The organism is Vibrio sp. MM46 (assembly GCF_027587135.1).
GTDB lineage: Bacteria > Pseudomonadota > Gammaproteobacteria > Enterobacterales > Vibrionaceae > Vibrio > Vibrio harveyi.
This window is the reverse complement of record NZ_JAPPTO010000002.1, coordinates 1-115,343: the sequence shown is the minus strand read 5'-3', so window position 1 is coordinate 115,343 and position 115,343 is coordinate 1. Positions and strand designations below refer to the sequence as shown.

The 115,343-nt window shown below is 44.2% G+C and carries 87 protein-coding genes and 1 riboswitch (1 of these 88 running past the window's edge); of the genes, 40 read left to right on the top strand and 47 right to left on the bottom strand.

Annotated elements, in window-relative coordinates:
- The 5 genes from cmoB to OH459_RS02455 form a co-directional block, all read left to right on the top strand.
- A protein-coding gene (gene cmoB, locus OH459_RS02475) for a tRNA 5-methoxyuridine(34)/uridine 5-oxyacetic acid(34) synthase CmoB (RefSeq protein ID WP_005450339.1) crosses the window boundary here: on the top strand, positions 1-628 show its 3' portion. 344 nt of this gene lie to the left of the window's left edge; only the last 628 of its 972 coding nucleotides appear in the window; the start codon falls outside the window, past its left edge; the stop codon is at positions 626-628.
- 221 nt (positions 629-849) lie between these two features.
- Complete coding sequence (locus OH459_RS02470) at positions 850-1,596, top strand: ATP-dependent zinc protease family protein (RefSeq protein ID WP_005450340.1); 747 nt, start codon at positions 850-852, stop codon at positions 1,594-1,596.
- 11 nt (positions 1,597-1,607) lie between these two features.
- The gene (locus OH459_RS02465; protein WP_005450341.1) at positions 1,608-3,113 is read left to right on the top strand and encodes an inactive transglutaminase family protein; all 1,506 of its coding nucleotides are present in this window, start codon (positions 1,608-1,610) and stop codon (positions 3,111-3,113) included.
- A 3-nt stretch (positions 3,114-3,116) separates the two neighbouring features.
- Complete coding sequence (locus OH459_RS02460; RefSeq protein ID WP_005450342.1) at positions 3,117-4,085, top strand: alpha-L-glutamate ligase-like protein; 969 nt, start codon at positions 3,117-3,119, stop codon at positions 4,083-4,085.
- Between the two features lie 199 nt (positions 4,086-4,284).
- Complete coding sequence (locus tag OH459_RS02455) at positions 4,285-4,437, top strand: hypothetical protein (RefSeq protein WP_005450343.1); 153 nt, start codon at positions 4,285-4,287, stop codon at positions 4,435-4,437.
- A gap of 125 nt (positions 4,438-4,562) precedes the next feature.
- On the opposite strand, the gene mukB is transcribed toward OH459_RS02455, so the two are convergent.
- Genes mukB through cmoM form a run of 4 tightly spaced genes read right to left on the bottom strand, consistent with a single transcriptional unit; the run spans position 4,563 to position 11,866 of the window.
- Positions 4,563-9,026, bottom strand: coding sequence for a chromosome partition protein MukB (gene mukB, locus OH459_RS02450; protein ID WP_269985769.1), 4,464 nt, complete (start codon positions 9,024-9,026; stop codon positions 4,563-4,565).
- Positions 9,027-9,028: 2 nt separating this feature from the next.
- Positions 9,029-9,754 carry a chromosome partition protein MukE gene (gene mukE, locus OH459_RS02445; RefSeq protein ID WP_005450345.1) on the bottom strand — a complete coding sequence of 242 codons (726 nt, stop codon included), beginning with the start codon at positions 9,752-9,754 and terminating at the stop codon, positions 9,029-9,031.
- On the bottom strand, positions 9,735-11,072 hold the full coding sequence (gene mukF, locus OH459_RS02440) for a chromosome partition protein MukF (RefSeq protein ID WP_009698286.1): 1,338 nt from the start codon (positions 11,070-11,072) through the stop codon (positions 9,735-9,737). Before mukF ends, mukE begins: the two co-directional genes overlap by 20 nt.
- Before the next feature lie 2 nt (positions 11,073-11,074).
- Positions 11,075-11,866 carry a tRNA uridine 5-oxyacetic acid(34) methyltransferase CmoM gene (gene cmoM / locus OH459_RS02435; protein WP_009698287.1) on the bottom strand — a complete coding sequence of 264 codons (792 nt, stop codon included), beginning with the start codon at positions 11,864-11,866 and terminating at the stop codon, positions 11,075-11,077.
- A 114-nt stretch (positions 11,867-11,980) separates the two neighbouring features.
- Between cmoM and elyC the strand changes: the two genes are divergently transcribed.
- Positions 11,981-12,772, top strand: coding sequence for an envelope biogenesis factor ElyC (gene elyC, locus OH459_RS02430; RefSeq protein ID WP_005450349.1), 792 nt, complete (start codon positions 11,981-11,983; stop codon positions 12,770-12,772).
- 80 nt (positions 12,773-12,852) lie between these two features.
- Here the strand turns inward: elyC and torR are convergent, their stop codons facing one another.
- Complete coding sequence (torR, locus tag OH459_RS02425; protein ID WP_005450350.1) at positions 12,853-13,566, bottom strand: two-component system response regulator TorR; 714 nt, start codon at positions 13,564-13,566, stop codon at positions 12,853-12,855.
- Positions 13,567-13,799: 233 nt separating this feature from the next.
- On the opposite strand from torR, the gene torD reads away from it, so the two are divergent.
- The 5 genes from torD (at position 13,800) to OH459_RS02400 (ending at position 18,101) form a co-directional block, all read left to right on the top strand.
- The gene (gene torD / locus OH459_RS02420; RefSeq protein WP_269985254.1) at positions 13,800-14,447 is read left to right on the top strand and encodes a molecular chaperone TorD; all 648 of its coding nucleotides are present in this window, start codon (positions 13,800-13,802) and stop codon (positions 14,445-14,447) included.
- 446 nt (positions 14,448-14,893) lie between these two features.
- Positions 14,894-15,898, top strand: coding sequence for an HTH-type transcriptional repressor PurR (gene purR, locus OH459_RS02415; protein ID WP_005450353.1), 1,005 nt, complete (start codon positions 14,894-14,896; stop codon positions 15,896-15,898).
- A gap of 279 nt (positions 15,899-16,177) precedes the next feature.
- A riboswitch (cyclic di-GMP riboswitch) is annotated at positions 16,178-16,267 on the top strand.
- Between the two features lie 116 nt (positions 16,268-16,383).
- Entirely contained in the window at positions 16,384-16,974 is a 591-nt protein-coding gene (locus tag OH459_RS02410) for a TfoX/Sxy family DNA transformation protein (RefSeq protein WP_005450356.1), read from the top strand.
- 120 nt (positions 16,975-17,094) lie between these two features.
- Positions 17,095-17,784, top strand: coding sequence for a TVP38/TMEM64 family protein (locus OH459_RS02405; protein WP_005450359.1), 690 nt, complete (start codon positions 17,095-17,097; stop codon positions 17,782-17,784).
- Positions 17,784-18,101 carry a putative signal transducing protein gene (locus OH459_RS02400; protein WP_005450364.1) on the top strand — a complete coding sequence of 106 codons (318 nt, stop codon included), beginning with the start codon at positions 17,784-17,786 and terminating at the stop codon, positions 18,099-18,101. The genes OH459_RS02405 and OH459_RS02400 overlap by 1 nt, the downstream gene beginning before the upstream one ends.
- Positions 18,102-18,133: 32 nt before the next feature.
- Here OH459_RS02400 and OH459_RS02395 read toward each other — a convergent pair whose 3' ends face one another.
- The 4 genes from OH459_RS02395 to topA form a co-directional block, all read right to left on the bottom strand.
- Positions 18,134-18,937 carry an alpha/beta fold hydrolase gene (locus OH459_RS02395; protein ID WP_005450365.1) on the bottom strand — a complete coding sequence of 268 codons (804 nt, stop codon included), beginning with the start codon at positions 18,935-18,937 and terminating at the stop codon, positions 18,134-18,136.
- Between the two features lie 122 nt (positions 18,938-19,059).
- Positions 19,060-20,517, bottom strand: coding sequence for a glycogen synthase GlgA (glgA, locus tag OH459_RS02390; protein ID WP_005450366.1), 1,458 nt, complete (start codon positions 20,515-20,517; stop codon positions 19,060-19,062).
- Positions 20,507-21,724 carry a glucose-1-phosphate adenylyltransferase gene (glgC, locus tag OH459_RS02385; protein ID WP_005450367.1) on the bottom strand — a complete coding sequence of 406 codons (1,218 nt, stop codon included), beginning with the start codon at positions 21,722-21,724 and terminating at the stop codon, positions 20,507-20,509. Before glgC ends, glgA begins: the two co-directional genes overlap by 11 nt.
- 531 nt (positions 21,725-22,255) lie before the next feature.
- The gene (topA, locus tag OH459_RS02380; RefSeq protein ID WP_005450368.1) at positions 22,256-24,886 is read right to left on the bottom strand and encodes a type I DNA topoisomerase; all 2,631 of its coding nucleotides are present in this window, start codon (positions 24,884-24,886) and stop codon (positions 22,256-22,258) included.
- A 479-nt stretch (positions 24,887-25,365) separates the two neighbouring features.
- Here topA and OH459_RS02375 point away from each other — a divergent pair, with 479 nt between their 5' ends.
- Positions 25,366-25,614 (top strand): YciN family protein, encoded by a 249-nt coding sequence (locus tag OH459_RS02375; RefSeq protein ID WP_005450369.1) that lies wholly within the window; start codon positions 25,366-25,368, stop codon positions 25,612-25,614.
- Between the two features lie 65 nt (positions 25,615-25,679).
- Here OH459_RS02375 and aroA read toward each other — a convergent pair whose 3' ends face one another.
- Both aroA and OH459_RS02365 read right to left on the bottom strand, forming a co-directional pair.
- Positions 25,680-26,960 carry a 3-phosphoshikimate 1-carboxyvinyltransferase gene (gene aroA / locus OH459_RS02370; protein WP_005450370.1) on the bottom strand — a complete coding sequence of 427 codons (1,281 nt, stop codon included), beginning with the start codon at positions 26,958-26,960 and terminating at the stop codon, positions 25,680-25,682.
- Between the two features lie 339 nt (positions 26,961-27,299).
- On the bottom strand, positions 27,300-27,776 hold the full coding sequence (locus OH459_RS02365) for a glycine zipper 2TM domain-containing protein (RefSeq protein WP_005450372.1): 477 nt from the start codon (positions 27,774-27,776) through the stop codon (positions 27,300-27,302).
- A 41-nt stretch (positions 27,777-27,817) separates the two neighbouring features.
- Here OH459_RS02365 and aat point away from each other — a divergent pair, with 41 nt between their 5' ends.
- The 3 genes from aat to infA all read left to right on the top strand — a co-directional run bounded on the left by aat (position 27,818) and on the right by infA (position 29,525).
- Entirely contained in the window at positions 27,818-28,528 is a 711-nt protein-coding gene (gene aat, locus OH459_RS02360; RefSeq protein WP_005450374.1) for a leucyl/phenylalanyl-tRNA--protein transferase, read from the top strand.
- Positions 28,525-29,226 carry an arginyltransferase gene (locus OH459_RS02355; RefSeq protein ID WP_005450375.1) on the top strand — a complete coding sequence of 234 codons (702 nt, stop codon included), beginning with the start codon at positions 28,525-28,527 and terminating at the stop codon, positions 29,224-29,226. The genes aat and OH459_RS02355 overlap by 4 nt, the downstream gene beginning before the upstream one ends.
- An 80-nt stretch (positions 29,227-29,306) precedes the next feature.
- Complete coding sequence (infA, locus tag OH459_RS02350; RefSeq protein ID WP_001040192.1) at positions 29,307-29,525, top strand: translation initiation factor IF-1; 219 nt, start codon at positions 29,307-29,309, stop codon at positions 29,523-29,525.
- Between the two features lie 348 nt (positions 29,526-29,873).
- Here the strand turns inward: infA and clpA are convergent, their stop codons facing one another.
- Both clpA and clpS read right to left on the bottom strand, forming a co-directional pair.
- Positions 29,874-32,144, bottom strand: a complete 2,271-nt coding sequence (clpA, locus tag OH459_RS02345) for an ATP-dependent Clp protease ATP-binding subunit ClpA (protein WP_005449844.1) — start codon at positions 32,142-32,144, stop codon at positions 29,874-29,876.
- Between the two features lie 48 nt (positions 32,145-32,192).
- Positions 32,193-32,513, bottom strand: a complete 321-nt coding sequence (gene clpS, locus OH459_RS02340) for an ATP-dependent Clp protease adapter ClpS (RefSeq protein ID WP_005427554.1) — start codon at positions 32,511-32,513, stop codon at positions 32,193-32,195.
- A gap of 711 nt (positions 32,514-33,224) precedes the next feature.
- Here clpS and cspD point away from each other — a divergent pair.
- Positions 33,225-33,443 (top strand): cold shock domain-containing protein CspD, encoded by a 219-nt coding sequence (gene cspD / locus OH459_RS02335; RefSeq protein ID WP_005427548.1) that lies wholly within the window; start codon positions 33,225-33,227, stop codon positions 33,441-33,443.
- 129 nt (positions 33,444-33,572) lie between these two features.
- On the opposite strand, the gene OH459_RS02330 is transcribed toward cspD, so the two are convergent.
- Positions 33,573-35,798 carry an NADP-dependent isocitrate dehydrogenase gene (locus OH459_RS02330; RefSeq protein WP_269985234.1) on the bottom strand — a complete coding sequence of 742 codons (2,226 nt, stop codon included), beginning with the start codon at positions 35,796-35,798 and terminating at the stop codon, positions 33,573-33,575.
- 371 nt (positions 35,799-36,169) lie between these two features.
- Here OH459_RS02330 and OH459_RS02325 point away from each other — a divergent pair, with 371 nt between their 5' ends.
- Positions 36,170-36,874 (top strand): pseudouridine synthase, encoded by a 705-nt coding sequence (locus OH459_RS02325; RefSeq protein ID WP_269985232.1) that lies wholly within the window; start codon positions 36,170-36,172, stop codon positions 36,872-36,874.
- A gap of 97 nt (positions 36,875-36,971) precedes the next feature.
- Here the strand turns inward: OH459_RS02325 and OH459_RS02320 are convergent, their stop codons facing one another.
- Both OH459_RS02320 and OH459_RS02315 read right to left on the bottom strand, forming a co-directional pair.
- On the bottom strand, positions 36,972-37,637 hold the full coding sequence (locus OH459_RS02320) for a DUF2057 family protein (RefSeq protein WP_005449850.1): 666 nt from the start codon (positions 37,635-37,637) through the stop codon (positions 36,972-36,974).
- Between the two features lie 261 nt (positions 37,638-37,898).
- Positions 37,899-38,903: a porin gene (locus OH459_RS02315; protein ID WP_269985229.1), complete on the bottom strand. Its 1,005-nt coding sequence runs from the start codon at positions 38,901-38,903 to the stop codon at positions 37,899-37,901.
- 514 nt (positions 38,904-39,417) lie between these two features.
- On the opposite strand from OH459_RS02315, the gene dinG reads away from it, so the two are divergent.
- From dinG to rsmS, 4 genes are read left to right on the top strand one after another with little or no spacing between them, the layout of a single operon-like run.
- A complete protein-coding gene (gene dinG, locus OH459_RS02310) occupies positions 39,418-41,493 on the top strand; it encodes an ATP-dependent DNA helicase DinG (protein ID WP_050936479.1) in 2,076 nt (691 codons plus the stop codon).
- A gap of 14 nt (positions 41,494-41,507) precedes the next feature.
- Positions 41,508-42,293, top strand: coding sequence for a sulfite exporter TauE/SafE family protein (locus OH459_RS02305; RefSeq protein ID WP_269985225.1), 786 nt, complete (start codon positions 41,508-41,510; stop codon positions 42,291-42,293).
- On the top strand, positions 42,290-42,832 hold the full coding sequence (locus OH459_RS02300; RefSeq protein WP_269985223.1) for a primosomal replication protein: 543 nt from the start codon (positions 42,290-42,292) through the stop codon (positions 42,830-42,832). The genes OH459_RS02305 and OH459_RS02300 overlap by 4 nt, the downstream gene beginning before the upstream one ends.
- A gap of 2 nt (positions 42,833-42,834) precedes the next feature.
- A complete protein-coding gene (gene rsmS, locus OH459_RS02295) occupies positions 42,835-42,999 on the top strand; it encodes a pleiotropic regulatory protein RsmS (RefSeq protein ID WP_269985221.1) in 165 nt (54 codons plus the stop codon).
- 74 nt (positions 43,000-43,073) lie between these two features.
- Here rsmS and OH459_RS02290 read toward each other — a convergent pair whose 3' ends face one another.
- Positions 43,074-45,191, bottom strand: a complete 2,118-nt coding sequence (locus tag OH459_RS02290) for a methyl-accepting chemotaxis protein (protein ID WP_269985219.1) — start codon at positions 45,189-45,191, stop codon at positions 43,074-43,076.
- Between the two features lie 177 nt (positions 45,192-45,368).
- Between OH459_RS02290 and xthA the strand changes: the two genes are divergently transcribed.
- Complete coding sequence (gene xthA / locus OH459_RS02285) at positions 45,369-46,175, top strand: exodeoxyribonuclease III (protein WP_009698305.1); 807 nt, start codon at positions 45,369-45,371, stop codon at positions 46,173-46,175.
- Positions 46,176-46,275: 100 nt separating this feature from the next.
- Here xthA and OH459_RS02280 read toward each other — a convergent pair whose 3' ends face one another.
- From OH459_RS02280 to OH459_RS02260, 5 genes are all read right to left on the bottom strand, one after another.
- On the bottom strand, positions 46,276-46,953 hold the full coding sequence (locus tag OH459_RS02280; RefSeq protein ID WP_005446711.1) for an ABC transporter permease: 678 nt from the start codon (positions 46,951-46,953) through the stop codon (positions 46,276-46,278).
- Between the two features lie 3 nt (positions 46,954-46,956).
- On the bottom strand, positions 46,957-47,697 hold the full coding sequence (locus OH459_RS02275) for an ABC transporter permease (protein ID WP_005446710.1): 741 nt from the start codon (positions 47,695-47,697) through the stop codon (positions 46,957-46,959).
- Between the two features lie 81 nt (positions 47,698-47,778).
- Positions 47,779-48,549, bottom strand: coding sequence for an ABC transporter substrate-binding protein (locus OH459_RS02270; protein WP_009698306.1), 771 nt, complete (start codon positions 48,547-48,549; stop codon positions 47,779-47,781).
- 79 nt (positions 48,550-48,628) lie between these two features.
- Positions 48,629-49,399, bottom strand: coding sequence for an ABC transporter ATP-binding protein (locus tag OH459_RS02265; RefSeq protein WP_005446708.1), 771 nt, complete (start codon positions 49,397-49,399; stop codon positions 48,629-48,631).
- Positions 49,400-49,638: 239 nt separating this feature from the next.
- Positions 49,639-51,105 (bottom strand): hypothetical protein, encoded by a 1,467-nt coding sequence (locus OH459_RS02260; protein ID WP_009698307.1) that lies wholly within the window; start codon positions 51,103-51,105, stop codon positions 49,639-49,641.
- Between the two features lie 457 nt (positions 51,106-51,562).
- On the opposite strand from OH459_RS02260, the gene OH459_RS02255 reads away from it, so the two are divergent.
- The 9 genes from OH459_RS02255 (at position 51,563) to OH459_RS02215 (ending at position 64,524) form a co-directional block, all read left to right on the top strand.
- A complete protein-coding gene (locus OH459_RS02255) occupies positions 51,563-53,110 on the top strand; it encodes a DUF3360 family protein (protein WP_005446706.1) in 1,548 nt (515 codons plus the stop codon).
- Between the two features lie 306 nt (positions 53,111-53,416).
- A complete protein-coding gene (gene pflB / locus OH459_RS02250) occupies positions 53,417-55,693 on the top strand; it encodes a formate C-acetyltransferase (protein WP_038898170.1) in 2,277 nt (758 codons plus the stop codon).
- 152 nt (positions 55,694-55,845) lie between these two features.
- Complete coding sequence (locus OH459_RS02245) at positions 55,846-56,823, top strand: lipid A deacylase LpxR family protein (protein WP_269985209.1); 978 nt, start codon at positions 55,846-55,848, stop codon at positions 56,821-56,823.
- Positions 56,824-56,967: 144 nt separating this feature from the next.
- On the top strand, positions 56,968-57,708 hold the full coding sequence (gene pflA / locus OH459_RS02240; RefSeq protein ID WP_005446703.1) for a pyruvate formate lyase 1-activating protein: 741 nt from the start codon (positions 56,968-56,970) through the stop codon (positions 57,706-57,708).
- A gap of 179 nt (positions 57,709-57,887) precedes the next feature.
- Positions 57,888-58,553 carry an energy-coupling factor ABC transporter permease gene (locus tag OH459_RS02235; protein ID WP_269985206.1) on the top strand — a complete coding sequence of 222 codons (666 nt, stop codon included), beginning with the start codon at positions 57,888-57,890 and terminating at the stop codon, positions 58,551-58,553.
- 158 nt (positions 58,554-58,711) lie between these two features.
- Positions 58,712-59,212: a YfbU family protein gene (locus tag OH459_RS02230; protein WP_005431701.1), complete on the top strand. Its 501-nt coding sequence runs from the start codon at positions 58,712-58,714 to the stop codon at positions 59,210-59,212.
- A 489-nt stretch (positions 59,213-59,701) separates the two neighbouring features.
- The gene (locus OH459_RS02225; protein WP_269985202.1) at positions 59,702-61,636 is read left to right on the top strand and encodes a PrkA family serine protein kinase; all 1,935 of its coding nucleotides are present in this window, start codon (positions 59,702-59,704) and stop codon (positions 61,634-61,636) included.
- Between the two features lie 45 nt (positions 61,637-61,681).
- Positions 61,682-62,953, top strand: coding sequence for a YeaH/YhbH family protein (locus OH459_RS02220; RefSeq protein ID WP_005446701.1), 1,272 nt, complete (start codon positions 61,682-61,684; stop codon positions 62,951-62,953).
- Positions 62,954-62,964: 11 nt separating this feature from the next.
- Positions 62,965-64,524, top strand: coding sequence for a SpoVR family protein (locus OH459_RS02215; RefSeq protein ID WP_049535777.1), 1,560 nt, complete (start codon positions 62,965-62,967; stop codon positions 64,522-64,524).
- An 82-nt stretch (positions 64,525-64,606) separates the two neighbouring features.
- On the opposite strand, the gene kdsB is transcribed toward OH459_RS02215, so the two are convergent.
- Genes kdsB through OH459_RS02190 form a run of 5 tightly spaced genes read right to left on the bottom strand, consistent with a single transcriptional unit; the run spans position 64,607 to position 70,576 of the window.
- Complete coding sequence (gene kdsB, locus OH459_RS02210) at positions 64,607-65,365, bottom strand: 3-deoxy-manno-octulosonate cytidylyltransferase (protein ID WP_005446698.1); 759 nt, start codon at positions 65,363-65,365, stop codon at positions 64,607-64,609.
- Positions 65,365-65,544: a Trm112 family protein gene (locus OH459_RS02205; RefSeq protein ID WP_005378451.1), complete on the bottom strand. Its 180-nt coding sequence runs from the start codon at positions 65,542-65,544 to the stop codon at positions 65,365-65,367. Before OH459_RS02205 ends, kdsB begins: the two co-directional genes overlap by 1 nt.
- Entirely contained in the window at positions 65,525-66,532 is a 1,008-nt protein-coding gene (gene lpxK / locus OH459_RS02200; RefSeq protein ID WP_269985041.1) for a tetraacyldisaccharide 4'-kinase, read from the bottom strand. Before lpxK ends, OH459_RS02205 begins: the two co-directional genes overlap by 20 nt.
- A 5-nt stretch (positions 66,533-66,537) precedes the next feature.
- Positions 66,538-68,286 (bottom strand): lipid A ABC transporter ATP-binding protein/permease MsbA, encoded by a 1,749-nt coding sequence (gene msbA / locus OH459_RS02195; RefSeq protein WP_269985039.1) that lies wholly within the window; start codon positions 68,284-68,286, stop codon positions 66,538-66,540.
- 31 nt (positions 68,287-68,317) lie between these two features.
- On the bottom strand, positions 68,318-70,576 hold the full coding sequence (locus OH459_RS02190) for a DNA internalization-related competence protein ComEC/Rec2 (RefSeq protein ID WP_269985037.1): 2,259 nt from the start codon (positions 70,574-70,576) through the stop codon (positions 68,318-68,320).
- 8 nt (positions 70,577-70,584) lie between these two features.
- On the opposite strand from OH459_RS02190, the gene OH459_RS02185 reads away from it, so the two are divergent.
- Positions 70,585-71,094, top strand: a complete 510-nt coding sequence (locus OH459_RS02185; RefSeq protein ID WP_005446692.1) for a DUF2062 domain-containing protein — start codon at positions 70,585-70,587, stop codon at positions 71,092-71,094.
- A 196-nt stretch (positions 71,095-71,290) separates the two neighbouring features.
- On the opposite strand, the gene lolE is transcribed toward OH459_RS02185, so the two are convergent.
- From lolE to lolC, 3 genes are read right to left on the bottom strand one after another with little or no spacing between them, the layout of a single operon-like run.
- Complete coding sequence (lolE, locus tag OH459_RS02180; RefSeq protein ID WP_053052834.1) at positions 71,291-72,535, bottom strand: lipoprotein-releasing ABC transporter permease subunit LolE; 1,245 nt, start codon at positions 72,533-72,535, stop codon at positions 71,291-71,293.
- 2 nt (positions 72,536-72,537) lie between these two features.
- Complete coding sequence (gene lolD, locus OH459_RS02175; protein WP_005446689.1) at positions 72,538-73,245, bottom strand: lipoprotein-releasing ABC transporter ATP-binding protein LolD; 708 nt, start codon at positions 73,243-73,245, stop codon at positions 72,538-72,540.
- Positions 73,238-74,446 (bottom strand): lipoprotein-releasing ABC transporter permease subunit LolC, encoded by a 1,209-nt coding sequence (lolC, locus tag OH459_RS02170; protein WP_050903972.1) that lies wholly within the window; start codon positions 74,444-74,446, stop codon positions 73,238-73,240. The genes lolD and lolC overlap by 8 nt, the downstream gene beginning before the upstream one ends.
- A gap of 264 nt (positions 74,447-74,710) precedes the next feature.
- On the opposite strand from lolC, the gene OH459_RS02165 reads away from it, so the two are divergent.
- From OH459_RS02165 to OH459_RS02150, 4 genes are all read left to right on the top strand, one after another.
- Complete coding sequence (locus OH459_RS02165) at positions 74,711-75,280, top strand: PilZ domain-containing protein (RefSeq protein ID WP_009698318.1); 570 nt, start codon at positions 74,711-74,713, stop codon at positions 75,278-75,280.
- Positions 75,281-75,285: 5 nt separating this feature from the next.
- Positions 75,286-78,747, top strand: a complete 3,462-nt coding sequence (gene mfd, locus OH459_RS02160; protein WP_005446683.1) for a transcription-repair coupling factor — start codon at positions 75,286-75,288, stop codon at positions 78,745-78,747.
- Between the two features lie 7 nt (positions 78,748-78,754).
- On the top strand, positions 78,755-79,525 hold the full coding sequence (locus tag OH459_RS02155; protein WP_074050253.1) for a peptidoglycan binding protein CsiV: 771 nt from the start codon (positions 78,755-78,757) through the stop codon (positions 79,523-79,525).
- A 71-nt stretch (positions 79,526-79,596) separates the two neighbouring features.
- Positions 79,597-80,145 (top strand): GNAT family N-acetyltransferase, encoded by a 549-nt coding sequence (locus tag OH459_RS02150; protein ID WP_005446680.1) that lies wholly within the window; start codon positions 79,597-79,599, stop codon positions 80,143-80,145.
- A gap of 86 nt (positions 80,146-80,231) precedes the next feature.
- Here OH459_RS02150 and OH459_RS02145 read toward each other — a convergent pair whose 3' ends face one another.
- The 7 genes from OH459_RS02145 to hinT all read right to left on the bottom strand — a co-directional run bounded on the left by OH459_RS02145 (position 80,232) and on the right by hinT (position 86,534).
- On the bottom strand, positions 80,232-81,521 hold the full coding sequence (locus OH459_RS02145; RefSeq protein ID WP_005446679.1) for an NAD(P)/FAD-dependent oxidoreductase: 1,290 nt from the start codon (positions 81,519-81,521) through the stop codon (positions 80,232-80,234).
- Positions 81,522-82,047: 526 nt separating this feature from the next.
- Positions 82,048-82,587, bottom strand: a complete 540-nt coding sequence (gene ycfP / locus OH459_RS02140; RefSeq protein WP_005446677.1) for an alpha/beta hydrolase YcfP — start codon at positions 82,585-82,587, stop codon at positions 82,048-82,050.
- A gap of 75 nt (positions 82,588-82,662) precedes the next feature.
- Positions 82,663-83,544: a thiamine kinase gene (gene thiK, locus OH459_RS02135; RefSeq protein ID WP_005446675.1), complete on the bottom strand. Its 882-nt coding sequence runs from the start codon at positions 83,542-83,544 to the stop codon at positions 82,663-82,665.
- Between the two features lie 43 nt (positions 83,545-83,587).
- A complete protein-coding gene (lpoB, locus tag OH459_RS02130) occupies positions 83,588-84,178 on the bottom strand; it encodes a penicillin-binding protein activator LpoB (RefSeq protein WP_005431666.1) in 591 nt (196 codons plus the stop codon).
- Between the two features lie 87 nt (positions 84,179-84,265).
- Complete coding sequence (locus OH459_RS02125) at positions 84,266-84,658, bottom strand: YcfL family protein (protein WP_258456317.1); 393 nt, start codon at positions 84,656-84,658, stop codon at positions 84,266-84,268.
- Positions 84,658-86,055, bottom strand: coding sequence for a COG3014 family protein (locus OH459_RS02120; RefSeq protein WP_050908773.1), 1,398 nt, complete (start codon positions 86,053-86,055; stop codon positions 84,658-84,660). Before OH459_RS02120 ends, OH459_RS02125 begins: the two co-directional genes overlap by 1 nt.
- Positions 86,056-86,183: 128 nt before the next feature.
- On the bottom strand, positions 86,184-86,534 hold the full coding sequence (gene hinT / locus OH459_RS02115) for a purine nucleoside phosphoramidase (protein ID WP_005446662.1): 351 nt from the start codon (positions 86,532-86,534) through the stop codon (positions 86,184-86,186).
- A gap of 235 nt (positions 86,535-86,769) precedes the next feature.
- Between hinT and OH459_RS02110 the strand changes: the two genes are divergently transcribed.
- A complete protein-coding gene (locus OH459_RS02110; protein ID WP_269985016.1) occupies positions 86,770-88,761 on the top strand; it encodes a methyl-accepting chemotaxis protein in 1,992 nt (663 codons plus the stop codon).
- A 165-nt stretch (positions 88,762-88,926) separates the two neighbouring features.
- A complete protein-coding gene (locus OH459_RS02105; RefSeq protein WP_005437515.1) occupies positions 88,927-90,087 on the top strand; it encodes a DUF1887 family protein in 1,161 nt (386 codons plus the stop codon).
- Positions 90,088-90,250: 163 nt separating this feature from the next.
- Here OH459_RS02105 and udp read toward each other — a convergent pair whose 3' ends face one another.
- The 5 genes from udp to OH459_RS02080 all read right to left on the bottom strand — a co-directional run bounded on the left by udp (position 90,251) and on the right by OH459_RS02080 (position 97,619).
- Complete coding sequence (gene udp / locus OH459_RS02100) at positions 90,251-91,009, bottom strand: uridine phosphorylase (protein ID WP_005437517.1); 759 nt, start codon at positions 91,007-91,009, stop codon at positions 90,251-90,253.
- A gap of 305 nt (positions 91,010-91,314) precedes the next feature.
- Positions 91,315-93,621: a zinc/cadmium/mercury/lead-transporting ATPase gene (locus OH459_RS02095; RefSeq protein WP_269985007.1), complete on the bottom strand. Its 2,307-nt coding sequence runs from the start codon at positions 93,619-93,621 to the stop codon at positions 91,315-91,317.
- Between the two features lie 99 nt (positions 93,622-93,720).
- Complete coding sequence (locus OH459_RS02090; protein WP_005446645.1) at positions 93,721-95,172, bottom strand: MATE family efflux transporter; 1,452 nt, start codon at positions 95,170-95,172, stop codon at positions 93,721-93,723.
- A gap of 63 nt (positions 95,173-95,235) precedes the next feature.
- Positions 95,236-95,655 (bottom strand): CBS domain-containing protein, encoded by a 420-nt coding sequence (locus OH459_RS02085; RefSeq protein WP_005446643.1) that lies wholly within the window; start codon positions 95,653-95,655, stop codon positions 95,236-95,238.
- A gap of 344 nt (positions 95,656-95,999) precedes the next feature.
- Positions 96,000-97,619, bottom strand: a complete 1,620-nt coding sequence (locus OH459_RS02080) for an NAD(P)/FAD-dependent oxidoreductase (protein ID WP_009698323.1) — start codon at positions 97,617-97,619, stop codon at positions 96,000-96,002.
- A 232-nt stretch (positions 97,620-97,851) separates the two neighbouring features.
- Between OH459_RS02080 and fdxA the strand changes: the two genes are divergently transcribed.
- Positions 97,852-98,175: a ferredoxin FdxA gene (fdxA, locus tag OH459_RS02075; RefSeq protein WP_005431654.1), complete on the top strand. Its 324-nt coding sequence runs from the start codon at positions 97,852-97,854 to the stop codon at positions 98,173-98,175.
- Positions 98,176-98,265: 90 nt separating this feature from the next.
- Here fdxA and OH459_RS02070 read toward each other — a convergent pair whose 3' ends face one another.
- The 5 genes from OH459_RS02070 to OH459_RS02050 form a co-directional block, all read right to left on the bottom strand.
- Entirely contained in the window at positions 98,266-99,000 is a 735-nt protein-coding gene (locus OH459_RS02070; protein WP_050932778.1) for an RNA methyltransferase, read from the bottom strand.
- A gap of 184 nt (positions 99,001-99,184) precedes the next feature.
- Positions 99,185-101,938 (bottom strand): cation-translocating P-type ATPase, encoded by a 2,754-nt coding sequence (locus OH459_RS02065; protein ID WP_009698325.1) that lies wholly within the window; start codon positions 101,936-101,938, stop codon positions 99,185-99,187.
- Between the two features lie 1,242 nt (positions 101,939-103,180).
- Positions 103,181-103,717, bottom strand: coding sequence for a hypothetical protein (locus tag OH459_RS02060; RefSeq protein ID WP_269984977.1), 537 nt, complete (start codon positions 103,715-103,717; stop codon positions 103,181-103,183).
- Between the two features lie 40 nt (positions 103,718-103,757).
- The gene (locus tag OH459_RS02055) at positions 103,758-110,201 is read right to left on the bottom strand and encodes an ATP-binding protein (RefSeq protein WP_269984975.1); all 6,444 of its coding nucleotides are present in this window, start codon (positions 110,199-110,201) and stop codon (positions 103,758-103,760) included.
- A 346-nt stretch (positions 110,202-110,547) separates the two neighbouring features.
- Entirely contained in the window at positions 110,548-112,410 is a 1,863-nt protein-coding gene (locus OH459_RS02050) for a hypothetical protein (protein WP_269984973.1), read from the bottom strand.
- A gap of 961 nt (positions 112,411-113,371) precedes the next feature.
- Here OH459_RS02050 and OH459_RS02045 point away from each other — a divergent pair.
- Positions 113,372-114,772 (top strand): RNA-binding domain-containing protein, encoded by a 1,401-nt coding sequence (locus OH459_RS02045; protein ID WP_269984971.1) that lies wholly within the window; start codon positions 113,372-113,374, stop codon positions 114,770-114,772.
- Positions 114,773-115,343: the final 571 nt, after the last annotated feature.

Below are 115,343 nucleotides of genomic sequence, written 5' to 3'. Positions count from 1 at the left end.
TCCGCACATCTCACCACTAAAAAACCGCAGCGTGCTCGATGTTGGTTGTGGCAACGGCTACCACATGTGGCGCATGCTGGGTGAAGGTGCACGCCTAACGGTTGGTATCGACCCTTCTCACCTGTTCCTAATTCAGTTCGAAGCGATTCGTAAGTTGATGGGCGATGACCAACGTGCTCACCTTCTTCCATTAGGTATTGAACAACTACCAAAGTTAGAAGCGTTCGACACTGTATTTAGTATGGGCGTGCTTTACCACCGTCGCTCTCCACTAGATCACTTGGTGCAGCTAAAAGACCAGTTAGTATCAGGTGGCGAGCTTGTTCTGGAAACACTCGTTATCGAAGGCGATGAGAACGCGGTATTGGTTCCGACGTCTCGCTACGCGCAAATGCGTAACGTGTACTTCTTCCCGTCAGCGAAAGCACTGAAAGTATGGCTAGAACTGGTTGGCTTTAAAGATGTGCGTATCGTAGATGAAAACGTGACGTCTGTAGATGAGCAGCGTACGACCGACTGGATGACGCACAATTCACTGCCGGATTACCTAGATCCAAACGACCCAAGCAAAACCGTTGAAGGCTACCCTGCACCTCGCCGTGCGGTGCTTGTCGCAACCAAGCCATAATTAACTGAGATTTCTGACATTGTCTTAACTCACTCCCTCCATTAAGACATTAACCTCTCTTCAAATCTAATTAAGGATGCGTCTTGCGTCCTTAATTTTTTGGCTTTTCGTCACTATTCCTCATTCTGTAAGAGTCTGAAGCAGATTCTTGCTTGTGAGCCTTTGGCGATAACGCTAAACTCTTAAAAAACAAACAACTTACTCCAATCCCAAGGTTTTCAATGTTTATACGATTGACTCCGGTTGTTGCCATCGCCTTACTATCTGGATGTACTTTGACCAAAGGCGAACAGTACCACCAAGAAACGTTAGCTGCTATTCAGGCTTCAGAAACGAATTTCAATACTCGCGTTACCAACTTAGAGCTTCAACTTAGTAACCAGTCGGATTACATCGAAAGTTTGGAAGACCAAGTGGATAAGTTAAATGGCGAACTCAATACCTTCCGTAAAGAAGCAATGGACGAAGTGAGAAAGCCTAAAGAACCTATCATTGTTCAAGCTCCAGCTCCCGTTCAAGCAACTCCTACCCATGACATTGTCCTTGGCTCAATTGAGCGAGTGACGATCGATTCAATCAAACAAACGTTCGACGCTCGCGTAGATACCGGCGCGGCAACATCTTCACTGAACGCTGTTGATATCGAAGAATTCGAAAGAAATGGCAAAAACTGGGTGCGTTTCCACCTAGCTGATAATACGAAGTCAGATGAAGAGAAAGATATTTGGATTGAAGCACCAATTATTCGCTACGTGAAAATCCGTCAAGCAACCAATGAAGAACTAGAGCGTCGTGCTGTAGTTGAACTTTGGGTGCGCGTTGGAAAAATTCATGAAAAAGCGCAATTTACGTTGGCAGATCGCTCTCAAATGAACCATCCTGTGTTACTAGGAAGAGAATTTATGCGCGACATCGCACTCGTCGATGTGAGTCGTAAATATATTCAAACGGAAGAAGATAAAAAATAATAAGGTAGATTATGACGTCAAGAATACCGTTTTACCTGTCAATCATCCTTTTGGTGGTTGCGGGCATCGCTTTGAGTGTTTTCAGACATCAGAATTACGGCGTTCCATGGACTCCAGGTGAAACGCGTCAAGTTTGGGATGTTGAAGCCCGCATTGAGTTCAATGCAAATGGCGGTGAAGTTAAAGCTTCTCTCGCTGCTCCTCATACACAAAAAGGCTACACCTTAATCGGTGAGTCGGCGTCATCTCCTGGTTATGGTGTTTCTTACGTAAACTCTGATTCAGGTCGTCGTGCTGAATGGTCTATCCGCCAAGCAACTGGCGCACAAACCATTTACTACAAAGCCCAATTCTTGGTTGATCCACAAGCAAAAGTGGATGAACAGCCACCAACCGGTGAAATTGCCAAACCAACCCTTTCAGCACCTCAACAAGCGGCAGCAAATGCGTTGATTGAGCGTGCAATGAGCCGTTCAGCAGACAACGAGACTTTCGCTCGTGAGCTGATCAAAACACTGAACGATCCAGATAGCCAAAACGCGGCACTGATTCTAAATGACTTTGATCGTACCGACGCTCTGCACAAAATTCTGCTTACCGCTGGCGTACAGAGTAAGACCGTTGGCGTTATCGAGCTGGAAGATGGACGTCGCCGTCAAACGATTCAACCTATGGTTCAAGTTTGGTCTGGCGATAAGTGGGTACTCTTCTCACCAAACTCTGAGCAAGCTGCAGCGCAGCCTAACCTGCTTGTTTGGGATGAATCGAATGTTTCCCTACTTGACCTAGTGGGCGGCAAAAACAGCCAAGTTCACTTCTCTATGATCAAGCAGGAGCTCACACCGCAAGAAGCAACCAACAACAAAGTGGAAGCTGACGGTCTATTGAACCTGTCTATCCACAGCCTACCTCTTGAAGAGCAGGCGATGTTTAAGACCATCATGCTGATTCCAATTGGTGCTCTTATTGTTGTGTTCCTGCGCGTTATCATCGGCCTTAAGACATCCGGTACCTTCATGCCAGTTCTTATTGCGGTTGCCTTTGTACAAACGCAACTTGTAACAGGTATCGTCGGCTTCCTACTGATTGTCGGTACGGGTCTGATCATCCGAAGTTACTTATCGAGGCTAAACTTACTTCTGGTCGCAAGGATATCCGCGGTTATCATCACAGTAATCATGATCATCTCTGTGTTTACCGTTGTGGCATTCAAGATTGGTCTGACTGAGGGTCTAACCATTACCTTCTTCCCAATGATCATCTTGTCATGGACGATCGAACGTATGTCGATTCTATGGGAAGAAGAAGGCGCGAAAGAAGTTGCCCTTCAAGGTGGTGGCTCACTACTGACAGCGGTACTGGTTTACTTGGCGATGACCAACACCTACATCCAGCACCTAACGTTTAACTTTATCGGCCTACAGCTCATTGTACTGGCAGGTATTCTACTACTAGGTACATACACGGGTTACCGTCTAACTGAGCTACGTCGCTTTAAACCACTAGCGGAGGACTAAACGATGTTTGAACGTTTTACTTCGCCAGCAAAACTCCGCCATAAAGGCATTATGGGGATGAACAAGCGTAACCACAGTTACATTGGTCGTTACAATGATCGTTCTAAATACCCTTTGGTGGATGACAAGCTCAAAACCAAAATTATCGCTGAAGCAGCAGGCGCGACTGTGCCTGCTCTTATTGGCGTGATCGCCAGCCAAGCTGAAGTGAAAAAGATTCACAAGATGGTTGAGAACTGGCCCGGTTTTGTAATCAAGCCAGCTCAAGGCAGTGGTGGTAAAGGTATCTTGGTTATCACTTCGCACAAAGATGGCGTATATACAAAGCCATCGGGCGCTACCTGCAATAAAGAAGAAGTTGAGCGTCACATCAGTAACGCACTCGCGGGTCTTTTCTCCCTTGGTGGTAAGAACGATGTAGCTGTGGTTGAGAACTTAATTAAGTTTGATGACTGCTTCGACGGCTTCAGTTACGAAGGTGTGCCAGACGTACGTATTATCGTATTTAAGGGCTACCCTGTTATGGCGATGATGCGTTGCTCTACAGCAGCATCGGATGGTAAGGCTAACCTTCACCAAGGCGCGGTAGGTGTCGGTATCGACATTGCTACTGGTAAAGCCATTCGCGCGGTGCAATTTGACCAACCAGTGACTCATCACCCAGATACGGGTAAAGACCTGTCGACACTGCAAGTGCCTCATTGGGAGCGTTTGTTAGAGCTTGCGTCCAGTGCTTGGGAAATGACAGGTCTAGGTTACATGGGCACCGACATGGTATTGGATAAAGAAGAAGGTCCAATGGTTCTGGAGCTAAACGCTCGCCCTGGCCTAGCAATCCAAATTGCAAACGGTGCAGGTCTCCTACCTCGCTTGAAACACATTGAGAACCTTGGCACTCCTGCTGAGTATCCAAAACCAAAAGAGCGTGTTGCGTACGCAGCAGAGCAATTTGGCGTAAAATCTCAGTTCTAATCTAATCGCTAGCAGCCATTCTCGTGGTTGCTAGCTTTCTTTTCATATTTGAGCACTATCGCTCTCTTCCTAAGTAATTCATCGTTTTTATCACTGCAATCGATGATCCAGCTAACAAAATACACATCGATCGTTTCTTTTTTCTGCCGATTTTTGATTTTATATTTTCTCCCCCTTACTCAACTCGAGAGGTTGGGCGATGCTAACAAAAGAAACTAATAACAATGATACTCCGCTTGTTGAACAAGAGAACTTTGACCAACACCTACAACGTTTGTCGGAAATCTCTGTCCAAGCACTTGATGAGCTTGCTGAAATGATCGAAAAAGGAAACGACTTTTCAGAAGAATAGGACTTACCTTTTCACATTTAAGCGCCTGCAAAAAAGCCGAGCCTGTTGCCCTACAGACTCGGCTTATTTCGTTTTACAAATACAAAAACGCCCGCGTTTCTTGCGGGCGTTTTTAGCTTCGGAGTTTAGGACTCAAACTCTTCAATCATCTCTTGTGCTTCAGTCTTAGGTTTATCGTTTTGACCAAAACCACGCAGACCAACTACGTGTACATGCTCGTGGTCTTTAAACACCTTACGCACGAGTTTGTAGGTCGTACCTTTCTCTGGGCTGATATTTTCTGGCGCCGCGATAAGAAGTTGCATATCCAGACGGTCACACAGTTCAAACAGGGTTGAGATAGATTTCGCATCCAGACGTGCTGCCTCATCAAGGAACAACAGACGACATGGCACGATATCTTTACTGCGCAAACGGCGTGATTCTTCTTCCCAGCTTTGAACAACCATCAGTAGGATTGACTGACCAGTACCGATCGCCTCACCCGTAGATAGCGCGCCAGATTCAGCTTGTAGCCAGCCGTCAGAACCACGGTTCACCTCCACACTTAGCTCTAGGTAGTTACGGTAATCCAGTAGCTCTTCACCCAGAACCTGAGGAGAACGTTGACCCATATCGATATGTGGGTTCACGCGTTGGAACAGTTTCGCCATTGCTTCAGAGAAGGTAAAGCGAGTCGATTCAAACAGATCTTTATGCTGCTCTTGTTGTGTCGCTAGACCGTTAAGTAGCACTTCGTGACTTTCGCGGATCTTCACGTTTAGACGTACGCCCTTCACCTGACCGAACGAGATGTTCGACAAACCTTGGTTCAGCATACGAATACGGTTTTGCTCACGCTGAATCGTCTTCTTGATAATGCTCGCTACCGACTCAGAGCTGATCGCTAGGCGGTTTTCACGTTGCGTTAGCTCTTCCGTTAGACGCGCTAGCTCTACTTCCATCTCCTCGATTGCTTCCACTGGATCATCAGTACGGATGATATCTTGACGAATACGCTCACGAAGATGTTGGTAAACAGCGATGTAGAACAGAACTTTACGCTCTGGACGTGCATTGTCTTCTGACAGACGCAGCGCATCACGAAGATCATCGTTGTTCGCAACCGCTAGACGCAGTGCACCCAATGATTTATCCGACATTGAACGCAGTTCATCCGCTGACATGTAAGCCAGTTCACGCTTATGTAGACGACGCTCAACATCGTTCTCACGCGCCAAACGAAGTACTGAACACCAACCGGCTTTCGCTGCAACAACAAAGGTACGCAGCTCAACGTATTCTTTCTGAACTTTCTTCAGACGTTTCGCCAAGCCTTTCATCTCTAGTTCAGTAGAGGTGATTGTGCGCTCGTATTCGCTCTTACGGCTACGAGACGTGTGCAGACGCTCATGCAATTCGTCACGACGACGCATTGCACGCTCTTCTGCACCTTCATCCGCGTTAACGCCAAACTCTTGAAGTTCTTGTTTGAACTCTTGAACCGTTTCCAGCTTCGCTTGGTGCGAACTCTTCAGAGAAGCCAATACTTGGTTGTATTGGTTCATTTGACCTTGTGATTGCTTCAACTCTTCACGAGAGCGGGTACGCATTTGTTCAGCTTGAACCAATTTCGCTTTTAGCTGTTCGCTCAGCTCACTGCTCTTGTTCAGTAGGTCTACTGAATCTGAATAAGCGAAGTAGTGGCGACGTTCAACGAGATCCGAGAGCGCAAAGATTTGCTTCTTAAGATCTTGTAGCTGTTCGTCTGCCGCTTTGTATTCTGCTTCTAGCGCATCGAATTGCTCTGGGTCAGCATCTAGGGCAACTGCGACTTTTTCCAGTTCTGTCACCGCTTTCGCGTGGTTATTTAGGAAAGCTTTTGCTTCTGAAAGCTGGGCGATTTTCTCTTCCAACTCATCAAAGCGTGCTTGCAGCGACTCATCTTCAATCAGCGCCATGTTTGGTGCTAGCTTGTCTAGAGAAGACAATGCTTGCTTGCTGGTTTGCAGTTGAGAACGTTGCTGCTGCTCTTTTGCATCCAGATCAGCCAGTACGCGCGCAATTTGGTTACGCTTGTCGCGGATGGTTGCCAATGCTTGCTCTGGGTCAGCTTCGAATGCTACTTGAATGTGGCTTGCCACAAACTGGTTGAAAGCTTGATACAGACGCTGCATTTTTTGCGAATCGAATGCTGCTTTCGCGTGCTTCTCAACAACTTCTTCACGTTCGTTACGCAGTAACTCTAAACGTTGTTCACGTGCCGCGCGACCAAACAGTGGGATTTCAGGCAAGCGAGAGTAACGCATTTGGCGATCGTTCATGCGAACGCAAACCGCGCCTTCTAGCTCTTCCGCGTCGAATGAGCTGTCATCAAAGGCATCGATGTCACCTTCAATGATGTACAAGTCTTCTGGACAGTCGTCTAGCTCTACCAGTTTCTCTTCGATACCAGATAGGTCAGAAACAACGATAGCGTGACGAGCCGGACCGTACATCGCACTAAAGTAAGGCGCGTCATCAATTGTGATGTCATCGTAGATCTCAGACAGCAATACGCCGCCCAGTGTATCAGCCAAACCTTTCAGGCGAGGGTCGTTTGAACCACCAGGAGAAGCAAGACGCTCAATCTCAGTGTCAAGTTGGCTGCGACGCTCTGCCAGTTTGTCTTTCGCCAGAGAAAGAGTCTTCTCTTGCTCAAGCACCACTTGCATTTGGCTCATGACTGACTGGCTATCTTCTAGCTCAGCGCCACTTTGCTCACGCAGTTTTTCTAGCGCATCGTTCGCTGCAATCCACGTTGGAGCAATGGCTTCTAGCTTGTTGATTTCCGCCGCTGCATCTTGCTCTAGACGACGCTGTTCGCTGCGTTGCTCACGCACGTCTTCCTGCGTCATTTCTAGCGAGTCGATTTGCATCGCGTGACGCTCACGTTCTTGTTCAAACGTGATTTCGTCAGTCAGTTCAACATGGAACTGCTTCTGGTATTCATTGACTAGCTCGCGCGCTTGACGTTGCTGGTTAAGGCTACGTTCAAGGTCACGGTGCTGAGCACGCCATTGCTGTTCGTTTTGCGCAACTTGTTGAGATTCACGCGCTTTCGCAATTGCGGTTTTCGCATGTTCAGACGCGTCTTTACGCTCAACTTGACCAACGATGCTTTGTACTAGTTTAAGCGCAGTTTCGAACTGCTCTGCTGCTGCAGAAGACATGTCCAGTTTGTGCTTAACCGATAGCAACGCGTTGGTGCTTTCTGATTCTTTGCTCTTAAGCTCAGAGACAAGCGCTTGTGCCGATTCTGCCGTTAGGCTGTCATCACCAAGTAGTTGCTTCGCTTTTTCCAGCGCTTGAACCGCTTGTTGGTATTGAAGGGCACGAGTTTGTTGAACGTCGAGTGCTTGTTGGTAGTCCGCCAGTTGCGTCTTAAGGCTATCCACCTCTTCTTCCGCAACAGTCGCTTGCTCTTCCACCATCATCACGCGTTCTTGCGCTTCTTCCACTACCATCATCTGTTCTTCAAGACGCTCACTCAGCTCTTCAAGATCTTCTTGGTAGCGTTCGATCTTCTCTTGCTGGCGTAATGCGTTTTGCACCAGTTGCAAGTGATCCGAAGCCGCTTGGTAATCTTGCTCTAGCGCAGATTCCGACTCGATCAGCAGTTCCAGCTCTTCTTGAACACGGTTAAGCAGGCTGTTTTGCTCAACGAGAGTTTCGCGAGAACCGAACAGCTCTGAACGCAATGACAGCGTTTTATCCAACTTGTTACGACGATCGTTCGCGTGACGCATGTAGTCCGCCGCCACGTAGTTAGTCGACTCTGTGATCAAGTGTTTGAATAAGTCACGGTCTGCTTGCGTGGTTTTGATCGCTTCTAGCGTCATGCGGTTTTCACGCAGTGCTGATTCCATATCTTGGAACGCTTTCTTCACGCCGCCGTTTTGTGGCAGAAGGTAGTCACGAAGCGAGCGCGTGATTGCACTTGAGATACCACCGTAAAGCGATGCTTCGATCAGGCGGTAGAATTTAGAACGGTCACCAGAGTTACGCAGTTTCTTCGGAATCACACCGAATTCGAACATCTGCGAGTGGTAATCCACGATAGAAGAGAAGGCTTTAAATTGAACGCCTTCAAATTCTGCGATCGATTCTTTTACTTCATTGATTTGACGTACACGAGCTTGAGTCGCAGATACGCTTTCAACCAAGATATCCGTTGGTTTCACATGGCTTGGAAGACCTTGGATAACAAACGGTTTGATGTCTACTTTCTTATCACGACCCGCTACTTGCTGCAGTTTTACTGCAAACAATAGGCGTTGGTTACGTGAGTTCACCACATCTAGCGCCGCATAACATGCGCCCGGCTGTAACTTACCGTACAGACCTTTGTCGCGAGACGATTGGCTGCTGCCTGCTTCTGTGGTGTTACGGAAGTGCAGTAGCGTTTGGTCAGGAATCAATGCGGTGATGAACGCCGCCATTGTGGTTGATTTACCTGCACCGTTACCACCTGATAGCGTGGTTACCAGACCATCGATGTCAAACGTACGGGCAAAGAAGCCGTTCCAGTTGACCATGGTCAGCGATTGGTATTTACCGCGTTCAATCATGCTCATGCTTCACCCTCTTCTGTTGTTTCTTCTTGGGCTTGGTCGTCTTGATCTTCTTCAGACAATAGGCTGCCTTGGCTTGGCTCTTTGGTGTGCACTACCGCTTCACCATCACGGATCAGACGCAGCTGCGCTTCACGCATGTCATCGCCAATACGTACATCGGCACCAAAGCGGAATACTGCTTCACTGATGCTGAATTTACCGGTTTCACCGATGTTGATGATCATGCCTAGGCGACGCAGGCGACGGAGTGACGTACGTACTTTTTCAAACAGCTTTTCTTTATCAAGGTCAGAACCAGTCGCACGGTTCGTCACTAGCTTCATCAGCTTGTTTTCATCAGCCAGAGCAAGTAGCTCGTCGTACAATTCTTGGTTAGTGAAGATACCTTCGTGCGCAAGACGTTCTGGGCTTAGGTAAAGGAAACACAGTACCTTACCCACCAGCATGTCCAGCTCAGAAAGAACGCTACGACCAATCAAAGACGTTGAACGTGGACGAAGGTAGAAGAAACCTTCTGGCGCTTTCACCAATTCGGTGTTGTAGCGCTGGTAGAAAGAAGAAAGCTCAAGTTCGAAATCCGACAACAACGCGTGGTTGTCCAGATCTTCACTTGAAACATGACGCCCTGCTCGAAGCATGCTGTCTAGCGCTGGGAACAGAGGGTTAGAAATTGCTTTTGCCAGATTCTCTGACATGTATTCATTAGTATCGGTCGATGACATTCGCTTGTACCTTTGCCCCAAATTCGTTGATTGCTTTCCAGTCTGGCTGAACAGCTTGGTAGTCGGATTCTGAATAACCCAGACGTACCGCCTGATCAACGACAATGCGAGCTAAATCAAAGTGATGAGTATGAGGGTGCTGTGCAAGGTAATCTCGCAGTACCACGCTCAAGTCAATAGGTGCGCCTTGGTCTTTATGCGCTTTCAGCATGTCACCAATTCGCTCCGCCAACTCATCATTGACTTGTTGAAACTCTTCGTATTCCACTTCCATCGGAACTTGACCTGTTACCTCGTCATCACGCAGTACTAGGGCTTCATCACGAAGGTCAGAAAGCCTTTCCGCATCTGCATAAGTCAGATACCAAGGCGAATCAAAGTAGTCTTTAACGGACTGGCGCAGACGCGAGCTAAACGCACGGTTCTTATCCATATCAATTGCAGTACGGATGAACTTGTGTACGTGTCGGTCGTAGCCAATCCAAAGGTCGATCGCTTGCTGACCCCAGCTTGTGATTCGGTCCAGTTTCATCTGAAGACCAAACAAGGCTTCTTCGATAAACTCAAGCTCAGGGTCACCATAGACAATCTCTTGAATGTCTAGGATCTGAGTTTGCAGTTCATCACTGGCAGCTTGCAGCGTATCTTGAAGTTCACGCAACGTGCTTGATGTTTCTGACAGAAGCGCTTCACAGTTGTTGATTGCTTCACGCCAGTCTTTGTTAAGCAGGTCAGCAATCTGTTGTTTCACAGATTGTTGCTGCTCATCCATCACACGTTGGTTGAGATCAATTTGATCGAAGATTTCGCCTACAGAATATTTCAATATCCCGTACACGTTCTTCTTCCAGTGGCCCGGAGTGCCGCCTTTTTGTGCCGCTTCAATCGCTTTCGCCATTTCATCAGCGACCATAGACAACTGAATAGAAAGGCGCAGTTTCGAGAACTCACGATGGCGCACGTAGTAGTCGGTAATTCCTATCGCTAATGGCGACAAGCGGTAAATGCTCGCTCCGTCAGTAATCTCACTGACAAAACGGCTCATAAGACGCTGCTTAACCATCTCGTTAATGGCATTGTTCGCACGGAAAGCCGAAGCTTCTCCCGTCTCATCAAAAAGTCGAGTGACGATGGCAAATGCGTCGTGCAATTCACCTTCACCCAATTCTTCATCGAACCTTTCATTACTTAATACAGCGATAGCAATCAAAAATGCCAGTCGCTCAGTGGTCAGGTTCAACGAGAAATCGTGCTGCTTTACCCAGCCAACCAACTCATCGATTGGTTGCTCTGCAGCATTGAGAGTCATCTCACTCATCGTTATTCCTGTTTATCGTTCTTCTTAGCCCACACATGAATATAGCGGCCTAATGAGAGGTATGGCTCTTGTCGACAAAGTTGTTTTTCTAGCGCCAACACATCTTCAAACTCGTAATCGCCCATGTATTGCATATTACCTATGTAATCACTGAATGAACGAATACCAGATTTACCACAAATACTAAAACCAGAATCTTCTATCCATTGATAAACCTCTTCAGGTTTTAGCCCTTTTTGTGGCTGTAGTTTAAATCTTTTTCGGTGAGGCATGCCGTCTAAAACATGAGGAATGTTGCCACAAACCACATTTTTATAGACCAAGCCGTGGTGGTTATAGAACATAACCGAAGCGATGCCCCCCGGTTTGACCTGCTCCAAAAGCGTTTCAAGTGCGGTTTTCGGATCAACCAACCACTCCATAACGGCATGGAACATGACAAGGTCCACCTGCGCTTCCATGTGTTCAGCAATGGATTGGACAGGCGAATGAATCAGGCGATACTGCTCAAGCAAACCGTTTTTTTCAATATCCTGCTTTGCTAGTTGCAGCATTTCCGAAGATAGATCACACAAAGCGACATGATGTCCGAGCTTAGCAAGCTTTTGCGACATTTGCGCTAAACCACCACCAGCATCAAGGACTTGTAGTGCTTGATGGTCGGCGTCTAATTCACTTAGAATCTGTAGAAAATCTTCCCACACAATGATTTGTCGGATCTCCCCTTTATCGGAGCCGTAAATATTTTTTGCAAATTTGTGGGCGATATCGTCGAAATTGCGGTCTTCTGTCACTTCTGCTGAGTTATCATAACGGATTGTGCCGCTATTCTGTCACAAGGAAAGCAGGAATAAAGAGGGTTATCCTCATTTTTATTATCAATTGATGTTTTTTCGGACTATTTATGTATGTTTGAGCTGAAAAAAGTAATGTCAGCCTTGTTAATGCCGCTTCCGGCATTGCTAATCATAGGCTTGTTAGGTCTTGCTCTCATTAGTTTTACCACGAAACGTAAAACTGGCTGCTTTGTTGTTCTATTCTCTTTTGTCGGCATTTTCCTCGTTGCCTTCCAACCTGTTTCAACCAAGCTTCTGATGCCTCTTGAGCGCGAGTACAAAGCGTTTTTACCTGTATCAGGTAGCATTGACTATGTCATGGTGCTTGGTAATGGTCATGTCGTCGATGATGAGATCCCACCAACTTCTCAACTAAGCCGTACAGCGCTAATGCGCCTTACCGAGGGCATCCGTATTTTGCGTATGTACCCTGGCGCTAAGTTAATTTTGTCCGGTTACGCAGGTGGATCTGAAATCAGTCATGCGCGCATGATGGCTAACGTGGCACTTTCTCTTGGTGTCGCAAAGTCCGACATCATCCTTCTCGAAGACGCTAAAGACACATGGGAAGAAGCCCGCCAAGCCGCTGCCTTTGTGAAGCAAAAAGACATTGTGCTGGTAACCTCAGCAAGCCATATGAAGCGTGCTTTGTACGAGTTTAATGCTGCAGGTATCAAGCCAATCCCTGCGCCAACCAACTTTATGGCAATTGATGACATTGAACAGCCATGGCAAAAGTACACTCCGAAAGCTCGTTACTTAGAACAAACCGAATTGTATTGGCATGAGTATTTAGGTGGGTTGTGGCAAAAGTTGCGTGATAACGTAGGTCAAACACCAATGGTTGAAGTAGAACAACCATAAAACACTTAAAAACGATTCAGTGGTCAAATTGCGGAAACAAAAAAGGAGAGCCAATGCTCTCCTTTTTCTTTAGGTATGATTTAATCACCAGCAAACATGTAGCCTTCACCGTGAACCGTCACAAAGATTTGTGGGTTCTTAGGATCAAACTCCATCTTAGCGCGCATGCGGCGAATCAGTACGTCAATCGTACGATCATTTGGCGCATCCACTCGGTGGCTGATCATATTCAAAATACGCTCGCGGCTTAGTACCTGATTTGGGTACGAGGACAGTGCAACCAATAACTCGTATTCAGCTTTGGTTAGTTTCACTGGCTCACCATTACGGCTTAGAGCTCGACGCTGAATATCAAACGTCCACTCACCGAAGCGCACAATGTGTTCTTCATTAGTGTCGTTCGCTGCTTTTTGAGAACCGCTGCGTGCCGCAGAGATGCGCCATAGCAAGTTCTTCACGCGAACCAATAATTCCCTTAGTTCAAAAGGCTTTGTCACATAATCGTCTGCGCCCATTTCTAGACCAACGATTTTGTCAATGCTATCCGTGCGTCCTGTCACTAATATGATGCCGATATCTGATTGGCTGCGTAATTCACGCGTAAGCATAAGACCATCTTCGCCAGGCAGGTTAATATCCAGCATGATTAGGTCAACATCACCGCCTTGAAGCACTTCGCGCATCTCTGCGCCGCTTTCTGCTTCACTGACTTTGTAACCTTCATTTTGGAAATAGCCCGCGAGCTTACTGCGAGTTACAACATCATCTTCTACGACTAATACGTGATAGCTCATTTACACCACTTTCTGTCTTTTTTATTTTCCAAGACGTATTCTATTCATAACTAGTAACATTTCTAGTCATAGATACATTAAAAAGCAAGATTTTGCGATTTTATTGATTCAAAGCAAGCTTATTTACAGCCATTCACAAATACGCATATTTTCCAATAATGCATAACAATTATAGTTACTGCTATTCATCTTAATTGTTTACACTTAAGGGATAACCATTCAGGAGCAAAAAAATGCAAGAAGTGAAAGCTTTTAACGAGAAACGCGCAGAAATCTATTGGTGGTTTTCTAGCCTGTTCGCAAAAGAACTGACAGAGAGAGAACTAGAAACCTACCACAGTGTTGAAATTCGAAGCTTTTTAGCGGGTCTTGGTGAAAACGAATCACTAAAACCAGCTGTTGATACCCTTGTTGATGCACTCAACCGTTTACAAGACCGTGAAGACGCTCAGTTAGAATTAGCAGCGGACTTCTGTGAACTCTTTCTAAAAACAGAAAAGCACGGCGCACTGCCTTATGCTTCAATGTACATCGGCGAATCTGGTTTATTAAATGATAAGCCAGCAGAAGAGATGGAAAAACTGATGGCAGACTTTGGCGTGCAAGTGGACGAAAATCTGAAAGAACCAGCGGACCACTTAGCGGTCGAGCTAGATTTTCTAGGCAACATGATTATCCGCTCGAACGAACTAGAGCAAGATAAACATATGGAAGAAGCGTTCGGAAAACAGAACGAGTTCATCCAACAACACCTTATGACTTGGCTGCCACAGTTTGCTGCTAAATGTAAGCAATTCGACGAATTTGGCTTCTACATTAGCGTTACGCAACTATTAATTGCATTTTGTAAACTGGACAGCACCTACCTTCTTGGTGAATAATTGCCACCTATTTTGGGGAGTCTGTCATTCAGACTCCCTATTTTATTCGTTTGTTTTTAATCTGGCACAGAGAAATACAATCAATTTAGCCGTTAAAATGTGACCTCAGGGGCACAAAACAACTGCCTAGAATATTGCCAGCTTGCTCGCATCAGTCTAAAATGTGAGCGCAAACGATTAAATATGATTTATATGTAAACCGCTGAAATAAAGCGGTTTTTGTGTTTTCTTAACAGGATTGCTGACCAATTCCTCACTTATATAAGAAAGGAATATGAGACTCAGCGATAAATGTTGCTACAAACCTTTTTATACCGATTTCGGAACAACCGCTGCCAAATATCTCAGCAATGCCCCTATTCGCAGTTGCTCGGTTTGCGCAAGACCCTAAGCGTATGGTTGTCTTCACTACGGTATTTACAGTAGCTCGATACAGGACATCATTTATGGCCACTATTAAAGACGTTGCTCGCTTAGCCGGCGTTTCTACCACTACGGTTTCGCACGTAATTAATAAAACTCGCTTTGTTGCTGAAGCAACTCAAGAAAAAGTAATGAAAGCGGTGGATGAACTTAATTACGCACCAAGTGCCGTTGCGCGCAGTTTAAAATGCAACTCAACTCGTACCATCGGTATGTTAGTTACTCAATCTACCAACCTATTCTTCTCTGAAGTAATCGACGGCGTTGAGAGCTACTGTTACCGTCAAGGTTACACTCTGATTCTATGTAACACGGGCGGTATTTACGAGAAGCAACGTGACTACATCCGCATGCTAGCTGAGAAACGTGTAGATGGCATTCTAGTAATGTGTTCTGACCTTACAGAAGAGCTAAAAGAGATGCTTGACCGTCATTCAGACATTCCTAAAGTTGTCATGGATTGGGGTCCTGAAAGCTCACAAGCGGACAAGATCATCGATAACTCAGAAGAAGGCGGTTACATCGCAACAAAATACCTGATCGACAATGGTCATACTGATATTGCTTGTCTGAGCGGTCACTTCGAAAAAGCAGCTTGCCAAGAACGTATTGCGGGTTACCGCCGTGCGATGGCTGAAGCAAACCTAGCCGTTAACGAAGATTGGATTCTTGAAGGCAACTTTGAGTGTGACACGGCTGTCTTAGCTGCAGATAACATCAGTGCTATGGACAAACGTCCAACCGCTGTTTTCTGTTTCAATGACACAATGGCACTTGGCTTGATGAGCCGCCTACAACAAAACGGTATCAAAGTACCAGACGATATTTCTGTTATCGGTTACGACAATATCGAACTTGCTGAGTACTTCTCTCCACCGCTAACGACGATTCACCAACCAAAACGTCGTGTGGGTAAAAATGCATTTGAGATCCTACTTGAGCGCATCAAAGATAAAGAGCATGAGAAGCGTGTTTTCGAAATGCAACCAGAGATCGTTGTACGTAATACAGTTAAGAAATTGAACTGATCTCTCACTTGATTTTATAAAGCGCTCCTAGGAGCGCTTTTTTATTGCCTAAAAATAACTTTTTTTGGACATTTCATCAGAAAAATAATTTAAAGAACGAAGATAAGTTGCTGTTTTAACTCAAGGTAGCACATATCCTTGATAGACCTTTTGTATTACAATTATACATTCCAGCATATGAAACTTTACACATCAAATTACCACTATTAACTGAACCAAGATCACACTTCAACGTTTGAAACGTGATGTTAATTCAATATACGAAGTATCCTCAAAGAGTCACGCACAGGGCAAACCATCCGAAAGGGTGGGACGCAAAGCCTCCGGCCTGAACCATCTTATTAGATGGAAGGTAGCGGGGTTACCGATGGCAAATATGCATTAAGTGAGTTTACCCTTTAATGACATTGTGTCTGCATGCATTTGCTAATCTCTCGGACCTGATTTTTGGTGGCGTAATATTAATTACACCGAGATAACACACCATGGATAAACCGATACTCAAAGACTCAATGAAGCTGTTTGAGGCACTTGGTAATATCAAGTCGCGCTCAATGTTTGGTGGTTTTGGGCTCTTCGCCGATGAAACGATGTTTGCGCTTGTCGTAAACAATCAACTTCATATTCGAGCTGACCAACAAACTTCATCTGACTTCGAGACTCAAGGACTAAAACCGTACGTCTACAAGAAACGTGGTTTCCCAGTCGTTACGAAATACTATGCAATTTCTGATGATCTTTGGGACACAACCGACCGCTTGATTGAAGTTGCCAAGCAATCCCTCGAGACTGCTAAGCAAGAGAAAAAACAACAAGCAAGCACCAAGCCTAATCGATTGAAAGATCTACCTAACCTGCGTCTAGCGACTGAGCGTATGCTCAAGAAAGCGGGCATTGACTCTGTAGAGCAACTTGAGGCAGAAGGCGCGCTAAACGCATACAAAGCAATCCAAGATACGCATGCCTCTACGGTAAGCCTTGAACTGCTCTGGGCGTTAGAAGGTGCAATCAAAGGCACACATTGGAGTGTCGTACCTCAGTCTCGTCGAGAAGAATTGATGAGTGCTCTTTCCTAAAGCATTTATATCAGCATGACATTGAGTAAAAACCGCAGTTTTCAAACTGCGGTTTTTTTTTGAAATTTTTTATTGCCCCATTCTGTCTTATTATCTAAGAAGCCAAACGGAGCTATTGATATGAACAAGAAACTGATTTTAGGACTGATCCTACTCGCGACGATTATCTTTTTAGGCGTGAATTTTGGTCAATACCTAACACTAGAAAACGCGAAGGCGCAACAAGAAGCGTTGAACACTTTTATTAGCGAAAACTTCGTATTCGCTGCTGCCACTTATTTCTTTGCTTACATTGCCATCACTGCGTTTTCGATTCCAGGTGCAGCAGTGGTGACTTTGCTTGGTGCGGCGCTATTTGGTTTCTGGACAAGTTTGCTGCTGGTTTCTTTTGCCAGCACAATCGGTGCAACGATCGCTTTTTTAAGCAGCCGTTACCTATTGAGGGAATGGGTACAGAGTAAGTTTGGAAACAAGCTAGGTGCGATCAATCAGGGTGTAGAAAAAGACGGCGCATTTTACCTATTTTCGCTACGCTTAATCCCTGTTTTTCCATTTTTCCTAATCAACTTGTTAATGGGTCTGACACCAATGACTATTGCTCGATTCTACTTAACAAGCCAAATTGGTATGTTGCCCGGCACTGCGGTTTATCTGAATGCAGGCACACAGCTAGCAACCATTGATAGTCTTTCTGGAATTGTGTCACCAACCGTATTAGCATCGTTTGCCCTACTTGGTTTGTTCCCTATTATCGCTAAATGGGTTATGAATAAGGTTCGTCCTGCACAAGTACAGAATGGAAACGCTTAATGAAAATATACATCGCTAAAAATCCGGCTGAAGCTCATATCGTTTGTGAGCTTCTTAAAACCGAGCAAATAGCCTGCGAAGTGCGAGGTGAAGGCATGTTCGGATTGAAGGGTGAGCTGCCTTTTAGCGATGATACTGACCCGTATGTTTGGCTTTTACATCCGGAGCAACAGTTGAAAGCATCAGCCATCGTCGAAGACTATCGAAAACAAGCAGAACTTATTTACCAAGATTGGCAGTGCCCACAATGTTCGGAGCAAAATGAAGGTCAATTTGGCGCTTGTTGGCAATGCGGATATCAAATAGGGGAGCCTTAATGGCTCCCCTATTCTTTTCAATCATTTTAAGTTTAAGCGGCTAAGCTTTGCTGCTTAATGAACTCGATAGAGTGTTGATTGAAGTCATCAGGTCGTTCTACATTGCACACATGACCACAGTCTGGAATCTCGCGTAGAACACTTTGCTTATGTACCGCAACCATCTCTTTAACTGGCTTGATGAACATATAATCCCTATCACCCATTAAATACAATGTTGGGATAGGCAGTTCACGATCTTTAAAGTATTTCATCAGAGGATTAACGTCAGCGGCTAAGATGAACCATCGTTTGAATTCTTTCTGGCATAATTTCTTTGCTTCACGGATAAATAGGTGACGTGATTCTCGTTGGTTTTTTTGCGGCATAACAATGTAGGCAAACAACTTGTACAGCCACATATAAGGCAGAATGTGCTTTCCTAGATTACCTAACTTCACCAGGATTTGTGAGCGGGTATTTAAACGCGTAACTGCGCCACCAAGAACCATAGAGCGTACTCGCTCAGAGGCTAACTCAGCCAAATTACGAACAATAATAGTACCCAAAGACATACCGACAAAGTGCGCAGACTGAATCTTAAGATGATCCAAAACTTTTAGAATATCTTGAGTCACCGCCGTAAAGGTATAGCGACTTGTCATCAATTCTTTAAGCAGTTGGTTAGATTTTCCATGCCCTCGAAGGTCGATCAGCAGTAAGTTAAAGTGCTGCTTATACGCTTTGATCTGCTTAAACCATATCGAAGAACTGCCACCAGCACCATGCACGAAAACGACCCACTCTTTGCTAGTAGGGTGTATATAGGTTTTATGGAATAAAAGTGGCTGAGTCATGTATCAGTATGAAAAACATTCTTTGTGAACAGGAATGGATAAATGCTACCACACTCCTTATGGGTAAGATAATAAAGGCACCCTATTCGGTGCCTTTCGTTACACTTTTTAAAGATTTTGCGTCAATTTAACGCGGCTCTATACAACTGCAAGTATTCTTCCGCAGCTTTACGCCAACAAAAGTCTTTCTGCATTGCATGAAGCTGTACACGCCTTACTTCGTTCGGACTCTGTGCGTAAAGCAACAGTGCCCTTAGCATCGTCAATAACAACGCTTGTGGTGTTGGCTCATAGAATACAAAACCTGTGGCTTCTTCAAGATCTGCGTCGTAGTCATTAACACTGTCTTTCAAACCGCCTACACCACGAACAATCGGCAACGTGCCATAAGCCATACTGTAGATCTGATTTAAACCACAAGGTTCAAATTCTGAAGGCATCAGGAAGAAATCTGAGCCAGCCTCAACAAGGTGTGCGAGTTCATTATCGTATGCTTCAACAAAAACCAACTTATTAGCGAACTGTGCTGAGACGTCTCTCAGTTGGGCAGCAAGGATAGGATCGCCGGTCCCCACGACGACAACTTGAACATCATGTTTGAGGAAGTCAGCCAATGCTGGTAGCAAATAATGCACGCCTTTTTGTTGCGTTAAACGGCAAACCATACCAAACATAGCGCAATCAGATACTTCAAGACCCAGCTTTTCTTGTAGGGCTCTCTTACAAGCGTTTTTGCCACGCACCATGCTTTGTCGGTTCGCTTTGTAGTTCAACGGTAAACTAGAGTCCGTTTCTGGATTCCACGCACTGTAATCACAACCATTTAGAATACCCACTAAATCGTCAGCGCGTTGTTGAAACTCCCACGCCATACCATGACTACCTAGCTCAGTCTTAAGCTCTTCTGCGTAAGTCGGGCTTACTGCATTGATTTTGTCTGCATTCATCACCCCCGCTTTGAGCATGGTGATGTGAGTGGCACTGACGGCAGCATCAGGCACATTTCGACTATGGAACTCTGGAAGGCATTGAACATCGTCGTAACTAAATACCCCTTTGAACACCGCGTTGTGAATTGAAATAACGCTGCGAGTGTTTGCAAAGAAGGCTTCATTGCCGTATCGATGTTTGAGCAAGAATGGGACTAATCCTGTATGCCAGTCATTAGCGTGAACAATGTCCGGCTGGAAGCCAAGCTTAGGTAACATGTCCAAACACGCTGCACTAAAGAATGCAAAGCGTTCACCATTGTCTGTATAAGCTTGGTTGTTTTCGGCGTACATAGAAGGACGATTGAAATACGGCGGACAATCAATTAAGTAAACTGGATTATCCCCAAGCGTTAACTTAAGCACTCGGTACGCCGTATGTGGCCAACTCGTTAACTCTGTTTCTAGAACCGTTTCCGCTTCCGATAGTTGCTCAATGCCAGTATAGGCTGGAATAGAAATTCGTACATCTTGCTGAAGATTTTGAAGGGCTTCCGGCAGTGCCTTGGCTACGTCAGCCAAGCCACCACTTTTAATTAGTCCTTCGACTTCAGACGCTACAAACAGAACAGACAAATTGTTAGTAGCCAACACGTGCTCCTTTTGGAATTACAACGATGCCATCATCTGACACATGGTAGTGTTTCTTATCTTCTTGTAGATTTACACCAATTTGCGTACCCGGCGCAATATCTGCGTCTTTATCTACAATCACGCGACGAAGCACACAACCTTCCCCGACTTTCACATCACCGAGCAAAATACACTGGCTGATGTCACACGCCGAAGCAATGTTGCTACGGAAACCTAATACTGATTTTTCAATACGTGAACCACGCACGTAGCTACCGTTACATACCAAGCTATCGATGATCTGAACTCGACCATTAACAGAGTCAGTAAATGTCGCTGGTGGCAATGGTGGGTAATAAGTATGAAGTGGCCATTTGCGGTTGTATAGAGAGAACGGTGCGTCTTTCTCAAGAAGATCCATATGAGCTTGCCAGTACGCATCAATCGTACCTACATCGCGCCAATATACTTCTTCTTTCTCACCCGTGATGCGGTTGGTACTGAAGTCATAAACAAACACATCACCACGCGGGAACATTTTAGGAATAATGTCTTTACCAAAGTCGTGCGTTGACGCTTCGTTATCAGCATCTTCAATAAGTTCGGCAAACAGTGTCTGAGCTTCGAAGATATAGTTACCCATAGACACGAGTGCGTGCTCTGGATCACCTGGGATAGATTTCGGATTAGCTGGCTTTTCTTCAAAGCCAATCATGCGACCTTCGTTGTCTACTTCGATAACACCAAATTGAGACGCTTCAGATAACGGCATTCTTAGCGCTGAAACCGTTAGCGAAGCCTCTTTCTCTTGGTGGAAAGCCAACATCTGTTTAATGTCCATTTTATAGATATGATCGGAACCAAAGATACATACTTGATCAGGTTCTGCCAACTCCATAAAACGCAGGTTTTGGTAGATAGCATCTGCCGTTCCTTCATACCAACGCTTGCCTGTACGCATCTGCGCAGGAATTGGGTCGATAAAGCGGTCGGTGATGCCATTGATGTTCCACCCTTTCTTCAAGTGGTGGAATAGAGATTGAGATTTGAATTGAGTAAGGACGTAAATGCGCATTAAATCCGCATTCACAAAGTTATTCAGAGCGAAATCAATAAGTCGGTAACTTCCGCCGAAAGGGACCGAAGGTTTACTGCGGGATTCCGTTAAAGGTCTCAAGCGAGAGCCTTCACCGCCAGCAAGAATCATTCCCAAAACACCAGCCATTCGTTGTTCTCCATATAGTTATAGCTTGGAACTGGTACTCGCTTGATATGAGCAGAACTCGGGGAGTCAAGCAAATACGTTAATACGTCCATACTGATGAGTTTCTATGAACCCTCACAATACGAACTGAAAAAGCTATTGCACATCCTCGTACGCACACGCCTTAGTTATTCTTTATTTTCGGCGCTAAATAACAGCATACAGTTGCATTATCTGTCTAATAAGTTATCGAACTGGAACTAAATTACAATTTAAAATATGCCATTCCGTGTAGTGTACAGATGTTGCTTACTCAATACGGTATCTTGATCACACAATGGGACGCAAACGATTACATTGTGAAAACAATTTACAAACCGATTAACTACACAAGTGCAGTTTTGCGACAGGATACGATGAAACTATGACCGTTGGATGAAAACAAGAATGGTGAAAATGGAAGAAAAATGATTGGTGAAATGAATGAATTATAAAATAGCAGGTAAAAAATAAGGCAGCGTATGAGCTGCCTTATCGATTCAATCTCTAGGATTATGCTTTCGCTTTTTTGCGCTTGTCCGTGATTTCCCACTTACCATCGATAAACAATGCCGTCCAACCACTTGGTTTTCCATTGTCTTCAGTGCGCACGTAGTTCTCTTTGCTCTTGCGGCTAAAGCGAACAACAGCAGGGCGACCATCAGGGTCCGCAGCTGGCGCGGTAGTCAGATACTTAAACTTCTCAGGAAGACGTTCTTCGAAGCGAGCAAGTTCAGAAACTAATGGAGCACGAGTCTCACGTGATTTAGGGAAGTTACTCGCAGCCATAAACAGACCAGAAGCACCATCACGTAAAACAAAGTACGCATCTGAGTTTTCACAAGGAAGTTCAGGGAAATGAACTGGATCTTCTTTCGGCGGTGCTACTTCACCGTTCTTCAGGATCTTACGAGTGTTCTTACACGTTTCACTTGTACAATCCATGTATTTACCGAAGCGACCGTTCTTAAGCACCATGTCAGAACCACACTTGTCACACTCAACAACTGGACCATCATAGCCTTTCACTTTGAATTCGCCATGCTCGACGATGTAGCCTTCACAGTTCGGGTTGTTACCACAAACGTGCATCTTGCGTTTATCATCGATCAAGTATGCGTCCATCGCCGTTTCACAGATAGGACAACGCTTCTTAGCACGCAGAGCTGCTGTTTCCACATCTTCTTCTAGAACGTTGATGATACCGTCTTCGTCACCCAAGTTGATGGTTGTCTTGCAACGCTCTTTAGGTGGCAATGCGTAACCAGAACAGCCTAGGAATACGCCTGTTGACGCGGTACGAATACCCATAGGACGGCTACAAGTCGGACACTCGATATCTGTCATCACAATGTGATTCAACTTCATGCCGCCTTCATTCTCGTCTTGCTCCGCTTTCTCTAGATCGCCAGTGAAGTCTGTGAAAAAGTTATCTAGAACATCTTTCCACATCACATCGCCTTCAGCGATTTGGTCAAGCTTCTGCTCCATACGCGCAGTGAAGTCGTAGTTCATTAGATCATTAAAACTGTCATCCAGACGGTCAGTAACAATCTCGCCCATCTTCTCTGCGTAGAAACGACGCTGTTCTACTTTTACGTAGCCGCGATCTTGGATCGTAGAGATGATTGAAGCGTATGTAGAAGGACGACCAATGCCGCGCTTCTCAAGTTCTTTTACCAGTGCCGCTTCTGTGAAACGTGCAGGTGGCTTGGTAAAGTGCTGTTTAGGATCTAGTGATTCAAGATCTAGCTTATCGCCCAGTTGAACAGCAGGAAGAATCGTATCTTCGTTTTTACCCATTGGGCGTTGAACGCGAGTCCAACCGTCAAACTTAAGAATACGACCTTTCGCTTTTAACGTGTACTCAGCCGCTTTCACACTGATGGTGGTTGAATCGTATTCTGCAGGCGTCATTTGACACGCAACGAATTGATTCCAAATCAGCGCGTACAGCTTATGTGCGTCCGCATCAACACCTTGTAGGTCTTCAGCTTTCACAGCAACATCGGAAGGACGAATTGCTTCGTGCGCTTCTTGTGCGCCTTCTTTACTACCGTATGTTAGCGGTTTAGCTGGAAGGTATTTGTCACCGAACTCAGAACCGATGAAACCGCGAACTGCATCTACTGCTTCCGCGCTCAAGTTGGTTGAGTCGGTACGCATATAGGTGATGTAACCCGCTTCGTATAGACGCTGCGCCAGCATCATTGTCTTCTTAACGCCGTAGCCTAAACGAGTACTCGCTGCTTGCTGAAGTGTAGACGTAATGTATGGTGCAGACGGCTTACTTTTCGTTGGGCGGTCTTCACGCTTACATACTTCGTAGCTTGCGTTTTCCAGTACCGACATCGCCGCTTTGGTTTCAGCCTCGTTAACTGGCTTAAACGCAACGCCATCTTTCTGCGCAACAAGCAGTTTGAACGCCGTCTTATCTTTTGTGTGCGTATTTGCGTTGATATCCCAGAATTCTTCTGGAATGAAAGCGTTGATTTCACGCTCACGCTCAACCAGTAGTTTAACCGCTACTGATTGTACACGACCAGCAGACAGACCACGCGCCACTTTCTTCCATAGCAATGGAGAAACCATGAAACCTACTACACGGTCCATGAATCGACGTGCTTGTTGTGCGTTAACACCATCCATGTTTAGCTCACCAGGCGTCTGGAAAGCTTGCTGGATTGCATTCTTCGTGATCTCGTTAAACACTACGCGTTTGTATCGCTCTTCATCGCCACCGATGATCTCACGAAGGTGCCATGCGATTGCTTCCCCCTCGCGGTCTAAATCGGTTGCGAGATAAACGTAATCAGCATCTTTGGCTAATTTTTGCAGTTCGCTAACGACTTTTTCTTTGCCTGGAAGGATTTGGTAATTCGCATCCCAGTCATGATATGGGTTAATCCCCATTTTTTTGATTAGAGCTTTACGGTCTTTTTCTTTTTTGACACGCGCTTTTTCTTCCGGGCTCATTCCTTTAGTAGAAATGGCTGCGGCTTTTTTCTCACCAGTGCTTTGACCGGCCGTAGGCAGATCACGCACGTGACCAACACTAGACTTAACAATAAAGTCTTTACCAAGGTATTTATTTATCGTCTTAGCCTTGGCTGGTGACTCCACTATAACGAGCGATTTACCCATAACTGACTCTAACGTCCTTCATAATAATGCGGGTAACTAGCCCAAAGGAAGCTACCCGCATAATGTTCTATTTCATTGCTTCTTTTTTTACTATTGTGCGAGATGAAAAGAAGATCAACTGCTTTTTTGAAATTCAGATCCGATTGGTTGACAATTCATCGCCTTTGTACTTTGACGAGGCAGGGTACTGCAAAAGGTCTTGAGCGGCATATACTAAGCAGGCAAAGTTTCCTCTCGCTAGTCGAATTCGATAAATTTTGTCTCTCATCACAAAATAATTTGTCTTACGCGATCAGAACGTAAGCTTAAGTTATGCCAGTGAAATATCGGCTATTTGCAGATGAGAATCGCTTCGCTACTCCCTCTATATTAACGTGTGACGTTCGTAAAACACGCAATCACTGTTTTTAGTATGCAAACCCTTCACAATTGTGGGTATACTGCCCCCACTTAAAGTTTCATTGAATGACGAGAATGGTATGTCTGATAGAAAACACATTGAAGAGTTCGACCTTCTTTTAATTGCGAACCAAATCATCCAAGAGCACGATGACTACATTGAAGGCATGCGCGCAACAAGTGTAGAAGAAAAAGACGGTGTTTTGGTGTTTAAAGGTGAGTACTTCTTAGATGAAAAAGGTCTGCCGACAACCAACACTACTGCGGTTTTCAATATGTTTAAGTACCTAGCGCATCACCTTTCAAAAGAGTTCACATTGAACAAGTAAGCGCTTCAAATTCCAATAAAAAAGCCAGAGTCTCTACTCTGGCTTTTCACTTTCAATAAGGCGAATTAGCAGCTTAGTGCCTTTAACTTATCGAAGTAGTCAGGGAAGGTCTTTGACGTACATTTAGGGTCGTTAATCGTCACTGGAGTATCACTCAGTGCCACTAATGAAAAACACATCGCCATGCGGTGATCATCGTAAGTATCAATCGCTGCGTGCGTAAGCTTAGGGACTGGCTTCACGATGATGTAGTCCTCACCCTCTTCCACCTCAGCACCGACTTTACGAAGCTCAGTCGCCATCGCTGAAAGACGATCCGTTTCCTTTACGCGCCAGTTGTATACATTGCGAATTGCGGTTGTACCTTCAGCAAAAAGCGCTGTCGTTGCAATAGTCATTGCTGCATCAGGGATATGGTTATAATCCATATCGATGCCTTTTAACTGACCAACACGAGAAATGACGTAATCATCACCCCATTCGATTTCTGCACCCATTTTTTCAAGTGCATCAGCGAATTGGATATCTCCCTGAATGCTGTTCTTACCAATACCGGTTACTTTTACTTCACCACCCTTGATGGCAGCTGCGGCCAAAAAGTAAGAAGCAGAAGAAGCATCACCTTCCACCAAAAAATCACCCGGAGCGATATATTGCTGACCAGCTGGAATCACAAACTCTTGGTAATCATTGTTGATTACGTTGACACCAAACTGCTTCATAATATGGAGTGTAATGTCGATGTATGGTTTAGAAACCAACTCACCGTCAATATTGATGCGAATCTCACCATCAGCCAGCGGTGCTGACATTAAAAACGCTGTCAGAAATTGGCTAGAGATTGAACCATCAATCGATACAGAGCCAGACTTAAGTCCAGTACCAGTGATTTTCAGCGGTGGGTAGTTTTCGTTCTCTAGATATTCGACGTCAGCGCCTGCTGCTTTTAAGGCTGTCACTAAGTGACCAATTGGGCGTTCTTTCATGCGAGGTTCGCCAGTAAGAACGTATTCACCTTCACCTAAGCACAAGGCTGCTGCCAATGGGCGCATTGCTGTACCTGCGTTACCCAAAAATAGCTCAACAGGTTCAGAAACAGAAAATGGACGACCAAGCCCCTCTACAACACATTCTGTCTTGTCTTCAGACAACTGATACTGAACACCAAGCTTAGTCAGAGCGTTCAACATGTGGCGAATATCATCGCTGTCGAGAAGGTTGGTCAACCGAGTCGTGCCTTTTGCTAGAGCGGCAAGAAGCAAAGCTCGATTGGAAACGCTTTTTGATCCAGGAAGGTTCACTTCCCCTTGAATTTTATTGATAGGTTGTAACGTTAGGCTTTCCATTAAAAGTTGTTAATCCTTTGTGCTCTCACTTCACAATTTTTGAGAGCTAAACAATTCTTCGTGAATTCAGACTAACGAAAAAGCCACCACAAAACCAGAGCAAATCTACGCTAATTTTTGAATAATTAGTCAACTTCGTTTTTGCAGTACAAACATATACCCAAGTGACATCAAGATGCATGGTTCAGACCGTTGTCATTGACTCGAGAGCAAAGAAAACAACGCAGTGTATTGGTTGCCAACTTTTGGCTTGGCTCCACTGAACCTTCAAATCCTAACCACGCTAACAAACCAAGCCATTGTCGCTACCCCAAACATCTCGAGGTTACTTAGAAATATCTAATACGCAATATCAACCCTGACACCATCATCAAAATACAGAATGCGTACATCATCACCACGGTTAAACAGCATACTATTATCAACGTCTTGAATGACGTTGATAAGTTTGTTGCCATCAACCTTAATTAGCAGCTCAACCAATTTATACTCAACCGTGTATTCGTAGTTATTTCGATTTCGAACGACTGCGGCCCCCGCGAGTGCGCCCACGGCAGTTGCGACTTCTCTACCTGTGCCACCACCAAATTGGTTGCCCACTAGACCACCAATTGTGGCACCAAGAAGCGTTTCCCAACCGTTACTTTGTGATTGCTTTACTTCTTGTTGAGTTATGTATCGCACAGAATCGACTTTGCCATACACCACTTGATTGACTGGTTTTGCTACATTTCTTTCATAAGCTGCATTGGCGAAAAATGGCAAAAACAGTATGATCCATGCCCATCGTTTTATATTAAGTCTTTCTCTGCTCATAATAAGCTCCTATAGGCTCTGATGTTGGTAAACTTCTCTTTATGGCTATCTATTTAACTGAACTTGATGATTCGCTCTCTTTTCCATCTCCCTATGATGCGCTGAGCGATCCAAACGGTTTATTGGCGTTTGGTGGCGACCTTAACCCCGACCGCATCCTATGTGGCTATCAACAAGGCATTTTCCCTTGGTATGGTCCCGGAGAGCCAATTCTCTGGTGGAGTCCATCACCACGAGCTGTTTTCGATCCTTTGACCTTTACGCCTTCCAAGAGTTTGAAAAAGTTTCAGCGTAAACAACAGTATAAAGTAACGTTAAACAACGCAACCGAACGTGTCATTCAGTTTTGCTCTTCCACCCGCCCTGCGGAAGAGACTTGGCTCAATGACGAGATGCAAGCTTCTTATATCGAGCTTGCAAAGCGTGGTCATTGTCACTCAGTAGAAGTATGGCACGACGATCAATTAATTGGCGGTCTATATGGTATTAGCGTCGGTCGACTTTTTTGTGGTGAGTCGATGTTTAGCCTCAAAGACAATGCTTCAAAAATCGCATTGTGGTATCTGTGCGAACACTTGGCGTCAAATCAAGGTCAATTGATTGATTGTCAGGTGATGAACCCACACCTAGCATCGCTTGGTGCATTTGAACTCCAACGCGACGATTTCATACAAAAACTACTATCTTTAAGAGATAAGAAAACCGATTTGGGCACGTTTGAGCCACAGATTTTGCAGGGCGCGGTATCATGAGCACAGATCTCCAACATATTCGTATTGGGTTAACCAACAACCATCCATGCAGCTATTTACCTGAGCGTGAAGAGCGTGTGGCAGTAGCTCTTGATGCTGATTTGCATACAGAGCAAAGCTATCAAGTATTGATGGCTAATGGTTTCCGCCGCAGTGGAGACACCATTTACAAGCCGCATTGTCAGCACTGTAGTGCTTGTCAACCAATCCGAATCGCAGTACCGGATTTCGTAGCATCCAAAAGCCAGAAACGTTTGCTAAACAAAGGAAAGGCACTGCATTGGGAGATGAAACCTGAGCTCGATTCAAATTGGTTTGAACTCTACAGCCGTTATATTTGCGAACGGCACCAAAATGGTACTATGTATCCACCTCGGGAAGACGAGTTCGCGCGATTTGCTCAAACAACATGGTTAACGACTGGCTTTCTTCATGTTTATGATGACGAAGCGCGCCTAGTAGCCGTTGCTGTCACTGATATTATGGAGCATTGTGCGAGTGCGTTTTATACCTTCTTTGACCCAGATTATCCTTTGTCTCTCGGGACCTTAGGCGTGCTTTTCCAGCTAGAATACTGCCGACAGCACAACAAACATTGGCTGTATCTAGGGTATCAAATCGATGAATGTCCGGCGATGAACTACAAAACTCGCTTTCAGAGACACCAAAGGCTAGTAAATCAGCGTTGGCAAGGGTAGAATACGCCCCAACTTTACATAATTACTGTTTAGCGGCAAAATTAGCCCGCTAATACCGCCTAATTTCTAAAGAGGATTAAATGGCTAAAGAAGACGTAATTGAGATGCAAGGCACTGTGCTTGACACTCTACCAAACACTATGTTCCGCGTTGAACTTGAAAACGGTCACGTTGTGACTGCACATATCTCTGGCAAGATGCGTAAGAACTACATCCGTATCCTTACTGGTGATAAAGTAACTGTAGAGATGACTCCATACGACCTATCTAAAGGCCGCATCGTCTTCCGTGCTCGTTAATCTCTGATTTTCGAATACAATAAAAAACGGAGCTCGTAGCTCCGTTTTTTATTGCTTGTCATTTGCTTTAAAAGCCAGTCTGGCTTTGGAAATTCAATTCACGCTACAAGCTATACTCAAGTGACTTCAAGTTACAGGATTCAGAGCGTTGTCACTGATTCTCTGTTTACCGAAAGTAAGCAAGGAAGACAACGAAGCGAAATAGCCAGCGTTTCAAATAGTTGCCTCGCCTTCAAATCTGGTCATTCTCGCTGAACCAAGCTTATTGAGGTTAATTGAGAATATAATAGCAGGCATAAAAAAGCGCACGACTAAGCGCACGCTTTTAGAACTCAACAAGACCTAAGCTTAGTGAAGCGCAGCTTCTTTCTCACTTAAGTACTCAAACTTAAGCTCGTCTTTCACCAACGTAACTTTCACTGTACCACCGTCAACCAGTGATCCAAACAGAAGTTCATTCGCCAAAGGTTTCTTAAGCTGCTCTTGGATAACACGTCCCATAGGGCGAGCTCCCATCGCTTTGTCGTACCCCTTGTGAGCCAACCAATGACGCGCATCTTGCGATACTTCCATCGACACACCACGAGCGTCCAGTTGCACTTGTAGCTCCACGATGAACTTATCAACCACTTGATGGATAACCGTTTCATCTAGGCTATTGAACCAAATGATATTGTCTAGACGGTTACGGAACTCAGGAGTAAATACCTTTTTGATTTCCGCCATCGCATCATGACTGTTGTCTTGTTGGATAAGACCGATCGATTTCTTCTCAGTTTCAGCTACACCTGCGTTCGTAGTCATTACAAGGATCACGTTGCGGAAGTCCGCTTTGCGACCGTTGTTGTCCGTTAGCGTACCGTTATCCATCACTTGCAGTAGCAAATTAAAGATATCCGGGTGTGCTTTTTCAATCTCATCAAGCAGCACGACCGAATGAGGATGTTTAATCACCGCATCCGTCAATAGACCACCTTGGTCGTAGCCAACATAACCTGGAGGCGCACCAATCAAGCGACTGACCGAGTGACGCTCACCATATTCAGACATATCAAAGCGCAGTAGCTCAATGCCTAGTAGTTTAGAAAGCTGAACGGTAACTTCTGTTTTACCAACGCCTGTTGGACCTGCAAACAGGAATGAGCCAACAGGTTTGTTATCCACACCAAGACCAGCACGAGATAGCTTGATTGCTTCTGACAGTGCATCGATTGCCGTATCTTGACCGAACACAAGCATCTTCATCTTGTCATCCAGATTCTTCAGAATGTCTTTATCTGAAGATGATACTGATTTCTCTGGAATACGTGCCATCTTAGCGACCATCGCTTCGATGTCTGCAACACCAACGGTCTTCTTACGACGGCTTGCTGGTGCTAGACGACTGCGGGCGCCTGCTTCATCAATAACGTCGATTGCTTTGTCTGGCAAGTGACGCTCGTTGATGTACTTCGCTGACAGCTCTACCGCTGCACGCAGCGCTTTGTTGGTATAACGTACTTCGTGGTGCGCTTCATACTTAGGTTTCAAACCAATTAGAATTTTGGTTGTATCATCCAGAGAAGGCTCTACCACATCGATCTTTTGGAAACGACGGGACAATGCACGCTCTTTCTCAAAGATGTTGCTGTACTCTTGGTACGTCGTTGAACCGATACAACGCAACTTACCACTACTTAGTAGAGGCTTGATCAGGTTAGCGGCATCGACTTGACCACCAGAAGCGGCACCCGCACCGATGATGGTATGAATTTCATCGATAAACAGGATCGCGTCTTCCTCTTTCTCTAGCTGCTTTAACACAGACTTAAAGCGCTTCTCGAAATCACCACGGTATTTAGTACCAGCGAGTAAAGAACCAATGTCCAGCGAGTAAATCACACTGTTTTGAATCACTTCAGGAACCTGCCCCTCAACGATTCTCCAAGCGAGACCTTCGGCAATCGCGGTTTTACCTACGCCAGCTTCACCCACAAGTAATGGGTTATTTTTGCGGCGGCGACAAAGAACTTGGATTGTACGCTCTAGCTCTTTATCACGACCAATAAGAGGGTCGATATTACCGGCTTTTGCAACTTGGTTTAGATTTGTAGCAAAGCTTTCTAAACGTTCTTCTGGGTTGGTTTCTTCAGGCGCTTCCGAGCCAAAAGAGTCGGACGAAGAAGAGTCTTCGCTTGAACCAGAAGCTTTGGTAATACCATGAGAGATAAAGTTAACGATATCCAAACGAGAGATATCATTCTTTTTCAGCAGATAAGCGGCGTGAGACTCTTGCTCACTAAAAATAGCAACAAGAACGTTTGCCCCGGTCACTTCGCTTCGACCAGACGACTGAACATGGAAGACGGCGCGTTGAAGTACACGCTGGAAACTCAATGTCGGCTGGGTTTCGCGCGTCTCATCGCTTTCTGGGATGAGCGGCGTTGTTTGGTCGATAAAAATATCGAGTTCGTTACGCAAAGCATCAAGGTCCGCTTTGCAGGCTAGAAGGGCTTCCTTAGCTGCATCATTCTCCAATAATGCAAGTAGGAGGTGTTCGACAGTCATGAACTCGTGGCGTTTGTCACGTGCACGAGCGAATGCACCGTTAAGGCTTGACTCTAGTTCTTTATTTAGCATAAGTACCTCCCGAAAGAACAACTTTGGTTGCTCGAGCAAGTCTTCTTATTACGCTTGCTCCATAGTACATAGTAGCGGATGCTCATTTTCCCTTGAGTACATCGTCACTTGCGCTACTTTTGTTTCGGCAATTTCTGCACTGTATGTGCCACAAATTGCCTTTCCTTCATAGTGAATCTTGAGCATGATTTGCGTTGCTTTATCAATATCATGTGAAAAGAATCGCTCAAGCACCTCTATGACGAAATCCATAGGTGTATAGTCATCATTATTGAGTACAACGTTGTATAGCTTTGGCGGCTGAACTTTTGTACTTTCTCGCTCCAGAAGATCTGAGTCTGGAGTCACCCATTCAAAATTTTTACTCATGGCAATTCAAAGATATCGTATCAAAGGGTTGATGTTTTCGACCTATAAAAACAATCTACCATAAGCATGCCGTGCGGTGTAGTGAGATATGACACCTAATTCGATTTTGATAGATAAAATTTGCGTCCTCATATAGAGACTAATGCACCTCCGGCAGGCGCGCAAATAAAAGATTTTTATCTCTTAGAACGGTTATTTTTTGCTGTTAGAACTATCAATTTTTGCTCTGTTTCCATATAACCGATAAACATTCTTAAACTGCCAAGATCACACTTACAACGGAAAAGTCGCTAAATATCACGAAAACATCACTTTTTATTCATTTAGTAGAATCTTCTAATGTACACACTTGGTTTAGAATGCCCTCGCTCTATTTCAATACCTTGCAGACCTTTTATCTAAACTTCGGCGAACCACCTCGATTGAGTTTGCAAAATTGTTAATCTCAAAAGTGATTTGTTTTCAAATATGTTTCTTAATGTTGTCTTTCACTATTGACTGACGAGATTCATTGACTACAGTGGAAAGTGTTGATGCATAAATCCTCATTCTGAATTTGTTGGATTTCTAACAATTTGATGAATGTGGATGTGCACACTCGACGTGTGTTAGCAATTACTAGCATAGCAAGGCTAACAATGAGACCAAGCTGAAGGGATGGCTTGGGTGAAGTAACAACATCAGTAAAAAATGCATGAGGGATGTAAAAGCATGGCTACAGGTACAGTAAAGTGGTTTAACAACGCCAAAGGATTTGGGTTTATTTGTTCAGACGAAGAGGAAGGAGACATTTTCGCCCACTACTCAACTATCCAAATGGACGGTTATCGTACACTGAAAGCAGGCCAACAAGTCTCATACGAGATTGAAAAAGGTCCAAAAGGTTCACACGCAAGCAGCGTTGTTCCAATAGAAGGCCAAGCCAAATAAATAGAGCGCTGTCGGAAAGACAAATCATTTGCTCTCGTAGAAGCACACAAGCTTTTATGAAGAGAAAAATAAACCCGCGTAAAGCGGGTTTATTGTTTCTATAGGTCTACCGAAGTAGCGTGTACAAGATTATTTATTGATAATAGCGTTCAGCGTTGCGCTTGGACGCATCAATGTAGACGCTAGAGAATCATCAAGAGAGTAGTAACCACCTAGCTCGCCTTTTACACCCTGCGCGTTGTTTAGCTCAGACACAATCGCTTCCTCTTGCTCTGCCAACGCTTTTGCGACAGGAGCAAACTCTGCTGCAAGATCCGCGTCTTCTGTTTGCTCAGCCAATGCTTTCGCCCAGTACGATGCTAAGTAGTAATGGCTACCACGGTTATCCAACTCACCTACTTTACGAGAAGGTGATTTATTTTCGTCTAAGAACTCGCCTGTTGCTTTATCAAGAGCGTCAGCAAGAACTTGAGCCTTCGCATTGCCCGCCATAGAGCTTAGGTGCTCTAGAGAAGCTGCCAGCGCAAGGAACTCACCTAGAGAATCCCAACGTAAGTGGTTTTCTTTTTCAACTTGCTGAACGTGCTTAGGTGCCGAACCTCCTGCTCCCGTTTCAAATAGACCACCACCGTTCATTAGCGGAACGATAGATAGCATCTTCGCTGAAGTACCAAGCTCCAAAATTGGGAACAAATCGGTCAGGTAATCACGCAATACGTTACCCGTTACAGAAATGGTATCTAGACCTTCTTTGATACGCTCTAGAGAGAATTTACATGCATCGATTGGCGCAAGGATCTTAATTTCTAGACCTGAAGTGTCGTGTGCTGGAAGGTAGGCATTCACTTTTTTGATAAGTTCTGCATCATGAGCACGCGCTTCATCAAGCCAGAACACAGCCGGCGCACCCGAAGCACGAGCACGAGTTACCGCAAGTTTCACCCAATCTTGGATTGGCGCATCTTTGACCTGACACATACGGAAGATGTCACCTTCTTCTACTTCTTGCTCAAGAAGAACCGCACCAGAAGCATCTACAACACGTACAGTACCTGCTGCATCTAAAATGAATGTCTTATCGTGTGAACCGTATTCTTCAGCTTTCTGAGCCATTAGACCTACGTTTGGTACGCTACCCATAGTTGTTGGGTCAAATGCACCATGTTCTTTACAAAAATCGATAACCGCTTGGTAAATACCTGCATAGCTACGATCTGGAATCATTGCTTTAGTATCTTTCTGTTTGCCGTCTGGTCCCCACATTTGACCAGATGCACGCAGCATTGCTGGCATAGAAGCATCAACGATGATGTCACTTGGTACGTGCAGGTTGGTAATACCGCGATCTGAGTCAACCATCGCGAGTGCTGGTTGTGTTTCGTATACCGCAAGGATCGCCGCTTCGATTTCCGCTTTTTGTTCAGCAGGTAGCGCATCGATCTTCGCGTATACGTCACCGATACCATTGTTTACATCAACGCTTAGCTCTTCAAATAGCTTGCCGTATTTTGCAAACACGTCTTTGTAGTAAACCTTAACAGCATGACCAAAGATAACTGGATCCGATACCTTCATCATGGTCGCTTTCATGTGTAGAGAGAGCAGAACGTCTTGCTGTTTTGCTTCTGCAATTTCCTTCTCAAAGAACTCAACAAGCGCTTTCTTGTTCATTACCGAACAATCGATCACTTCTTTGTCTTGTAAAGGGAACGCCGATTTAAGTTCTTTCACCGAACCATCTGCAGCGACAAATTCAATTTTTACGTCAGTAGCACCAGAAACGGTTACCGATTTTTCACTACCGAAGAAGTCGTTGTCTGCCATGCTTGAAACATGAGATTGAGAATCCGCTGACCATGCACCCATTGAGTGCGGGTTCTTCTTCGCGTAATTCTTTACTGAAAGTGGCGCACGACGGTCTGAGTTACCTTCGCGTAGAACCGGGTTAACCGCACTGCCTTTGATTTTGTCGTAAGTCGCTTTAATCGCTTCTTCTTCGTAAGTGCTCGGCTCTTCTGGGTAGTTTGGTAGCTCATAGCCTTTTGCTTGCAGCTCTTTGATAGCAGCTTTTAACTGCGGGATAGATGCAGAAATGTTTGGAAGTTTGATGATGTTTGCTTCTGGCGTTTTCGCCAACTCGCCAAGTTCTGCTAGCGCGTCACCGATGCGCTGTTCTTCTTTTAAATGCTCTGGGAAGTTAGCGATGATACGACCTGCTAACGAAATATCACGAGTATCTACATTAATGCCAGACGATGCAGTAAACGATTGAATGATTGGTAGTAATGAATAGGTTGCTAACGCCGGGGCTTCATCAGTGATTGTGTAGATAATTGTAGGTTTTTCTGTAGGCATGAAATTTCCCTATTTTTTACTCAACTAAGCTGAACAACTCAGCAACTGAGTTCGTTGAATTTACGCATTGCTTAACGTTAGTAGTGCATTCCTCCTCACCAACGTGACATGCGGTTTGCACTCTTTCTTATAGTTTGAAGCTCTGTGGCTCTCTATCCATGAGTGCACTTTGTGCCAAGTTTGCTTTCATGAAGTTCTTTTGCAAAAACACCTCTCTAAAAGCAACTTGGCTATATCATTAAACAAATAACACGAAATAGTCTATTATTCTGTGCGCTTTTGTTAGTTTTAGGCGCGCAAATGATAGCCGATAAGAAGAAAACTTAAAACTTTCAAACACAGTTCATTTACATTTTTGCAAGGTAGTTAACATGTCATCTCGCACGGGTCATGAAAAAGGTCGCCGTAGTAACCACTCTAAATCGAGCCATTTTAAACGCTCAGGCAAGTCAAACCATTCAAATGGACAGGCGAAAAATCGACCAGGGCGCTCTACCCGTTCATCAAAGTCAACAAAACCACGCATTACACCAGAAGACCGTAAGGTGGTCATCTTCAACAAACCTTATGATACGTTGAGCCAATTTACCGATGGAGATGGTCGTAAAACGTTAGCGGATTACATCCCTGTCAAAGATGTATACGCGGCAGGACGGTTAGATAGAGATAGCGAAGGTCTGATGGTGCTAACAAATGATGGCATCTTGCAAGCAAAGTTGACACAACCTCAATCAAAGTCGCCAAAAACTTACTGGGTACAAGTAGATGGAGCACCTAATGAAGAGGACTTGGAAAAACTTCGTAAAGGTGTTGAATTGAAAGATGGCATGACATTACCAGCAAAAGTAGAAGTGATGCCTGAACCAAAGATCTGGGATAGAAATCCGCCCGTTCGGTTTAGAGCTAATATTCCTACAACTTGGCTAGCAATTACGATCATTGAAGGTCGAAATCGCCAAGTACGACGAATGACAGCACATATTGGCTTCCCGACACTGCGTTTAGTACGTTACTCCATGGGTGATATTGCGCTTGACGACTTGAAGCCGGGAGAATGGCGAGAAGTCACTCTCTAAGCTCGTCTAAGCTCGCACATCAAAAAACACCCACATCAAAAAATATAAAAAGCAGGTCAAGACCTGCTTTTTATATTTTTGTCGTCACCAATAATATTTATTGTTGAGCAACCCACTTCATGAATGCCTGACGTTCTTCGTCTGTCATTTCTAGGTAGGCAATCTTCGCTTTTGTTACCGGTGATTTTACTCTTTGCGCGCTTTTGCTAGTTGCCGTTACAGCCGTCGCTGCTTGTAGCTCAGACAATTCGACTCTCTTACCGTTAGCAAAGAAAACGCCATTAGCTTCATTGTATTCCGCTAGTTGCTCATCTAGGTTTGAGTAAGGGAACGCACCTTTCTCACCTGGCATTTTATATTGAGAGTAATCAATAGACTTATCGTTGAAACTTACTTTCCAGTCCATTTTGTCTTGTTCGAACAACTTCTCAGCCTGACGTTGCTCTCTAAAAGACGGCGCATCAATGTATAGCTTTCCTGCACCCGCACTCAAGCCGATAATATATGGTGAGGATTTAACTTGGGTACGCTTTTCACCACGACCAATCCCCTTATTAACTTTAACTACGATTTGGTTTGAGCCTTCAACTAGGGGAAACGGTGCACTCAAATCGTCCGCATCAACGCCATTTACAAACAGCACTTGAACGCCTTGAGCGGTAGTTAAGGTTGCTGAAGTATCAGCTTTATTTGTTGTGTCTGCGTTCGCTGTTGTACCAAACAACCCAAGCACAAATGCTACAGTCCAAGCTTTTAGTCTCATATCCTAATAACCTTAAAATTCAATTAATTACATCAAAAGAGTTAAATATCGCTTACGATTCATCACAGTTTGAGGAAATCATTGCTGAAAAGCCAATCATTTCTACATCATTGACTGTAGATAATTGGTAAACGCACTCAATCCTTGACGTTTCACACTCTTTCACATTAACCAGAGTTCAAGAAGGATTTGCTTATATACTCTATAGAAAAAAGGTCGCAATAGCTGCGACCTTTTACTATATCTACTTAAGTTCAGTAATTAGAACGTGTAGTAAACACCAGCAAGAACTAGAGTATCTTCAAGTTTCGCAGTGCCGTTGTCAGCTTCTGCTACTGAGTATTCTAGGAATGAAAGAACGTTGCTAGTCACTGCGTAATCAGCACCAAACGTGTAGTAGTTAGCATCTGCGTCTGAGTCATCAATATCAGTGAAACCGAATGAAGTGTAAACTCGAGCTTCATTCATTTGGTATGCAGCAACAGCAGACCAAGTGTTTACGTCAACGTTGTCCCACTCTTCAGCAATGTAGTTAACCGCTGTAGAGAAGTTATCCATGTTGAAGCGAGCTGCGATACCCAAAATTTTGTGGTCTACAGTCGTTTTAACATCAGCGAATTTAACTTCTGCTTTACCTTGATCTTGGTAAGAAGCACCTACGGTGAACATGTCGTTGATTACGTATTGTGCAGATAGACCGAATGCAGTATCAACATTTTCGTCTTGATTTAAGTATGCATCTGCAATAACAGTAAGCTGGTCAAAGCTGCCCTTAACAGATACTGCGTGACCAGCACTTTCAAGAGAACCTAGGAAGTCATCAGCGTAACCGTAACCTTCGTTAGTGTTGTCGATTGTGATCGCGTCTAGAGAGTCACCGAAGTCACCAATTTCACCAACAGCAACACCCCAGTTATCACCGAAGTAAGCACCAAAGTAAAGGTCGTCTGTGCTAACCTTGTTGTCTGCCTTGTTGTCTGCGTCGTAACCGAAACCGTTACCGATTTCTAGCTCAAATGAGCCAAACACTTTAACGTCATCGTTGATTTTATGAGTAGCATCAACTTGAACTTTTGCCCATAGGTCAATGTCAAGGTCGTTTTTCTTGATTTGCTTGCCTGCTAGCTTAGCTTCTCTTGTACTTAGGTAAGTATCGATCTCACCCTTAAGGTTGAAAGAAGTTGTACCGTTGTCGTAGATGTTGCCTGCTGCTAGTGCAGACGTAGAGATGCCTGCTACTGCAAGAGCTACTAGAGTCTTTTTCATAATTAATCCACTGCCTTTTCTTAGATTGGGATATCCTTTCCGATTCCCTTTTTTATATTTTTGAGGTCGCTTGTTATCAAATCGCAACAATGCTTTACCTGCAAAATCTGGGCACTAGAGTGCAAAAGATTATTCTGGCTGTCAAATTTTCTAAACCACAACATCAAAAAACAAAAAAATCTTTATTTTACAGTAACATAAAAATTTAAGTTTCAATTATTCGATGAAGTTCTAAACAATCGACTTGATTTTTCTTAATTTAGCAAAAGATAAACAAAAGAGATAAACAACCTTACAATAACAAAAAACCGAATTAATTCAGAATAAAATTCTGGTCAAATGGTATTTTTGAAGCTTTATATTTTTCAACTAATGAAATTATTTTCATTTAGATTGAGTTCAATATTTTTTTGTGAACAAGATCTACATTCCACATAAAAGCATTCCGTTTTGTGAACTACAGTACAACTAGTGATGTGTGCTACTATGCGCGCCCCACGCGTTTGAGGCACTTATGCTAACTAGTAACATCCAAAAATCGATCAGAACCAGCTACCAGAACTTACAAGCTCAACTGGATAACTTTGTACCTCGAAGAGCGCAAAATTACCTAGTCGCAGAGATTGCTAAGACGTTGTGCGGGCAATACCACAAATCGAATAGAATGCTTGTTGCAGAAGCAGGAACAGGGATCGGTAAGTCATTGTCATATCTGATGGCGGTTATTCCCGTGGCAGTCTACAACAACCGAAAAGTCGTGATTTCGACTGCAACAGTCGCGTTGCAAGAACAGTTGGTGAATAAAGATCTCCCATTATTTCGTCGTATTACCGACCGCGAGTTTTCTTTTATTCTGGCAAAAGGGCGCCAACGTTATTGCTGCGCGGAGAAACTCGCAACGGCAAGTGGTGTCGATGGCGGACAACTTGCCATGTTTGAGACTAAGCCAAAAAAGAAAGACATTGATTTGTTGGAAACCATGTACCGTTCTCTTGCTCAAGGCAAATGGGATGGCGACCGCGACTCCTGGCCAAAACCTATTGATGACCATATCTGGCAATTGATTGTCAGTGACAAGCACAGCTGTAATAACAGCCTACCAGCTCATCGTAACTGCCCTTTCCAAAAAGCACGTTCAGAACTGGATAAAAATGATGTCATCATCGCAAACCATTCATTAGTAATGGCAGACGCCGATCTGGGTGGTGGCGTAATTCTGCCCGAGCCGGAAAATACTATTTATGTCTTTGATGAGGCGCATCATCTTCCGCACGTCGCACGAGACCACGCTTCCGCATCTGCAAGCTTAAAAGGAGCGGCAGCTTGGTTAGAAAAACTCAATCAGTCCACCAGCAAATTCTCATCATTGGCAGACGAGAAACGCGTCGCACGCTTTCGCAATGACTTGCAGGAGTCGGTACAAGAACTCATTCCCGCGCTTAGCCAATTAACAAAGCAATTTGACCCAAACCAATTTGAAGAAAACATCTATCGCTTTGAACATGGCGAACTTCCAACTTGGTTAGAAAATCAATCTAAAGATTTAAAACAGCTCAGTAAAAAAGCAAACCAAAGTGTCGCGAAAATTGCGGATTTGATTGCTGAGCGAGTAAAAGACGGGGAACTTTCTTCAAGGTTAGCAGAGCCAGCTCTGGCTGAATTGGGGTTCTACATTCAGCGCTTAGAAAATCTTGCTCAAGTTTGGAACTTGATGGCAGAGCCAACACGAGAAAAAGGGGCACCGTTAGCAAGGTGGCTTGAGAAGCACCCAGATCGTGAAGGTGACTATATTGTGAGCGTTTCACCTTTGGAAATCGGCTGGCAACTTGATCAACAAATCTGGAGTCGTTGTATCGGTGCGGTATTAGTCTCTGCTACGATGCGTGCACTGAATTCATTCCATTACTTTTGCCATCAAGTGGGAGTAGACGCAAAACCTGAGTCAGGTACACAGTTTTTAGCCTTGGCGTCACCGTTTGATTATCAGAACCAAGCGGAGCTTTTAATCCCTGCGATGAAGTATGAACCTCAAGCGCCACAGTTTACCGAATATCTTATTGAAATTTTGCCTAAGTATTTAGAAGACAACAAAGCGAACTTGGTATTATTCTCGTCATATTGGCAGATGAACCAAGTCGCAGATGCTCTAAGTACTGATTTTGTAAAACGAGGCTGGGCACTGCAAGTACAAGGCGAAAGTTCACGTGCAGAAATTCTAAAAAAACATAAAAAGCTCGTCGACCAACAGAAAACCAGTATTCTCTTTGGCACGGGTAGCTTCTCGGAAGGTCTTGATTTACCAGGAGAGCTATTGGAAAACTTGGTCATTACTAAGATTCCTTTTGGTGTCCCTACCTCACCCGTAGAGCAAGCGCACTCAGAGTACATAGAAAAGAAAGGGGGCAACCCATTCATGCAAATTACTGTGCCTGATGCGAGCAAAAAACTGATTCAAAGTGTCGGTCGTTTACTGCGCAAAGAGCGCGATTCTGGTAGAGTGACCATCCTTGATAGACGTTTGATAACAAAACGCTACGGGCAAGCCTTAATTGACTCGTTGCCGCCATTTAAACGCAAGATAGAATATTAGAAGAATAACGATTTATGGAAATGATTGAGCCAACCATGCTGTTGGTTTTGGCGCTCGTCGCTTTTGTTGCTGGATTTATCGATGCGGTTGCAGGCGGTGGCGGTATGCTCACCGTCCCTGCCTTATTGTCATTGGGACTCCCTCCGCACATTGCATTGGGCACAAATAAACTGGCAGCATCGTTTGCCTCTTCTACTGCCGCTTTCACATACTACAAGAAGCGTTTGTTTAAACCACAATGCTGGGGACGAGCGTTTGTGGCGACTCTTGTTGGTGCCACGCTCGGCACATTGTTTGTCGACGCAATCAGTACTGAATGGCTAGAGAAGGTTTTACCTCTCATTATTCTTGCTGCCGCGATGTATACCGTGTTCCATAAAGCTCCACAATCGACTCACCAGAGCCCGACCCCCGAACCATGCCCAATGTTGAATAAAAAGCAGTATCTGCAAGGATTCTCAATCGGCTTCTACGATGGTCTAGCCGGACCAGGGACTGGCGCATTTTGGACTGTAAGCTCAATGGCGCTTTATCGGTTGAACATCTTGCTCGCTTCCGGGTTAGCAAAGGCGATGAACTTTACTAGCAACTTCACTTCTCTTGTCACTTTTGCTGTTTTGGGTCATATAAATTGGGTGCTAGGATTAACAATGGGCTTATGTTTAATGGCAGGCGCATTTGTTGGTGCTCACTCTGCAATCCGCTTTGGTTCTAAATTTATTCGCCCTGTGTTTGTTTCTGTTGTCAGCGTATTAGCAATTAAACTCGCTTATGATGCGTGGTTTGTAGGCTTATCATGAACATCAAACAGCTTTCCAATGGTCTAGAACAAATGTCTGAGAAAGCGGCTTCACTTGACCATCAGCGAGGTCATCATGAGGCAATGCTGTTTGATGAACGTCTATTTCGCTGCCGCTCTCGTTTGTTAGTTCCTTGTGTCAATGAAGCAAGAGCGACATTAAACGACATCATCAAGGAGCAAAAAGAAGGTGAGTTAAATGCACAACGAGCAGAATATCTGACTGACCGATTGGTTGCCCAAATCACGGCAATTCAACGCGAAATTTCTATCGCCGAGATATCTAAAGCAAAGCCTAAGAAATCCGCTCGACAAGACAAGTCCCTTGATGCACTAAAACAAGAAGTCGCGCAGCATAAAGAATGGGCTCGTCGCTTGCGCGAGATGGTTATAGAAAAACAACAAATAGTTGCCATTGCTCCAGCTCATTTACACACCGAAGCGCAGAAAGCTGTATTAACCGCAAAACAACGACTGATTCGCTGTGAAGCAGCATTAAGCGAGCTAGAAAAGCAAGTAATCCAAAGAGAGAACAATTGAGCATGTCTGAAGAATCGAAATCATCACTGGATGATGCCCCAGAAGAGATCAAACTAGCTGTCGATTTAATTTACTTGCTAGAAACGAATGAAATCGATCCTAAAATAGCGCTAAAAGCGATTAAGATCGTACAAAGCGATCTTGAAAATAAGATCAACGCAAACTGATAGACAACAAATAGACAAAAAAGAGGAGCGATTTCGCTCCTCTTTGTTTAAGCTGAGTTTGCGTTGATACCACGCTATACTTTGAATTGAGACATTAAGGTTTGCTGTTGATCAGAAAGTGAGGTCATCTCGATACCTGCATTTTCCGACGTTTGCGCTTGATTAAGGATTTCTCTGCTCAGATCGCGAATGTTCGCCACACTTTGATTCACCTCATTAGAGACAGATTGCTGCTCTTCTGCCGCTTTTACTATCTGATTATTCATATCACTTATCGCAGCAATTGACTCAAATACTTTCTGTAATTCTTCTACCGCCATATTCACCTGTTGAGAAGAGGATTGCGCACTTTGATTCCCTTCTGTAATGGACTCAACAACCGCTTGCGTGCCCTTTTGAACATTAGCAATGACATCTCGAATTTCACCCACCGAACTTTGAGTTCGACTTGCTAAGCTCCTTACCTCATCAGCCACCACAGCGAAGCCACGACCTTGTTCACCAGCTCGTGCGGCTTCTATTGCTGCATTGAGAGCTAGCAAGTTGGTTTGCTCAGAAATGCCTTCAATAACAGAAAGAATTTCGGTAATGCTGGCGTTGTTCTTCGCTAGCTCTTCTACAACCGGGACGGCATTCATCATGGTTAATAATAGTTTTTGCATCTGAGCTTCAGACGCCAAGATCACTTTCTGACCGTTTTCTGCAGATTCACTCGCCTCACCAGCCGCCTTTACCGCAACTTCGGCATTTTGTACCACCAAAGCCGCTGTTTGCGTCATTTCTTCAGCAGCAGTCGCGACTAAATCAACTTCTTTAAACTGCGCATCACTGCTATTTCGAGTAACGGCTACAACGTGTTTTGCATGTTCGGTCTTATCTGCAATTTGTCGAGATGTTTCTGCGACTTCTTTAATCGTTAATTGCAAACGCTCAAGAAATCGATTGAACGCCCTCGCAAGTTGACCAATTTCATCGTCTGTTTTAGCTTCCAAACGCTGAGTTAAGTCTCCTTCCCCTGTCGAAATATCTTCCAAACGAGCGACAACTTCTCGAATCGGCTTCACTAAGGTCTTAGCCAGCAGTCCGGTTGTAATCAGTCCAACAACGACAAGTGCGACACCAACACTTAATTCAATAATAACGCCGTCTTGCATCTTATTGGTAATCAAAGCGTCTAACTGATCCGCATCAGCAAGCACTGCAGAACGAGGCATTTCAAAGATCACACCCCACGTTTGATTCGCTATTTGGATAGGCGAAAAGACCGTCATCCACTCACCAGAGGCATCCCATTCAACCTTGGCTTCACCGCCAAACAATAAATCAGTGAGATTGTCATTAGAAATGGTGGAACTCGAAAAAGGCTGTCCAGGGGAATCAGTGTTACTATCTGACGCTAACAAAGTTCCATCGAGACTGATCATTGATACCTTTCCAGCACCAGCAAACAAGCTCTGATCAGAATTAATCGCAATGCTCGCTAACTGGTCTAATCGTAGCTCTATACCCAAGAAGCCAATCGGCATACTCTCGACGATGAGTGGAATGGAGATCGATGTTGTTAAGAAGGAACCAGCATCGTTGGTGTTAACCCGCGGCGATGCAATGCAAGTTTGACCAGACGAGAGCGGACAGTAAAAGCTCTCAGCATTGTCGTTCTCATTCAAGGCTTGCTCACTTATCGTACTCGCTAACACGTTTTCACCATTGCTCGCTTTGGACCAATAGGTTGCAAACCGACCGACTTCATTAGAACCGACGTAATCGGCACTTCGATAGTTGGCATCCTCACTGTCGAGCATGTCTGGGTTAAACACCAGATAAGCCGCTTGTATCGTGTCAAAGCGTAACACTGCCTGACGAATCATTTCATTCAGAGCGGAGCGAAGATCTTCACTACTGCCAAAATTCTCTTCCGAGTTGGTTTTAAAAAACAGCGCATTTGCTGCCAACATTTCAGCGCGGTAAGTCGCTTCATTGAGATACTCAGACACTTCCGTCGCGTTTAATAACGCTCGTGTCTGTAGGAGTTGTTCAGATTTTTCGATAACAGAAGAGCTAGTTTCTCGCTGCAACAACTTTTGGTTACCGAGCGCGTTGTAGACCGAAAAACCAATTAAAGATAAAGAAGTGACGAGCAGGCAAAGCCCGGAGAGTAATGTAATTTTCCACTGCACAGATATGGTTCGCATACAACATCCTTATTCAAGCAAACTCATTTTTGAGACTCATTAAACCATACGCGGGCACAATAGCAATTACATATTTAACAATTCTTTAAACTTATTCCGTTTACATGAGAACCATTTTCAGCTTGCCTTTGCAATGGTAACATCATGCTCAAACACGCCCTCTGAGAAGGATAAAAAATGAAAGTAATTAGCTTTAACATCAATGGACTTCGTGCGCGTCTGCATCAACTCCAAGCCCTCATCGACAAGCACCAACCTGACGTGATTGGTCTGCAGGAAATCAAAGTTCACGACGAAGCCTTCCCTATCGACGATGTAGAAGCAATGGGATACAAAGTTTACTTTCACGGTCAAAAAGCCCATTACGGTGTGGCAATGCTATGTAAACAAGAGCCTATCAGCGTTCAAAAAGGTTTCCCAACCGATAATGAAGAACACCAAAAGCGCATGATCATGGCGACGTTTGAAGATGAAAACGGTGAAAAAGTGACGGTTCTTAACGGTTATTTCCCGCAAGGCGATAACGTTGCTCACGAAACTAAGTATCCATACAAGCGTCAGTTCTACAAAGACTTGATGACTTACCTCAACGATCACCACACTAACGATGAGCAGCTGATTGTCATGGGCGACATCAATATCAGCCCAATCGACGCGGACATCGGTATCGGCGAACCAAACCGTAAACGTTGGCTGAAAACGGGTAAATGTTCTTTCCAACCAGAAGAGCGTGAGTGGTTGCAAACGCTTCTAGATTGGGGCTTTGAAGATACTTTCCGTAACTTACACCCTGAAGTCGATGACCGCTTCTCGTGGTTTGATTACCGTTCGCGTGGCTTCGATGATAACCGTGGTCTTCGTATTGATGTTATTTTGGCAACACCATCACTCGCGGAAAAATGCATAGAATCCGATATTGACTATGAGTTACGAGGCATTGAAAAACCTTCAGATCACGCGCCAATCTGGTCAACCTTCAAGTAGTTCTTACTAACATCGACGAGAAATAAAAAAGAGCGCCAACAAGCGCTCTTTTTTGATGTTTGTATTGTCCTACTTGAAGTGGAATGAACAACCCATCTTGTTAGCTCAATGGTCTTAGGTACGCCAAGAAGCGCTTCTCTGCCACTTTGAAGCACCACAAAATAATAAATGTCAGCGCCATGTAGAAGAGTCCCGCTGTCAAGAATGACTCAAATGGTGCGTAGTATCTTGAGTTCACCAAACGGGCTGCACCTGTCAGATCCATAATGGTGATGATGCCGGCGACCGCACTGCCATGAAGCATGAAGATAACCTCATTCGAGTAGGCAGGTAACGCGCGACGCAAAGCACTTGGAAGAATAATGCGACGGTAAGTCATAAACGTACTCATACCGTATGCCTTAGCTGCCTCTACCTCTCCCTTCGGCAAGCCATTGATTGCCCCGCGAATAATTTCAGCAGTATAAGCGGACGTGTTGAGAACAAACGCCACCAGCGCACAAAACCATGCGTTTTCCCAAAGCGTGTCTTTTACCGGAAAAAACTGGTCCATGCCGTAGTAGATCAGATACAGCTGCACCAACAAAGGAGTGCCTCGGAAAAAGTAAATAAACGCCCATGAAGGCAGGCTTAGTGCGTAGTTTGCACTATTACGTGCAATCGCAAGAGGAATCGATACGGCTAACCCAATCACCAGTGCTAACGCAACAAGCCATACCGTCGTCCACAATCCATCTAGGTAGACCGGGAAACTTTCAATTATCAATGAAAAATCCATGGTTTACCTCGCGTGAATACTAAATTTGCGTTCAACCAACTTAAGTAAGCCTGTTGAAACACTGGTAAAGAACAAGAAGATGATTGCAACCGCCATGTAAAAAGTGAATGGCATTTTGGTTGTACCCGCAGCCAACGAGCTAATGCGCACCATATCTTCCAGACCAATGATGGATACTAACGCGGTCGTTTTCAGTAGAACCAACCAGTTGTTACCAAAGCCTGGTAAAGCATGTCGGATCATTTGAGGCAATAGAATTCTTCGGAACGACATTATCGGGCTCATGCCATAAGCTTTTGCGGCTTCTAGTTCACCCTTGTCTACCGCCATGATAGCGCCACGAAACGTCTCTGCCATGTATGCACCGAAGATAAACCCAATGGTTAAAACGCCAGCAATAAAGGGGCTGACATCGATGTAATCTGGCAAATACGAAGTCCACTCATGATTTGGGTCACTTGCAGTAAACCATTCATTGAGTGTTTCATTGATCGAGTAAAGGCTATTGTTAAGTAGAATTTGACCACCAAAGAAGATAAGCATCATCAGAACTAAATCAGGGATGCCACGAATGATGGTGGTGTAAAGCGTCGCAACTGCTCTTGCCCACTTGTACGGTGCCAACTTCGCCAATGCACCCAGCATTCCGAGAATGACCGCTAAAAGTAAAGAAAGTACTGCGACTTCGATGGTTACTAGAGCCCCTTTTAAGATCGAGGCTTCATATCCTTGTAGATCCAGCATAGGTGAGTTCCTAATCCCTAAACTCAAAAGATCGACCGTTGGTTACTTCTAGGAACAAGCCAACGGTCGCTTAATTACAGCTTATTCGCCGTAAACGTCGTAGTTAAAGTATTTACCTGCGATTTCTTGATAAACACCTTTTTCACGTAGTGACAAAATAGCTGCATCGAGCTTTTTCGTTAGATCCTTGTCTTGCTTACGAACTGCAATACCAAAACCATCACCAAACCACTTAGGATCCGTTAGTGAAGGACCAACAAATTCATAAGCATCGCCACCAGCTTTGTTTAAAACACCCTCTTCTAGTGCAGACGCATCACCAAGCACTGCCGCAACACGACCGTTTGCAAGATCTAGGTACGCTTCGTCAAATGATCCGTAACGCACGATTTCAACTTTGTCGCCATAGTTATCTGTCAGGTATTTGTCGTGAGTCGTTGCACGCTGCACGGCAATTTTTTGACCATCAAGGTTATCAAAATCTAGGTTTGCACCTTTCTTAGCGATGAACTTGTTTGGAATCAGCGCGTATTTTCCTGTGAAGTCGACTTTCTTCTTACGTTCTTCAGTGATCGACATTGCAGCAATAATCGCATCGTATTTACGAGCAAGTAGAGAAGGAATAATTCCATCCCAATCTTGAGCAACGATCTGACACTTCACTTTCATCTCTTCACAAAGTGCGTTCGCCATATCCACGTCGAAGCCTTTTAGAGAGCCGTCCGTTTCTGTCCAGCTAAACGGAGGGTAAGCGCCTTCAATACCAAAGCGAACGGTTTTCCATTCTTTCGCTTGAGCGACACCAGACACTGCTGTTGCAGCAAGCGTTGCTGCTAATAACCACTTTTTCATTTCCATACTCCTGTGATTGCTTTTATTTGGTTTTGATTGTTGTGCTTATGGGTGGCAAAAGACTGCCACCCAAGAAATATTAGTAGATAGATGAGATAAATTGCTGTAATCGTTCTGAATCTGGGTTTGTAAACAGCTTAGCTGGATCTCCCTGTTCTTCCACTAAGCCTTGATGTAAAAACATCACATGGTTAGATACGTCACGCGCAAATGCCATTTCATGGGTAACGACCAACATCGTTCGCCCTTCATCTGCCAAATCTCGCATTACTCCTAACACCTCACCAACCAACTCAGGATCGAGTGCTGAGGTCGGCTCATCGAACAACATCACTTCTGGATCAACAGCAAGAGCACGAGCAATAGCAGCACGTTGTTGTTGACCTCCGGATAGATGTCCAGGGTAGTAATCTTTACGTTCGTACAATCCCACTTTTTTCAAAAGTAGTTCAGCGTTTTCGATGGCTTGAGCTTTCGGTACGCCAAGCACATGAACTGGTGCTTCAATCACATTTTCTAGAACGGTTAGATGTGACCAAAGATTAAAACCTTGAAACACCATGGCTAAACGAGAGCGAATGCGCTGAACTTGTTTCTCATTAGCTGGAACTGACTCTCCTGCTCGGTTGTTCTTCATCTGGATAAGTTCACCATTTACCCAAATTTCACCGGCGGTCGGAGTTTCAAGAAGGTTAATACATCTAAGGAAGGTACTCTTACCTGAACCGGAAGAGCCGATGATGGAGATAACATCACCTTTATGAGCGGCAAGTGAAATGCCTTTCAAGACTTCATTTTGTCCAAATGTTTTGTGCAGGTCTTTTATATCTAGCGCTGGTACATCATTCATGCGCCTTACTCCCTGTGTTTTTGTCACTGCAATTAAGGGACTCCGCCCTCTTTGAATTGGAACAAACTATCACCACCCATCGCAAGTTGCAACAAATTATTAACCTAAATAATTCGAATAGATAGATACAACAATCAAATGAATATGCAATTTTTAGCAATATATTCTTTTAATGCTGAATATTAGACATAAAAAAGCCCCTCACAGGAAGGGGCTCTTTTTTGTAAAAATGTTAATTATTACTTAATCAACACCATAAAGTCAGACTTCTGAGCATTCGTATTGACCTTCTCAGAATCAACTTCACTGATCACAAGACCATCGTGATCCACTTTAAGATCGGTCACATCACCATGAGAGAAAAGAGAAACAAAGTCATAGCTATTTAGGTTTGCTTCAGCAGACTCCACGACAATAGATTGTGAGTAATCACTGGTAGAAGAAACTTTCAAATCTTGCTTCACACTGTCATCGAATGTGTAGTAGTACAATTCCGGAACAACGACATCACTCTCTAAAGTTGTAAATATCTTGTGTGTTACTCGGTGTAGTGTTCCAGAGTTAGACTCTGCACGATATGCGAGGCGGCTAAAGCCTTTATCTTGGTCATTGAAAGCAAAACCAGTATCAATCGTTGAACCTCTCACCACATGCGCTGCAGGCAGAGCATTTAGGTTGTAGTAAGCGCTTGGATCAATTGAGATATCCCATTTTGCGTCCTGGTACATCTTTTGGTTCAGCGCAACTGTCCAACCATTGATCGGTTTTTCAGCTGCAACACTGTAAGTCCAAGTTTCCGTTTTAGGTTCAAGCGGGTGGTAGAACTTCGTCGTTGACATAGGTAACTCTGCAACTTCGTAGTTGTAATCACCAACCAGTACACTGATGTCTAAAGTGTCATATTTAAAAGATGTTGGGTTCAAGATTGGTGAAGAACCAGTCATGCCAACCAACGGCAATGGTGATTCACTTGACCAATCGCGAATACCATATTGGTGCAGTTCTGTTTTCGCTGCGTCCGCATATTGCAGCACGACTGTCGACTCCATCTTCGAACCAATAGCTCTCACATCCAAAGAGTCAATGGAATAAGCAGGCTTAGACTCTTTAGCAACTTGAGATATAAAGTTGTACTCTAAGCCACCAGCTTCTGTTGCCACATAGTTAAGATCGGTTCGGGTAGTCTTATTAAAGTTACCATTTTTGTTACAAGCAGACACCGCCTCTCGATTCATCGAGAACGTTGAGTTTCTAAGGTTATTGTCCTGTAAAAAGTCTCGACTAAAGCTGTTTGCCGTAAATACGGTTCCAGAAGCATCAAGCAACTGATAAGTAAAGTAGCCATCCTCAGGAATGTCTTCTAGAACAAATTTTAAAGTAGTGCCTGATGGGTAGATAAAGTCGCCTTGACGGACACCATTCTTGTCAGAATAGAAACCAACAACCTTATCCCCTGTCAACTGTGCACTTACAGCTGGTTGATAAGTTAATACTTGATTGATGCCATTACCATCTACTCTACGCTCGTAAACAGTACAACTATCTTTTTGTGCGTTTGCTTCACTGATGACATTTGGGGCAGCAAAAGTAAAAGTGAATGTAGTTCTCGGTGTAGAACTGCCACCACCGCCACCGCCGCCGCCACCGCAACCGACCATTAATCCCGAAATGATTGCCACTAGCGGCAGTACTTTAAGCTGTTTCATGTCTTCTTCCTAAACTGAGCGGCAATGGTTAGCCAAAAAATCGTCTTTGCTCGGTACTAAGCAAGAATAAAGCCAGCTTTTAATATCACTCATGAATGATATCAATAAATATCGTTGAGTATTATTTCCGCAGAACCACATCTAATTTTATGCAACTTGTGTAATCGAATTACACACGAAATAACCAAGTTGTTCGCATGCCAGACACTTTCTGTAGTTTTCTTTCACATCTATTCTTAAAGTGATCTAAATCAATCACCCCAAAGGGCTATCTTGTTAGACTCCGCCCCAATGATGAGGAATTTTTTGTGCCTCAACACAACAAGTTATTAGCTATGCTTAGGCACGAGATATTCGTGTGACAAAATCTAATAATAGCTAGCATAGGACGTGCCGCAGGAAGCGGAAAAACACAATTCAATTTAGAATTCATAACTTTTAAATATATGAGGAATCTATGTCAGACGCAGTTAATAAAGCGCACTCTGATTCGGATATTGAGACTAAAAGCTACCGCGAGCTTCATCGTCCATCATCTGAGTTCGCAAGCCGTTCAGACTACCTAGACCACGAACTACAAATTATGAAGCCACGTCGATTTGGCTTGAACTTGCCAGGTCGTGACTTCCGCTTTGAGCTTGAAGACCTTGTTCCAGCACTTGCTGGTACTATCGGTATTATCGCAATGTACTCTGCGGTAATGATGTCTTGGGCTGAAGGTCTTACTGCAGCATGGGACCACGTCAACTTGGGCAAAGATTTTGCTATCGAAGTTGCACGTGTAGAAATGCTTATCCCTGCACTTCTTTTCTGTGTACTTGCTTCTGGTTTTATTAACCCTAAAGCCAACCTTGCAGGTAACCACGGTCCAATGATCCCTCTTATTGGTACCATCGCTCTTGCTGGTGCTCACCCTCTTGCATTGGCAATTCTAATCGGTGTGTTCGGTCTTCTATTGAGTTTCCTAAAAGGCGGCTCCAAACTGGTGAACCTCACCTCGGAAGGTACAGCCGGTGGCTTGCTTATCTTCTTGGGTTTGACTGGTACCATGAGCCAGATTACTTCGATTCAAGAATGGGCAGTTGGTCTACAATCTTCTACTGTTGAAGCTGGTAGCATGGGCTATGTTGGTCTGATCGTACTGGCAGTCACTATCGCACTATACGCATTCCTTGCAAAAGTGAACAAGCGTTGGCTTGCTATTCCGGTGTGTGCTTTCACTGGTCTTGCAATCGCTTTAGTACTTGGTGCAGGTTTCGATATTAAATTCGTCACTGAAACCGGTCTTCCTAACCTAAACCCAGTTTACTGGTGGGGCAGTACTGAAGAAGGTTGGATGCTAGGTCTTCCTAACATGGAACACTTCATCGCATCTCTACCATTTGCAATTCTTGCCGTGGCAATGTGGTCTCCTGACTTCCTAGGTCACCGTATCTTCCAAGAATTGAACTACCCTAAAAAGACCGAAAAAGTATTGATGGACGTAGATGACACAATGACAATGTGTTCTATCCGTCAGATGGTAGGTACAGCAGTAGGTGGTGGTAACATCACTTCATCTTGGGGTACTTACATGATCCCAGCAGCGATCGCAAAACGCCCTATCCCTGGCGGTGCAATCCTTCTTGGTCTTCTGGTAATGATCATCGCAATCCTTGGTTTCCCAATGGATATCGCAGTATGGCCACCAGTAATGCGTGTTGCTCTTCTTGTAGGTGTATCTCTACCTCTACTTGAAGCAGGTATGCAGATGGTGAAAGACTCAAAAGATTCTCAAGCAGCAGGTATCTGTATCTTTGGTTCTGCAGTCGTTAACCCAGTTCTTGCTTGGGCACTGACTATGCTGCTAGACAACAATGGTCTGATTGGTGATAAAGAGCGCGCTTCTCGTCTATCCTTTGTCGATAAGATTGTGATCCCTGTAGGTGTACTTGTTATCTGTTTAGTCGCTATGCTTGCAGTAGGTATGCTAGAAGGACAATATGGCATTAAAGCTTGGCTATAATGACATTCGTTCAAAAATTGTGTGGGTAGCGCTCGTCGCTACCCAATTTTTATCGAGATTTTTTAGGATTTATTGATTTAGTTTAAGGTTTGCAAAATTTTTTTAGTGTAGCCTTGAATTGTGGTTGGGAAGAACCCACATTGTTAGCAGTGACAATATTTATAGTTTTATGACCCACTCTTTCTTATTTAAGACTATAAATATTGTTATTCATTAAGAGTGTACTGTTCTCCGTTTAACAGTGGAGATAGCTGGCTCAACGGCGAACCAGTACGTATTTTTTTCTACTACAAAGGTAGGTATGTCATGGCAGAGCAATTTGCTAAAGCTTGGGAAGGTTTTGCTGCAGGCGACTGGCAAAACGAAGTAAACGTTCGTGATTTCATTCAGAAGAACTACACTCCGTACGAAGGCGACGAATCTTTCCTAGTTTCTGAAGGTACTGAAGCGACTAACAAGCTTTGGGCTAAGGTAATGGAAGGTATCAAACAAGAGAACGCGACTCACGCTCCTGTTGATTTCGATACTTCAGTTATCTCTACCATCACTGCTCACGATGCAGGCTACATCGAAAAAGACCTAGAAACTATCGTAGGTCTACAAACTGAAGCTCCTCTTAAGCGTGCAATCATCCCTAACGGTGGTATCCGTATGGTTGAAGGTTCTTGCAAAGCTTACGATCGCGAGCTTGACCCACAAGTTAAGAAAATCTTCACAGAATACCGTAAAACGCACAACGCTGGCGTATTCGATATCTACACTCCAGATATCCTAGCATGTCGTAAATCAGGCGTTCTAACTGGTCTTCCAGATGCTTACGGTCGTGGTCGTATCATCGGTGACTACCGTCGTGTTGCTCTATACGGTATCGACCGTCTAATGCAAGACAAGCTAGCTCAATTCAAGTCTCTACAAGAGCGTTTTGAGAACGGTGAAGATCTACAGATGACTATGCAGCTTCGCGAAGAGATCGCTGAGCAGCACCGTGCACTTGGTCAAATGAAAGTTATGGCTGCGAAATACGGCTGTGACATCTCTCGTCCAGCTGAAACTGCACAAGAAGCTATCCAGTGGACTTACTTCGGTTACCTAGCAGCTGTTAAATCTCAAAACGGCGCAGCAATGTCTCTAGGTCGTACTTCTACTTTCCTAGATATCTACATCGAACGTGATATCGCTGAAGGTAAGATCACTGAAGTTGACGCACAGGAAATGATCGACCACTTCGTAATGAAACTACGTATGGTTCGTTTCCTACGTACTCCTGAGTACGATGATCTATTCTCTGGCGACCCAATCTGGGCAACAGAGTCTATGGGTGGTATGGGTCTTGACGGTCGTACGCTAGTTACACGTTCAAACTTCCGTTTCCTAAACTCTCTATACACAATGGGTCCTTCTCCAGAGCCAAACATCACTGTTCTTTGGTCTGAGCAACTACCTGAAGGCTTCAAGAAGTTCTGTGCAAAAGTATCTATCGATACTTCATCAATCCAGTACGAGAACGACGATCTAATGCGTCCAGACTTCGAGTCTGATGATTACGCAATCGCATGTTGTGTATCTCCAATGATCATTGGTAAGCACATGCAATTCTTCGGCGCTCGCGCTAACCTAGCTAAGACTCTTCTATACGTTATCAACGGCGGTGTGGATGAGAAACTGAAGATCCAAGTTGGTCCTCAAATGCCTAAGATCACTGACGAAGTTCTAGACTTCGACGATGTATGGGGCAAACTAGACCACTTCATGGATTGGCTAGCTAAGCAGTACGTGACTGCACTAAACAGCATCCACTTCATGCACGACAAGTACAGCTACGAAGCTGCGCTAATGGCTCTACATGACCGTGACGTTCGCCGTACTATGGCTTGTGGTATCGCAGGTCTATCTGTTGCAGCTGACTCACTATCTGCAATCAAATTCGCGAAAGTTAAACCAGTTCGTGACGAAGATGGCGTAGCAATCGACTTCGAAATCGAAGGCGACTACCCTAAATTCGGTAACAACGATGCTCGCGTAGATGACATCGCTTGTGAACTTGTTGAAGTGTTCATGAACAAGATTCGTCAGCTTAAGACTTACCGTGACGCAATCCCTACTCAGTCTATCCTAACTATCACTTCAAACGTGGTATACGGTAAGAAGACTGGTAACACGCCTGACGGTCGTCGCGCAGGTGCTCCTTTCGCACCAGGTGCTAACCCAATGCACGGTCGTGACGAAAAAGGTGCTGTAGCGTCTCTAACGTCTGTAGGTAAACTACCGTTTGCTCACGCTAAAGATGGTATCTCTTACACGTTCTCTATCGTACCTAACGCTCTAGGTAAAGATGAAGGTTCACAACGTGCTAACCTTGCTGGTCTAATGGATGGTTACTTCCACCATGAATCTGGTATCGAAGGTGGTCAACACCTAAACGTGAACGTTCTTAACCGCGAAACTCTAGAAGACGCTGTTAAGCACCCAGAGAAATACCCTCAGCTAACAATCCGTGTATCTGGTTACGCTGTACGCTTCAACTCTCTAACTGCAGAGCAACAAGCTGACGTAATCGCACGTACATTCACTGAGTCTCTATAAGACTGATTGAATTAGCACTTTAAGTGATAGAACAAAGGTCGATGCTGAAAAGCATCGACCTTTTTTTGTTTCTTGAACTAAAGTTGTGACATTACAAAAGATTTTGTCTGGGATCTTCCGTATGATGCGTAAAAAGCTTGCAAACATACACTATGAAACTCAGTAAATTATTCATCCTTGCGCTGCTATCACCGGCAGCAATCGCATCCACCAAATCCACAGTCTCTTTCACTCTCGATAACGATGGCATTTTTGGCGTTGACCAAGATTATACCAATGGTATTTTTCTCTCTTACGCGACTGAACAATTGCGTGAAGACGCAGAATGGAAATGGTTTACATTAAATGATTCTAGCCAAAGCAACGTCGATAAGATTGAATTAGTGCTTGGGCATAAAATGTACACGCCAAGTGACATCGAAGCCGACTACCCACTTGTCAACGATCGTCCTTACGCGGGCTACTTACATACTGAAATCAACTATATCTCACTCACCGCTGATAAAGCTGTTCGCTACAATTTCACTATCGGCGCAACGGGTGAGAGCTCACTGTCTGAAAAGGCGCAAGAGCTGGTTCATAGCATTACTGGTTCAACCGATCCACAAGGTTGGGATTACCAAATTGATGACGAGTTGGCATTTAGCGTCGGCTACCGAGCGTTCAACAAATTGATGCGTAGCGAAGGCAAAACGACACAGTGGGAAATTACCAACGTTAACGATATTAACGCAGGTAATTTCCGAAGTGACGTTTCACAAGGTGTCATGTTTCGTTGGGGTACTAACTTAGCCAACAGCGTAGGTGCCGCAAACATCAGCGTTGAAAGTCCATTCCATGCCAGCATGTTAGCTAAGAGCACATCAAGTTGGTTCTTATTCACGGGCTTTGAAGGTCGTTACCGCTTTAACGATATCACTATTGAAGGCGACCGTTCAGGTCTACCAGAGCCATCAGACCAATATGATGTCACACTACAGAACTGGCAAGCGAGTGCCGTTGCAGGTGCGGCTTGGTACAACCAAAACTATGGCGCAAGCTTAACATTTACAGTGAAAACGCCAGACTATGAGGAAGCCCAAACTGACGTTTACGGTACAGGCTCTTTGTCTTTGTTCGCCTTCTTCTAAAGAAATCTCCCCATACGGCGTGTGAGTTTTCATTCGCCGTTGTCTTTGCTCAATATCTCGCCAACGAAAGCCCACTTAGACTGTTTTAACCCTGCAATTTGTAATAAAATAACGGTCAGAATTTATTAAAAATGAGAGCAAAAGATGTCAACAACTGGTCGTATTCACTCGTTTGAGTCATGTGGTACCGTAGACGGACCTGGTATCCGTTTTATCGTCTTCTTGCAGGGTTGCTTAATGCGTTGTAAGTATTGCCATAACCGCGATACATGGGACACGCATGATGGCAAGGAAGTTACGGTTGAAGAGATTATTGCTGAAGCAAAAACTTACCGTCACTTCATGAACGCATCAGGTGGTGGCATTACTTGTTCCGGTGGTGAAGCGATGCTTCAGCCTGAGTTCGTTCGTGACTTCTTCCGCGCTGCTCAAGCAGAAGGCATTCACACTTGTTTGGATACTAACGGCTACATCCGTAAACACACCGACGTGATCGATGAAGTGTTGGATGCGACTGACCTAGTCATGCTTGACCTAAAACACATGAAAGATGAGATTCACCAAGACTTCATTGGTGTGTCTAACCGTCGTGTTTTAGACTTTGCTCGTTATCTACATAAAATTGGTCAAAAGACTTGGATTCGTTATGTGGTTGTTCCTGGCTACACGGACGAACCAGAAGCCGCTCATATGCTTGGTGAATTCATTAAAGATATGGATAACATTGAAAAAGTAGAGCTTCTGCCATACCACAAACTCGGCGCACACAAATGGGAGGCGCTTGGTGTTGAATATCCTCTTGATGGTGTAAATCCTCCATCTAAAGAAACTATGGACGAAATCCAGTCAATTCTTTCCCAATACCACTCAAATGTGAAATACTAAGTAGCATTAGGTTATTGAATAGATTAAAAATACCAGCAACTTGCTGGTATTTTTTTACCTATACGTAGGTATATGTGTCTAACGGACCAGCAGGTCTTGTGCCCTATCCAACTCATATTAGACGTATTAGGAATACGAAACCGTAAGTAAAGCTCATAGGAAAAGCGTTGGGATAACACATGGATTGGTTTAGTTTTGTTTCGATCATCATTATTTTCTGGGTCGTCGTCGTTTATTGTCTCCCCGATTGGCGAAGAGTCGTTTGGCCTAAAATGGAACAAGAAAAGCCATTCCAACATTTAGTCTTCGCGACACTTTTCTTGATTAGCGTTTTGTGGTCTGCCCGAGCAGGGGTAAAAGAAGGGTTACAAATTCATTTCCTTGCTTTAACCACGCTAACTATGATGTATGGTTGGCGCATGGCTTATCTATTTTGCATCCCTGCGATGGTCGTCAACCACTTGATTCATGACATATCGTTGTTGATGTTGCCAAGCGCGCTGGTGCTCTCTGCACTGATTCCAATACTTATCAGTTACAGCATCTTTCTTCTGAGTTACCAGTACTTACCACGTAACATCTTCGTATTCATTTTTGTGGCAGGATTCTTCAATGGTGCACTTACCGGCAGCCTCCACTTGCTGATCAATTCTTTTTACCGCCTATCTGTGGGCCACTATGATTGGCAAACCATCCAGCACAATTACTTTGTGTTTGTTCCGTTACTCGCTTTCCCTGAAGGTCTTCTTAATGGAATGGCTTTAGCGGTACTGACCGTTTTTAAGCCTGAGTGGCTGAGAGTTTTTTCGGACCGTGACTACATATACAACCATTATCACAAATAAGTTGTAACGCCCCATTCATACTGCATTTGTAAACTGGTTAAATTCGATAATTCTTGCCATTTTTCATATTAAATATGTGTTGAGATCATGTTTCACCTTCATCCGAAACGTTAACCTAAGCACATTAAAAATGTATTAGATTATTTAGTGAGGTCACCATGGAAATGTCAAACGCTCAACGTTTGATCCTATCAAACCAGTACAACCTAATGTCTCAACTTGATCCTAACAACGCGGCAAAATACAAGCGTCTACAGACTATTGTAGAGCGTGGTTACGAGCTACAAATGCGCGAGTTGAACAAAGATTTTGGCTGCATTACAGAAACCGAGTGTCGTGAAATCATCGACATCATGGAGATGTACCACGCAATGCAAGAATCAAACAAAATGCTGGATGACGAAGAGCGCGGTAAAGTCGACCAGCGTCGCCTTCAGTTCCTTGGCTTTGATATTGCGACAGAAGCACAACAAGTACACTATGTGCGCTTCCTAGTGGATTCAGAAGGTCTTTACCCTCAATTTGATAAAGCTGATCACCACTTCAATAGCCAAATGCCAATGTTAGACAAATACCGCCGCATGCTAAAAACCTGGCGCAACTGTCCTCGTCAATACCACCTATGTGCAAACGAGCTAGCACAAATCTTTAGTGCATAATTCAGCAAGTATTTGAAAAGGAGGGCAAAGGCTCTCCTTTTTTCTTTTCCCCTGTCACAAGTCAAGCTCATTCTATCAGCACAGTTTTATCTTTCATTCTCCAGACTTGTATACGAATCACTAATATCAGTGATTCAAAGCCAAATATCTGATTTCTATCACTCCTATTCACAACATAAATTTTTCAATCTCCAAACAGTGATTCAAATGTCACTTTTGCAATAAATTCATAATTGTTAAGCAAAATTGGAAATCCCCGACTAGGCTTAAAATGAGAAAGGGAGTGATTGAAAGGTACCTATCCATCGTTCTCCGTTGCAGTGAAAAAGTGTCCATAAAGCAAAGTCTTTGGTGTTGTCTAGCTTACTTCCAGTACAAACCAAACGTGATAACAGGACGTATAACTTCATACAACGAAGGGCATATCAAAGGTGGATAAGCCTGCGTCAACGTTCGTCGGTAGACTGACTAGTTAAAGGGGAAAGCGACATGAGTATTTTCGACCACTATCAATCAAGATATGAAGCTGCAAAAGATGAAGAGATGTCGTTACAGGATTTCTTAGCCCTGTGTAAAGACGACAAAAGCGCTTACGCTAATGCTGCAGAACGCCTACTGATGGCTATCGGAGAGCCAGAAGTCATTGATACTGCTCAAGATCCAAGACTGAGCCGTATATTCTCGAACCGAGTCATCTCACGTTATGAAACCTTCAAAGACTTCTATGGCATGGAAGATGCGATTGAGCAGATTGTTTCTTATCTCAAACATGCCGCACAAGGTTTGGAAGAGCGTAAACAAATTCTGTACTTACTCGGTCCTGTTGGTGGTGGTAAGTCATCACTTGCCGAAAAGCTAAAAGCCCTAATGGAAAAAATGCCCGTTTATGTGCTTAGTGCGAACGGCGAACGAAGCCCAGTTAACGATCACCCTTTCTGTCTGTTCAATCCGACAGAAGATGGCGAGATCTTGAAGAAAGAATACGGCATCGAACATCGTTACCTACGATCTATCATGTCACCGTGGGCAGCAAAACGTCTGCATGAATTTGGTGGTGATATCACCAAGTTCAGAGTGCTGAAAGTACGCCCTTCCATCCTCGACCAAGTGGCTATTGCTAAAACCGAGCCAGGCGATGAAAACAACCAAGACATTTCGTCCCTCGTTGGTAAAGTCGATATTCGTCAGTTAGAGCATTACTCACAAGACGACCCAGATGCCTACAGTTACTCTGGTGCGCTGTGTAAAGCGAACCAAGGTTTGATGGAATTCGTAGAGATGTTCAAGGCGCCAATCAAGGTGCTACACCCTCTATTAACCGCAACTCAAGAAGGCAACTTTAATGGTACCGAGGGACTGTCTGCGATTCCATTCGACGGTATGATTCTGGCTCACTCGAACGAATCTGAGTGGCAAACCTTCCGCAACAATAAGAACAATGAGGCGTTCTTAGACCGTGTGTACATAGTGAAAGTACCTTACTGTTTACGTGTGTCGGAAGAAGTGAAGATCTACCAGAAACTGCTTGAAAACAGTGAGCTTTCTAAAGCACCTTGCTCACCAAGTACGCTCGAAACTCTGGCACAATTTAGTATTCTTTCGCGACTTAAAGAGCCTGAGAACTCGTCCATCTTCTCTAAGATGCGAGTGTACGATGGTGAAACACTGAAAGACACCGATCCGAAAGCGAAGAGCTACCAAGAGTACCGTGACTACGCAGGCGTTGACGAAGGTATGAACGGTCTATCAACTCGTTTCGCCTTCAAAATCTTATCTCGCGTGTTCAACTTCGACCAAACGGAAGTAGCGGCCAACCCTGTTCACCTGTTCTATGTTATTGAACAGCAAGTAGAACGTGAGCAGTTCCCTTCAGAAATGGCAGAGAAGTACCTTGAATTCTTGAAAGGCTATCTAGTGCCTCGTTATGTCGAGTTCATTGGTAAAGAAGTTCAAACTGCATACCTAGAGTCTTACTCTGAGTACGGTCAGAATATCTTCGACCGTTACGTCACATATGCAGACTTCTGGATCCAAGACCAAGAATATCGCGATCCAGAAACAGGTCAACTGTTCGACCGTGCTTCTCTAAATGCTGAATTAGAGAAGATCGAGAAAACAGCGGGCATCTCTAACCCTAAAGATTTCCGAAACGAAATCGTAAACTTTGTGCTTCGTGCGAAAGCCAATAACAATGGTCAAAACCCAGTTTGGACCAGCTACGAAAAACTGCGCACGGTAATCGAGAAAAAAATGTTCTCCAATACCGAAGAGCTGCTTCCGGTTATCTCATTCAATGCGAAAACGTCTTCTGAAGATCAGAAGAAACACGACGACTTTGTCGCTCGCATGATGGAAAAAGGCTACACCGAGAAACAGGTTCGCCTACTTTCTGAGTGGTACCTACGAGTACGTAAGTCATCCTAACCAGTTTGAGTTAGGTCGCTTGTGAAACATGAAGAGGGCTATTTCATGGCGCAATTTATAGACCGAAGGCTCAATGGCAAGAACAAGAGCGCTGTTAATCGACAGCGCTTCTTGAAGCGCCATAAAGAGCAGATTAAAGAGTCGGTAGCTGACGCAGTGAATCGACGCTCGATCACGAACACGGAAACGGGCGAAGACGTCGCAATACCGCACAAAGACATTAACGAACCTATGTTTCATCAGGGTAAAGGGGGCGTACGTGACCGTGTGCACCCTGGTAACGACCAATTTATCACGGGTGATAAAATTGAACGTCCGAAAGGTGGAGGTCAAGGCGGCGGTGCTGGTGAAGGCAATGCTAGCCCCGACGGCGAAGGTCAAGACGAGTTCGTTTTCCAAATCTCAAAAGACGAATATCTCGACATCTTATTTGAAGATTTAGAGCTACCAAATCTCGAGAAAAACCAAATTGCCAAAATCACAGAGTGGAAGACCCATCGCGCGGGTTATCAAACCGCGGGTATTCCATCCAACATTGCCGTCGTTCGCTCGTTACAACAATCTCTGGCGCGACGCACTGCAATGACAGCAGGTAAAAAACGTCTTCTTAACGAGCTAGAGGATGAACTAACTCGCATCAAGAACATTGAGCCTGCACAACAGCTCGAAGAAAATCGCTTGAAGAAGGAAATCGAAGAGTTACGTAAGAAAATCGAAAGCGTACCCTTCATTGATACCTTCGACTTACGTTTCAAGAACTATGAGAAGCGCCCTGTGCCATCGAGCCAAGCGGTCATGTTCTGTCTAATGGATGTATCCGGTTCTATGGATCAAGCCACCAAAGACATTGCAAAACGCTTCTATGTGCTTTTGTATCTTTTCTTAACTCGCACGTATGAGAATGTTGAAGTGGTCTTCATTCGCCACCACACCCAAGCGAAAGAAGTAGACGAGCACGAGTTTTTCTATTCGCAAGAAACGGGGGGCACTATCGTATCGAGCGCGCTCAAGCTGATGAATGAGATCGTTCAAGACCGCTACCCTGTGGGTCAATGGAACATCTACGCGGCTCAGGCATCCGATGGCGATAACTGGGCAGACGACTCACCCCGTTGTCGTGACCTACTCGTCAATAAGTTACTGCCAAATTGTCAGTACTATTCATACATCGAGATCACTAGACGTTCCCATCAAACGCTGTGGCATGAGTATGAAAAGCTTTCCGAAGCCTTTCCAAACTTCGCCATGAAAAACATCCGCTCTGTGGAGGATATCTTCCCAGTCTTCCGTGAACTATTCCAAAAAGAAAATGCGTAAGGAGGCTAGCGATGAATACCGCAACGACAAACCTTTCGGGGGAAGCCTCGAAGAAACGCAGAGATAATATGCTGCCAGATGGTCCAGACTGGACATTTGAACTGCTGGAGCGTTACCACAAGGAAATCAAGCGTGTCGCGGAGCTTTATCGCCTCGACACCTACCCTAACCAAATCGAAGTCATCACCTCAGAGCAAATGATGGACGCATACTCAAGCATCGGTATGCCTATCAACTACAACCACTGGTCGTTTGGTAAAAAGTTCATCCAAACAGAGCAGAACTATAAGCACGGTCAAATGGGTCTAGCTTACGAGATCGTCATTAACTCAAACCCATGCATCGCTTACCTGATGGAAGAGAACACCATCACTATGCAGGCACTGGTTATTGCTCACGCATGCTATGGGCACAATTCGTTCTTTAAAGGCAATTACCTGTTCCAAACTTGGACCGATGCCAGCTCTATCATCGATTATCTATTGTTTGCGAAGAACTACATTGCGGAATGTGAAGAGCGTTATGGTGTGCACGAAGTCGAGCAGCTTCTAGACTCTTGCCATGCACTTATGAACTTCGGCGTTGACCGTTATAAACGTCCTGAAAAGATTTCAATTAACGAGGAGAAAGCGCGTCAGGAAGAGCGTGAAGCTTACCTGCAATCGCAAGTGAACGAGTTATGGCGTACCGTTCCACAATCGAAAACCAAAGAAGAAGACATTAAAGTTCGTTTCCCTAGCGAGCCACAAGAGAACCTGCTCTATTTCTTTGAAAAACATGCTCCTCTGCTTGAGCCATGGCAACGTGAGATTGTGCGTATCGTTCGTAAGGTAAGCCAATACTTCTATCCTCAAAAACAAACTCAGGTCATGAACGAAGGCTGGGCAACATTCTGGCACTACACCATTCTTAATCACCTTTATGATGAGGGTTTGGTGTCTGAGAAGTTCATTCTCGAATTTCTACACAGTCACACTAGTGTGGTTGCACAGCCACCATATAACAGCCCTTACTTTAGTGGCATCAACCCTTATGCGCTTGGTTTTGCGATGTTCCGCGATATCAAACGTATCTGTGAAGAACCAACAGACGAGGACAAAGAGTGGTTCCCTGAACTAGCAGGAACAGACTGGTTAGACGCGGTTCACTTTGCCATGCATAACTTCAAAGATGAAAGCTTTATTAGCCAATACTTATCACCGAAGCTCATGCGTGATTTCAAGTTGTTTGCCATCAATGACGATGATCGTAAAAACTTCATCGAAGTTGCCGCCATTCACGATGAGATCGGTTACCGACGCATTCGTGAAACGCTAGCTGCGCAATATAACTTGGCGAATTTAGAGCCAAATATTCAGGTGTTTAACGTAGATGTCCGCGGTGACCGCTCATTAACGCTGCAATATGTCCCCCATAACCGTATTCCTTTGGATAACAGTTATGAAGAAGTACTTAAGCATGTATATCGCTTGTGGGGCTTCGACGTAATTTTGGAAGAAGTCAAAGACACCGGACACAGAGAGATCCTCTCAACATGTCCGAAACGCAATCAGTACGACACCAATATCTAACCGATACAGCTTCCAATCTATCGTAGATACAAAAAGGCTCCTCAATGAGGAGCCTTTTCTAATTTTGAAATCAATACCAAGCTTATTGTGCTTGCTTAGCGACAATCGCACGTACTGCTTCTAAATCTTCTGGCGTATCCACACCGGCTGCTGGCGCTTCTTTTGCAACTTCCACATGAATCTTTTCGCCGTACCAAAGTACGCGAAGCTGCTCTAGGCACTCGATTTGTTCAAGTGCACTTGGCTGCCAATTCACATAGGTATTGATAAAACCAGCACGGTAAGCGTAGATGCCGATGTGACGCATCAATGGGTTCGCGATCGTTTTGTCTTGTTTAGCAAAGTTGTCACGATCCCATGGAATCGTTGCTCGGCTAAAATACATGGCATAGCCACGCTCATCCGCGACCACTTTTACCGCATTCGGGTTGAAGACTTCCTCTTCCGATTCGATCTCCACCGCAAGCGTTGCCATGGGCGCATCGCAACCTGCTAAGTTATCAGCCACTTGGCGAATGATAGACGGCGGAATCAATGGTTCATCACCCTGAACATTCACCACAATATGGTCTGCAGGAATCGCCATTTTCTCTACTACTTCGGCTAGTCGCTCAGTGCCAGATTCGTGGTTTGGCGAGGTCATACAAACCTTGCCACCAAACTGCTCTGCTGCCACTGACACTCGCTCATCGTCAGTTGCAATAATCACATCTTCTGCACCCGCTTGTAACGCTTGCTCGTAAACCCATTGGATCATAGGTTTACCACCAATATCTGCCAATGGCTTACCTGGTAAGCGGCTTGACGCATAGCGTGCAGGAATGACAACCGTAAAAGACATTAGCGTCCCTCGTCCATGCTCATGGTTCGAGCTTCTGGCTCAAGCAGAACAGGAATACCCTCTTTTATTGGGTAAGCAAGGCGATCCAATTTGCAGATCAACTCTTGATTATCTTTATCGTACGTCAGCTTACCTTTGCACACAGGGCAAGCTACAATCTCAAGCAGACGGTGATCCATAAGTCGCTTTAACCTCTTTTATTCGATTTAAAATTCGCTCTGCATCGTTTGATTCAAACTGAGCAGAAACAGGCAGATACCACCAATTATCTTGCGCATAGCTGTCACATTTGACGGCATCTTTTTCTGTCATAATCACATTCGCCCCTTGTTGAGCCAATGCGTGCAATTCTTGCTGGTCAAAGTCTTGATGGTCGGCAAAACCCTTCGTTACTTTAACGTCAGCGTTCATCGCATTAAGTGTATTAAAAAATCGTGGCGGATGTCCGATCCCAGCAAATGCAACGAGGTCTTGCAGTTCGCTCACCTCGACTTGCTGTTTTGTCTTTAAATTAACGGCTTTCGATGGCGCTAAAGACATTGGCATTTCGTTTTGCTGAGCTTGACCACCGTTAGTGATAATAAAATCGACGTTAGAAAGACGCTCTACCCCTTCGCGAAGCGGACCAAGCGGTATAAGGCTTTCATTACCAAAGCGACGATTACCATCAACAATAACAAACTCGATATCTCTCTCAAGCGCGTAATGTTGAAGCCCATCATCCGTAACAATGATATCAACGCCCACTTCTAGTAATGCTTTCACTGCATTAACACGGACTGGATCCACTGCCATTGGTGCGCCAGTTCTGCGATAGATAAGCTTAGGTTCATCACCACAATGTTTAGCAGGCGTACTATCATCAAGCAATAACGGATATTGCGGTGCTTTCGCGCCATAGCCTCTAGACACCACTCCAGGCTTAAAACCAAGCTGCTGCAATTGCTCTACCAGCCACACCACAACTGGGGTTTTGCCGTTCCCACCAGCAGTAATGTTACCAACAACGACAACAGGTACAGGCGCTTTATACGCTTGTTTTTTTCCAGATTGGTATTGTTGTCGCTTAGACTTACTAATTGCACCGAATAGCAGACTAAGTGGCCACAGTAGTGGCCACAGTAAGTACTTGAGAGGATGGTTTTCGAACCAGATTTTTTCAATCACAGCGCTTAAGCACCAAATTGGATTCGGTGAAGTTGGGCATAAGCGCCATCTTTCGCGATTAAATCGGCATGGCTACCACGCTCAACAATTGCACCTTCGTCCACAACCAAAATTTCATCTGCATTCTCAATCGTAGATAGGCGGTGGGCAATCACCAATACGGTTTTGTCTTTCTGTAGCTCATCCAGAGCAGATTGGATTGCTCGTTCAGATTCGGTATCTAGAGCAGATGTTGCCTCATCAAGAATAAGAACTGGCGCATCACGTAATAAAGCTCGAGCAATTGCTACACGTTGACGCTGCCCACCAGAAAGGCTTGCACCGTTCTCACCTATCATCGCGTCGAGTCCACCATCCATCTTACTGATGAACTCCATCGCATGAGCTAGGCTGGCTGCGCGTTCAATGTCTTCACGTGAATACTTGCCTTCTGTTGCGTAAGCAATATTGTTCGCAATCGTATCGTTAAACAGATGTACGTTTTGCGAAACCAGAGCAAACTGCTCACGTAAGTTTTTCAGCTCATAGTCACGGATATCATGACCATCAAGTGAGATAGCACCGCCACTTACATCGTAGAAACGGTTAAACAAATTCGCAATGGTACTCTTACCTGAACCTGAGCGCCCCACTAAGGCAACTGTTTTGCCTCGTGGAATATCAAAGCTGACATTTTCCAATGCAGGCTTTTCAGAACCTTCATAGGTAAAGCTTACATCTTTCACTGCAACGTCGCCTTTTGCTCGCTCGACAGTGAATTTGCCTTCGTTCTTTTCTGTATCCAAATCCACAAGAGCGAACAAGGTTTGGCTCGCCGCCATACCACGTTGGAACTGTGACGTTACGCTTGTTAGTGCTTTCAATGGACGCATCAAACCAAACATCGCAGAGAATACAACAGTAAATGTACCTGGCGTTAACTGGTCTTTAATTGAGTCAATACTTGCAAGATAAAGCACCACAACAATAGCAATAGACGCAATCATCTGGATGATTGGGTTTGCCGCTGCTTGAGCTGTCACCAACTTCATGCTTTGTTGGCGCATTTGGTTACTTACTTTCTCGAAGCGTTTACCTTCGATATCTTGGCCGCCATAACTCAGTACTACTTTGTGACCTTTCAGCATTTGCTCTGCAGAGGCAGTCACATTGCCCATCATCGTCTGCATGTTTCTCGAGATCTTTCTGAATCGCTTAGAAACAACGCTAATACCAAAAGCAACAACAGGAGCAACAGCAAACAAAACCAAAGACAATTGCCAGCTGTTATAGAACATCAGAACCAACAAACCAATGATGCTTGCGCCTTCACGCACAATGCTAACTAGCGCAGAACTAGTCGCCGCTGAAACTTGTTCAGAGTCATAAGTAATTCGAGAAAGTAGATTGCCTGTTTTTTCTTTATCGAAATAAGAAACAGGCATATGCATAAAATGATTAAACACCATGCGACGGATTTGCATTACCACATTGCCGGATACCCAGCTCAAACAATAAGTGGAAACAAATCCACTTACGCCACGAATAAACATCATGGCGAAAACGATAAGTGGAAGTGTACGTAGAAAATCAGATTCCGCACTACCAAAACCTTCATCTAGAAGCGGTTTTAGCAAGGAGATCATGTAGGTATCAGAGATAGCATTAACAACCAATGCTACAACAGCAACGATTAGACCTGACTTATAAAGGCGAATAAATTGCCATAGACGCTTAAACGTCTGCCAAGTCGTTTCATCAGTATTTATCGACATAGAAGTGCTTTGTTTTCTTACATTAAGACTCTTATTCTACTCCGTTACGCAGCATCTGCCTATACCAAGGGTCAAATGTCTCACTTCGTTTCGTTTCAAAATACCAATTCTCTTGCTCAATAAGGACGCTTATTTGACCGCCATTCCCCGTATCCAGCCATTTCGCATTGGCGTTCTCGTACGCTAAAACCACGTTATTTGCAGGCATTCCCCACTGATTCCCTTTTGCCAGAGATGCGATCGCCAGTTTTGGGGCAATCGCTTCAACAAACTTGGGGTTAGAAGAGCTCTTACTTCCGTGATGCGGGACAATCACAACATCACTTTTTAACTGATCGGGCTTTCTCACCAAGATCCATTCACTAACGGCTTCAATATCGCCCGTTAATAGCAACTTAAAATCCGTTTTGGTATCGACGACACGAATCACGCATGAATGTGGGTTATATGCACGTTTAACCAACTTCGGAGGCCAAAGAACTTCAAATTCTAGCGCTTGCCATTTCCATCGTTCCCCTGCAATACAAGGTTGGTAGTTAGCGTAGTTTTGGCTACTAAACTTACGAACTGGGGCGAAGTGCCTTTCGATATATGCACGTCCTCCAGCATGATCTGAGTCGGCGTGGCTGACGACAAACATGTCGATAGAACCGAACCCTCTGCGATACAAGATAGGAGCAATAACTTGTTCAGCAATACTTCCATAAGCCCATGTTTTACCCGTGTCATATAAAAGCACTTCTCCGTCTTTTTCTAGGAGCACTGCAAGTCCATGCCCAACATCTAACACATCAATACGCCAACCATCGGATTTTCGTTCATACCACAACACCAGACTTGTGATGACCAAGAACAAAACACCTGAAGCTTCTCGATTTAAAAATCGCATCGAAAGCACACAAACGCCCAATACCAGCACCCACAACGTTGCCTGTGAGCTAAGAGATTGCCAACTCCCCAAAGCAAATGGCAAAGACCAAGTAAGGGGTACAAGCATCCAATCTAACCACTGCCACAGCATGTTCGCCAAGTGCACTGAAAACGGGGTAATGATAAGTGCAACAAACATCAGTGGAACGACAACAAAACTGAACCAAGGGATAAAAATGAGGTTATATAAAATAGAGGAGAGGCTCGTCCCGGCAAAAAACAACCCACTAATCGGAATGATCAACACAGTGAGTACTAACTGAATTTTGAATAAGGTACCCAGTTTCCTAATCCAATTGCCACGGCTATGTTGTACACAATTCACTGCAAATAAAACGGCGATAACAGAGAGATAAGACAGCCAAAAGCTCATAGTGAGTGCAGAAAACGGCTCGATGCACAACTGTATTGCTACAGCAAGGAGCAGCACGCGCCAAGCGCTCCAATAAATCAAAGCAGACTTTAATAACAAGTAAATCAAACATACTGAAAAAGCTCGAGTCGTAGGCAAAGAGAAGTCTGCTAACCATGAATACAAAAAAGCAGTAGCAAGCCCAAACAAGGAAGGTAAAAAGACAAATTTTGGCAAAGCGTACCTAACAACAACCCCAAAGCTCATACCAAAAGCAAACGCCATTCCTATATGTAAACCCGAAATCGAGACCAAATGCAGTAAGCCACTATCACGTAGGAGTTGCCAGTCATATCGAGACAGAAGCGTACGGTCACTAAACGCCAAAGCACGAATAAGAGCGAAGTGTTCAAGCTGAACAATGTGCTTATGAACGACGGCGATAATTTGCGTTCTTAATGATGATCGCTCACGAATAAGCCACGCTGAATCCTTTGAAACGGTCGCCCTTGCCACAATGCCCTTTCCTACTGCCTGTTTTTCGGCGTCATGACCTGCTTCGTTTAAGAGCCCAAAGATGGGTTTAATTGTCACTTCGGTAGTGAACTCACTGTTAACTGCGAGTGGGAAAGGCGTTATCAACCGGATTTTCGGTTTAAAAAAAGGTAACAAGTTTTGAGAATTCACCTGATGGACACGCGCAATTCCTTCATATCCGTGACTTATTTGCGTAAAAGGGCTGTCAACTTTGCCATTTATGGTAATATTCACCCCTGCTTGAAACAGGGCTTGTCTTTGATGCTCCATAACATTGCCGTGGATAATGACAACCATAAAGCCCGAAATTACGCCTATGCTCAATAAGCCACGTCGTAATTTTATTATTGAGCCAGTGGCAATTATTCCCAGCAGCAACCAACGCCAATCTGGTATCGTCGGCCACCATGCAGACGAAATAACGCTCGCTACAAATAAAGCCAAGGTCAAACTTTTTTCTAAGAGAGTCATGTCGTCCTATGCCTAGAAAGCTGATAAAACGCTTCATGCCAGATCATGAAATGATCAAACGCCAAAAAGCACTGAAGGTCTTCGGCAACGTTTTATATAACCCAAACTTGTGGTGTTTAAATCGTCGCTCTGCGTCTGGTGCTTTTGCTGTTGGTCTGTTTATGGCGTTTGTCCCGCTTCCGAGTCAGATGATCATGGCGGCAGGTCTTGCCATCATGCTTGGTGTTAACTTGCCTCTATCAGTCGCACTTGTTTGGATCAGTAACCCAATTACCATGCCAGTGCTGTTCTACTTTGCTTACAAGCTTGGCGCCTTGGTCATGCATGTACCACCACAACCATTCCACTTTGAATTGTCGTGGGAATTCATCATGCAGCAAATGAACACCATAGGACCTCCGTTCTTACTTGGCTGCGCGATCTGTGGCGTAGTGTCAGCAATCATTGGTTATTTCGGTATTCGTGGTCTTTGGCGTTATTCAGTCGTGAGAAGCTGGCAAAAGCGTAAAGTACGATAAGCGCTTATTCACCAGTTGGCAGGTTATGACGCGTTGAATGGAAAACAGTTAACGTTAGAAATGAAAGGTGATGTAACTCAAGTATGAAACGCATCGAGCCAATTAGAGATAGCAACGATATAGATAAAAAGGACCGATAATAATCGGTCCTTTTTTGTTGTCTGTTATTTGCGAACGGCTCGCTGAGCTTTGTAGATTACTTGGAACTCAATACCGCCGCTGGATTAAGTTTCGCTGCGCGGGAGGCTGGGTACCATGTAGCCAACAAACTCAAGATAATCGCCGTAATTGAAACCAAAGCAACATCTGGCCAATGCAATTGCGATGGCAAGAAGTCGACAAAGTAGATATCCCCCGAAAGAAATTGGTGACCAATTAAGGCTTCCAACCCCTTAATAATCGGTGTGAGGTTGAGAGCGACAAGAACGCCAACGACACTACCCGCAAGACTACCAAATACGCCCGAGAATACGCCTTGCCAAACGAAGATACGCTTAATCAAACTGTCTTTTGCACCCATAGTACGAAGAATCGCAATCTCAGCCGCGCGATCTTTAACCGCCATCATCAATGTCGAGACAATATTGAAACACGCGACACCAATCACTAGCACCATTACCAGGTACATAATGGTACGAACAAGTTGGATATCACGGTACAAAAAGCCAAATTGTTGTTGCCAGCTTTTTAGGTAAACATAAACATCAATTCGGCTACCGACTTCACGTACAATTGATGGTGCATTCAACACATCATCCGTCTTCAGCGAAATACCTGTAACGCCATCACCTAAGCGGGCATAGGCTTGAGCATCCTTGAGTGGTACTAGCGCTAATGAATGATCGATTTGACCGTTAAGCGTTAAAAAACCAGCGACTTTGACTCGGACTCGCTTTGGGGCTTGTACCTTATTCGTACTGCCTGATTGCGGGATCATTAAAGTAATATAGTCACCAACATCGACCTTTAACTCATTGCCGACACCACGCCCAAGAATCACTTGCTGTTGACCTGAGTAAAAATTTTGCCACGCCTGTGGGTCAATAAAGTCAGACATACTAGAAACAGCTTGCTCAAAAGCTGGATCCACACCGCGAACTTCTATTGCTTTTAGCTTACTGCCCTTCTCTGCTAACCCTGTAAACCGAACATAAGGTGCGGCAGCAACCACATGCTCATGACTTAGGGCTTGCTTCATGGTTTTGGTATAGTTGTGCAGTGGACCATTCACCCCCTCTAACTCACCATGTGGAATCACAGAAAGCACACGAGACTGTAACTCTCGTTCAAAGCCATTCATCGCAGATAAGCCAATGATGATGACTGCTACGCCAACCGCAATACCTATGGTGGAGGAAAGAGAAATGAACGATACCATCTTGTTACGCTTTTTAGCGCGACTGAAACGTCCACCAATCATCAATGCTAAAGATGAAAACAAAATTAGCCCTCCACGGTTGCTGTGTCTGTGGTAAAACGATCCACCAGCAAACCATCTTGCATATGCATTTGGCGATCCATTTTCGCGGCCAGCTCGTTATCATGAGTGACAACTAAGAAAGCAATATTCGACTCCTGATTTAACTCACGCATTAAGTCGTAAATCGCTAGCGCCGTATTGTGATCTAAGTTACCAGTCGGCTCATCTGCTAAAACCAAGTCAGGCTTATTGACCAAAGCTCGTGCGATAGCCACACGTTGGCGCTCACCACCAGAAAGTTCTGACGGACGATGATCCATTCGATGTCCCAACCCCACCTTCTCCAGAAGGGCTTTTGCTTCCGTTTTCGCATCTGCAACTTTCGCCCCACCAATCAACAGTGGCATTGCAACATTTTCAACCGCTGTGAAATCAGCCAGCAGATGATGGAATTGATACACAAAGCCAAGATGCTTATTGCGCAATGCTGCTTGTTTGTTGGAGCTCAAAGCAGACAGGTTCTGTCCCAGAAAATCCACTTCTCCTTGAGATGCATCGTCTAATGCTCCAAGGATGTGGAGCAACGTACTCTTACCCGAGCCTGATGAACCGACAATAGACACTAACTCGCCTTTATCAATATCAAAACTTACACCTTTGAGCACTTCAGTATCTAACGAACCCTCTCGGTAGACTTTACGAATATCACGACATTCTAATAGCTTATTCATAGCGAAGTGCCTCAGCAGGTTTAACAGAAGATGCTCGGAAAGACGGGTAAACAGTTGCAGCTAGACTCAGAGCAATCGCCAGCACTACCACCAGTAAAATTTGGAATGTATCAATCACGATAGGTAAGTGACCACCGAAGCTAAATAGTGCCACTCCCGCCGCTTCAAGAATTGCATTGAGGTTAAGTGATAAAGCAACGCCCATTGCACCACCAACAATGGCACCAATCACACCACTGCTTGCGCCTTGAACCATGAAAATCGCCATCACTTGAGATTGAGTCATACCTTGTGTTTTAAGAATCGCGACTTCAGATTGCTTCTCCATCACCACCATGATCAAAGCGGAAATAATGTTAAACGCAGCAACACCAACGATCAGCCCAAGCATCAAGCCCATCATATTCTTTTCCATTTTGACGGCTTGGAAAAGCTCACCACGTTGTTCTCGCCAATCACTCCATTGCCAACCATCAGGCATTGGCTGATCAGCAAAATCAGTCACCATAAAAGGGTCTGAGAAGAACACACGCCAGCCAGAGACTGTATCTTTCGGTAAACGCATCAGCTTTGCCGCATCAGTCATATTAACAATCATAAGCTGACCATCGACATCTGAGCCCGTATTGAAGATGCCAGCTACCGTGAAATTACGTTGGCTCGGAATTCGACCCAGTGGGGTAAATTGGGTGGCATTGGTGACCATCAAACGGACTTTATCGCCCATCGACACTTTCAATGAGCGCGCCAAGCTGTGACCAAGGAATACTTTGTACTCACCTGCTTGAAGAGAAGATAAACGTCCTGCGATAAGGTGGTTAGAAATCGGGTCGCCAAGTTTGGGCTCTATACCAATTAAATAACCAGCTGTCAGTTGTGCAGAGCTTTGAATAACAGCCTCACCACGAACAATAGGTTCTGGTTTTGCTATGGTCGACATATCTTGAATGAACTTAGGAGCAGCTTCACTGAGAGGCGTTTTACTATCGTGTTGCGAAATCACAGCATGAGGAAGCACTCCTAAAATGCGCTCTTTCAACTGGGCTTCAAAACCGTTCATTACGGAAAGCACCGTCACTAACGCCATCACGCCAATTGTGATACCGGCTGTCGACATATAAGAAACAAATCGGCTAAATCGGTCTCCGGAGCGTCCCCGAAGGTACCGCAAGCCAATAAACAAAGAAATAGGATGATACATATAGGACAAACCAACTGGTTATCTAGTTATGAAGCCATTACTTAGCTAGTTAATACGGGTTATCTTACCTTACTCTTACAATGAAGAAGACAAGATAATCGCTAAATTTGTCAACGACATGCAATAAGTCCCCATTTACAGCAAAAAGTTCAGCCAGAGAAACGGGGAAACTTGATAACTTAACCTGATTAGCGATAATCAACCCCCTATCCTACTCATTCCTAAATGAAATGAGAGCGCTCGATGGCAGAAAAGGACCGAATTATGACAGAGCAAGAATATTTTACCGTACACCACAATCTGACTATCAACGTCGAAACGCTAGGGACGGACTTTGCTCTGCCAGATGAAGAGACTTTCCAATCCGAAATTCCAGCGCCTTTTATTGTCGCAAGTGAATTTAGCCATTTAGATATGTTAGCTGATAACGCGAGATTGGAGCTGCAAAACAAAGAGTTAAAACACGTCATCCATTTGCTGGATACTCAAAACTCTAAACTCAACTTACTGCTCAGCTTTATGCTCTCGCAACAAGATGACATTGCACTCCGTTTCCAGACTACGCAATTCGGCGCAAGCCAACTGAGCTACCGTAGCGATTCTGCCGTAGAAAAAGACCAACTGGTTCGTGTGAAGCTCTTCTTAGATCATCCTGCTGCAGCAATTTACTGCTACGCTCAGGTAGTAGAGTGCGAATCTGCCGAGCAAGGCTATGTAGTCACACTAAAGTACAAATTACTTCGAGAAGCTGACCAAGATTTATTGATTAAAGCCGCACTATACCAACAGCAAAAACTACTCCGTCAGCGCTCATTAGAGCGAGATAACAAATAATTACCATGACAAAAGCAACGATTCTGTCCGTCACCAATCCGTCTGAGCGTGGCGATAAAAAACAGCTTGGCAACTTACCGGGAGCGGCATTGCCGATGGCGATTGCCGAGCTAGCAAAACAACACTCTAGCCACTCTCTGCTAGTGGTACCAGACCCGCAAATCGCGCTCAAACTGCAAGCAGAAATTGAGCAATTTACCGACCAACCTGTAAGCCTATTCCCTGATTGGGAGACGCTGCCATACGACAACTTTTCTCCACACCAAGAGATCATCTCAGATCGTATTGCACGCTTATATCAATTGCCAAACCAAAATCGTGGTGTGACCATTGTGCCAGTGAGCACGGTATTACAACGCCAGTCCCCGCGTGATTTCTTACTGCAGCACACCTTGATGGTGAAAACGGGCGATCAATTCTCGCTGGAAAAACTGCGTGTGCAACTAGAGAACTCTGGCTACCGTCACGTTGATCAAGTGTTTGGTCCGGGTGAATATGCAAGCCGAGGTTCGATCCTAGATTTGTTCCCAATGGGCAGTTCAGATCCATATCGCATTGATTTCTTTGATGACGAGATCGACACCATTCGCACATTTGATCCAGAAAACCAACGTTCGATCGAAGACATTCAGCAAATCCAGCTTCTGCCTGCGCATGAATTTCCGACGACGAAAGCGGCTATTGAAGATTTCCGTACTCGTTGGCGCTCTCAGTTTGAAGCTCGCCGCGAGCCTGAATCAATTTACATGCAAGTCACCAAAGGCACTTGGCCAGCGGGCATTGAATATTGGCAGCCACTGTTTTTCGATCATACAGAAACGCTTTTCGATTATTTACCCGATGACTCTCAACTGATCACCTACGGCGATATTGAAGCCGCAGTCGATACCTTCTTGAATGACGTTGACTACCGCTACGATCAAAAGAAAATCGATCCACTGCGTCCGTTGTTAGCACCACATGAATTGTGGCTGAAGAAAGATGAGCTATTCACTCACTTCAAACAACTACCGCAAGCTCAGCTGAGCCTAGAGAAAATCGTTAAACGTGCAGGTCGCCAGAATCTCGCCGTTCAATCTCTAGCCGAGCTTGGTGTTCAACAGCAGAACAAAGAGCCGTTAGCACGTTTACGCCAATTCAGTGAGCAGTTTGCGGGTAAAATCGTTTTCTCTGTCGAGTCAGAAGGTCGCCGTGAAGCATTAACAGAGCTACTGCAAGGCATTAAAGTGCGCCCAGTAGTCCATGGTTCACTATATCAAGCGCTGGACTCTGACGATCGTTTCAGCCTAATCCTAGGTGCTGCGGAACATGGTTTTATTCATGAAGAGCTAAATTTCGCGCTGATCTGCGAAAGCGATCTGCTTGGCGATCGCGTTATCCAACGTCGCCGTAAAGACAAAAAAGCGGTCAACAGTGACACCGTCATACGCCACCTAGCTGAACTTAAGCCGGGTCAACCTGTTGTGCACATCGATCACGGTATCGGCCGCTACATAGGCCTACAAACTCTTGAAGCTGGCGGTATGAAAACGGAATACGTAACACTTGAGTATCAAAATGATGCCAAGCTTTACGTACCCGTATCTTCACTGAACTTGATTAGCCGCTACTCTGGCGGAGCTGAAGAAAGTGCACCGCTGCATAAACTAGGCGGTGAAGCATGGGCAAAAGCTCGCCGTAAAGCTGCAGAGAAAGTTCGTGACGTTGCAGCAGAGCTTCTGGATGTTTATGCCAAGCGAGAGCTAAAACCGGGCTATAAATTTGAGCTCGACCGCGGTCAATACGCAACTTTCAAAGCAACTTTCCCGTTTGAGGAGACCGACGATCAGTCAATGGCAATTAATGCGGTCTTGTCTGACATGTGCCAAGCAAAAGCCATGGACCGCCTAGTTTGTGGTGACGTTGGTTTTGGTAAAACAGAAGTCGCAATGCGCGCTGCATTTGTTGCCACAGACAACAGTAAGCAAGTGGCAGTCTTAGTACCAACCACTCTGCTTGCACAGCAACACTTTGAAAACTTCCGCGACCGCTTTGCTAACTTGCCAATTCGCGTAGAAGTCCTGTCGCGCTTTAAATCGGCAAAAGAGCAAAAAGTGATTCTCCAAGATGTCGCTGATGGCAAAGTTGATATTGTCGTTGGTACTCACAAGTTGCTATCAAGCGATATTAAGTTCAAAGATCTTGGCTTGTTGATTGTTGATGAAGAACACCGATTTGGTGTGCGTCAAAAAGAAAAAGTGAAAGCAATGCGTGCCGATGTCGACATCTTAACGCTTACCGCAACACCAATTCCGCGCACATTAAATATGGCAATGAGTGGCATGCGCGATTTGTCGATCATCGCAACACCACCAGCACGCCGCTTGGCGATTAAGACCTTCGTACGTCAACGCGAAGACTCCGTGGTACGCGAAGCAGTACTCCGTGAAATCATGCGTGGTGGTCAGGTTTACTTCCTACATAACCAAGTCGAAACGATTGAAAAAACCGCCGAAGATTTGCAAAAGCTGATTCCGGAAGCGCGAGTTACCGTTGCACATGGTCAGATGCGTGAACGCGAGCTCGAGCGCATCATGAATGATTTCTATCATCAGCGCTTCAACTTACTCGTATGTACTACGATCATAGAAACAGGTATTGACGTACCAACCGCCAACACCATCATCATGGACCGAGCAGATAACCTAGGTCTCGCGCAGTTGCACCAGCTTCGTGGTCGTGTTGGTCGTTCGCACCACCAAGCGTACGCTTACCTGTTGACGCCACATCCAAAAGCAATAACGAAAGATGCAATTAAGCGTCTTGATGCAATTGCGTCACTGGAAGACCTTGGTGCTGGCTTCACTCTTGCTACCCACGATCTTGAAATCCGCGGGGCTGGTGAGTTACTGGGTGACGAACAAAGTGGTCAAATTCAATCGGTTGGTTTTACACTATATATGGAAATGCTTGAACAAGCCGTTGAAGCCTTAAAAGAAGGCAAAGAACCTTCACTGGATGATCTACTTCGAGAACAAACTGAAATCGAAATGCGCATTCCAGCTCTTTTGCCAGATGACTACATACCAGACGTCAACACTCGCCTATCTATGTACAAACGAATCGCGAGCGTGACAGATAAGGAAGGGCTATCAGAATTAAAAGTGGAACTGATTGATCGTTTCGGCTTGCTACCTGATGCAACAAAGAACTTACTGTCTGTCTCTGAGCTAAAAATTGCTGCTGCATGTCTCAAAGCTAAGAAAATTGAAGCTCATGACAAAGGTGGTTTCATCGAGTTTTACCCTGATGCTGACATAAACCCAGCATATTTAGTTAAACTCCTGCAATCACAGCCGCAAAAATTTGCAATGGAAGGTCCAACTAAGTTCAAGTTTAGCGTACCATTGACGGACCGACGTAAACGCATTCAGTTTGTTCAAGACTTACTGAATGATTTTAAACAGAATTTATTACCAACGAGCTAATAGTCGAATGAGAATACTGATCCCATTATTACTTCTTTGTGTCTCAATGCCATCATGGGCTGCGCGTCAATTTGATATTGAAGTAATTATTTTCAAGCGAGCAGTCGACGCTGAAAGTACCAGTGAATCATGGCCAAACAAACTGCCAACTATCGAAATGAGTAACGTCGGCAGCTTACAAAGCGATTCTTACCGTCAATCAAAAGGCGTCACCTTGCTTCCTCGTTCTTCTTACAGATTGAACGCTCAAGAAGCAGCACTTAACAACCATGCAGGCTTTAAAGTATTGAAGCACGTAGCGTGGCGTCAAGGTGACCGTGGTAAAGCAAGTGCACCAGTTTTCCGCATTGTTGGCGGGCGTGATTTTTCAGGATCATATAATCCAGATGGCAGCTCAATCACTGGCAATGCACATTCCTTAGCGACCGATGGCTATAGCGAAGAAAGCGTTAAAGGTCCACTTTATGAGTTAGATGGCAAATTACAAATCTACGTTCAGCACTATTTGTTTGCCGAGACAACCATGGACTTACGTGAACCGAGTGTTCGGGAGGTTCACATTGAATCGCAACCTTCAGAACAATTGTCTGAAGAATTTGGCGAAGTCGATGGTAACGTGCAAGTCGGTAACTTAGCAGAAGTCTCTCCGACTGTGACTGAAGAGACATTCTTGAAGAGCTTCCGAATGGATCAGAAGCGTCGTATGCGCAGTGGCGAAACCCACTACTTAGATAACCCATTAATGGGGATGATCATTCAAGTTCGTCGAGTACAATAAAACACAGTACCAACAACAAAGCGCAGCACTTGCTGCGCTTTGTTTTATTTGAAATCTAACATGGAAGTTGTATGAGTCCAGATTTTGAAATCATAACCCCTCGTTTGGCTCTCAGATTAATCCCATCTGAGGAAGCCCATATTCTACAACGCATACTGGCAGAATCCCCTTCCCTACACCAATGGTTAGATTGGTGTGATGAAAATGTCTCACTAAGAGATGCGCAAGATTTCTTGCTCGCTACGCGACTGAACTGGGTAAAAACAGAAGCGTTTGGTTTTGGCATTTATGAACGAAGTAGCGATAACCTTGTTGGTATGGCTGCTGTCAATGAGCTTTATCATACCTTCAATATGGCAAGCATTGGCTATTGGGTTGCGGACCGTTATCAACGCAAAGGTTACGCTCAAGAGGCAATCCGCGCACTTGCCGAGTTCTGCTTCGCTAAACTCAATTTGACTCGCGTAGAAATCGTCTGTGATTTAGATAACACAGCCAGTCAGGCTTTAATTGAGTCTGTTGGTGCACAGAAAGAAGCGATTGCCAGAAACCGATTTATCTTTCATGGGAAGCCAAAAGATGGGGTCGTTTATTCACTGTTACCCAATGACTTGGAATGAAAAAAGCCACCGACATGCGGTGGCTTTTCTTCTATTTGTTATTTGATTCTCTCGCCAAATCTTCAACAAAGAACCAAAAATTCAAATTAGTGCAGTTTCAAGTTTGGACGCAATACGCGGTTGATACGACCAACCAGCATCATCAAACCCGTTTTAATCACACCGTGTAGCGCCATTTGGTGCATACGGTACAGTGAAATGTAAACTACGCGTGCGATGCGACCTTCAACCATCATAGAGCCTTTGGTTAAGTTACCCATCAAGCTACCAACGGTTGAGAAGCGGCTTAGAGACACTAGAGAGCCGTGGTCTTTGTATTCGTATGCTTTAAGCTCGCGACCATTAAGCTTAGCCACAATGTTAGTAAACGCTTGACTTGCCATTTGGTGCGCAGCCTGAGCTCGTGGCGGCACAAATGAGCCATCTGGCTGGGTACATTGAGCCAAGTCGCCGATAACGAAGATGTCGTCATCACGAGTGGTTTGCAACGTGTTTTTCACGACTAATTGGTTAATACGGTTCGTTTCTAGACCGGCAATATCTTTGATGAAATCAGGCGCTTTGATACCCGCAGCCCATACCATGATTTGTGCAGGGATTTTCTCACCATCTTTGGTAGTCAAACCGTCTTTGTCCGCTTGTGTCACCATGGTCGCAGTACGCACGTTTACACCTAGCTTAACCAACTCTTGATGCGCTGCAGAAGATATACGTGGTGGAAGCGCAGGCAGAATGCGCTCACCTGCTTCAACTAGGTTTACATTTAGTTTGCTAGAGTCAAGATCGCCGAAGCCATACGTACGTAATTCTTTTACTGCGTTGTGAAGCTCTGCCGATAATTCAACACCAGTTGCACCCGCACCAACGATCGCGATATCTACCGTACCGTTACCGTTTTTTGCATGCAGTTTTAAGAATTCATTATTCATTTCACTACGGAAACGGTGCGCCTGTTCAGGGCTGTCGAGGAAGATACAGTTTTCACGAACCCCAGGCGTATTGAAGTCGTTTGACGTAGAGCCAATTGCCATAACCAGAATATCGTATTCCAGTTCACGGCTTGGCATCAGAAGTTCACCATGTTCGTCTTTTAGTTCACTTAGAATGATCACTTTACGTTCACGGTCAATGTCTTGAAGGCTACCCATTTGGAAATCGAAGCAATGGTTTTTGGCATGAGCACGGTAGCTCAATGCATCCACACCTTCGTCTAATGAGCCTGTTGCCACTTCGTGCAACAGTGGTTTCCACAAGTGGCTCGCTTTACGGTCTACCAGTGTAATTTGCGCACGGTTCTTACGACCCAGAGTGCGGCCCAGTTTGGTAGCCAACTCAAGGCCACCAGCACCGCCGCCTACAACGATAATGCGTGTCACAATGTTATCCTCTACAAAAATGAATATATGGGTTCAGCTCGACGTAGACTCACAGTTACGCTGCGGTCATACATCCAACCGATGAATTCTTTGGTCTCTAGAGGTGAGCTCACTTTTTGGATAAATCCCGATGCCATCATGTTATTGCCTACTCTTGTTTTCGGCTTATGGTCCATCGGATTATTCGCCTGAAACACACGATCTCAGACAAAAAATGGGCAAGTTTCTTACTCGCTCTCAATTTTTTTTGATATTTATCAAATTATTTTTACCAAGTTCATTATATAGAGCAATCCTTTGATGGCAACAAAAATCCTTACTCTGGATACGGATTGACTACTTTTCATCTGCTTGACGGTAACGTTTTCGTGCCACAAAAGGTTAAATCGATAAATCAAGCCGATAAATCGATACAAAATGTAAAATTTGGCAGAATCAGTGCGATAGAGTCAAAACCAATAGATACAAAAACAGCACTTCTTGAAGTGCTGTTTAAAGGTAGTTAAATTTTTATCTATTGGGCAATTTATGCGTTCTTAAATGCCTTCATCGCTTGCAGATGATGAGAGATTTTCTTGAACTTGTGCGTTTGGTTCTCATCCCAAATAATCTGATAATGCTTGTCCAACTCTGCCGCAGTTTTCGAATTGTCATGTATTTCATCTTCTTTGGATAAAATCACTAAACAACGATCTTGGTTTTTGGTTCGGAATTGCTCGACACATTTGGTCGCGATATCTTCATATTCTTCGGGACGATCAATGCGACCTGCCATCGTTTTCTCTGGATGCAGGTTTGGGTTGAACATCACCTGCTTAATGCCGCAAAGAAAACCGATACGCTCTGACCAATATGCGCCAAGACCAACACCACAGATAAGTGGGGCTGGGTCATTCGCTTGGTCGATGACCTTAGACACTTCCTTCAACAAGTGCTGCATATCGTGCTTAGGATGAAGTGTGCTGTAATTGATGAAACGAACGTCATCATCGATGAATTGCAATTGAAGAACTTTTTCGTGGTTACCTGGGCTTGTACTATCAAAGCCGTGCAAGTAAATAATCATGTGTACCTCTCCCTGTGACTTGCTGGTACTTCACTTTAAACTACCACTATTTCCTTATGGTTAAAGAGGAAAAAGTCATGAGTTATCAAAACAGTGATCTTCCATACATAATAAGTCTTTAAACTCATTCGCACTGTCTAAGTATTGTTCATCATCCCACAATTTGTAGGCGATCAAATACCATAACATCGCCATCATAATGGTCCTTGGCATCCACGCACGTACGCCTTCCAGCCACAGAGACACATCATCAATTTGACGAATCTGGCAATACTGAGCAACCCCCTGCTCAATTGGCACATCGGCAAGCTGCAAAATCAAAGTGAGGTCTAATCTTGGATCAGATAAAGCGGCGTATTCCCAGTCTATGACCTTCACCCCCTCTTCACCACGAACCAAGTTATAACAACCAAGATCGAAGTGGCACAGTGCAACGGGAACTTGTTCAACACTCGGTTCCGACCGCCATTTTCGATACAAGGTTTCAAACTCTGTACCAATGTACTTACCACCTAGCTCTAACCAGTAGTGATCAATTCGTGACAAGTAAGAGAAAGGAACCAAAGGAATCGCCGTCGACGGATATTCATGAATAGCAGCAGCGATTGGCAATAATTCATCAATATCGATACCAGGCTTAGTCAATGTCTCACCCGGAACCCACTCCACTAGCAAACCTTGCTCATGAACAAAGACAGGTTTAGGTCCGAGGTTAAGCGGGGCGATTGCATTGAGCACTTGATATTCGTTATGGCGAGATATAGCAAAGGTCTTACATACGTTACTGGTTGGTCGCCAGACATACGCAAGACCCTCTGAAGATTCCAACCGCCAACAACGATTGGTAAGTCCACCAGTGACGGTTTGAACCTTCACTGGTGGTGAAGTAAAGAAGCCATCAAGAGTATTTAAACTCGGATCTAACTGTTTCGCTTGTTGCCAAGAAAACCACGCCATGAATGACTTCTCCACTCAAGGTCATATGACCAAAAAGAATCAATTAAAGACCAAATAGGCTCTTAGATTGCTCTTTACGGATTTCTGTTTCATCCGCCCATTCAATCAGACCTGTTTCTAGATCCATTAGACGCATCGTCATTTTGTAGTAAACGTCTTTGTCACTGCCTGCATTTTTCACGATGCTAGAAAGGTTGCCGTAAAGCATGTATTGCGCACCGACCATTTTACCGAATTGGATAGCTGTGCTTTGGTTCACTAGCTCGTCAGTGTTTTGGAAGTTAAGTTGCTCACGAACAGATTCCACACGATCCATGTCTACAAAACGGAACTTACCAGAGTTCAGCATCTTAGTAGAGATAGTGTCAGTAATAGATTCAGTATCGATGTGCTCACTTGTTTTGTTCTTGATGCGCTCAACAAACACGATAGGACGTTGGTCACGAGTAATTGCTGCCACTGAACCTGACATCATCATGCTGTCGACCATTTCGCCAGCAATTTTTTGTAGATCCGTCGAGCCGAAATCAATCGTTGTTGTTTCTGTCGCTTGCGCATCACCGTAAGAGACCTTGTTTGAACAACCACCCAGAATGACGGCAAGACCTAAAAGAGCAATAATACTTTTTTTCATGAGAGTTCCTTAGTTTGTGTTTCATACCAAGGTGCCTCCACCTTGGCAAAGCAGCATAGCCGCCGAAATTGTGTTACTCGAGTTGAGTTAGTTATCATCTGCTTCGCGAATTTGTACGCGAAATTGTGTTCCGTTTGGGTTCACCGTCACTTCAGACAGAGTCACCTGTTCGAATCCACGCACAATCATTTTGCGCCACGGACCAGGTTTGGTGTTCACTTCCAGACCTGTATTGTCATACCAATAAAAGCGATAAAGAATGTGCTGGTCACCTTTGTAGTTACTGCTTATCTGCACGACACCTCGTGGGCGATCATCCACGTAAGTCGTTGTGATGTTGTCAACTAACAAACGGCTACCCAAAACATTGTCATTAAAAAACACCTTTTGAGTTTGACCATCAATTCGGATACCTGCGGTGTTGTCAGCACACCCGGCTAAACCAATGATCACCGCTAAGCCTATAAGCCATGCTCTCATTACAACCTCCCTAGTTGTTTATGCCACACTGTTGAGTGCGATCCCTGACGGGACACCCACACCAACGTGGTTTGTTGTGCTGGCACGTCAAATTGATACACCTGATCACCTAAGTTAAGATTCTGCTTGCCCGGCTTCACCACTTTCGAAGCCGTTTTCACCGTCCCCGGGAGCGTCTGCCAACTTCTGGTATCAGGTTGTTCAGTTAATGTATTCCAAACATTGAAAAGAATGTTGCCGACGTCATCGCCTTTCTTCGCTGCTTCTTTTCGAATTCGGTCTTTTGCCCAAACACGAATTGCCTGACGAATAACAATCGTCGTTAAACGTTCGTTCAAATCGTTTTGAGCCATCGAGTTAACATCAACTAAAGTGCTCGATGGTAATTTGCTACCATTCAATGCCACATCGCCGAAACGCTGCGTTCCACTTTTTGGGTAATAAGGTAATGCGAGCGAATAAATTGCACCATCACCTCGGCTGTCATATATAGGCAAATCTATACGCCAACCTTGTAATGCTTCTACAACACCTTGTTCGTCGATCACGATCACGCGACCTTGAGACTTACTCAACCCTGAAGGTGCTTTACCATAACGTTTTTCAAGTAAACGTAAGTCTTCACGCATGCCGAGCTTTTTTGCGGCATACATGGTGCTTTCAATCACTTGCTTATTGTTTGGCATCACCGCAAGGGCACGACGGTAGTCTACATACGCACTATTCAAATCTCGTGACGCTTCATATAAAAGACCCGACAGATAGAACAAGTAGCCATTTTGTACTGAACTTAGCTTTTTACCCGCATCTGGGTAGTTTGCAAGCACGCTACCTAGGTTCGCCGACATGCCTTGACTCTTAAGATCCTTCTCTGCGCGTTTTAGTTCCTTTTCACGTGCTTTCTTCGCTGCTTCTTGCACTTGGTTAGCACGGCGCATTTCTACCAGCGCACCTTCGAGATCATTCTTTTGCAAATAGTTTAAACCTAAGTACAAATGCAAAAAGCCGAGCTCATAATCGGCAGGCTGATATTCATTTAGATTGTCGTTAACGGCAAGAGAACCAACGCTGGTTGCTGTTTCCGTAACAGAAATGGTTGCACGATCTTGTTGTTTACGAACTGCACGATCGCTTTCTTCTAATGAGTTCAAGCTGGTAGGGTAATCCTCAGCAAGAAACGAAATTCTTCCTTGTTCAAAGTTTCCAAGGATTTCGCCACCTACATCACTTGATTGCAGTTGTTCAGCTTTGGCGTATTCACCAGCAACCACCGCTTGGTAGACTTCTTTATTTTGGTCGCTGTAATGACTGAACAGATTGCCAGCGGATAAGTTCGCACATCCCGTAGCAAGCAGGACCCAGCTCATCAATCCGAATAGCTTCACACCATGTTTCACATTTATCTCCACAAATGTGTCGTTCACAGAAATATACCCAAGTAATTTCAAAACATTGGCTGAGCCAAACATCCCGAAGTGCTTGGGTATAAAGAAGTGGATGAACTGCTTCATCCACTTCTAATAGATTAGCTCAATACCATTGGACCTAAAGGACGACCGCCCACTAGATGCATATGAATATGATAGACTTCCTGACCGCCATGTGAGTTACAGTTTACAATCAAACGGTAACCGTCTTCTGCAATGCCTTCTTCTTTAGCCAGCTTTTTCGCAACCGTGAACATGCGCCCCATCATCGCTTCATCTTCGGCTTCCACGTCATTAGTTGTCGGGATCAGCTTATTTGGAATGATAAGAATGTGGCTTGGTGCACGCGGATTAATATCACGAAACGCCGTTACTAAATCATCTTGGTAAAGGACATCTGCTGGGATTTCTTTGCGAATAATTTTGCTAAAGATGGTTTCTTCCGCCATGGGTACTCCATTTTATAAGGTGTGTAACCTATTTAGTATGCGCTAAGCCAAAAGCGAGCTCAATAAAAAACAGTGTTCACTTAACATTATCAATATAAGCCGTTACGTTGAAGCTTTTTTTGTCGTGTCCGTCATAAAACGTGCGTCTCAAACTCAATACAATCCAATGAATTTTGTTACTTTTTTAAGACATTTCTTATTTATCTTGTCTATTTTTGGGAGAGGAAGCTCACTTATGCGAGGTTCAGTTATTAAACGGATGTATGCAGGCTTCGCGCTAATCATCGTCCTGTTTGCGGTCACGATTGCCATTATGATGGGGGGCATGAATGATATTCACGGTAAGTTTGAGACAGTATCCAAGTCTTCACTACCACTTGTTTCACTATCTAACCAGACCAGTGTGGAACTGCTTTCCGCAGATAAATCTTTTAAGGATTTCCTGACCACAGAGAATAAACAACGCATGGATGAAATGCGTCAGGAATTTGCTAAATCTCAACAGCGCTTTGAAGGGACATTGAGTCAACTTGAAATCGCGAGTCAAATCTACCCTTCTCTTGCCGAACCATTTTCTCAACTTAAAGAACTTGAGCAGAGCTACTTTACCGAAGCAAAAGAAGCCATGGACAACTATGAGGCAATGTTCTCAGCACAAGAAGAAGTGCAAAAATCATCGCGTCGTTTCCAAAAGCTCAACACAGAGCTTTCTGTTGGTCTTAAAGAATACGTTGCAGATCAATCCAGCATCTCAGTGAAAGTGATGGCAAAAAGCTACTTCATTAAATTAAAAGATGCTGAAGTTATTACCTCGGATGCGCTGGCAAGTACCAACCCAGAATTCGTAACTCAAGCGGTAGCAAAAAACCGTAAAGCAGTCACGCACCTAAACTACGCGTTCCGTGGACTTGTGACACAACTGCCTGAGCTGCAAAAAGCCTTCGGCGAATCCGTTGAGCAGTTTACTCGCGACGTAGGTATGCGTGGCGGAGTATTGGATCAACACAACAGTTACTTATCGGCTCGATCGGCGTTGTACAACAACATTGCTAACCTAGCGACAAAAGTAGACTCTAGCATGGCAATTCTTGAACAATTCACCACAACCGCAACCGACAAGCTGAACGAATCTCTCGCTGACGCTGGGGACATCTACTCAGCGGGCGTGACTAAAGCGATTGTCATTGCTGTTATTGTGGTTCTCTTTGCAACAGCGATCGGCTACCACATCGCGCAAAGTGTTCGTGAACCACTAACTCGCATCTTAAAAGCGTTGGAAGGCCTTACAGAAGGCGATATGACACAACGTATCGACAACCGTTACAACAACGAATTCAGCCGTGTGAGCGGTCACATCAATACGCTCGCGGATAGCTTGCACAACATCCTTGTGAAACTAAACGATGCATCAGACAACTTAGCAACAACCGCATCAACCAACGAGCAAACTTCTTCACAAGCACAAACACAATTGAATTCTCAACGTGAGCAAACCGCTAATGTGGCGACAGCAATGACTGAGATGTCTCACTCAGTACAAGAAGTCGCGCAGAGTGCACAAGGCTCGCTAGAGATGGTACAACGTGTTGAGACAGCGTCTGACCAAGGACGCAACGTGATGAACAGCAATATCTCGACCATCAACCAACTTGAGACACGTTTAAACGAATCAGTGTCTGCGGTTTCTGAATTGCAGAAAATGAGTGGGCAAATTGGCTCTATTCTGGATGTAATTCGTAACATTGCTGAACAAACCAACCTACTCGCACTGAATGCCGCCATTGAGGCAGCACGTGCTGGCGAGCAAGGTCGTGGTTTTGCAGTTGTTGCCGATGAAGTTCGAGTGTTAGCTTCCAAGACGACACAATCGACAACTGAGATTGAGTCAATGATCAGTAACCTACAAACCAGTTCACATACCGCGAGTCAGGTGATTCAAAGTTGTATGAGTGATATGGAAATGTCGGTGGAACAAGCATCAAAAGCAAACAGTTCAATGGAAGAAATCCAAGCACTGATCATCGAAATCAGCCAAATGAGCACGCATATATCTCAGGCGGCAGCTGAGCAGAGCGAGACTTCTGCCGATATTGCACGCAGCATAGAAGACATCAACAGCATTGCAGACCAAAGCTATCACGCGATGTCTAGCATTGCGCAAACCAGCGAATCAATGACGCAACTTGCGCATCAGCAAAATGAACTGGTTCATCGATTTAAGCTATAAAATCGAACGCGACAAGTAGCGGATTTATTGCAACCAACTGTATAAGGGTGACTTTTTATTAAAGTCACCCTTGTTTTTTATGAGCCTTGTCTACATATGGTTATTATGGCTTGCTCATCCCTTTTCTTTTCTCTTTTCGAGCAAGCCAAATAAGAAGGAAAACCTATGGCTGTTCATGTTGGTATTATCGACCAAGATCCAGTGAGATTAGTCACTCCTCTTTTGGATAATCGCACTGTAAGTACACATATCGTCTTCATCGGCGACAAAAGCCAATCCGATATGTACGAGCGACTGAGCGCAGTATTAGAGCAGCGAGAAATTACTTCCGAATTCTTTGAAATTCCTTCTGCAGTAAACACTTCTCTGATCAAACAATCTGTCCACAAATTGGCAAAAGACCTCCACGACCGAGGCGAAGAAGTTAAACTCAATGCAAGCTGTGGTCTTCGTCACCGTCTGCTTTCCGTGTACGAAGTCTTCCGTACTTATCGCTGGCCAATCTTCGTTGTAGAGCCAAACAGTGACAAATTATGCTGGCTTTACCCAGATGGCAAAGAAGACACGCAAGTAGAAGACCACATTACGATTTCTGACTACCTTACAATTTTCGGTGCGCGCGGTGAATTCCACCACGTAGACCTTCCTCCTCAACTTGACCAAAAGCTGTATGAACTTGGCGAGCGCTGGGCGTCTAACGCGTTAGAGCTTGGTCCTGGTCTTGCTACACTAAACTACCTTGCAACAACGTGTCGTAAAGAGCAAAAGCTAGATGTTGAGCTTTCTGAGAAACAACAAGGCTACCGTGAACTGAACATGTTGTTGACCGACTTGGTCGAAGCGCAAATCGCCACTTACGAAAACGGCGTACTGACGTTTGCTGACGAAGATGCACGCCGCTTCTCAAATGGTGAGTGGTTAGAAACTCTGGTTCACAGCACCGTTAAACAAATTCAAGACACCATGCCGACCATTCAAGACCGTTCGTTGAACGTGCAGGTTTATCGCAAACTCGGTGAAAGTGAAGTTCGTAATGAGCTTGATGTGGCAACGGTGGTGAACAACAAGCTTCACATCATCGAATGTAAAACCAAAGGCATGCGTGACGATGGCGATGACACGCTCTACAAACTTGAATCGCTGCGTGATCTTCTTGGCGGTCTACAAGCAAGAGCGATGTTGGTGAGCTTCCGCCCACTGCGCCATAATGACATCACTCGTGCAGAAGATTTAGGTTTGGCACTGATCGGTCCTGATGAACTCAAAGATCTCAAAACTCACCTTTCTGCATGGTTTGAAGCCGCTGGCGGTTCTGACGAAATCTAGTTTTTAACCTCCAATCAAAAAACAGAAAAGCAGCCCTCTCGGCTGCTTTTTTTTATTGCGTCAGGTTTAAAGTTGTTGCACCCAAACAAAACGAACAGATAGAAAAAACCAGAGGCGAACCTCTGGTTTTTCCCGTTTGTTTAAATGCCAACTAATGTTGTACTTAAAGCATCTTACGAGCGGCTTCTACTACAACTTTAATTGAGCGAGCTTCCGTTTCTTTCAGAGTTGAATGATCTGGAATCTCTTTTTGTGTACGGTTGATGATTACACCCGCCACACAACCTGCTTTCAGGCCAGAGCTTGCACACATGGTTAGCAATGTTGCTGACTCCATTTCGAAGTTCAGAACGCCCATGTCTTGCCACTCTTGCATAGAACCTTGGAAACGCTTAACAACACGACCAGAGAAAGTATCGTAACGCTCTTGACCTGGGTAGAAAGTGTCACTTGAAGCAGTCACACCCATATGAACTGTTGCACCAGACTCTTCAACTGCTGCTTTCATTGCTGTTGCGATTTCGAAATCTGCTACTGCTGGGAACTCCATTGGAGCAAAGTGTAGGCTCGCGCCATCTAGACGAACAGAACCTGTCGTAACGATCATGTCACCTACGTTTACGTGTGGTTGGATTGCGCCAGTAGTACCAACACGTAGGAAAGTACGAACACCAAGTTGCGCTAGCTCTTCTACTGCAATAGAAGTAGATGGACCACCGATACCTGTAGAACAAACCACAACAGGTTTACCGTCTAGCTCTGCACGGTATAGCGTGTATTCACGGTGACTTGCTAGAAATACTGGGTTTTCCATTTCTTCTGCGATTTTTTGTACGCGTGCTGGATCGCCTGGAATGATTGCTAGAGTAGCACCATTAAGATCAGCTTCAGTAACACCTAAATGGAATACAGCTTGAGACATAAGTCGCTCCTTGTTGTGGCTTATTTTGTAAACAATAAGCTCATTAATAAGTTGTTGGGTACAGATGCACTGTAGCGAACCTTTTACCAACATTGAGTGATCACAATCACATTGAAACAATGTAATAAATCCACACTTTCAAAGAAAAACGGTTTGGATCACACTTCACAGACCAGAAGATCATTTCATTACATAGTAATCAGTGATTCACCAAACGAAACCATCACTAAGACCATCTCGATTAACAGATATAAAAAAGCCTGAGACGTCTCCGCCTCAGGCTAATTCTTAATACACGTTTATGATTATTTTACTTGCTTAGTTTCAAAGCGTAATAGTCTTAGAGCGTTCAAAGTCACCAAGGCAGTAGCCCCGCTGTCGGCTAATACCGCAACCCATAACCCGGTAATACCGAGTAAGCTTGTCACCAAGAACACGCCTTTCAAGCCTAAAGCCAACGCTACGTTCTGACGAATATTATTGAGCGTCGCACGTGATAGCTCAATCATCGCAGGCAATTCAACCAAGCGGTTGTGAGTCAGGGCCGCATCTGCGGTTTCTAGCGCAACATCCGTACCACCACCCATGGCGATACCGATGCTGGATGCTTTCATCGCCGGTGCATCGTTAATACCATCTCCGACCATCGCGACAGTGTGTTGCGCTGATATCTCTTCCACATAGTGCACTTTATCCGCTGGTAACAGACTGGCTTTGTAATCAAGACCAATCTGGTTAGCAATAGCTTCTGCACTACGTGGGTTATCACCGGTTAACATGACTGATGAAATACCAAGTTTCTTCAGTGCAGCAACCGCTTGCTGGGCGTCTTGGCGAAGCGTGTCTTGCCATGCGATCAAACCAATGACTTCATGATCATGACGAGCAATAACGACCGTTTTACCCTGCCCTTCTAACTCAACCACTTGTTGCTCAACCTGTTGCGAGATTGGGAAGTCTGCTTTCGATGGTGCGATGACTTGAACCAACTTCCCTTCAACCACACCTGTCACACCAGAACCAACCTGCGCAGTTTTATCTGCCGCTTCAGGAATATTGATGCCTTGCTCTTGCGCTTTACTTACCAGCGATAACGCTAGTGGGTGACTTGAGCCAATCTCAATCGACGCCGTTAAGCTTAATAGCTGCTCTTCTGTTACATCGAATGGAACCACGTCAGTCACTTGCGGTTTACCTTGTGTCAAAGTACCTGTTTTGTCGAACGCGACAGATTCAACACGTCCCAACAGTTCCAACGCTGCACCGCCTTTGATCAAGGCACCTCGTTTTGCTGCCGCGGCTAAACCTGAGGTAATCGCTGCAGGAGTAGAGATAACCAAAGCACATGGACATGCGATCAATAACAATGCTAAACCGCGGTATACCCATGTCTCCCAAGGTTGTGCAAACAGCAATGGCGGTGTGATGATGACTAATAGAGAGACAAGCATCATCAGCGGTGTGTACCAACGACTGAATTCATCTAGGAAGCGTTCAAGCGGTGCTTTGCGTGACTCTGCTTCTTCAATCAAATGCAGAATACGGTCGATCGCGTTTTCACCTTGGCGAGACGTCACTTTCACTTGCACGACTTTGTCGACAACCACGGCACCCGCCATGATTTTTCCACCTTCAGCATGTTCAACTGGAACGGATTCACCGGTTAGTGCGCTCTCATCAAAGCTTGCTGCTTGGGTCATAAGTAGACCGTCAGCAGGCATACGACCACCAGGAGCGACTTCAATAATGTCACCTGGCTGAAGCTGTGACGCTGGCACTTCTTGACGTTCGCCGTCCACAATTAGTGTCGTATTTTCAGGCACTAAGTCCATCAATGCCTGAACACCACTGCGAGCACGAGATGATGCGTATGCTTCTAACTTTTCACCAATAAGGAAAAGCAATAGCACCATCGCTGCTTCAGCAGTTTCGCCAAGGTAAAGTGCACCTAATGCTGCGACACTCATTAATGTTTCAATCGCAAACGGAGTGCCACTACGAGCCAATTTCACCGCTTTCATTGCAACCGGATACAAACCAAGCAAACAGGTTAAGGTAAACAGCCAAGTACTTAACGTTGGGTTGAAATCAGAAATGATGCCAGCAAACGCCATTGCACCTGCGATCGATAGGATTTGTACATTGTCTTTAACAATGCCTAACCAACCTTTCTTTTCTGCTTTTGGCTTTGGTGCATCGGTAGAAGTTAATGGAAAACCAGTTTGTTGAGAGACCTGCTCAATTACAGTCGCGACGGCACGGTTATCAAAATCGACGACCAATTTTTCGGTTGCGAATAGCACTTTAGCGTTGGTAACCCCTTCTACAGAGGTAATCACCTTCTCTAACTTTTGGGCACAAGAAGGACAGTCCATACCAGACACTAACCAGCTATGACGAATGGAGGATTCGAGGGGTTCGGCAGGACCTTCATCTTCGGCAGACTCTGAGCTACAGCCGCCGCTACTGCAGCAAGAGCCTTCTGAGCCGACCACGCTCGCTTGCGTGATATTGAGAGTTGGTTTTGCCGGTGCGCAGCAAGAGTCGTTTGCACCTACCGCCACCGCAGATTTGATTTTGCCAGATTGGCAACCTTGATGTTTTGTACACATAATTCACTTTCCTTATTGGTGATGAGTCTCTTTCTGCCACTAAGGATAAACCTTGGAGCTAGCTCCAAGGTCAAGAACAATATGATGAATTAAGCAAAATTACGCTTTTTCTTCTTCCAAAGCCGTTGCGACTTCGTCGATCAATACCGCGTCATGCGAACAGAAAGGCTGAGTGTTAACACAAGTAATCGCAGGGTCGTCTTCAATAATGTCTTCCCCAAAGTTCTGCATCAGATCTTTGATGTGCTTGTTCAGTACTACCAGTGCAAGTAAACCAAATACAATCGTACCCACCGCTTGTCCATATAGCACACCAAGTGCGCCATACCATTGAGCCCCAAAGTACACAAATGGTAATGTACCAATTGTCGCTTTACCCAAATTCAATGCCGTTGAATAAAGCGGTTTACCAAGGTTGTTAAACGAGGTATTCGCAACAAATAAAGTGCCATTGAATACAAATGTGATAGCAACGTAAGTGCAGAACGCGACAACAATAATCGCGGCATCCCCCGTCAAACTAAACATAGCGACGATGTAATCTTGCAAAACATAAAGCAAGGCACAAACACCCAGCGTGTAAATAGTGGTAACCAACAAAGAGTCTGTCAGTGTTCGCTTCACGCGGTCCATTCGCTCCGCGCCAAAGTTCTGCCCAATGATAGGACCAACCGCACCAGACAATGCAAAAATCACAGCAAAACACACTGGTGTTAAACGCCCTATCACCGCAAAGCCTGCGACAAAGTCCTCACCGAATTGAGCAATATGTGTCGTTACAATCGCGTTGCCAATTGGCGTTGCGGTATTAGTGATGATTGCTGGAATGGCAATCGCCAAAATCGGCTTAAGGTTATTTTTGAAGATATCGAATGTTGGAAAGGACACCAACTGATGCACTTTAACCAGCGGATAAAGGGAGAATGCCAATACCGTAAAACGAGCAATCACCGAGGCCGCCGCCGCACCTTCCACGTTCCATTTGAAGACAAAGATAAAGAGAGGATCAAGAATCGCGTTAACGATACCACCAGCCAACGTGGCCCACATCGAGCGTTTAGCATCACCAGCAGCACGCAAACCTGCACCGGCTGACATACCTAATGCCAAAATTGGCGCACTTGGTAGAAGAATGTTGAGATACGCTTCAGCACGCTCCGCCGCAACTCCTTCCGCACCAATGGCTGCGAGTAATTCGGGAATGTGGATGAACATACCAATGGTAATGACCAAGCTGATCATAAAAGCCACCAGCATGATGCTACCACTGGTCAACTTCGCTCGTTCGAAATCCTTTGCACCGATCGCTTTGGAAACTAAAGCGCCCATCGCTATCGAGGTACCTATCGATGCTGAAGTTGAGAAGAAAATTAATGTTCCCGCGAAACCAACCGCCGCAGCCAACTCGACCTGCCCCAACATACTGATGAACAACATATCAAGCAAATCGACGACAAACAGCGCCATTAAACCCACGGAACCCGCTCCGGACATCACCAGAATGTGGCGCATGGTTGAACCTTGGACAAACTTTGCGTCTTGCGTAGACATATTCTTCCTCAACGACAAAAAGACGCCGTAGCGTCTTTCGTCTTCATACTTATTGTTTTGTAATTAAACGGGGTGTTTGAAACATTCGTTCAGCGTTTTTCCTATCGCTCTCAGCACATCGCGTCTTGTAATCACACCGACGAGTTTCTCTTTATCATCTACCACAGGGTACATTTTTGGCTTGCCTATCTTCATCATGTCGGCCAACTCAATGATCGACATATCCGGCGATACAGACAAAACATCATCATGCATACACTCTTCTACTGTGTGCGTGTCCTGACAGTGATAACTGGCTTTAACGAGTTTGTCCAAAAGGTCTTGTTCAGAAAGGAATCCAATGACTTTCTCGTTTTCGTCGATAACAGGTCCACCTAGAGTAACACTTTGCATCACCTTGTCCAAAGCCGCCGTCAACGACATGTTCTTGGTGAAAGTCACTGCCTGTAACGTCATGTAATCTTTAACTTTTAGTGAGTGCATTCTTATCTCCTTAGCGGCACATTTTTGCTGCCTTTAAGATAAGTGTCGTCTAATTTCTTGATTTTACTAAATGGAAATTAGCAATTTTATCCATAGATTTAGTCTATCGATCTCTAATCGAATCAATACATAAGACAAAACAATAGATGCTCAGTTGCATATTTATATACCATCAACACCGCCCTCAGCTCGATGAATAATCATGAGAATATAAAGCATGAGAAGAGGTTGGATAAGTAACCAGTCGTTCAGAAATTTAAATGAGAAATAACTAGCTATGCAGCAAAGACAAAAAAGCCAGCCTATGATCGGGCTGGCTTTCGACGTTATATCACGCGACTAAATTATGCATTTTCCAGTGAAGCTACGATGTCACGCGCTACGGCTTCCGCCACTTTGATGCCATCAATACCCGCAGAAAGAATACCACCAGCATAACCGGCACCTTCACCCGCAGGGAAGAAACCTTTTAAATTAATGCTCTGGAAGTCTTTGCCACGCTTGATGCAAACTGGAGAAGACGTACGTGTTTCAACACCTGTAAGCAAACCATCTTCTGATGCAAAACCTTTGATCTTACGATCGAATGCTGGAATCGCTTCACGAATCGCTTCAATAGCAAACTCAGGTAGCGCTTTTGACAGGTCAGTCAATTTGATGCCCGGAGTGAACGATGGCTCAACATCACCCAGTGCGCTTGGATCGCGACCTTTCAGGAAGTCACCAATTTTCTGCGCTGGTGCGTCGTAGTTCTCACCACCAAGTGTGTAAGCGCCCGATTCCAGTTCACGTTGGAAACGGATACCTGCTAGTGGATCGCCTGGGTAATCTACTTCTGGTGAGATACCGACGACGATTGCGCTGTTCGCGTTACGCTCCGCACGAGAGTACTGGCTCATGCCGTTCGTTACTACACGACCTTCTTCAGAAGTTGCCGCAACTACCGTACCACCAGGGCACATACAGAAGCTGTAAACCGTACGACCATTCTTACAGTGGTGAACCAGTTTGTAGTCTGCAGCACCAAGAATTGGGTGACCTGCGTTTGGACCAAAACGCGCTTCGTCGATCATCGACTGTTTATGCTCGATACGGAAACCAACAGAGAATGGTTTCGCTTCCATGTAAACGCCACGGTCGTGCAGCATTTCAAAGGTATCACGAGCACTATGACCTACCGCTAGTACTACGTGACGAGATTTGATCTCTTCACCGTTTGATAGCGTTACGCCTGTGATTTGACCATCTTCCATATGCAGATCGTCAACACGAGTGCTAAAGCGGATCTCACCACCTAGCTCGATGATTTTCGCGCGCATCTTCTCGATCATGGTAACCAGTTTAAAGGTACCGATGTGCGGCTTACTTACGTATAGAATTTCTTCTGGGGCTCCAGCTTCAACAAACTCAGTGATCACTTTGCGACCGTAGAAATTTGGATCTTTCACTTGGCTGTAAAGTTTACCATCAGAGAAAGTACCTGCACCGCCCTCACCAAACTGTACGTTCGATTCTGGGTTAAGTGTACGCTTGCGCCAGAAGCCAAACGTGTCTTTAGTGCGCTCACGTACTTCTTTACCACGCTCAACGATGATTGGGTTAAAGCCCATTTGAGCCAAAACCAAACCCGCAAAAAGACCACAAGGACCGAAACCGATCACCACTGGGCGCTCTGTTAGGTTCTCAGGTGCTTTCGCCACAAACTTGTATTCCATGTCAGGTGTTTGGCGAACGTGTGGGTCTTTTTCAAATTTCGCTAGCAACGCTTCTTCATCACCTTCAACGATGATGTCTAGCGTGTAGATAAGATGAATATTGGTTTTCTTACGAGCATCGTAGCCGCGTCTAAAGACATTAAAAGAGATAACTTTCTCAGCAGCAATGCCAAGCTTTTTAGTAATCGCGTCCAATAGCGCGCCTTCCTCGTGATCAAGAGGAAGTTTAATTTCATTAATACGAATCATGTGATGTCTCGTTATGGTAGGTGTCTTAGCCAGAACTGCTATTTTCTCCTCGTTAATATCAAGGGTGAAAAAGCAGTCAGCTCACAATGGCGCGCATTTTACGAGAAATTGAATTGTCTGTCATACTAAATCCAAGTTGCGCGGCGGAATTAACGTAGCGAATGTTGAATTTTGCCTTGGGATGAGTATTATCCCCATTCTTCAATTTTGACTAACTTAAGAGCTGATTATCATGGCGTTTGTCGTAACCGATAACTGTATCCAATGTAAATACACTGACTGTGTCGCGGTATGCCCTGCTGATGCCTTCCACGAAGGTCCAAACTTTATGGTAATCAACCCGATTGAATGCATCGATTGTGGCTTGTGCGTGGATGAATGTGCCGCAGCCGCCATCTTCCAAGAAGACGAGCTACCAGAAGATCAAGTAATCTACAAAGAGCTCAACGCAGAGCTTGCGGAAATCTGGCCGGTACAAACTGAAGTGAAGCCAGCAATGGATGAAGCAGAAAAGTGGAACGGCGTGCCAAACAAGTTGGACATGCTAGAAAAATAAGCGCATTAAAACGAAAAAAGCGTAATGAACCTCAACTTGAAAAAGTCTGGCTCGTTACGCTTTTTTTGTATCTATGATTCGTCGCTGCGATTAGCTGTGTTGACGACGCATGTTGTCGAGAATAATACCTGTCGCCATTGCTACGTTTAGAGACTCTGCGCCACCAAATGCTGGAATAGTAATCTTGTCAGTCACAAATTTAGACGCCGCTTCACGCACACCATGAGATTCGCTGCCCATCAACAAAATACCGTCTGCTGAGAATTCCGTTTTGTGCACGCTCTCGCCTTCAAGAAAAGCACCATACACAGGCAAGTTTGCCTCTTCTAAGTAGCTTGGTAAATCCACTAGGCTAACTTGCACACGACCAAAGCTACCCATGGTTGCGCTGATGGTTTTTGGGTTGTATGGGTCGGCACAATCCGTACTCGCGATGATGTGCTCGATACCATACCAGTCTGCTACGCGAATGATCGTACCTAGGTTCCCCGGATCAGATACGCCATCCAATGCGATCATCAAGCCTTTTGCCTGAGGTACGGTTACGTTTGGAATTTCAACCACAGCAATGGCTGCGTTATTGCTGACCAGGGTACTTGCCTTGGTTAAGTCATCAAGTGACGCTTCAATACATTCGAAACTGTTGAGTTCTTGGCTGTGCTGCTCTAGAAACTCGACCGTCGCAAAAATCTGCTTTACCGTGAGCGAGCTGTTCGCCAATTCCAGTACGTTCTTTTCACCTTGAACCAGAAATAAGCCGTGCGCTTTACGCTGCTTCTTTTGACCTAAAGCACGCAGCAGTTTTAGTTGGTTTTTTGAAATCATGAAAATATCCCAGATGAAAGTTGGTGAAGTACCAGATGAAAACGGAGAGGATTATAGAGTAAACCTTCGCACAGCTAAAGAGATGCCTTGCTTGAGAGAAAAGAAAAGCCCGCCAAGCTATCACTCTCGGCGGGCTTTAGGTCTCTGTCGCTTCCCTATGCTGCAAGAATCGACATCACTATCCTTAAACGACTTTGGTTTTCGTCATCTCTTTGATACCAGACAAAATGAACGTCGGCAGTGAAGACACTAATATCACACCAAATAGGTGACCAGCACTCAGCGCCTCTGTATTAAAGATAAGCTGACCAAGACTCGTGTAAATAACGCCAAGAGACAGCATTGCTGATACTGCGACTGCCCCCAGTAGGTATTTGTTGGTGAATGGGTTCTTACGATATAGCGAGTTAAACGTACGCGAATCAAACAAGTGCCATAACTGGGCAAAAATCAACATTGCGAATGCCATTGTCTGTGCATATTGAGCGCTTTGACCGCTACTCAATGCCCAGTTGAACGCCAAATAACTCATTCCGCCTAATGCTAAACCACGCGTCACAATACGTGTACCGAGATGGTCGCTGAAGAAACTTTCGTTACGCTTGCGCGGCTTACGTTCCATCAAGTCTTTCTCTTCTGGCTCAACACCCAACGCCAAAGCAGGCAAGCCGTCAGAGACTAGGTTAATCCAAAGAATCATCAATGGCGTGAGTGGTAGAATCGCCTCAGGTCCCATCATCAAGAAAGCAAATAAGATAACCGACACTTCACCCACGTTCGCTGTCAGTGCTTGGCGAATGAACTTACGCAAGTTATCAAAGATCTGACGTCCTTGGCGCACGGCTTTCACGATCGTACTGAAGTTGTCATCCAGAAGGATCAAATCGCCTGAATCTTTGGCCACCGAAGTACCGGTAATACCCATCGCAACACCAATGTCAGCTCGACGAAGGGCAGGTGCGTCATTAACGCCATCACCCGTCATCGCTGCCACTTCATTATTGTGTTGCTGAGCTTGAACGATACGCAGCTTGTGCTCTGGCGTCACGCGGGCAAAGACTGCCACTTCCGGGCAAATCTTACGCAATGCCTCATCGTCCATTTCATCCAGTTGTGCTCCCGTTATAACCAAGTCTTTTTCACTGCGGATAATGCCGATTTCGCGTGCAATTGCCGCTGCAGTGAGTGCATGGTCACCCGTGATCATTACCGTGCGAACGCCAGCGTTGTAACAACTCTCTACTGCATCTCGAACCTCTGGACGCGGAGGGTCCATGATTCCATACAAACCAAGCACGGTCACATCTTTCTCTAGCTCAGCAGGATCACGCTTTAGGTCATCCTCTGTCAGCTCTTTGTAACCCACCGCCAAAGTACGAAGCGCTTGCTCTGCGAAGTCCTGAATTGCCGCTTCATAATTCGCGATGACCTCTTCTGCTGGACTTGCCGCTAACGCAAGGCTACCTGTCGACATGGTTGGAGCTGTTGGTAGCTCACCACCATCAACCATAAAACCAGAGGCATTACGCAACACCACATCTGGCGCACCTTTGATAGCGAGGAAGTGCTTACCATCAGGTCCTTTAACAATCACTGACGCCATCTTACGTGCAGAGTCGAATGGGAACTTCTCGACGATAGAGTAACCGCCTGTTGATAGCATGTCTGATTGTTCCAGACCCGCTTTTGCCGCGGCAACAATCAGTGCACCCTCGGTTGGGTTACCACGCACTGACGAATTATCACCATCTTTGATGTATTCCGCATCATTACACAGGGTCGCAACTACCAAGCCTTTCATCATTTCTGGGCTTTGCTTTGCATCAACCGTATGACCTAGAGGTTTGAATTCCCCCTCAGGGCTAAAGCCTTTGCCCGACACTTCCCAGTAACGACCACTTGCATCGTACGCTTTCATTACCTGCATTTGGTTTTGTGTCAGCGTACCGGTTTTATCCGAACAGATAACCGTGGTTGAACCGAGCGTTTCAATCGCAGAAAGCTGCTTCGCCAATGCGTTGTTCTTCACCATACGTGTTGAGCCCATGGTCAACACAATTGAAATAACCGTTGGTAGACCTTCTGGAATTGCTGCTACCGATAGAGAAATACCCGTGTTGAGGATTTCGAGCCAAGGCATACCATGGTAAAGACCGATACCACAAACCACAGCAACCACACCCAAAGCCGCAACCATCAAGGTCTTCGCGATGGTATCCATACGTTCTTGCATTGGTGTTTTGGTTTCTTCGGTGTTTGCCATCATATCCGCAATATGACCGACTTCCGTCTTCATGCCTGTGCTGACTACTACACCTAAGCCTGTACCTGTCGTCACAATCGTGGTCATAAAGCCCATATTACGCTGATCACCAAGACCAACGGTTTCGTCTTCAATCACCTTGACGATTTTATCAACCGGCTCAGACTCACCAGTAAGCGCAGCCTCATCTACTGCGAGACGGTTCGCTTCGATGATACGCACGTCCGCTGCGAGGATGTCACCCGTATTAATCTTTAGGATATCGCCTGGCACAATGTCACGCGCCAAGACATCAACCCATTCTCCATTGCGACGAACTTGTGCGGTTGGGGCTGCCATTTCTCGCAGTGCTTCCATGCCCTTCTGAGCTTTAAACTCTTGCCAAAATGCAATGATGGCATTGATGAAGATGATCACAGTGATGGCAATCGCATCAACTAGGTGACCTGTGAAGAAGGAAACAATCGCACCAATACCCAGAATGAAGATCAATGGATTCTTAAATTGGTGTAGAAATAGCTCAAGCGCAGATTTGCCTTCTTGCTCTTGTAGCTCATTTTTGCCGTGTTCAGCCTGACGCTGTTCTACTTCTTCCGAAGTCAGACCTTGCTCAGTTGATACATGAAATTGAGTCAGTGTTTCTTCAACCGACTCAGTAAACCACTTTTTAGTCATGGGGGTCTCCAAAAAGCATTCAAGCGACATCAGTACAATTTCAAACTGATAAAAAGCATTCGCTGAATAGAATTGAGTTAAATCACCTCGCTCGTCACCTTTGCACCGTTTATTTTCATTTTGAATATTTATCAAGAATCTATTCAGTGTTATGTCAGCGAGTAAAAATAACCTACCCGAACCAATGAATACTTGTAATTAACTTTCAGCCCCGAAAAAGGCGAATGCGGACGAATCTTTGACCCCAATCAATCTCAATTTTATTTTGTCATACAAAAAATAAAACAAGTGTAAAAGATCATGAATAAGACCCCGAATAGACGGAAAATACACTTCATATTTCCCGAAAAGTGTAATTTTTCTACAGATTAATTTTCTTAAAGATTGCTAACAAATCTAACAAGCAGACAAACCATTCGAATAAACAGGAACGAGAAGATAAAAGAATTGCTAACAGAAAATAATGATGCGAGCACTGTAAGAATATAAAGCCTTGCATTCATCGGTAATGAATATTTATTTTCTGAGCATATTCTGGGAAAAATGAATAACGCGGGGAAAAGCGCGACTTTAGATTCCTTACCATAGAATGAAGCTCGTCCATGTATACCCAAGTAACCTCGAGATGCTTGGTTCAGCGAGAATGACTTGGTTTGAAGGCGAGGCAACAATTTGAAGATCTAGTGATTCTAAATCGAAAATTGTTAACGAAGCATGCGAACCAAGGCAACTCGCCCTTCGGGAGCGTGTCACTGAAGCAACTTGGGTATAGGTACAGAAATCAGGGTATTGAATGGCTCTAAAGTGCAGAAGATAAAAACGAAAAAGCCCCGCTGTATAAGCGAGGCTTTTAAAGTGATGCTTGCAACATAAGTTCGCATAGCCCTAACGGGCTTTCAAATAGTTACAAAACTATTTGCAACATAAGTTCGCATAACATTGCAGCAAAAGTCTGCATATTTGCTCAACTACTTAGACTCAACGTTGTAAAATTACCACACTCCAATCAGTCTCTCGAGAGACATAGTAGGCATGCATGTAACAAACTTTTGGACATTTCTAAATTAGGGATTATGTGGAATCTACATATTTCAGATTAGCTTTAGTATGTAAACTGAGTACTCGCTACACAAAGCGGTTTGTAACGGTAGAGAAATACTTCCAAGTGATTGCGCTTGCTATACTGGTTCTCCGACTTATCCTTACACAAAGAAAAACGTCTATGTCGGATAATTTTATAAACTATTTTTCTGAGAGCTCACTCTTGAGCATATTTAACTTCTCACATAAATCATCAATATAATCACTAAGAAATTTTGACATATGTTGAACTTCACTTTTCTCTGTAGGCAAATCGTTAGCAGAACGAAAGTTCATTTCTTCTTCCGCCCATGAGAGCAGAAAATCATATAATTCTTGTTCTTCAACTGTTAATACGCTAGGAGGTACTTGATTATCTCTATATGACTTCAATGTACTAAACTCAACAAAATGTAGAGCTCTATACAAGTCAACTATCATCGAAAATGTATCCGCAGCTAAGGATTCATACTTTCCTAACTTGTTTCTTTCCCATACGTTAGCTTCAGGAGATAGAATACTCAGTGATTCAATAATTTTCTTAAAACGAGCCAACGGATAAGCATTGTTAGTCATATTACGTCTATGCCCCCAAAGCTTCAAAATCAACTCAACGGCTTGTTGTTGATATTTTTCTTTTTCCTCTGAATTCTCTGCATGTTCTGCCCTTTCCATCACCTCAGCTAGGTGATGAGACATCCACTTACCTAGAGTGTCACAACTATCTGAAAAGCCTAGCTCAGTCGCTAGGTGATGTCCAAGTACCAACACATCCTTCAGTGGTAATGATTTCTCCAGTTCTTCTGAGAAGATAAAGTCTTGCGTACCGTGCTTCTTTTTCGGACTTTTCGTTATACTCTGTAATTCCATCTTTAGTTACTCTTCGTGTTATTTCGACTTCAAGGATTAGATCAAAGCCAACTTTATCTAGGTATTGCTTAAGGTGATGTAATGACACTTTCAGACGATGTCCATTAGAGATTACATCTTCACCAAAAATGTATTCTTTCCGCAGGGAGTTACCTCTTGTATCTCCCCATGCTTCATAATGAAATGCTCTTGCTCCATTAGAGGAATCAAGCCAACTAACGGGATAGCTATCTGAACGACACAATCCTAGTATTTCAACGACATTTTCAGACGGAGTCGCTTCCATTAGGCGGACATCATGATTAAACACATCCTTTTCATCTAGACGAGCATCACCAGAGTGTTCGTTGAGCCAACCACGTAATAAAAATGGGTCTTCATCTATCTCAAATTCATGTCCAGCAGGTGGTAGACGATAATCCCAAGAATCACGGGAAGTTTGGAGTGCCCGAAGCAATGATAATCCTGTATCTGGGCTAACTAGGGAAGAGGATATTCTCACACTGGAGCGATGACTACTGGTGCGAATATCATGATATGAATCCACAACCAGACTTTCATCTTCGGAAGTTAAACCAAGTTCCAACTCAAAATCATTGTCGGTTATTGTTGCTACCCAATCTTCTGCCTCGACGGCAGGAGGAAGATGAAAACGTGTTTCTAGTGGTGTTGGACAACGAAGATCACTTGACCAGTGCGGGGGTTGAGTTAATCCGTTTTGTCTCAAAAATCCGTTTAGTGTTCCATAATCGTCATCATCGTATTTAGGCTCAGATAACGCTTTTTCCGCCATTAGAGAACCGAGGCTACACCACATGGCGTGCCATTCTAGGTAATAACTGTGTCGCTCTATCGTCGGCATTGAGCCGTGACTATGGCTGTATAGGCTATAGTTTGCTCTTTCAAACTTATATTTTCGTGGCTCATTTTCCCATCTTGATAAATCAGAACCACTATTCCAGCGATCCATGATCCAAGCTTCCGCCTCATCTAAGAACATTTCTTGGTCAACATCAGAGAAGCACCTTATCGCGCCTGGATACACATAACTGAGAGTATCTAGCGAATCAAAACTAAATCTTCTCTCTTTATTACCTTTGTGAAATCCGCCTCGAGAAACTCTACCTTTCGATTTTTTGGTAGCTAATTCCGAAGTATTGATAGCATCTAATGCTGTAATTTCCTGTTCATCAAAATCAATAAAACCATTTGAAAGAAGTTTCATCAAACAGGATTTAGCAAAATGGCGCATCAATACATGCGGGAAGTCTTGGTCGGTAGCAATGCTCAACAACCAGCGGGCGATAGGTGCAATGGCTTCCGGTACCTCAGATGCAATTCGATCAAATGTAACGATGAGCCAAAGACGCGCTGACAGCCAATAGAAAGGCGCACTATCTTCACGATAGCCGGGCATAGATTTACGCTCATACAAAGCGGTTAATGCCACAATTGTCTTAAAATCTCCCATTCTGGCAGACACTCTAATACTATGTGCCGCTCGCCATCTCACTCTAGTATCTATATCGCCTAGGAACGAGTAGAGTTGGCATGCTAATGCTGATTCAACTAAAGACTCAGGCTCAATTTTATTCGTTGGAAGTTTTAACCGTGTGGTTAGTCGCTGAACATAACGATTTGTGACATCTGCAATCTGCTGCTCACTGCAATAATCAGTTAGCAGCCTGACTAGCAAATAGAGCTTGGTCAAGGGTAAAGATTCGGCATTTTTTTCCAGGCCATCTAGCAGTATGCTCACCGCTTCTTCTTTATTTAAATTAAGGCTATGAATAATATCTTTCAGCATCCGCTTGTCGTAGCCATAATTTTCACCATAAGAGAACTCGCCCAAATGATTAGCAATTAAGAGTGGTAGGTTTTCCTCTTTCCAAGCAGATATAGCGTGAGATGACCCTATCCATAGGTTAATGCAGTCAATTAACGTATTAGCCCATGTATAGCCAAGATCATCAATTACGTACTCATCGGTCAAGAAATCCAGAAAGACAATACGATCTTTTGACTCCAACTGACTGATTACAGGTCTCAATATGTCATCGCTGGTAATATAAAAACCTTCACCTCTAGCTTCTTTTCGCTTGGCGTGAATTGAATTCATAAAACCGGAAGGTGATTCAAAGGAAATGTCTGCTAATTTTATACCTTCAAGGAACTCGCGCTCCTTTAACTTCCTAGTTGTTGAATCAAGTATGTCATTGCTAGTTTTTGACTTAGTACTTTTTTTGGTATGTGATTTAAATTCAACTAATTGATTAAGTGCTGAATGCCAGTACTTACTGCTATCGCAATATGGAACTAACGCATTTAACTCCTGACATATTTTGGAACTACCGCTTCTGTTGAATCTCAATAACTCAGCTTTTGCAATTTCCTCTACCAGTTGACTGGCATTTTGAACACTTGTAACTGAAGCTAGTTTAGACACAAGATCCTCATGCAAATCATCACAGAAGTTGAGCAAAGATGCAGCCTGCGCAGAGCTTATAGTTCCTTCTGTAACCCCCGTAGACATCAACGCAGGAAGAGTATCGCCGGCTTGAACTAAATCACAATCTTCCCAATAACCGATAAGGCTGATTGCTTTCGGCATATCCAACATAGCAACAGCAGAAATTGCATCATTCCAGGGGAAATTATCATAGCCATCAAGAAGAGTGCCGTACTCCGTTATTATCGCAGCCATTTGACTCGCTATCTTCCACGAATCTGTGGGCGAAAAGTGCTTTTTAGCGTTTTTTGATAACGCTGAAAAAAGAGCTATGTCATGCATAGCGTCGACATCAACGTCATCAGCGATATCAACCGCTATTTTGAATACTTCTCTTGCTTCGTCCTTATCCACAAACAGTAATATTCTGGACAAATCCAAAAGAATACTGATTTTTTCGTTTGCTGCTGTTTTTAGAGCTGTTACTTCAACTGAACGATCGTAAATATCCTTAACAACTAACGATCTCAACTCTGGTATTTTTATTAGATTTGCAATAACTTTACGCTGACCTGAAGAAAACACAGAAGGCCATTGTTTAAACGCTCTCTTAGCTAGGGTTAGCACTGTATTCATATCGATATCAGGCACAACAGACAGCTTGGCTAATGATAAAGAAAGGTGACTACATATGGATTCAAAGTAGTGCTCCCTAGACATCCTCCAGGAATTTGCAAACAAAGAAGCCAGTGCAGACTTAACTTTCTCTTCAGCATTTTCCGGCAAGATATTGGACAACAAAATATCCGCTCTAACAGCATAAACAGACATTAAACCTGACAGGCTTTCCTTTATCTCTTTATGCTTTTCCGATAGTTTTTGCTTCTTCCTATTTTTCTCAGCCTCGTTAAGATCTTCATGTATAGGCGAATCAATCCAATAGGACTCTATTGTTACGTTGAGACCACGATGACGCATTAACAAAGAGTAAGCTCTAAAAGCGACATCGTTTTTAAGAGTATCGTGTGTGTAGATGTTATTGACTAAACGCCAATTATCAGGGCATAGATATTCAAGGATTGGCTCAACTGGGGATAAATTCACTCCATTGGCAGCCAAAATTTCACAGCCATTAAGTAACACTTCCGCGTAGCTATAACTGTCTGGGCCTTCAGAAGTGTACCTTTCTAGCTCTTTTAGATCGCAATATTTCAATATATCCTTGTTGCACAGTGACTTTTCAAGAGAGGAACAATCGATACGGTGGCCGACAAGCGCCAAAGGTATTTTGAACAATGATGACCAAGGTTCTGGAATACAACCACTATCCAAAAACTCTTGAATTGCCGCTACCTTGCCCGATAACAACAGACGATCCAATAATCTGATCGCGATTTTGTAATGAATGCTTCTGGGTTGCCAAATACAAATAAACTTATATACAGCCTCGTAACCTTCCATATCCAACACTGAATGAGCAATAGCAGTAATATCCGCAAGCTCTAATGGCCACGTATTTATATGTTGGTACCGACGATCGCTTTGTTCGGATTTTTGTCGTTCAATATCTTCACTTCTCCGATTGATCCATTCACGAAGAATGCGTTTCTTTTCGCGGGCAGCGATAAAATCCTTGTCGGCTGCATCACGAGCAATAATATGCGATAAGAACCTACCATGGCTTTCATATGTTTTTGACGAGTAAAGTATATTTCGACCTACAGTATCAGACGCAAAATGGACGGATAAATCCGGGTTTTCAGCGATAATTTTGTCTACGGCATCATCTGTTTTTATCGCCTCTGCGCCAGCTAGTAAGGTAAATATTGCATCTGCTGGCTCGCCCGCTGAACGACACACTTTCATTGCAAGTTGTAGCCGCTGACGTTGTACTTCTCGGCGAATTATTTGGTCTTTTATAGCTTTTGGTGCTTCATTTTTCTCTACGATTTTTATGATTTCTTGGCCTTGCCCAGCTGAAAATAGCGCTGAAGCCAAATGCATGGCCGAATACTCGTCACTTTCATGATTGGCACTAAAATGTGCTGCTGAACGCTTATAAGCTTCCAAAAGCATTGGCTGCGCTTTTTCTCTGACAAAAAATTCAACATCCTCATCAAGAAACCCCACTTTATCTTCAAGAACACGCATTCCGGGAAGGTCAGAAACAATATCACTAACCCTTTCAATTGATATCCCCACAACACTAGCTAAATGTTGCTTTGGGACTGGTGCAGGTAGCGCGACTAACGATGAGCAAACAAGAGACAAAGTGTTAGAATTACCTTCTTTCAAAATCGCCTCTTCGAAGCGGGCTTCAAAGATTTGATCCAATCCCTTTCCATTGGGCCTTAAAAATTCAATCGCTTTGCCCGCATCTGATTCCGCATAGTCGAATGCGTAACTTTGTACTCGTGGATTTCGATTAGATAAATTATGAAAATCCTCTACCCATGCTTTGTCTGCACCGGGAAATTGATTTAATACATTGAGCTCTGTTTCTTCCAATGAGAAGTTAGAAATTTCTACTGATTTGTATTTAGATGGAATAGATAAGGAATCTAAACGTCCAGTTCTTGCAGAGATCATTAATCTAACATTCGCTGGCAGATTACCTATTTTAATCAGTTCATGAACGAAACTGATTTCTTCTGGCTTACACTGCTTTGCGCCCGTTACAGAATTATCCGCAGCATCAATAACGACGACTAACAATGCATTACCTTCTTGTGCCTCTAAAACTTTGCTTGCACTTTCGACTCTTAAAGAAAAAGCCTTAATAAAATCAACAGAAGTATCTTGGCTAATCAACAAAGGTAGTCGCAATCGAGCCGAGGTTTCATTGATTAATTGCAAGTAGGCATCTTTCGGTCTATGCCGATAGGCTTCACTATCCACATAAGTGCCAGCGCCATAACAGTCATATGTAATCATAACTGACCCCTCGGGCAATAGATTTTCAACCTGTTTTAGTACGGTTGTTTTTCCACTACCGCCTTCGCCATGCAAACATATAAATTGATCGCCATTGACCATGGCGGTTTGTATCGCAACAGCAGCATTTCTATTAACTGGGTTTTCCACTGCTTTGAGCTTTGGGGGGCATGGGAATAAAGCACGAGGGTCAGACACATTCATCCATGTCAGTACCGTCTCTCTAGTGATATAACTTCCTGTAGCCTCCGGCAGCATCAGCTTATGAATACGATCTTTCAAATCCAGCACAAACCCTCGGTCAGCACTCAGTGTAAGAGCTAGAATCTCATTAATTGCGCTTTCCTCCTGCTCAAAGCGAGAGCCAGCACCACAGTCAGAAAAGTCGAAGAGTTTAATAAACTTCTTGAAATTTGTTTTGTTAAGGCCACTAGCAATTCTTAGCGTTTCATGTTTTTTGTTACTGAAATCGGAGAGCGACTTTTGAAGGTCTATACCAATAGGGCGATTACTGACTAGCCTGATTGTTAGCGCACGAGTAACAATCAGGTCTGGCCTAGCTTTTAATATTGCAGTAAATGAATCAGCAAGCCCTTTTATAATGCTGTTATTTGAAGATTTCGATTTAGAGCTTGTTAGCTCTGAAACAGTCCAATTTTTTTCAGGTGTTGATGCAGAGTACTTTAGCTGCTCAATGACAACCTTTTCAGCTTGCTCTATTGTATGACCGCCATAAAATAAGCCACAATCAACAGAGTCCCATTCCGTTAACTCCTGAGAATTTTCATCATCAAGATTTACGCCTTCTACTGTAACGGCAACCAACGATGTGTCAGGTTGGAGCAATTGTAATGCTAGACGAAGTGCCCACCATTCATGAAAATCATCGCCAGTGTTGGAGGCTCTGGCACCTAGGTATTCTGCTTTCATATTCTGTTAATTTCTTAAAAATATCTCTGGACCACTCTGACTCTGCTGAACAGATAACTAAACAGTAGGAAGGTAATTACTCGTCAATTAATCAACTAATCACATAATGATTCATAATAAAATTGGGGGCAAGTGGGGGCTTATGAAGGTGTGATAGATAGTAGCTCTATGTGATTTTTTGGTACCTTCAAGTTAGAAAGTGCCACGAGTAAAAATTCAACCTGAGAAGCTTTTGGATAAAAACAAATAATAGCTTTCACTAAATTAGTTTTATGCGAATTGCATAAAGTACCGTGTACCTTCTAAACCTATTAGCCCAATTACTTCATACACGACACAAACTTAATCATGAGACCGCGCTAGATATGAGGTCACGCGACCGTTTAATCAAAACAACATCTCTAGATGTCCGATTATTGATAGCTGATAATCTATTAAAAACCTCGAGATGTGGCTGGGTATGACTCAATAAACGCGGCGCGACCACCATCCCCCATACTAAAATACTTACAAATGGTTGATTTAAAGCTAGAGCCGTAGAGCCTCCAAGGAATCCCGTTATATCCCATTTAGATAATCTCCTTTGGTTAGCCTCTAGCTTTCCGATTTCCGTTCTTAGTTCCATTAACTTGAGCGATAACTCTTCTTCAGTAAGGTTCGAAAACCTTTCCAGTATATCTGTAGCAAATGGTATTTCCTGTCCCGAAAACACCCTATCCAGTTCCAGAACATCCATGTCATTATTTATGCTATAAACTTTATTTAGAAGCATCCCTATCTCAGCTTCTCTAAGAACAGGATTTTTCCTCTGAAATCCGGCATAACAACCACCGATATATTCAAATGCCTTAAACCATTCGGGATGGTTTGGGTCATCGTAAGGAACGTAATGTGCGCCAAGACCTAAAGAATATTCGTAACTCGCTGTTAACCAACCCAACATACTAGTTTGCTCAGGAGCATACATGTTTGACATAAATTGACCCATTCCAACATATGAAATTCCTGTGGGGCCAAGTTTGTTCACTAGATACTCCATTCCTTGCCAAGAACTGCTTACCGAATTAGCTAGCTTGAGCGCTGCTTCAGATCCTTCCTGTTTAAGGACTCGAAGAAAGTGAAACTGCTCTTCAGTGGTCAGCGTATGCCCCAATACGCCTGAGCGATTTCGCATCTCGATAATAGTAGAAGATGCTAAAGCTCTGGGAAATACAATAGCACTGGGGTCAACATCAAGAATCGTAGTTATTAACTCAATGGAATAGCGCTTAATATTTTGTGTGATAGTAAATTTTAACCGCTGCCTTCTTACCAACTCCTCCAATTCGAAACGGTTGATTGAGAACATTTGATAAAAATCTACCGAAAGTTTTGGGTTATCATTGAACGGCAGCGCAATAATCACCGTGTGATACAGTGCCAAGTATTCTCGAATGTTTTGCCTAGAAAAAACACTGGCATCGACAAAACAGCTCGTTGACGTGAGAGTTGACGTGGGGATAAATTCCGATTGAGAAAATTCAAGGTCCGAAAAAACCTTGGTTCTGTTATCTACCCAAAAATCTTGGTCCTCTTGATACTTATCCAACACAACTTTTGGATAAGATTTAGGTAAAAATGACTTTGCTTTTAAAAGTAAATTGTTTGGATCATAACCTAAGATTTTTCTAACAGTATTATCTTCTGATGGGTACTCGGGTATCTCTTTGTCAACCGTCACGACTAACTCATAATCATCATATCCCAGACTTGCTAATAGGATCCTTAGCTCGTTGATTTCATCTTCATTCGGTTCAAAACGCAATTTAAGTTCAAAGATGTTAGTAGCCAGCTTAAAATCGAAATTGAATGGATGATATTTCTCTGGCAGATGAATATTTAACTCATTTTCTGCTTCTGGGGCTGTGAACGGGTAACCATGCAGACATATTTTTTTCCATGTGTCACTCAATGAAATGCGTTCAGCACTTTTATCAACACCCCCACAAAACTCTGGCCTGGGCATACCAACGACACGCACCTTTTCATAACGTTCAATTAACTCTTCTTTCAGGGAAGCAGAAAGATTAGGCACTAGCGCATAAATTTTGTCGTTATGCAAATACAAACCTTGATGATCGATATCAGCACTTTGAATAATAAATCTTTCATAGTTATTAGCTACCGACTGAATGACTGAACTCGTGTACAGACGATTTTTCTTATTCATTGATTTAATTCCTACTCGAGGTAGATCGAAATTAGATGGTTTACCTCGCACCTAAACTGCACTCTGCATGGTTGTTGTACCTCAGTAGGTGCAATCATGTCGGTTATACAAGCAACGGATACAGCTCTTTTTATTAGGACTGATTTGCGAACAAGTGTATCAGGTTTTACCTTTTGTCAATCATTACTTTTTGTAGGTCTAAGTTAACTGCAAATCTATGTTCGTACTTTGGTCTACAGCACGTTTTGGGGCAGATCTGAGCTAGTTAGGGGTCGCTAGCTCAAAGCTGGACATTTCCGAGTTACGAACCACAGAGCACTCTCACTATTTGCAGTACCCTAAGTATGACAAATGAAGTCGAAAAGTTCAGTTTGTTAATTATTCTAATTAGTGACTCAAATTGGTGGCTCCTCCCAGATTTGAACTTGGGACCAATCGATGACGAGCAAAGCTTCTGCCCTGTAATCAACATAGTAACCCTCCCCCGAATCACTCAAAAATCCACCAGCGAAATCACATAAATTGAATATTCGTAAGAATTCTCTGGCGTCGACGACGGGGTGATGGAGTAATTAGCACGACGGCGCCGACAAGATTATGGGGTTAACCTTGGGCGGAAAGACAGGAAGAAACTTCTAAACGCAACAAGTCTTGAAATAAATTTATCTTATTGAATTACTATTTTTTTTACAGTTCTATGTCGATAGTAGTCTTCTTTCTAGCTCAAGAGATAAAGGGGGGGGGATTGGTAGGGTAGAAATTTGTTGAATATTGGTTATTTTGAGCATGATTAACTCCATGCTTATCAAGATTATAACGTTAATATGTGCTTGATTTTAAAATTGTTACTACCTCCACATGTGCCATATAACACTTTACGTATGAAATTATTGACTGATAAATGTGATGCATATTAGAATTCAGTTTATTTTTGGTTTTTATAGTTAAAGGGGCAAAGGAATTGAAAATCGTAGAATTACAAGAGGATGAAGCACTTTATTATTGTACGAAAGATGAAGATCATTTCTTTGACCGCAAGGCATTTGGCTTGAAAGGAAACAAACTCCAAAAAATAGCAGTTGCATTTGCTAACGCCGATGGTGGAGAGGTTGTTATTGGTATTGCCGATGAAAAGCATGAGCCAACACCTGAAAAGCGATGGCAAGGTAGAGAAACGACAGAAGAATTTAATTCTTTAATACAAGCTCTCAGCGAGCTTATTCCTTCTGTTGACTTTCGATTTGATTTTTTAACACGAGTCAATGAATCTAGAAACTATGTATTACGTTTAAAGATAAATAAAGGCTTAGCTGTTCATGAAACTGCTGATAAGAAGATATATGTTAGAGTCGGAGCTCAATCTCAACCAGTAACTGCCCCCGTTAAAATTCTTGAGTTAACACATGCAAAGGGGATCAAATCAGAAGAAGACTCCCTCATACATGAATGTAGAATAGAAGAACTAGATGAAAGTAGTGAGCTTCAAAGATTTTTATCTGGTCTACCATTACGAGCTCCGGAGCCTATCAGTTTTCTCACTAAAGAAAAACTAATCACGCCAGAGTGGGTTCCTACTGTAGCTTCAATACTGTTATTCCATGAAAACCCATCGGTTGCCCTTCCTAAACAATGTGCTATCAAAGTCGTACGCTACGATACTGCGGATGATGATATCGATAGAGATGCCCTTACGGACGACAATGCTTCTATTGAAGGTGCGTTATACCAACAGATCAATGATGCATATGATGTGATTAGCGAGTTTTTAACTAAAAATAAAGTATGGAAAATTGAAGGATTAGTGGAGACAAAATACCCTAAAGAAACAATATGGGAGATCCTCGTCAACACTGTCTTACACAGAGATTACTCCATTTCAGATCACGTACATGTGAGTATCTTTAATAACCGTATCGAATTTAAAAGCCCAGGGCGATTCGCAGGCTTTGTCACTGCTGATAACATACTAGAGAACCGCTTTTCTCGAAACTCCAAACTAGTTCGAATATTATCGAAATATAAGGACTCACCAAATAAAGATTTGGGCGAAGGCATCAATACTGCATTCCAGAGAATGAAGGAATTGGGATTGAAAGAACCTGAGATAATTGAAGACGGAAATTACGTAAAAATTATCCTCAGACATAGTCTCAATCAAGAACCTGAAAAGCTTATACTCCAGTTTCTGGAAAAGCACGGCGAAATTAGTAATAGGCAGACTAGAGATTTATTAGGGATAGATAGTTCAGAAAAAGTCACTTATCAGTTTGGGCGACTAAGAGACAAAAAGTTGATCAAAAGAAAAGACTCGTCAACAGGCGTTCATGTGAGGTGGATTTTAGCAGAGCCAAACCAAGAATAGCTATGTATCACACTACTAAGCAGGTTGTTTCGCAATTGTGCAAGAACCTCTTGCACAATTGAGCCCGAGAGCTTCTCCAACATCTTGTTTTCCAAATAAACCATCATGATGGTTTCATACGTCCTAAACACGTATTGGGGCATTTTTAATTTAAGCTAATTTGTGCAGCAATTGTTGGTAATTTTGCAACAGCTGAAGTTTTTCATTTCTCAGGCAACTATTGCAAATTTTGAAACAGTTCAACTGCCGAGGAATACTCGGTAGTTGATTGATTAACAATTCCCATGTTAGTCCTACTGCCAAAACGATTTACTAAATAACTTGCTCCGCAATTATGCAAGAGCCTCTTGCATAATTGGGTACGAGAGTTTGTCCAACAGCCTATTGGACAAATTATCCCGATGACTGCTTGCTGCTAGAAGTTCATTTCAGGACTCTTTTAGGGAAAATACCGTCAACTATCTTCATTTTGACATCTGGTAAACTTGCGATTTTCAACGCTCAATTTTAGACTATGCTCGAGAGCCTCGGGTATCCCTGCTTTTTCTTTGAGTTACTATTTACTGTCTGA

Coding starts and splice junctions, on each gene's coding strand:
- aat (WP_005450374.1), top strand. CDS start 27,818: ATGGCTATCTATTTAACTGAACTTGATGATTCGCTCTCTTTTCCATCT.
- pflB (WP_038898170.1), top strand. CDS start 53,417: ATGGCAGAGCAATTTGCTAAAGCTTGGGAAGGTTTTGCTGCAGGCGAC.
- OH459_RS02065 (WP_009698325.1), bottom strand. CDS start 101,938: ATGACTAAAAAGTGGTTTACTGAGTCGGTTGAAGAAACACTGACTCAA.
- kdsB (WP_005446698.1), bottom strand. CDS start 65,365: ATGTCTTTTACGGTTGTCATTCCTGCACGCTATGCGTCAAGCCGCTTA.
- OH459_RS02325 (WP_269985232.1), top strand. CDS start 36,170: ATGTCATCTCGCACGGGTCATGAAAAAGGTCGCCGTAGTAACCACTCT.
- ycfP (WP_005446677.1), bottom strand. CDS start 82,587: ATGATTATTTACTTGCACGGCTTTGATAGTACAAGCCCAGGTAACCAC.
- hinT (WP_005446662.1), bottom strand. CDS start 86,534: ATGGCGGAAGAAACCATCTTTAGCAAAATTATTCGCAAAGAAATCCCA.
- thiK (WP_005446675.1), bottom strand. CDS start 83,544: ATGGCGTGGTTTTCTTGGCAACAAGCGAAACAGTTAGATCCGAGTTTA.
- xthA (WP_009698305.1), top strand. CDS start 45,369: ATGAAAGTAATTAGCTTTAACATCAATGGACTTCGTGCGCGTCTGCAT.
- OH459_RS02300 (WP_269985223.1), top strand. CDS start 42,290: ATGAACATCAAACAGCTTTCCAATGGTCTAGAACAAATGTCTGAGAAA.
- OH459_RS02280 (WP_005446711.1), bottom strand. CDS start 46,953: ATGGATTTTTCATTGATAATTGAAAGTTTCCCGGTCTACCTAGATGGA.
- OH459_RS02265 (WP_005446708.1), bottom strand. CDS start 49,399: ATGAATGATGTACCAGCGCTAGATATAAAAGACCTGCACAAAACATTT.
- msbA (WP_269985039.1), bottom strand. CDS start 68,286: ATGTCGATAAATACTGATGAAACGACTTGGCAGACGTTTAAGCGTCTA.
- pflA (WP_005446703.1), top strand. CDS start 56,968: ATGTCAACAACTGGTCGTATTCACTCGTTTGAGTCATGTGGTACCGTA.
- OH459_RS02410 (WP_005450356.1), top strand. CDS start 16,384: ATGGATAAACCGATACTCAAAGACTCAATGAAGCTGTTTGAGGCACTT.
- OH459_RS02405 (WP_005450359.1), top strand. CDS start 17,095: ATGAACAAGAAACTGATTTTAGGACTGATCCTACTCGCGACGATTATC.
- OH459_RS02225 (WP_269985202.1), top strand. CDS start 59,702: ATGAGTATTTTCGACCACTATCAATCAAGATATGAAGCTGCAAAAGAT.
- OH459_RS02400 (WP_005450364.1), top strand. CDS start 17,784: ATGAAAATATACATCGCTAAAAATCCGGCTGAAGCTCATATCGTTTGT.
- OH459_RS02070 (WP_050932778.1), bottom strand. CDS start 99,000: ATGATTTCAAAAAACCAACTAAAACTGCTGCGTGCTTTAGGTCAAAAG.
- OH459_RS02460 (WP_005450342.1), top strand. CDS start 3,117: ATGTTTGAACGTTTTACTTCGCCAGCAAAACTCCGCCATAAAGGCATT.
- OH459_RS02455 (WP_005450343.1), top strand. CDS start 4,285: ATGCTAACAAAAGAAACTAATAACAATGATACTCCGCTTGTTGAACAA.
- OH459_RS02085 (WP_005446643.1), bottom strand. CDS start 95,655: ATGCACTCACTAAAAGTTAAAGATTACATGACGTTACAGGCAGTGACT.
- OH459_RS02255 (WP_005446706.1), top strand. CDS start 51,563: ATGTCAGACGCAGTTAATAAAGCGCACTCTGATTCGGATATTGAGACT.
- OH459_RS02315 (WP_269985229.1), bottom strand. CDS start 38,903: ATGAAAAAGACTCTAGTAGCTCTTGCAGTAGCAGGCATCTCTACGTCT.
- OH459_RS02165 (WP_009698318.1), top strand. CDS start 74,711: ATGACAGAGCAAGAATATTTTACCGTACACCACAATCTGACTATCAAC.
- OH459_RS02355 (WP_005450375.1), top strand. CDS start 28,525: ATGAGCACAGATCTCCAACATATTCGTATTGGGTTAACCAACAACCAT.
- OH459_RS02395 (WP_005450365.1), bottom strand. CDS start 18,937: ATGACTCAGCCACTTTTATTCCATAAAACCTATATACACCCTACTAGC.
- glgC (WP_005450367.1), bottom strand. CDS start 21,724: ATGGCTGGTGTTTTGGGAATGATTCTTGCTGGCGGTGAAGGCTCTCGC.
- OH459_RS02050 (WP_269984973.1), bottom strand. CDS start 112,410: ATGAATAAGAAAAATCGTCTGTACACGAGTTCAGTCATTCAGTCGGTA.
- cspD (WP_005427548.1), top strand. CDS start 33,225: ATGGCTACAGGTACAGTAAAGTGGTTTAACAACGCCAAAGGATTTGGG.
- OH459_RS02155 (WP_074050253.1), top strand. CDS start 78,755: ATGAGAATACTGATCCCATTATTACTTCTTTGTGTCTCAATGCCATCA.
- OH459_RS02205 (WP_005378451.1), bottom strand. CDS start 65,544: ATGGATCACCGTCTGCTTGAGATTGTAGCTTGCCCTGTGTGCAAAGGT.
- OH459_RS02150 (WP_005446680.1), top strand. CDS start 79,597: ATGAGTCCAGATTTTGAAATCATAACCCCTCGTTTGGCTCTCAGATTA.
- purR (WP_005450353.1), top strand. CDS start 14,894: ATGGCCACTATTAAAGACGTTGCTCGCTTAGCCGGCGTTTCTACCACT.
- rsmS (WP_269985221.1), top strand. CDS start 42,835: ATGTCTGAAGAATCGAAATCATCACTGGATGATGCCCCAGAAGAGATC.
- OH459_RS02365 (WP_005450372.1), bottom strand. CDS start 27,776: ATGAGCAGAGAAAGACTTAATATAAAACGATGGGCATGGATCATACTG.
- aroA (WP_005450370.1), bottom strand. CDS start 26,960: ATGGAAAGCCTAACGTTACAACCTATCAATAAAATTCAAGGGGAAGTG.
- torR (WP_005450350.1), bottom strand. CDS start 13,566: ATGAGCTATCACGTATTAGTCGTAGAAGATGATGTTGTAACTCGCAGT.
- OH459_RS02080 (WP_009698323.1), bottom strand. CDS start 97,619: ATGATTCGTATTAATGAAATTAAACTTCCTCTTGATCACGAGGAAGGC.
- lolD (WP_005446689.1), bottom strand. CDS start 73,245: ATGAATAAGCTATTAGAATGTCGTGATATTCGTAAAGTCTACCGAGAG.
- OH459_RS02125 (WP_258456317.1), bottom strand. CDS start 84,658: ATGAGAGCATGGCTTATAGGCTTAGCGGTGATCATTGGTTTAGCCGGG.
- dinG (WP_050936479.1), top strand. CDS start 39,418: ATGCTAACTAGTAACATCCAAAAATCGATCAGAACCAGCTACCAGAAC.
- mukB (WP_269985769.1), bottom strand. CDS start 9,026: ATGATTGAACGCGGTAAATACCAATCGCTGACCATGGTCAACTGGAAC.
- lolC (WP_050903972.1), bottom strand. CDS start 74,446: ATGTATCATCCTATTTCTTTGTTTATTGGCTTGCGGTACCTTCGGGGA.
- OH459_RS02270 (WP_009698306.1), bottom strand. CDS start 48,549: ATGAAAAAGTGGTTATTAGCAGCAACGCTTGCTGCAACAGCAGTGTCT.
- OH459_RS02060 (WP_269984977.1), bottom strand. CDS start 103,717: ATGTCTCATCACCTAGCTGAGGTGATGGAAAGGGCAGAACATGCAGAG.
- OH459_RS02215 (WP_049535777.1), top strand. CDS start 62,965: ATGAATACCGCAACGACAAACCTTTCGGGGGAAGCCTCGAAGAAACGC.
- infA (WP_001040192.1), top strand. CDS start 29,307: ATGGCTAAAGAAGACGTAATTGAGATGCAAGGCACTGTGCTTGACACT.
- OH459_RS02260 (WP_009698307.1), bottom strand. CDS start 51,105: ATGAAACAGCTTAAAGTACTGCCGCTAGTGGCAATCATTTCGGGATTA.
- lpoB (WP_005431666.1), bottom strand. CDS start 84,178: ATGAAAAAAAGTATTATTGCTCTTTTAGGTCTTGCCGTCATTCTGGGT.
- OH459_RS02185 (WP_005446692.1), top strand. CDS start 70,585: ATGCCTAGAAAGCTGATAAAACGCTTCATGCCAGATCATGAAATGATC.
- OH459_RS02105 (WP_005437515.1), top strand. CDS start 88,927: ATGGCTGTTCATGTTGGTATTATCGACCAAGATCCAGTGAGATTAGTC.
- OH459_RS02110 (WP_269985016.1), top strand. CDS start 86,770: ATGCGAGGTTCAGTTATTAAACGGATGTATGCAGGCTTCGCGCTAATC.
- clpS (WP_005427554.1), bottom strand. CDS start 32,513: ATGAGTAAAAATTTTGAATGGGTGACTCCAGACTCAGATCTTCTGGAG.
- OH459_RS02090 (WP_005446645.1), bottom strand. CDS start 95,172: ATGTCTACGCAAGACGCAAAGTTTGTCCAAGGTTCAACCATGCGCCAC.
- OH459_RS02290 (WP_269985219.1), bottom strand. CDS start 45,191: ATGCGAACCATATCTGTGCAGTGGAAAATTACATTACTCTCCGGGCTT.
- OH459_RS02220 (WP_005446701.1), top strand. CDS start 61,682: ATGGCGCAATTTATAGACCGAAGGCTCAATGGCAAGAACAAGAGCGCT.
- OH459_RS02465 (WP_005450341.1), top strand. CDS start 1,608: ATGACGTCAAGAATACCGTTTTACCTGTCAATCATCCTTTTGGTGGTT.
- fdxA (WP_005431654.1), top strand. CDS start 97,852: ATGGCGTTTGTCGTAACCGATAACTGTATCCAATGTAAATACACTGAC.
- elyC (WP_005450349.1), top strand. CDS start 11,981: ATGTTTGAGCTGAAAAAAGTAATGTCAGCCTTGTTAATGCCGCTTCCG.
- OH459_RS02375 (WP_005450369.1), top strand. CDS start 25,366: ATGTCTGATAGAAAACACATTGAAGAGTTCGACCTTCTTTTAATTGCG.
- torD (WP_269985254.1), top strand. CDS start 13,800: ATGCAAGAAGTGAAAGCTTTTAACGAGAAACGCGCAGAAATCTATTGG.
- udp (WP_005437517.1), bottom strand. CDS start 91,009: ATGTCTCAAGCTGTATTCCATTTAGGTGTTACTGAAGCTGATCTTAAT.
- OH459_RS02235 (WP_269985206.1), top strand. CDS start 57,888: ATGGATTGGTTTAGTTTTGTTTCGATCATCATTATTTTCTGGGTCGTC.
- topA (WP_005450368.1), bottom strand. CDS start 24,886: ATGGGTAAATCGCTCGTTATAGTGGAGTCACCAGCCAAGGCTAAGACG.
- OH459_RS02320 (WP_005449850.1), bottom strand. CDS start 37,637: ATGAGACTAAAAGCTTGGACTGTAGCATTTGTGCTTGGGTTGTTTGGT.
- OH459_RS02275 (WP_005446710.1), bottom strand. CDS start 47,697: ATGCTGGATCTACAAGGATATGAAGCCTCGATCTTAAAAGGGGCTCTA.
- OH459_RS02095 (WP_269985007.1), bottom strand. CDS start 93,621: ATGTGTACAAAACATCAAGGTTGCCAATCTGGCAAAATCAAATCTGCG.
- OH459_RS02245 (WP_269985209.1), top strand. CDS start 55,846: ATGAAACTCAGTAAATTATTCATCCTTGCGCTGCTATCACCGGCAGCA.
- OH459_RS02330 (WP_269985234.1), bottom strand. CDS start 35,798: ATGCCTACAGAAAAACCTACAATTATCTACACAATCACTGATGAAGCC.
- mukF (WP_009698286.1), bottom strand. CDS start 11,072: ATGAGTGAGATGACTCTCAATGCTGCAGAGCAACCAATCGATGAGTTG.
- mfd (WP_005446683.1), top strand. CDS start 75,286: ATGACAAAAGCAACGATTCTGTCCGTCACCAATCCGTCTGAGCGTGGC.
- mukE (WP_005450345.1), bottom strand. CDS start 9,754: ATGTCATCGACCGATACTAATGAATACATGTCAGAGAATCTGGCAAAA.
- OH459_RS02305 (WP_269985225.1), top strand. CDS start 41,508: ATGGAAATGATTGAGCCAACCATGCTGTTGGTTTTGGCGCTCGTCGCT.
- OH459_RS02230 (WP_005431701.1), top strand. CDS start 58,712: ATGGAAATGTCAAACGCTCAACGTTTGATCCTATCAAACCAGTACAAC.
- OH459_RS02470 (WP_005450340.1), top strand. CDS start 850: ATGTTTATACGATTGACTCCGGTTGTTGCCATCGCCTTACTATCTGGA.
- clpA (WP_005449844.1), bottom strand. CDS start 32,144: ATGCTAAATAAAGAACTAGAGTCAAGCCTTAACGGTGCATTCGCTCGT.
- OH459_RS02055 (WP_269984975.1), bottom strand. CDS start 110,201: ATGAAAGCAGAATACCTAGGTGCCAGAGCCTCCAACACTGGCGATGAT.
- OH459_RS02190 (WP_269985037.1), bottom strand. CDS start 70,576: ATGACTCTCTTAGAAAAAAGTTTGACCTTGGCTTTATTTGTAGCGAGC.